The sequence below is a fragment of the Caballeronia sp. GAWG2-1 genome (assembly GCF_023631405.1).
Lineage (GTDB): Bacteria > Pseudomonadota > Gammaproteobacteria > Burkholderiales > Burkholderiaceae > Caballeronia.
This window is the reverse complement of sequence record NZ_JALQDD010000031.1, coordinates 1-115,343: the sequence shown is the minus strand read 5'-3', so window position 1 is coordinate 115,343 and position 115,343 is coordinate 1. Positions and strand designations below refer to the sequence as shown.

The window sequence follows — 115,343 nt, the reverse complement described above, 5'->3', positions numbered from 1 at the left end:
CGATTGCCTCGCCGATCATGCCGTCCCATGCGGCGCGCGTGTAGATGCCCGGTACGGTTTGCGTCGTCGTGAATAAGCCGCGTGCGTCCGCTCCGTTGATCAGCGTCACGAGCGACATATCGGCGTATTTGCCCTTCGCCTGCTCCAGCACGGATTGGTAGAGCGTGTCGTCGGAGTTCTGCAGGCCGATCTGATTGACGAGCATGTTGCGCGACGCCTGGGTCAGATCGCTGGACGCATTGATGCGCCATTCGGGATGCGCACGCAAGTGCGACGCGTAGAACGACGCGAGCCGTTGCGAGGTGTCGAGCCATTCGCCCGTGCTCATGCCGGCGATTGCGGGCCACGTGGTCGGCAACTGCTTGGCGAGGTAGGCAGCGTCTGCATGTTGAGGCTGCGCCAGCATTAGATACGTCTTGAGCGCGTCGTAGTCGCGCTGTTGCTCCTCGGTGCTGGGCAGTGCGTCGGCGCGAGACTGAGCGAGTTGCGTGAGCGTGGCTTCGAGTTGATGGGTGGACGGATCGCGCAGGTTGCGCGCCGCGATGCTTGCATAGGTCGGCCAGAGCGCAGCGAGTATTTGATCGTTGTGATTCAGGCCTGCACGCATGTACCACGGTGCGCCATGTTGCTGGCGATATTCCAGTGTGTCGATTTGTTGTTGCAGGGCGAGTTGAGCGCGTATCGCTGCCGGCGTGCCTAGCTTCGTGGCAAGGGCCGTGTCGACCGCGGCCCGTACATCGGCCATGACGGAGCGATTGCCGATGAACGAGACGGTCAGCGCCGCGCACCAGCCTATCGCTCCAACCATTACCAGGGCCGCGAGCGCGTTGGGCCAGTAGAACCCCACCCGACGTCCATAGGGTGCTGCATTATGTTCTGCAACGGTCTGCCAAATGAGGCGTCGCTCGAGCTGGCGCGGCACCACGCCGTCTTGCGTTTCGCCGCGCTGAAATGCGATTAGCTCCCGCTCCTTAAAGAGCGGAGCAAAGAGCAGCCCGTGCACCGGGTGACGCCAAAGGCGAGACTGAGCGGTTTGTAAAACGAGGTTGAGCAGCCCGACATGCAACTCGCTGATGTGTTGCGATACCTGCGCCGCATACCGATCGTGGGCATCTTGAGCGAGGCGTCTTACACCACTGTCCGCAAGACGATGAGCAAGCGCGCTGAGCAAGGGTTCGACCGCATCGGCTTTCAGACGCCTATCGGACCAAAGAATGCCAATCGCCTCCTCCGAGACAGGGAGCTTGTCCTCGAAATCCGTTGCATTCACAAGATACACAGGCGCCGCCCAGCCCAGCGTCCGAGCCTGACGCGTGAGCCGCTGTGCGAGTTCTTCCGAATCAAATGGAGCGTCCTTGTAATGCCGATTGCACATCACGGCTACGATCGCATCTACGGGCCGTCGGCGACGGAACCGACGGATCTGGTCGAGCCAGTCGGCATCGATAAAATCAATTGTCTGCGCCGCATAAATCAGAACCGCACCACTGGTGATCTCATAGCCGTTCTTGGCAAGCCCTGGCGCAAGGCGTTTGACGATCGACTCGTCGCCACTCACAAGAATCCAGCGATCGCGGTACCGCCAGCACCTGCCATGGCGGTCGCGAAGCGCTAATTTCAGTGCTTCCCGTTTGATCGGCACAGACTCTTTGCGCACCGTCTCGGCCGCACTCAGCCGGGCGAGCGGATCGCGTTCGAATTGCTCCTGCTTGCGCTGCAGGGCAAAACGCGCTGTCAAGCGCCATGTGCTTGACAGCGCGCCCCGTGCACTGAGTACGATCGCGCCCATCATGCACACAAAAATCACCCTTCGGGCAGCAGATGGATCGAGTTCCGAGCCATGGGACCAAGCGTAAAGTGAAGCGAGCGCGGTCAGCGCTCCCACAAAAATCCAATAACGAGATTTAGGCAATTTCTATTCCGTCGCGTGTCGATGTCTGGCCTCCCGGCTGCGCGACTGCAACGCGAAACCTGCCTTCTCTCCATGCCATTAGTTGTGGGCGCTTGGTATCCGCCGCGTGCTCGATACCGAGCGTGAGCGTGAGCCATCCGGTCGCGCCGTCGAGGCGATCGAATGTCTTGTCAACGTCGTGAATACCGGACAATTTCTCAGTCTTTGACACGCCGGCCACCAAGCTTGAAATGTCTCGGGAAATGGTTGATTTCTCGTCAGACTCCAGAGCAGCTTCCCACAGATCACTAATTTGATCGCCTGTCGCGTGCCCAAACCGCAAAGGGGCTGTCAGTACAGCCCTGCACTCCTCCGACTCACCTTCGATCGGCCGGTGCAGTATTGCAAGCGGACAAAGCTCATAACGATAGGCGAGCGGCGCCCATGACAGCAGCAAGGCGACCGCAGCTTCGGTGCTGTCGTCGAATGGCGCTTCACGAAGCTGTACAGCAGCAAAAAGGACGAACCGTTCCAACTTTGGCCCACCTCGGACATCGAGCCATTCATCCAGCGCCATCACGCCTTGTTCGGGTTCGATCAGAATGGCAGTGGTCGGTCGAAGTTTCGCGGCGGTCCAACAAGCTTGCCATGCCGCAAGCGAGGTGTCACGATCCGCCTCCTTGGGCAACTGCAGACGAACGGCAAATGGCGCGTCATGGGGAATCTTCCGGACTACATCGACCATCGCCTCGATCAGATCTCCGAAGCAGGCGCGATAGCGTGATGGATCATCGTCGTCACCGACCAGCGGCAGTTCCTTGTAGTTGCTAACCGAGACTGCGATTTCCCCTGCCGGCAGTTCGGCGGTGTTCGCAGGCTCCGCAATGAGCCTCGCCATGTTCGACGTGCCGGCGCCAGTTAGATAGGCATAGCCGAGCACCGCGAGCGGATCGCGGGCAAACTCCACTGCTTTTTCTCGGTCTGCGCGCAGTGTTTCGTTCACTGCGTCGATCCGATCACATTCCTGTTCGTGATAGAGCCAGCGCAATCCGTAGGCAAGCGCCCAAATCAGAAAAGGAATGCCTAACAGCTGGATCCAGAACCATGCTGTGCGCGTCGATTCGTTCTTGGGCCACGCGACGAAGGTATAGACGGCGCCTCCCGCCATGACAACAGCAAGAAGCACCAGCCAAATAATCATCCGTGGCGGCTCGGGACGGGTCTCGGATGACTCTGCCGGGGGTAAAACGACGGGCATCCGTCTACCGCAAGCTAGAAATAAGGCGACAGCCGCACATAGCACGAAAGCCGTGCCGGGCGACTGGAACCCCGCCGTCGGTCGTGCCATCGTCACCGTCGATGACGAGGTTAGGCTTGATGTCGTGCAAAGGGCAACTTACCTCGTCTCCTTTGCGCGCGACATAGCTACCGCCGAAGCGCATGGTCTTCGAGGCGGTAATGACTTTGCCACCGTGATCGGTGTCGTCGCCAAGACGGATGAGATCAATCATTTCGTGCTCCTTTTACTTGTCTTCGAACCAATTTATGCAATTGCCTCAGTGTTATCCGAACGCTCACGCGCTGAGGCAATGCTCCAGTCGTTTTCGGGCATGTAGGAAACGTCGCCGAAGTACATCATTCGCCAGTTCTGAAGCTTTGAAAAATCGTTTCCAAAGCCGGCTACAGAATCGTGTACCAAGTAGTCGAAAAAATCGAGTTCAGCTTGCGCGTCGCTTGGTTCGCCGATGATTAAAGACACGTCTTCATAAGCACGGGCCAACGTCAATTCCCTCAGGGTCAAGGTCTTCCCATTCAGTTTCTTAGTCTCTGCTTCCGCCGTCGCACTATTGATCGCAAGACCGCCTTTGGTGATAAAACGTAGTTGCTCGTCCTGCTTTGGCACCAAGTCGCCGTTATTTGTCTTTGCAAGTATTTGTTTTGCCTTAGGCAGACGTGCGCGTGCGGCGGAATCGTTGGTCAGCTTGGAGAGGTGACTACGTGCGACGTAAAGCGGGAAAAGATGATCGGAGACAGCTTTCTCAAGTGGTCCGGCGGCTCGAGCGCGCCGTTGATATCGATTGAACAGAGCCGCGGTCTTGGGAGAAAGACTAAACGACGCTTGGACCTTTGCACCAAGCGTGCTTAAAGATCGCAGCGGTACGCCTGCAGTTCGAGCCGCACGATACATGTGTAGCAACGGCACCTGACTTAGCTTTTCCGCGTCTTCCAGCGCTTTGGTCTGTTCTGCGGGCGCATAGCCCCCACCCACATCTGAGTGCACTCCGGGATAGACGATCTCAAAACAATTCGGAGGATAGTGCTTTCCGTCACGCACGGAATCCAAGGGAAAAGAATCGCGGACCTCATGCGCGGCGACGTAGTGAATGCACTGCTCTACCATTGCCGGAATCTTTAGGCTTTTCGCCCAATCGTAGTGACCATCTTTCGGTGCAATACTAAGTCCGACGCTCAGAGCCGGCGATATGGCGTAGGTGGCGAATTTCAGGATTGGACTATGATCGACGGATTTGGCACTAGCGGGTAACCCTGCGGAGGCAACCGTATCGAACAAGCCCATGAAGTACACCCGGATCGGGTAACCTTGATAGCGCCATCCGGCGGAGTCCTGTCGGCAATCCTTGGACAGGCGAACAGCAAAAGCACGCGCCAGGGCTGCGCCTCGTGAAAAGCCGAACAGCGCGACGTTGATCATTCGAATCGGTTGCTTAGGGTTCGTCGCGCGAGCTTTCGCTTTGGAGATTCTCTGATCGAACTGAGTCCTTGCCCACCGCAAACGCTTGTCTCCACCGCTAGCGAACGCAAGTCCCGGCGTGCTCGCTGTCATCTCGCCGACTTCAGGGAAAGGTGTGCCGAGCCCGTTAATATAGATTCGATATGTGCCTGTCCTTTCTTCATCTTCAGCATGTGCCGCATGAAGGCGTGCAACGTTACTATGTGCCGACTTCTCTGTGTCAATGTAAAGATTGTTTCCTGTACCGTCGAAGAAGACAGAAATCCAAAGCGATTGGGAACAGTCTGAAGTACCAGGCCGCTTTTTCTCATCGAAGCAAGCCATAGATTCCGCACGCTTTTCACGCTCACTCGAAGTCAACGGCCGCAGACCAGCCGAGGAAGGAACCTGAGTAATGTCCAACATGGCTATTTATTCTCTTATCGTACAAAGGGCATTCGTCGCTCAAGCTTCAATCGCGGCGGCGAGGGTCCATCCGAACCAGATATGGCGGCCTCAATATGACCGTCCGGGTAGAAGTGAATCTCAAGATATTTCGGATTAGGAGGAATAGAGCCTCTTACTTCGACTCGTACTTTTTTGGCTGGCTTGGGCGGATCGACGATTTTCCTTGAAGGATAGGATTCGAGAGCGTCCATTGAGTATCCAACCTCGACCCAAAAGGGCATTTTTGTCTTGCGACTCATAATGACGCAGCAGGAAACACTTCCACCGCCAGAAGTCGGCGTGCTTAGCTCAACACTGCCTCCCCCCTGACCATTCACTCCGAAGTTCCAGAAGGCGCGATCGGTGTAGTTGTATCCAATTATTCCGAGCATGTATGGATCTTGTGTGCACCCCCCGAGACTCGTAAGCGCCAGCAAGCTTGCCAATGCAATACGTTTAAATCGCCTTTTCAGCATGATTTCGGCTCCTCTTGTTCCTCTTGTTTATGTGCTGCGAGCAAAGCCGATCTCACCCGGTTAGTCAGCAACATATGACTGAGCAACTCCTCGGTTGTTGCCTGCGCGACAATCCCCTCGCAGACCCGGTAGCGAGTCTGTGCATCGAACTCAGCGAGGAGATCGTCATCGCTCAGCTGCAGCGAATGCAACACGGAATCAGGCAAACCGGCGTCCACAAAGACCTCAGTCTGTTGCTCGCTTAGCCGAAGTGGACCGCAGTATGAGTCTTCAGTCTCGTCAGCCAAGATCAATTTCTGCGTCTCACCATACCTATCGAGATACCACCATTGTTTTGCGAGTCCGAGATACGCCCGACGCTGCTCGGCAGACAAAGCGCGGTCAAGCACGGCGAGCGAGCGCGTATCGAAAAATTTCATCTGCCACTCACTGCCGTCCTCGCACAATGCATCTAGCCGCTCGCTCAGGCCGCAGATCAGATCGTCGGTTGGCAGGCGAGAGAACAGGAACGACACGCCGCGGTAATCATCTACGCAGGCGTGCGCCAGCCGCGTCAGGAGCTTCGATGGCTTCTCGGCCCCTCGCGCGATACGAACCAGGTACGGACCATACTGACTGCGTCCATCCTCCGACTGCGCATCGAAAATTAACGACAGCCGCTGATTGCTGATGTCCTGCCCCAGCCACTGACGCAGCTCGCGATAGAGCGGCGGAAAAGCCACGCCATATACCAACGCGTAGGTCTGAATATCTTGATTGGCTTGCTGAAATTCATGAATCGCCGTACTTAGCGCCTGTGCTTCGAGTTCTGGGTTGTTCGGTGTCATTTCGTACCCAACAGTGCGCCTTGCGAGAATTCCGAAAGCAGACATGGAATGCAGATGGACTTGGGCAGCAACGGGAGTTCCGGCTGCATTGACGCGGGGCCGGGTCGGTCCCAGGAGGCACCTCGCTCCAGGATGGCGCCCATGGTTCCGTTCTCGATCTGGCTAGCGTTGATCTTGATGTACGAGCCGCCCGCGCCAATCCACACTTCCTTTTTCGCGGCGAGGACCAATCGGCCCTCCGTGCTCGTGACGGTGACGTCCTTCAGGGCCGTCAACGCCATCTCGTCGCTGTGCGCCTCGATCCTGACCTTCCCTTTCGCGGCGATTAACTCGATCCCAAGCTTATGCGCGCACAGCGAAATGAGTTCGCCAGCCGCCATGCGCAGCCGCCGCATGATGCTCACGTCCATGTGCTCCCCTGCGGTGACAATCACGTTCTCGCCCGCCGAATGCTGGACCGATTTCGGCGTAACGAAGGCCATGCCGCCCGGTGTGCTCGCGAGTAACCCGGCATCATGAAGCTGGCTCAACCCGTCCACGAGCGCCGCCTGCGTGTCCTTGTCAGCCGCGTCAGCGTTGGCCTGCTTATTCGCGTCTACGAGAGCCGTCACGCGCTCGAACGCCACCTTTAATTGCTGGATCGCAGCGGGCATCTCCAGGTGCGGCGTATCAGCGCCAGCCGCCGCATCGGCCGAAAAGAACAGTCCTTTCGCTGCGCGCACGGTCCCCCAAGCCTGGGTGGTCGCTTCAAAGCCCTCGCCTCGCGCAAGCTTTTTACTGTTGAGCAGATAGCCCTGATTGAACGCCGTCTGGCTGTAGACCGTGGCGATACGCGCGCTTTCCTTGCCTCGCAGATCATTGAAGACGACCTCGGCGCCGAGCAGTGGCGCGCGCCAGATTGCGTAACTGAACATCGCATCGGCGCCGTGCACCACGTCCGGATGCGAGTAGTCATGGAGCGCTCCGACGATATGCATGCGATCTACATCGGCATGCGCCGCACCAAGCAGAACCTCCGTGGACGGCAGCAAAGGCGAATGGAAGCCACCTTGATACGACGAAGACGGACGAAGCAGCCGCAGCTTCAGCAACTGCTTGTCAGTGTTAGCCGTTCCCTGCAGGAACTTCGGCAACACAGGATATCGGCCATGCTCGTCCATGCAGCCATAAGGCGACGAGTCAAACGTCGTGACGACGCCAACGACCGGTCCCTTCAGAAATCTCCAGTCGCGTTCATAAACGAAGTCGGGACGGTAGGCCAGATGCGCGGGCATCGCCTTGAAGCGGACATGCGCCGGTTTCGATCGGCTGCCCTTCATCGTCATCGACTCGACCACGAATCCATACGGAGCGCTCGCCAGCTTCGTATTGGTCAGCTTGACCACCACGCCTGGCGCCATGCCCTTCGCGTTGCTCTTGCCCGAAAGCTTTACCTGCTTTGCAATCTGCTCATCGCGCCGCGTCTGTGCTCGCGACTCACCCTGCTGAGGCGTCAGATGAAATTCCGCGCTACCGCTGATTCGCCCGAAGACCGATTGGTCATTGGCCTCATTGGAAACGCTCGCGCTTGCCCGCAGCGGATCTTCCGGCGTGCGGTAATTGCGCTCCCACAACTCGATGGCGGCCGGCACCAGCGTACGCGTCTCGCTGACGGAGAGTGCAGCCTCATGCCAGTTGCTGTTCATGCCCGAGTCAGAGAGCAGGGGTACGTCGATCGAGCGCACGTACCCGCGCGGATTGTCCGTGAACACGAGCGTGTCCAGTTGACCATCCTTGCCTCGACCCTGCTTGTAAAACCAGCATATGCCTCGACGTTTTGCATGACGTGTCACGAAGGCCCACACGGACTCCTCGTACATCACAACCTGCTCCATCTTCTCTTGCGCGCCTTCCAGATGGAACTCGATATCGAAGGCATCGATGTTCTTCCGGTCGACGAGCAGTCGCGTCACCATCTCCTGAAAGGTGATGTCTTTGAATACATCCGAGCCATGCACGCGCTTGCAGAGCGCGGCGAACCGAGGTTCGATCCGGAGTTTGTAGGTCGCCTCGTCGCGGCTCGCTTTGATGCGTTCGAAGCGCGTGACGATGCCATTGAAAGTGGCCGCCTCGTGATCGACAGGCTGGACATAATTCACCGACGGGACGGCTACTCGCTCGTCGATCTGCAAGCCCGCACGCCGACCCACGCAGAGCTTGCCATTGATATCGAGACGCGGCGAGGTAACGGTGACCTCCGCCTTGTAGTCATCGCATAATCCTGCTTTGACCTTGAACTTGAGCACGTCGAGATTGAGCTCGAGCGTACCGACCCATATGCTCAAACGCTGGGTGAGTCGCGCGCTTGGATGCTGCAGCGCGTCCGTCAGTTTTTTCGTTACAGCATTCATTCGCATCCCGTTCAGTTGGACGCAACGAATGGAACCGTCGCGCCTGGAGCTTTTTAGCGCAGGAATTTAGGGTTGCAACAAAAGAACGTCAATCGATCGGCTGACAAATAGGAATAGTCTCAAGTAGCTAAGGTCACGCTCATCGTCTGAACGCGAACTTGCCCCCCCCACAAGCCGGTATGATTACCCCCATCGAATCATCACCGCGCAACGCCCCGGCATGACATCAGTCAACGATCCCACATCACCCACCGCCGCCCCCGTGCGCATGGCCGATGTCGCGCGTATCGCCGGGGTGTCGAAGATGTCGGTGTCGCGCGTTTTGACAGGCCAGCACGTCAGCGAAGAGACGCGCGCGCGAGTCATGGATGCCGTGCTGAAAACCGGCTATGTCGCCGATGCCATCGCGGGTGCGTTCTCTTCCGGCCGAACGAATGTCGTCGCGGTCATCGTGCCGTCGTTATCGAGTTCGAATTTTGCGGAGACCGTGCGCGGCATCAACGATGTCGTCGAGGCGCGCAGTCTGCGCCTCTTGCTCGCCAACACGGACTATCTGCTCGAAAGGGAAGAAGCGCTCATCCGCGCGCTCCTGAGTCATCAGCCGCGTGCCGTCGTCATCACGGGAGGTCAGCACACGTCCAAGGCGCGCGCCATGCTCAAACAGGCGCGCATTCCAGTGGTCGAAATCTGGGAGATTCCCGCGAAACCCGTGGATCGCGTCGTCGGCTTCTCCAACGCGGACGCGGCCGCCGCGATGATGCGCTATCTCTATGCGCGCGGCTATCGGCGCATTGGCTTCGTGAGCAGCGCATCGCACCTGGATTTGCGCGGCGTCGCGCGGCGCAATGGCTATCTCGGCGCCGTGAAGGAAGCGGGTCTGCACGACATCCGCGAAATCGCGCACACGGACTGGACCACGGACATGGCGCACGGCGCGGCCATGGGTCACGGCGGCGCGGCGCTCGAACAGATCCTCGACCGATGGCCCGATACCGACGCCATCATGTGCACGAGCGACATCCACGCGTTCGGCGTCATCATGGCGTGTCATCGGCGCGGTATGTCGGTGCCGCGCGATATTGCGGTGGCGGGCTTCGGCGACTTCGAAGTGTCGCGCCATTGCTATCCGACCATCACCACCGTATCCGTCGATGCCTACGGGATCGGTCACGCCACCGGCGAATCGCTGCTCGCCGCGCTCGACGAGTCCGAGACACCCAACGCGTCGCGGCGCGAAATCGCGCAGGCGCGTCCCGACCGGCAGGACGTGCCCACGTTCATGCGTGTGCCTTACGAAGTCATCCCGCGAGAAAGCGCGTAAGGACCTCGCTACGGCTCAGTGGTTGTGCCGCGACTCGCCGCGCGTCTCGATGATGTCCTGATAGCCGAGCGCCGGCTCAAGACATGCGCCGCTGCCCTGCTGCCCGACCATGCTGCGATAAATCTCTTCCCACGGCGTCTTGTTCTGCAACTCGATAGGCACGTACGCTTCGCGGCGCTGCGCCATTTCATCATCGCCGATCAGCACGTTGACCTTGTAGTTCTGCAAGTCGATTCTCAAGCGGTCGCCCGTCTTCAGCAGCGCGAGGTTGCCGCCCACCGCCGCTTCCGGCGATACGTTGAGAATCGAAGGCGTCGCGCAGGTTCCGCTTTGGCGGCCATCGCCCAGTGTCGGCAACTGCGTGATGCCTTGCTTGATGAGCGCGGCGGGCGGCTGCATGTTCACCACTTCCGCGCCGCCTGGATAACCCACCGGCCCGCAATTGCGAATCACCAGCACGGAACGTTCGTCGATCTCGAGCGCGGGGTCGTCGATACGCGCGTGATAATCCTCCGGTCCCTCGAAGACGATCGCCTTGCCTTCGAACACGTTCGGATGCTCGGGATCGGAGAGAAAGCGCTTGCGGAAGGCGTCGTCGATCACGCTGATCTTCATCACCGCGCTGTCGAACAGATTGCCGGAGAGCACGACGTAGCCCGCCGCCGGCTTAAGCGGATCGTCATACGCGCGAATCACTTCGCGATCCACGTCTGCGACGGCGGCCAGGTCTTCGCCGAGCGTCTTGCCCGTGACCGTACGCACGCTCGTGTCGAGCTTGCCTGCCGCCTGCAGTTCGCGCATGACGGCCGGCACGCCGCCCGCGCGATGGAACGCCTCACCGAGAAAGCGGCCAGCGGGCTGACAGTCCACCAGCAAGGGAATCTCGGGACCGAGGCGCTGCCAGTCATCCAGCGTGTGATCCACGCCCATATGCCGCGCAATCGCGATCATGTGAATCGGACAATTCGACGATGCCCCGAGCGCCGCCGCCGCGACCACGGCGTTTTCGAAAGCGCCCTTGGTCATGATGTCCGAAGGCCGCAGATTCTCGTGCACCATGCCGACAATGCGCTGCCCCGTGCGATACGCCACCCAGCCGCGTTCGCGATGCGGCCCGGGAATCGCGGCGCAACCGGGCAAGGACATGCCGAGCGCTTCGGCGAGCGAATTCATCGACAACGCCGTGCCCATGGTGTTGCAATGCCCGACAGAAGGCGCGGACGACGACACTTCGTCCATGAACGTCTCATAGTCGATCTCGCCGATGGCGTGACGCTTGCGCGCGTCCCAGATGATGGTGCCCGAGCCCGCGAGCTTGCCCTTCCACCAGCCGTCGAGCATGGGACCGCCCGACAGCACGATAGCCGGAATGTTGACGGTCGCCGCGGCCATCAGACACGCGGGCGTGGTCTTGTCGCAACCGGTGGTGAGCACCACGCCATCGAGCGGATAGCCGTGCAGGATTTCGACGAGCCCGAGATACGCGAGATTGCGGTCGAGCGCGGCGGTCGGGCGCTTGCCGGTTTCCTGGATCGGATGCACGGGGAATTCGAGTGGAATGCCGCCTGCATCGCGGATGCCGTCGCGCACGCGCGTCGCCAGTTCCAGATGATGCCGGTTGCAGGGCGCGAGATCGGAGCCCGTCTGTGCAATGCCGATGATCGGCTTGCCCGACTGCAATTCCTCGCGCGTGATGCCGTAGTTCATATAGCGCTCGAGATAGAGCGCGGTCATGCCGGGGTTCGAGGGATCGTCGAACCAGCGGCGGCTGCGCAGGCGCTTCTTGTTCTGAGCGTCTTCGGATTGGGGAGCTGAGTTATTCGTTGGTGTCATGACAGTACTCGCGATACGTTGACGACGGGGTTACAGCCTACGCGCATTCGGGCAAATGCCCATTAACGCTTTCTTGTAGATCGGCATCCCTCCATGTTAGATTTTGTTGACGGTTACCGATAACCGGGTTTATCCGAAGATGCCGGTTTTCGTCCGGCTTTCAGATCGAGTGTCGTCAGAGAGACACCGCGCAGGAATCAGGAGACACGAGAAGATGACGTCCCACCACGATGCGTTGGCGCATGCCGGCGCGCTTCCGCTCGATCGTCCTTCCGACGGCGCTTCCGCGCCCGTTTCCGCGAGGCAGCTTCGGCGCGCGATTCTCACGAGCGCCGTCGGCAGCGCGCTCGAATACTACGACTTCGCTATCTTCGGGCTGGCCACGGCATTGATCTTCAGCCGCGTGTTCTTTTCCACGCTCGACGCGAGCGCAGGTCTGCTCGCGAGCTTCGCGACCTACGGCGTGGGCTTTCTCGCGCGTCCGCTCGGCGGCTTGTTCTTCGGCTCGCTCGGGGATAGGAAAGGCCGAAAGTTCGTCCTGTTGCTGACCATCGCGATCATGGGCGTATCCACGACGCTCGTCGGCTTGCTGCCCGCCGGTCCGCTCGGCGCGGTCGGGCTCGTCTTGCTGCGCCTCACGCAAGGATTCGGCGCGGGCGCGGAACAGGCGGGCGCATCCACCTTGATGGCCGAAGTCGCGCCCGTGAAGACGCGTGGCTTCTTCGCGGCGCTTCCGTTCGTCGGCATCTTCGCGGGCTTCGGCATTGCGACGGCGACGTTCAGCATCATGCAGCACTCGATGGATCAGGCCACGCTCCTCGCCTGGGGCTGGCGCATTCCGTTCCTCGCGAGCGTCGTGCTGATCGGCGTCGCCATCTGGATACGCTTGCGTCTGCGCGAAAGCCCGACCTTCGCCGCGCTCGAAGGCGGACACAAGGTCGCGCGTTCGCCGATGCGGCTCGTCATCAAGGACGCGCGCCGCACCGTCGTCGCGGCCGTGCTGATGCGGCTTGCGGAACAAGGCGGCTCGACCATCTATACGACCATCGTGATCGCGTTCCTCAGCGGCACCGTGGCGGCGCGGCACGGCGTGCCGCCAGCGGAACTGGCGCGCGTGGGCACGAGCGGCGCGCTCATCGCTACTTTGTCGAGCGTGATTACCACACCGCTTTTCGGGGCTTTGTCGGATCGGCTCGGGCGCAAGACGGTGTATCGCGGCGGCGCGATCTTCATGCTGCTCTGGGCGTTCCCCGCGTGGTGGATGGTGAGCACCGGCAGCTTCTGGTGGGTCGCGCTCGCGATGTTCGGCGGGCTCGCCATCGGCGCAAACAGCATGCTCGGGGCGCAGTGCGCGCATTTCGCGGAACTCTTCGGCAATCGCTATCGGTACTCGGGCGTGGCCTTGTCGCGCGAGATCGGCGCGGTGTTGTCGGGCGGACTCGCGCCAATTCTCGGCATCTATCTGATTGGCCGCGCGGGCGGCGGCTTCTGGGTCATGGGCGCATACACCGCCGTGTTGTCGGCGCTCACGCTCGTCGGCGTCGCCATGTCCACCGAGACCCGTGGCCGCGATCTCACCGACTTGCGCGACGCCGTTCGTTGAGCGTTGGCATCGGGAGTATGATCGGCGTCTTCCTTCGAGCGGACGCCAGTCAATGGAAATTTTCGTCGATGCCGACGCCTGCCCTGCCATCGTCAAGGACATTCTGTTCCGCGCCGGGCCGCGCGTGGAAGTACGCGTGACGCTCGTCGCCAATCAATTTCTGCGCACGCCCGCGTCGCCGTGGCTGCGCGCCATTCAAGTCCCTGCGGGCTTCGACGTCGCGGATAAGCGCATCGTCGAAATGGCGCAAGCCGGCGATCTCGTCATCACCGCGGACATTCCGCTTGCGGCCGCCGCGCTCGCGAAAGGCGCGCATGTGCTCGACCCGCGCGGAGAATGGATGAACGCGGAAAATATCGAGGAGCGACTCTCCATTCGCGCGATGATGGATCAGTTGCGCAGTTCCGGCGTGCAGACCGGCGGCCCGCCGCCCTACGCTCCGCGCGATGGCAAGAAGTTCGCGGGCGAACTGGACAGATTTCTCGCGAAGCAGTCCGCCACAAAGTAATCTTGTTGCGCAAAACGCATCACATAACGTAATCGTAAAGTTCGGTTGATACGATGGCGCCTCCTCTCAATCCCCTGATAATCGACGTCATGAAGAAAGCTGTTTTCGCCGCACTGCTGGCCGCCACCACGTTCCTTTCCGTTACCACCGCTTTCGCGGCCCCCCACCATCATGCCGAGTGCCACAAGGTGCGCGTGCATCATCATTGGGAACGCCACTGCAAGTAACGGCTGCCTCGTGCGGTCTTTGAAAAGCCTCGCTTAATGCGAGGCTTTTTGTTTTTTGGGGCCGAGGCTCGCGCCCTTTTCTTCATCGAACCGGCGTCAGCGGATAATCCAGCAAATCCGCCTTGCCGCCCGCCAGCCGGCTGCGCGTTCTCTCCGCGTTCACCACGTCATGCGGAAAACCGAGCGGCGTGGCGCTTGCCGCATCCAGACGCGCGAGCTGCTCCGCACTAAGCGTGACCGCGAGCGCACCGAGGTTGTCGTCCAGCTGCTTCAAGGTACGCGGTCCGATGATCGGCAACACGCCCTTCGCGAGCACCCACGCAATCGCCACCTGCGCCGCCGATACACCCAGCTCATTGGCGATGGCGAGAACCGCGTCGACCGTGGCGGTCTTGCGCGCGTCGCTTTCGTCGTGGATCACGACACCGAGTCCTTGCTTGCGCCCCGTCTCGCCTTGCCGATACTTACCGCTCAGAAGCCCGCCTCCGAGCGGCGACCAGGCCACCGTGCCAAGACCGAAAGCCGCGGCCATTGGCAGCAACTCGCGTTCGACGGTGCGCTCGACCAGGCTGTACTCGATCTGCAACGCGCTGATCGGCGCCCAACCGCGCATCTCGGCGATCGTCGCCGCCGTCGCGACGCGCCAGGCGGGAAAGTCCGATAGCCCCGCATAGAGGATCTTGCCGGCGCGCACGAGGTCGTCGAGCCCGCGCGCGATCTCCTCGCTTGGCGTCACGCCGTCGGGCATGTGCACCCAGAGAAGATCGATGCGATCGGTATCGAGCCGTTTCAGGCTTGCATCGACCGCCTGCACCATCGCCTTGCGGCTGTTGCCGGTGCGCTGCAGACCCGCGTCCGGCGACGCCCCGAGCGAGAATTTGCTCGCGAGCACGATGTCCTCGCGCTCCGCCTTGATGAACTCGGCGAGGATGGTTTCGCTATCGCCGAACTGATAGCTGTCGGCGGTATCGATAAAATTGCCGCCTGCCGCACGATACGTATCGAAGACCGTCTTCGCTTCGTCGCGCTCCGAGCCGTATCCCCAACCCGTGCCGAAGTTGCCCGTGCCCAAAGCCAGCGACGATACCTTCAGCCCCGTACTTCCGAAAATGCGATAACGCATGTCGATCTGCTCCTCTCCGTTTCCGGCGATCAGGCGCGATAGCGCGGCGCGGCGGTGCCGTTCTGCGATGCGCGGAATAGCGTTTGACGCGCTTCTTCGAAGCTGTGCAACAACTGCGCGTCGTGTACCGACGGCATGGTGATGGCTTCACCCTGATCGAAACCTTCGAGCGCGGCATCGACCATGTCTTCGGTGCGCATGACCGTGCCCGCCGCCAGCGAGTCGAGCGGCACGCCCGATTCGTCCCAGATTTCCGTGGCCGTCGCTGCGGGCAGCACCGCTTGCACCTTCACGCCGGTGTTCGCGAGTTCCAGTTGCAAGCCGCGCGTGTAGTTCAGAACGAAGCCCTTCGTGCCGCTATAAACAGCGCTGACCGGCAAGGTGTCGAGCGCCAGCACCGAAGCAATGTTGATGATCGCGCCTTCGTTGCGCGCGACGAAACCGGGCACCACGGCTTGCGTCAGACGAACGAGCGCGGTGATATTGAGCGCGATCTGCGTGGCCGTATCCGCCACCGATGACTGCGCCACCGGCCGCAACCGCGCGAGTCCCGCGTTATTGACGAGCACGTGGATGTTCGCTTCGGCCGCGATGCGCTGCTCGACGCGTTGCAGATCCGCCTCGCTGGTCAGGTCTGCGACGACCGTCTCGACGTTCACGCCATGCGCGCCGCCAATCTCGCTCGCCAGTTCGCGCAGACGGTCGGCGCGACGCGCGACCAGCCACAGGTCGTAGCCGCGCGCGGCCAGACGTTGCGCATACACCGCGCCGATACCCGACGACGCGCCCGTGACAACCGCAATCTTGCGGGATGCTTGATTCACCATGACTTCTCCCTGACGAAGGAATAAACTGGAGTTAGTTGAGGGCTCAAGTATATGTGTATTTGCCCGAAGCTTGTCAAGCGCGAGGCAATCAACCATCCTATGCGTATGGAAAAGAAAGCTACATCTAAGGCACGAACGAAGCGTGCCGAGTCCGTTCCGACTATCGAGTCCGATGCCGCGGACGTGTTTGCACCGCTCGCCTGCACGAACACGGCGCTGCGCCGGGCATCGCGTCGACTGAGTCAGCTTTATGACGAGGCGCTCGCGCCGCTCGACATGAAGGCGACGCAAATGGCGCTGCTCTCGCAGATCGATCGATACTGCAAGGAGCACGCGAGCGAAGGACCGTCCCTGCAGGAACTGGCGTCGCGGCTCGGCATTCAGGTGTCGGCGGTGACGCATGCCATGCGTCCGCTCGTGCGTGACGAACTGGTGGAATTACGCGCGGATGCCGAGGACAAGCGCTCGAAGCGCTGCGTGCTTACGGCGTTGGGCAGAAAGCAATTGAAGGCCGCGCTCGCGTATTGGGTGGCTGCGAACCGGCGCGTGGATCGCGTGCTCGGAGCGGGCGCTGCGGCGACGTTGCGGACGCTTGCGGACAAGGTCGCATCGGATGATTTCTTCGAGGCTTATCAGGCCGACAGCGCGCGGTAGCTTCACCGCGCGCCTGGGGCTTGGCGTCAGCTCACCTTGCGGCCCACGATAGGCGCGGTGGGCGACAACGACCCGGACATCGCTGGATAGATCAGGCCCGCGAATACCGCGCCTATTATTGGCGCCACCCAGAACATCCAAAGTTGCTGGATTGCCCACATGCCCGCGAAAAGCGCGGGACCGGTCGAGCGCGCCGGGTTGACCGAGGTGTTGGTCACCGGAATGCTTACCAGATGAATGAGCGTCAGGCAGAGTCCGATGGCGATCGGCGCGAAGCCGACCGGCGCGCGCTCATGCGTGGCCGCGAGAATGACGAACACGAACATGAACGTCATCACGACTTCGGACACGAGTCCTGCGCCTAGCGTGTACTTGCCGGGTGAATGATCGCCGTATCCGTTGGCGGCGAATCCCGCGAAGCGGTCGAAGTCTGGCGCACCCGCAGCGACATATGCGAGCACGGCCGCGCCCGCTATGGCGCCAAGCACCTGAGCGACGATATAAGGACCGACATCGCGCGCGGGAAAACGGCCCGCAACCGTCAGGCCGATTGTGACAGCGGGATTAACATGGCATCCGGAGATGGGACCGACGGCATAGGCCATCGTGAGAAGGCTCAGTCCGAACGCGAGCGACACACCAAGGAGCCCGATTCCGACAGTCGAGAATTTTGCCGCGATGATCGCGCTGCCGCATCCGCCCACCACCAGCCAGAACGTTCCGACGAACTCCGCTAACATTCGATTCTGTAGAGGCATGGCCTTTCTCCGCAGGTTAGTCGCAGTTTAGTAAGTAATACCAATCTATCTGAAGTATGTGGAGCCGCTGTTGAATAAGCAGCCGCCGAGATCGCACCTTCTGTGCTCCTTAAGAGTATGCGAAAGTACGCCGATTGCTAGCCGGATGTTTCAGAATCGGTAACGCTCGCCATTGGGTCCCTTCACCTCTGAAGAATGCGCAAGCCGCGTGGTAATTCATCGTTCGATGAATAACCAGCGTTCGATTGTTCGTTAAATCCCGCAAATCAATTCGTCATATCGGGCTTTTTCAAGATGCCGCTCACGGATACATTGCTTCTCAACGCAAGCCGGCCTGAACCTGATTCAACGCCGGCTTAACTTTCAGCGAATCATCGATAAAGGAAGACAGACATGGGCAAGCTCACCGGCAAGGTTGCAGTCGTAACGGGTGCATCGAAGGGAATCGGCGCGGCAATCGCCAAGGCGCTCGCGGCAGAAGGCGCTTCCGTCGTCGTGAATTACGCAAGCAGCAAGGCGGGCGCGGATGAAGTGGTCGCGGCCATCACCGCGGCAAACGGCAAGGCGACCGCAGTGGGCGGCGATGTGTCGAAGTCGGCGGATGCGCAAGGAATCGTCAATGCCGCCGTCGAAACCTACGGACGGCTGGATATTCTCGTGAACAACTCGGGCGTGTACGAGTTCGCACCAGTCGAGGAAATCACCGAGGAGCATTACCATAAGCAGTTCAACGTGAACGTGCTCGGTGTGCTGCTGACGACCAAGTTCGCTGCGGCGCACCTCGGCGAAGGTGGAAGCATCATCAACGTGAGTTCGGTCGTGTCGCGTATCACGCCGCCGCAAAGCGCGGTTTATAGCGGCACGAAAGGCGCGGTCGATGCCATCACCGGTTCCCTCGCCCGTGAACTCGGCCCGAAGAAGATCCGCGTGAACTCCATCAACCCCGGCATGATCGTGACAGAAGGCACGCAGAGCAACGGCATCATCGGCTCCGACTTCGAGACTCAGATCGTCGCTCAAACGCCGCTTGGCCGCGTTGGCCGCCCGGACGATATCGCGACGATCGCGGTATTCCTGGCCTCGGATGATTCGAAGTGGATCACCGGCGAGCAACTGATCGCCAGCGGCGGTATGCGTTAAGTTGAGCGTTAACGGGTCCTCGCGAGAGGACCTTCGATCACGCCGCCGTCAGCGGGTTGTCTGCTGCGGCGGCGTGGCGCTTTTCCGATCGTCCAGCCAATATTCTGTCTTCACGCCGATGTTCGCCGAGACGAACCTTCCGCCGCTTCCCTTCCGATAATCCGCCAGCGCGCGATACACGAGCCGTTGCCCGGCCAGCACGATCGGAACGTTGAGCAGCACCATGACGATATTCATCAGGTCCGACAACGCCCACAGGTTCGGCAATTCGAGGCCTGCGAGCACCGTCAACGCGCCGAACGGCACGAACACGAGCGAGCCCACGACTCTTATCCCCACGATGAAGGCGCGCCCACGCGAGATGAAATTCGCGGAAATCTCCGCGAACGAGATCATGCCTAGCAACGTTGTGAACGCAAAAAGGCCGTAGCACAGACACATCACGATGCGGATCACGTGGCCCACCGACTCAGGCACCAGCGCCTGCACGGAAGCCAGATAAACCGTGATCTTCGATGCCCTCACCGATTCCCACGCCTGACCATCGACCGTGCCGGTCCACACGTGCGCCATCACGACGATGAAGCCCGTCATCGTGCAGATGACCATGGTGTCGAAGAACACGCCCAGGCTTTGCACGAAACCCTGTTCGCACGGGTGATCGTTATCGGCAATGGCGGCCGCCATCGTAATGGTGCCCTGTCCTGCTTCGTTCGACATCAGCCCGCGCTTCACGCCCTGCGCGAGCGCCGTGCCAATAGCGCCGCCGAACAATGCATGCGGCGCGAACGCCCCGACCACCACTTCGCGAAAGAAGTACGGAATGAGCGGCAGATTAATGAGGATGATAACGAGCGACATCAGGCAGAAGAGCGCGGCCTTGATCGGCACGAGTACATCCGTATAAGCCGTGACTCGCCGAATGCCGCCCATGATGATGAACGAACACGCGACGATCAACCCGCCCGCAATGAAGTAATACACCGCCGATTGCCGCGCGAGATGCGTGCCGGCGACGGTATCGGCAATGGTGCCTATCGCGGTGAACACGTTGAACGTTTGCGGCGGCACGTTGAAAAGCGCATAGACGATAAACACGAGCGACAGAAACGTGCCGACAATTCGCCGGTCGCCGAGAATGCGGCGTCCATAAAACGGCAAGCCGCCGACGAACTCGTTCTGCTTTCTCTCCTTGAAGAGTTGCGCCAGTGTGGATTCCATGAAAGCGGTCGTCATGCCGAAGAACGCCGCGACCCACATCCAGAATAATGCGCCTGGTCCGCCGACGGAAATCGCGCCCGTGATGCCGACAATATTTCCCGGTCCCGCACGCATCGCAAGTCCCAGCATGAACGATGCAAGCGCGCTTACGCCCGTGCTCGATGTCTGCCGGCGCAACATGATACGCACGATCTTGCGCATATTCATGGTCTGGACAAAGCGCGTGCGAATGGAGAAGTAAATGCCGACGCCAACCAGCAGCAGTATTGCGAAGGGGAACTGTCCGAGAACCGGAATCTGTGAATAAGCTTTGAAGTTGGTGGGAAAGTCCCAGAGAAAATCGGAGATGGGCGCGATGAATGCGAAGAACGCATTCACGGATTGGAAAAGATTTTCCACGCAGGCTTATCCTTTGTTGCTGCGACCTGTCCTGAAGGACGGTCGAATTGCAAAAATCTGGCTGATTGCGAGAGCATTGATGCGACCGGCTACGGGCGCGGGCGCTAATTATACTGTCACGCCGCGTCTCAAATAGTCCTGCATTCACGCGCGATTATTTACAAAGCTCTCCCAATCGCATAACTAATCAAGCCGCGCGCTCAATAGCGAATCACCTTTCGATGTTTGTTCGCGCACCTGCACGCCAGCAGAATACCCTTCTCCATCGAATGCAAGGAAAGGTGACTGCAATGGCCGAAGCGGACAGCGCGACGCTCGTGGATATCGCGGAAATCGCGGAAATCGAACGATTCGAACAGACAGGACGCATCGATCTTGCGGCCGCGCATCGCGCAGCGGTCATGCACGATCTGCACGAAGGCATCGCCAATCATTTCTCGCTGTCGCTGCCCGATCCGCGCGGGCGCTTTCTCGTCGCGCCATTCGGTTTGCATTGGTCAGAAGTCAAGGCCAGCGATTTCCTCACGCTCGATTACGACGCCAACCGCATTGCCGGAGAAGGCGTGGTGGAGCAATCGGCGCTATGCATTCACCTGCCGATCCATCAGGCAGATCCAGTTCGTCATGCCGCCGTGCTGCATACGCATATGCCCTACACGACCGCGCTCACGCGTCTTGCGGATCAGCGGCTGTTGCCTATCGGCCAGGCGGAATTGCTGCTGCTCAAGCACATTGCCTACGACGACGAATACACCGGGCTAGCCTACGACATCGAGGAAGGGCGGCGTCTTGCCGACCGTCTCGGCGACAAGAGCATCTTGTTCCTGGCGAATCATGGCGTGATCGTCACGGGGCGCAGCGTGTCGCAGGCGTATGACCGTCTTTATCTGCTCGAACGCGCGGCGCGCTTTCAGGTGCTCGCGTATTCAACCGGCAAACCGCTGCGGCTTTTATCGCAAGAGCAGCAGGACAAGGTGCATCGCCAATACACGGAAGCGGCAAGGGAAGGCGCGGCTTGGTCCGGCAAGCCCTACCACGTGCTGCATTTCGAAGCGCTCAAGCGTCTGCTCGATCAGCGCAATCCCGGTTACGCCCTCTGACCTCCCGCCACTCTTCTGCCGACATACCCACGTGACCGACCAATCGACCAACACCGTTCTATCCGACGACACTCCCGGCTCTTCGACTCGCCGCAAGCTGATTCTCGGCGGCCTCGCCACGGCGGCGGGCTTCATGATAGGCACGTCCGCGCGCGCGGCTCCGGTGCTGCGCGTGGGCGACATGAATTCCATCGGCTGGAAAGCCTTCCTCGAAGCCTCCGGCGAAGCGAAGAATCTGCCGTACGAAATCGAGTGGAGCAAGTTTCCCGCAGGCCAGCCGGAATTGCAGGCCTTCAACGCCGACGCACTCGATGTCGGTCAGACCGGCGACAGCGTGTTCCTCTTTGCATATGCGGCGGGTTGCCCGGCGCGCGCGGTCAGCGCGATTACCTTCGCGCCGAGCTTCATTCCGCTGCTCGCGCAACGCGACTCGGGCATCCGCAAGGTCGCGGACCTGAAGGGCAAGAAACTCGCGGTCAATGCAGGCGGCGGGCCGCAACTGATGGCTTACGGTCTCATCGAAAAGGCGGGGTTGAAGCGCGAAGACGTGAACCTCGTGTTCCTCGATCCCGGTGCCGCAAAGCCCGCATTTGCCGCCGGCGCCGTCGATGCGTGGCTCACCTGGGCGCCATATTCGACGCTTGCGATCCAGCAGAACGGCGCGTATCCCATCGCCGATCTGCGCGACGTCGACTATCTCTATAGCGGCAACAACTTTCTGCTCGTGCATGAGAAAGCGGCGCGCGACAAGCGCGATGCGATCCGCGATTTCCTCGCTCGCAGCGAGCGCGCGCAACGTTGGGCGCTCGCCAATGTCGATGCGGCCGCCGCCGCGCTCGTGAAGGACACGCACCTCGATCCCGCCACCGCGAAGTCCTTGCTCGCCGAGTACAAGCCGACGCCCGCGCCGCTCGATTCCAACGTGCGCAACGCGCTTCAGCACGCCGCTGACGGTTTCTATCGCTACGGCATGATCAAGCAGTCGATCGGCAACGTGAGCACGGCCTTCGACGGCCAGCTCGCGACGCGGGCATGAACACTTTCCGAAGGAGTCGTCTCATGTCGCATCCAACACTTGCCGTCGAAGGCCAAGCCGCGCCCGCGCCGCGACGCGCCGCCGGATTGCGCTGGCGGCGGCTCGTCGTGCCGGTGGCGTTGTTGTCGGCATGGCAACTGGCGTCGTCAACCGGGTTCGTCAACGAACGGCGCTTCTCGTCGCCCGCGCAGATTGCCACGACGCTCTGGGAACTCGCGGCCAGCGGCGAACTCGGCACGCATCTGCTCGCGTCGCTGGCGCGCGCGGGAAGCGGGCTTGCCATCGGCCTCACGCTCGGTGTCGCGCTTGCGCTCGTTAGCGGTCTCTCGCGCCGTGGCGAGGATTCCGTCGATGCCCTTTTGCAAATGACGCGCACCTTGCCGCATCTGGCGCTCGTGCCGCTGTTCATCCTGTGGTTCGGTATCGGCGAGACACCGAAGATCGCGCTCGTCGCGCTGGGCTGTCTGATACCGGTCTACCTCAATCTGTTCGCGGGTATCCGCAGCGTCGATGCCAAGATCGTCGAGATGGCGAGCACGCTCGGCCTCACACGTGCCGAGCAGATTCGCCATATCGTGCTGCCGGGCGCATTGCCTTCGTTTCTCGTCGGCTTGCGCTATTCGCTGAGCATTGCGTGGCTCTCGCTCGTGGTGGGCGAGCAGATCAACGCGTCGAGCGGGATCGGCTATCTCGCGATCACGGCGCAGAACTACATGCGTACCGACATCATTATGGCGTGTCTCCTGATCTATGCACTGCTCGGACTCGTCACCGATGCCCTCGTGCGCGGCGCCGAAAAACGTCTGCTTGCATGGCGGCCATCCACGATCAAGGACTGAGCGATGACCACACGCGATCCCATCATCCGTATCCGGGAACTGACGCGGCGCTTCGGCGCGCACACCGTACTCGACCGGCTCGATCTCGACATCGAACGCGGCTCTTTCGTGGCGTTGCTCGGCCGTTCGGGTTCGGGGAAGTCCACCTTGTTGCGCACGCTGTCGGGCCTCGATGAAGCACCCGCCGGCACGGTCGACGTGCCGGACAAGCGCGCGGTCGTGTTTCAGGAGCCGCGTCTCGTACCGTGGAAAACCGTCGAGGAAAATCTTTCGCTCGGTTTGCGCAAGCCCGACGCGCGCGCCGTGATCGCCGCGGCACTCAACGAAGTGGGCGTCGGGCATCGGCTGCATGCATGGCCGCTGACGCTGTCGGGCGGCGAAGCGCAACGCGTGGCGCTCGCGCGTGCGTTGGTCCGCGATCCGAAAGTCTGGCTACTCGACGAACCGTTCGCCGCGCTCGATGCCCTCACGCGCATCCAGATGCAGCGGCTCATTGCGCACGTGTGGAAAGCGCATGAGGCGACGGTGCTGCTCGTCACGCATGACGTCGATGAAGCGCTGCTGCTCGCCGACCGCGTGCTCGTTCTGGAGCATGGCCGCATTGGCAGCGATATCGACATCGCGTTGCCGCGCCCGCGCGTGTCCACCGATCCCGCGTTTGCGGCGCTACGCGACCGCTTGCTCGCGACGCTCGGCGTGCCCGCCGAAGCGCACGCGTAATCCGACATCTTTCCCTCTCATCGTTCAAGGAAGATCAACGTGACCAACACCGCACCATCTGCACTCGATGTCCGCGACTTGCGCGCGCTTTTGCCCTGGGTCGCCGATCAGGAAGCGCAACCCGGCCGCGACACGGCCGCCTTCAAGGCCACGATGCAGCGCCTGAAAGACGCGCGCATCGGCGCATTGCGTTTGCCGCGCGAACGTGGCGGCGCCGCGTTGACGCTCACGCAGTTATTCGACTTCGTGATCGATCTTGCAGCAGCCGATCCGAATGTCGCGCACGCGTTCCGCAACCATCTGAATCTGGTGGAGAGCCTGCTGATCGACCATAAACGCCTCCCCGCATTCGATACCTATCTCGACCGCGTCGCGCGTGGCGAGACTTATGGCGCATCGGCGACGGAACTCGGCAAGCGCAACGTAGGCAACTTCGATTACGACACAGCGGTCACTTCCGGCCCTGACGGCCTGCGTCTGAACGGCAAGAAGTTCTACAGCACGGGCAACCTGTATGCGGACCACATCTACGTCTTTGCAGTCGATGAGGCCGGCAAGCAGATCAAGGTCGTCGTGCCCGCCACGCGCGAAGGCGTGGATATAGCGGACGATTGGGACGGCTTCGGTCAGCAGTTCACGGCAAGCGGCTCGACCAACTACACGAACGTGAAGGTGTTGCCCGACGAGATCGTCGATAACAGCCGCGTCACCGCGCTGCCGTATGTCGCGACCTTCGCGCAGTTGTATCTCTCGGCGGTGGTGGCGGGCATTTTGCAGCGCGTTGTTTCCGATGCCGCGCACTTGCTGAAGTCGCGCGAACGCAATTTCTATCACGGTGTCGATGAAGTACCCGCCAACGACCCGCTTCTGCAAGCAGTGCTCGGCCGCATCGAAAGCGTGGCGCATCTGGCGCATGTGAGTGTGCTTGAAGCGGCGCAATGGCTCGAACGCGGCTTCGACAGCGCCGCATCGGGCGATGTCTCCTCGCATGCGTTCGAGCGCGCCGCCAACAGCACGGCGAAGTCGAAAGTGGTGATCGACGAACTCGCCTTGCGCGCAGCGGGAGAACTGTTCGAACTCGGTGGCGCTTCGAGCACGCGCGTGAGCCAGCGGCTCGACCGGCATTGGCGCGCGTTGCGTACGGTGACGGCCCACAATCCGCTCATCTTCAAGGCGCTTGCAATCGGCAGGCAGGCGGCGCATGGCACGCCGCTGCCCAATCTCTCCTACTTCTGAATCATGCTCGCGTGCCGTGCAAGTCAACCCGCCTTCACGCGTTCGCGCAACGTCGCATGTTCATACGACGCGGGCCGCAAGCCGCGTCGCCGCAATTCGGGGACCACGAGATCGACGAACTCGTCCATGCAGGCAGGCAACGCGTGCGTGATGCAGATAAAGCCATCGCCGCCGCCTTCATCGAGCAAGGTCTGCAACTGATCCGCGACTTCCGACGCCGTACCCACGACATGCGGTCCCTGTCCCGCAGCGAAATGACGCGCGATCTCGCCGAGCGGCGTATGCGGCGCGAAGTCTTCGGTGATGGTGGAAAGATGCCCGCGAATGCCGCTCGTTTCGCCGATATCGGGAAACGGCGCGTTGGCGTCGAAGCGCGAGAGGTCGGTGTTGAGAAACGCGGACAACATGGTGAGGCCCGCTTCGACCGTCACGTTGTCGCGAATGGCCTTCTGCTTCTGCAAGGCTTCTTCGCGAGTCTGCCCGACGATAGGCACGATACCCCACAGAATGCGCACATCGCCCGCGCTACGTCCGGCTTTCGAGGCTTCGCCCTGCACCTTGTCGACGAACTCGCGCATGCCGCGCGCCGAATGCCGCAAGCCGAACACGAGTTCCGCATGCCGTCCCGCGAATGCCGCGCCCGCGCTCGATGAACCCGCCTGCGCAATCAACGGCCTGCCCTGCGGCGAGCGCGGCACCGTGAAGCGCCCCTGGCTCGCGAAGAAGTCGCCGTGAAAGTCGATCTTCGCGACTTTCGATGGATCGGCGAACACGCCCGACGCGCGGTCCGCGACGATCGCGTCCGGCTCCCAGCTATCCCATAGCGTCTGGCACAGCTTGAGATACTCCTCCGCGCGCCGATACCGCGTGTCGTGTTCATCGAGCTTCTGCCCGAACTGACGTGCTTCGGGTTCGCCCGCCGTGGTCACGAGATTCCAGCCCACGCGCCCTTCGGTCAGATGATCGAGCGTCGCGAACTGCCGCGCGACCCAGTACGGCGGCAGAAACGCGGTACTCAGCGTCGTGATGATGCCAACCGACTGCGTCACACGCGCCATGATCGGAATGAGCGGCAGCGGGTCATGTCGCGGACATTGCACGGCCCAGCGCAAGGTGTCGTCACTGTCGCCGCGATACGTCTCGTAGATCGAATACGAATCCGACAAGAAGATGGTGTCGATGCCGCCGCGCTCCGCCGTGCGCGCAACGTGCTCCCAATACGCCGGACGGTCGTAGCGCAAGCCCTGGAACGAGCGCGGCAGACGCCATTGCCCGACCGTGTGCGGCGAAGCCGAATGCGACAGAAAGAATGCAAGCAGCACTATACGTGTCCTTGTTTAGCGCGTGGAAACGTTCGGACGCTCGACGCCGAGCACGTGTCGCGCAACCACGCCTTTTTGCTTGTCGATCGAATCGTGCAGCGTCAGCGTGCGCGCGTTGCGCCAATGCCTGTCCGCCGCGGCGCGCCTCGTAGCCGAACGCGCGCCGCCGATCTGAAAGAGCCGCGAACCCGCTTCAATGGAACTGCCGCTCGCATGCACCTTCGCCTGATAAACGGCGACCAGCACCTCGGCAATATCCGCTTCGCCGCGCGTGAAGGCGTCCATCGAACGGGCTGCTTCGTTGATCAGCGCGCGGCTCGCACTCAGCGCGATGCGGATATCGGCGACATGCGCCTGAATCGCGGGCTCCTCGGCGGCGCGTGCGTAACCGTTGGTCGGCTTCTGCAAGTGATTCACGAAGTGCAAGGTATCGTCGAGCGCCGCTTCGCCGATGCCCGCGAGAATCGCCGCAAAGCCGAGTTGATAGAGCGGCGCGAAGATAGCCGCAGCAGGCACGCTGGCCGGATTGCCCGCAACCCAGCGGCCATCGATCACGCTTTCGTTCACGACGAGCCGACCGCTCGATGTCGCCCGCTGACCGATGCCGTCCCACGTATCGAGCACGTTCACCGCTTCGTGACTGCGCGGCAGCAGCACGAGAACGGACTCGGGCGGACGGCCTTCGTCATCGGTCACGGTCGCGCACTGGAAGAGCGCGTAAGTGCAGCCGACCGAGCCTGTCGCGAAGGCTTTTTCCGCCTTGACGCGCCAGCGGCCGTCGTCGAGACGCTCGGCATACGACTTGAGGTTCGTGCGCTTGTTGTCGTACGTGAAGCGCTCGTCGGGTTCGGCGGCGGTGAAGCAGAAGGTCGCGCCATCGTCGCGCACGGCGGCGGCGAGTTCATCCACAAGTGCGGAATCGGCCAGCAATTCCAGCGTGAAAAGCGCGCCTGTCTGCACCGTATAGAGCTGCGCGGTGTTGCTGCAGGCGCGTGCGATCGATGTCACCGCATCGAAGAAATGCGTGAAGCTCGTGCCGCGTCCGAAACCCGCTCCGCCGCGTTCCAGCGACAGACCGGCTGCGAGCAGACCCGCATCGTGCAAGGTGCGGATGTTGTCGTAGGGAAACGTCGCGGCTTCGTCGGTTTGCGCACTGCGTTGCTTGAGCACCGGCGTGGCTTCGGCAAGTCCACGATGCAGGCGTGCGATGGCATCGGAGAAAATGGTTCGATCGATCTGGTTCATGTCGGCTGGCTCAAAGGTCGCGATATTGCGCGCCCGGATGCGTCGCTCGCAGATGAGGTCCGCGCCCGGCAAAGAGCTTCTCGCGCAGCGTGCCCTCGGCATACTCGGTGAGATAACGCCCGCGATTCTGCAGTTCCGGCACGACGAGATCCACGAACGCATGCAGGCTTTCGGGCATCACGAGACGCCGCAGATTGAAGCCATCGACGCCGGTTTCATCTATCCATGCAATCAATTGATCCGCCACCTCGCGCGGATCGCCGACGATGAACGGCCCGCGTCCGCCGATCTGATCGAAGCGGCTCATGTCGCGCGGCGTGATGGGCCGGCCTGCACGCTTCGTGAGATTCTCGACGGTCGACTGCAGCGCGTTGCTCTTCACATAGCGAATCGGTTCGTCCAGATCCAGTTCCCCGAAGTCGATGCCGGTCCAGCCCGACACCAGCGCGAGTTGTCCCAACGTATCGACGTATTCGGCATACTCGGCCTGCAATTCGCGCGCTTCCTTCGACGTGCGCGCAACCACGACGGTCGCGCCAAGATAAAGCAGCACATCGTCGGCAGCGCGGCCTGCATCGACTGCATGCTGGCGGATGTCGCGCGCCGCCGCCGCGACGATGGCAGGCGTCTGTCCTTCGAGAAACACGCATTCCGCATGCTTGCCCGCGAACGCCTTGCCGCGTCCCGACGCACCGGCCTGATACAACACCGGCGTGCGCTGCGGCGAAGGCTCGGTGAGATTGAAGCCATCGACACGGTAATACGGGCCTTCATGCTTCACGCGCCGCACGCGCGACGGGTCGGTATAAGGATGTCCCGCACGCTTGTCGCGCACCGCCGCACCTTCGGCCCAGCTTCCTTCCCACAGCTTGTAGACGGCTTCGAGGAAGTCCTCGCCGGCCGCGTATCGCTCGTCGTGCTCGCGCGCTTTCGCGAGACCCATGCCACGCGCCGCGCTTTCCAGATAACCCGTCACGACGTTCCAGCCCGCACGGCCGCTCGTCAGATGATCGAGCGTGGAAAAGCGCCGCGCGAACTGATACGGATGCTCGTAGGTAAGGTTCGCCGTCACGCCGAAGCCGATGTGCTTCGTCGCATAAGCCATGGCGGGTACGGTCAGCAACGGATCGTGCGAAGGCGCTTGCGCAGCCGCGAAGAGCGTGGCGTCGGTGCCGCCGCCGTAGACATCGTAGATGCCGAAGACATCGGCGAGAAACACGCCGTCGAAGAGACCGCGCTCGGCCGTCTGCGCGAGTTCGACCCAGTAGCCGAGCGTGTTGTGTTCGAGCGAGCGGTCGCGAGGATGCCGCCAGAAGCCCGCCCACGAGTGCGCGGGTGCGTTCATGTGGAACGCGTTGAAGTGGATGTGCTGGGTCATTTTCTGGAGACGATGGTCCGGTTCCACGAGTCCTGCGCGCGATCGAACGCGCCCCAGAACTTGTTCCAGTCCGGGTGATAGAGCGCCTGGGCTTGCTCCGGCTTGTAGATGAGCTTGGCCGCGAGTTGCGGGTCGGCTTCGATCACGGGCGCAAGCAGGCGGTTGGTCGGGCCGTAGTAGAAGTCCGTTGCGTTGCCGAGCTGATAAAGCGCGCCGTAGATCTCGTTCAGGAACTGCGCCGCGAGTTCGGGATGCGGCGTGCCCTTGACGATATCCGCCGTCGATGCGAACGCAATGGAGCCTTCCTTCGGACGCACCGCGCGCGCGGGCTTGTAGGCATCCTGAAGCGCGTAGGCACGGCCATCGGCGATGACGGTAAGCCAGATATCGCCGGACTTGATGAGTTGCTCCGCCTGTTGCGAGGTCTGCCAGAACGTGCGCGCATTGATCTTCGCAATCTCCGCAACGGCCTTGTCGAGATTGCCTTCATCGCCGCCATTCAGACGCGACGTTTCGATCAGCAGCGCGCGGCCCGCGCCATTGGCGAGATCGGGCAACGCAACGTGACCCGCGAGCTTCGGGTTCCACAAGTCCTTCCACGATGAGGGCGCGGGAATGCCTGCTTGCTGAAACTTGTCCGCGTTGTAGACGAAGATCGCCGAGACGAAATCGAAGTCAGGCGCATAGCCCTGCGCGTTCTTCGCGAGATCGAGCGCGAAATTCACGTTCGGCACTTTCGCCGGATCGAGCTTTTGCAGCACGCCTGCCTTGATGGCTTGCGCGCGCACGTCGCCGTCGAGCAGCACGACGTCATAGGGCACGTTGCGGCCGTTCGCGGCGACGAGCTTGGCGACGTGATCGATCGACGCGCCATCGATGAATTGCACCTTCACGCCCGTTTTATTGGTGAAGATGTCGCCCGCGTATTTGATCTGCGTCTGCGTGGACTTGCCGCCCCACGACGACACGCGCAGCACGATGTCTTTGGGGTCTGCGCTCTGCGCATGCGCGAGCCCGGCAACGAGGGATGCGGTCAGTGCGAAGAGCCCGAGCGCGAGCCTGGCGATAACTTTCAAGAATGGCCTCGTGAGGAAAGAAGGAGAAGGCTCAACGCCGCGAAAAGAGACGTTCGAGACGGAAGAAACGATCGAGCAGCAACGCGAGCGCGGCCCAGAACGCAACGATCAGCGTGGACAGCGCGGTGACCGCGTTATCGAACTCCACTTCCATCGCGTTGAAGAGCTTGACGGGCAAGGTCGGACGGCTCGGGTCGCCCATGAACCATGCGACCACCACGTCGTCGAACGAAAGCACGAAGGCGAACAGCATTCCCGCGATCACGCCGGGCAAAACGAGTGGCACGGTCACGCGCCAAAACACTTGCCAAGGCGTGGCGCCAAGGTTCTGCGCGGCTTCATCGAGCGCATTGTCGTAGTGCGCGAAGCTCGCGACCACCGAGCGCACGACGAGCGGCAAGGTGAACACGGCCTGCATCAGCACGATGGCCGCGCTCGTTCCGTTGAGTCCGATGTCGCGCCAGTCGGCGGCGAGCATGAAGAACTTGAAGCCCGCCACCGCAATGACGATAGTCGGCACGCCCAGCGGCGCAACGCATAGCGCATTCACGATTCCGCGCCCCGCATAACGTCCGCGCACGATCGACAACGAAAGCGGCACACCGACGAGCGTGGCGAGCGCGGTCGTCGCCGTGCCCAGCGCGACGCTGTAGCGAAGCGCGGCGTAATAGTCCGGCGAGATCGAGCGATACCAGTGGAGCGTCCAGTCGCTCGGCGGAAACGCGAGCGCGCCGCTCTTCGAAAACGAAGCACTGACGATGCCGATAAACGGCAGCAGCAAAAACACGGGCACCGCGAAGGTCGCGATACGCAGCAGCCATTTCAACGCGCTCGATGCGGCATCGCGATGCCACACGACGGCCGACGTACTCGCTTGGGTACTCATGTCCGCGCTCCGCTCATTCGCACGGCGAGCAGCATCGATGCGAGCGCGGCGATCATCGTCAGGATGGCGGCGGTCGACCCGACCGTGTAGTTCAGCACGCCGTGCATCTGCTGATCGATGTAGAGCGCCATGAACATCACCCGATGCCCGCCGAGAATGCCCGGCGTGACGAGCGCGCTGATCGCGGCCATGAAGACCATCGACGCGCCCGCCGCCAGTCCCGGCCGGCACAGCGGCAAGACCACGCGCACGAACGCCAGAAAAGGCGTCGCGCCGAGATTGATGGCGGCTTCCTCGAGCGCGGGATCGATCTTGCGGATGGCGCTCGTCAGCATCAGCACCATGAAGGGAAACTCCACGTGCACCATGCCGATGAGCGCGCCGGTGTAGTTGAAGATCCACTGCACGGGTTCCTTCACCAGACCGGAACCCAGCAAGAGCGTATTGAGCATGCCGTGTTCGGTGAGCACCGGAATCCAGCCGAGATTGCGGATTACGGCGCTGATGAGCAACGGCAACACCGTCACGAACAAAAGCGGCGTGCGCCAGCGCGAACGCGTGCGCGCAAGGTAATAGCTGAACGGAAAGCCGAACACCGCGCAGATGATCGCCGTCAATGCGCCGAAGACGAGCGTGTCGAGCAGGATCTGGAGGTAGTACGCATCGGAGAGAAAGCGCGCGTAGTTGGAAAGCGTCCATGTGTCGTCGACACGGCCCATCGAGCCGCCGCCGTGCAGCGACAAAATCAGCAGATAGCCAATAGGCGCGACGAAGAACACGCCAAGAAACGCCAGTCCCGGCAAGGCGAGCGCGCCGTAGGCGGCGCCCCTGCGCTTCGTCGCCGAAAGCGGCGAAGGCGTCGCGGCGAGATCGCCACCTGTCAGCAAGGCATCGTTACTCATGTGGCGGCCTCGTCGCGCAAGAGGACGGCATCGCCGTGGTGCCAGCCGAGCGTGACGGTATCGCCAGCGGCGGGTGCCGCGCGGCCCGACGTGCGCACGATGAGCGGCTCGCTTGCCTGCGTGCGGACTTCGAGATACCAGCCGTCGCCCGCATACGTGGCGAGTTCCACGCGGCCCTGCACGCGGTTCGGCAAACCCGCGCCGATCTGAATGCGCTCCGGCCGCAACGCGAGCAACAGCGGTTCGCCGGGCGCGGGCGTTGCGCCGCCGGCGAGATCGACATCGAATGGTTCGGCCGTCTGGCGGCTTTGCACGCGCAAGCGGCCATCGGCGCCGAGCGCGCCCGCCGTCACCGTGACGAGATTGATCTTGCCGATGAAACTCGCGACGTATCGATCCACCGGCCGGTCGTACAGTTCCTGCGGCGAGCCAATCTGACTGATACCGCCCTGCCGCATCACGACGATGCGATCCGAAAGACTCAGCGCCTCGCTCTGATCGTGCGTGACGAAGATGGTCGTGATACCCACTTCGCGCTGAATGCGCTTGATCTCCGCCTGCAATTCCTCGCGCAGTTTCTGATCGAGCGCGCCGAGCGGTTCGTCGAGCAACAGCACGCGCGGATTGATGACGAGCGCTCGTGCCAGCGCGACACGCTGCTTCTGCCCGCCCGATAGCTGGTCCGGGTAACGATCCGCATAACCCGAAAGGCGCACGCGGTCGAGCGCTTCGGTGGCGCGCCGTTTGATCTCCTTGCCCGGCAGCTTGCGCACGCGTAGACCGAAGGCGAGATTCTGCGCGACCGTCAGATGCGGAAACAGCGCGTACTGTTGAAACACCATGCCCGTATTGCGCCGATGAGCCGGAACCTGCGTCACATCCTCGCCGCCGATATGGACCGAGCCCGCATCCGGCGTGACGAAGCCCGCGACCATGCGGAGACACGTCGTCTTGCCGCATCCGCTCGGGCCGAGCAAGGTGAGGAATTCGCCGTCGCGCACGGAAAGCGAGACCGCATCGACGACCGGTGCGCCGTCGTAGCGCTTGATGACGCTATGCAATTGAACCGTTGCCATGGACGCTCTGAGATGCAGCGCGTGGCCGCGCCGGTTGAATGGAACGAGCACTGGAGAGACGCGTCGTCGCAGAGCAAAAAGAATAAGAGCCGGCATGCCGAGGCCAAACCAATTTTCCTGGCTTAGAAAAGTGACGGCGCGGTGATAAACGAATTCACCGATGGATGATTAACTAAGGAGACGATCTGATACATTGCGCATCACCCAGACGCTCGAACTCCGCTCATGCGCCTTTCAGCCCTTGTGTTTGTCGCGCTTGCCGCCGTCTCCGTCGCGCGCGCGGACGAACCCGAAAGCCTCGCCGCCGATCTGCATGAAACCGTCGTGCAGGTTCCGATGATCGAGAAAGGCTTGTTCGGCGACTCGCGCCGTGAGCTGGTCGCGACGCTCTATCAGCCGGATGGCGCGGGGCCGTTTCCGCTCATCGTGCTGAGTCACGGCAGTCCGCCCGATCCGCTCAATCGCGTGAAGACCGGGCGTTATCGGCTGATTCCGCAGATCCGTACTTTCGTGGAGATGGGTTTCGCCGTGATCGTGCCGATTCGCCGAGGCTATGGCGCGACGGGCGGCACGTATGCCGAGAGCACTGGCAAGTGCGCCACTGCCGACTACGAAGCATCCGGCAATGCAGCCGCACAGGACATTCTCGCGACCATCGCGTATGCGAAGACCCTGCCGCAAGTGGACGGCAACCGGATCGTGCTGGCGGGGCAATCTGCGGGCGGGTTTTCTTCGCTGGCGGCGGCGAGCTTCGATCCGCCCGGCGTGATAGCGGTGCTCAACTTCTCGGGCGGACGCGGCGGCGATCCGGCGAGGCATCCAACCGTGCCGTGCGCCCCGGACAACATGCTAAGAGCGATCACGCACTTCGCGGGCACCGTGCGCGTGCCGGTGCTTTGGCACTATGTCGAGAACGATCAGTACTTCGGCCCGGACTACACGCGAAGCTGGTTCAACGCATTCCAGCAAGCAGGCGGCAAAGGGCAGTTCGTGATGGAGCCGCCCTACGGTGAAAACGGTCACGGAATGTTCGCGTCCCGCGCGGCCATTCCGATCTGGCTGCCTTACGTGCGCAATTTTCTCGCGCCTGTCATTCAGATGCGTTGACTCTCAAGCTCGCAAGCGATGCGCGTTGCTTGCCGTCGGCGTCGAAGTTGTCGTCGGCGAGCCAGCGTTCGAATGCGGCGCGCACCGTGGGCCAGTCCTTATCGATGATCGAATACCACGCGGTATCGCGGTTACGCCCCTTGTACACGATAGCTTGCCTGAAGATGCCTTCGAACTCGAAGCCGAGTCGCAGCGCCGTCTTGCGCGATGGCGCGTTCAGGCTGTCGCATTTCCATTCGTAGCGCCGGTATTGCAGGGCCTCGAACACGTAGCGCATCAGCAGATACTGCGCTTCGGTCGAGATGCGCGTTTGCTTGAGCAGCGGCGAAAACGTCACGCTGCCCACTTCGATCACGCCATGAACCGGCTCGATGCGCATCAGCGCGAACGTCCCGACTGCCTTGCCGCTGGATTTATCGATGACGGCGTAGTGCAACGGATCGGCCGATGCCGCCGCTTGTGTCAAATACGTGCGAAACGCCGCAAACTCCTTGAACGGACCGGTGAACAGATAGGTCCAGTCGCTCGGCTCGCTGTACGCGTGGAAAAGATCCTGCGCATGTGCGCCGACATCGAGCGGCACGATCTTGCAGTGCGTGCCTTCGACGACGATTCGCGCGGGCCGCTCGCGCGTTTTCCAGTCGGTCACGGCATCGCCGATAGCTTGTTGGTACTCGTTGGTTCTTGCCATACGCCGAAAGTCTCCTCTTTCAGTTGAATTTGCAGTGTAGTGTGGCACGAACGAAAAACGACCGATCGTTCGCAGGGCAGGCCCGTGTTTTGCGATAACGATATTTGTGGAGGCAAACCGTCCCACGCAACCATTCAAGGAGGTTCACCATGAACAAGGATCAAGTTAAGGGTACCGCCGAAAAGGTGAAGGGCAAGGCGAATGAGGCGGTCGGCAAGATGACTGGCGACACCGCCCAGCAAGTGAAGGGTCAGGTCCAGCAAGGCGCCGGCGAAGCTCGCAAGCAATACGGCGACGTCAAGGAAGAAGTGAAGAAGGACCAGCGCTAAGTCGCTAAATGCCTCCAGGAGTGAGCCTTGAGCCGCTCCCTGCAAGTAGAGGTTTGATGCCGGCACGAGAGCTTCGCGCTCACTTGCCGGCATCGTTTCATTTCGCAGTTTGCGTTTGATATATTGGCCGCTTCCGTCCCTCGACTTATTCAACAATGCGAGTCGGCCGCCCGGTCAAACCTCTGCCTCATCCCGATTGCGACTATTGCGGCGCGCCCGCGACGCTTGTTCGCTCGGACGATGAAATCTACCCGTATCGCGACGATCACGGCCCGCTCTGGGTCTGTGCGCCTTGTCAGGCGTGGATCGGTGTTTTCCCGCGCAGCACGCGCCAGGTTCCGCTCGGGCGTCTGGCCGATGCCGCTTTACGCGATCTGAAGACAAAACTACACGCTGCCCTCGAACCGCTCGCCCAGGCAAAAGTGCGCCGCGACGCGTGCAATATTTTCGAAGCCCGTGCAAAGGGCCTGAAGTGGCTCGCGCAGCAAATCGGCGCCGATACGGTAAAACCGTCCATCCACTCGCTGGACGCGGCGCAGTGCGAGCGCGCCATTGCGATCCTCGAAGAATTTGCACGCACACGCCAAAACAACCCTTCAGAAAACGCGTGGGACGAACGTTAACGAGAGAAGTCAACCACGACGGCGCTTCTTTCGCTTATACGCATGTCACGCACCCTTCCTTTTCAGCGTTCGCCGCAGGCTTCGCGCGCGCGGCTGTCCAAAGCGCAACTGCTGCCGATTCCTCGCTCGGTAGCCAACGAACTCGCGTTGCAAGTGCATCTGTCATTGCAAGCGCTGCGTGCCGGCGCCACCGACATCGCACCTGCCCAGCAGATCACCGAAGCGATGCTGCTCGCGCGCTTCCTGTCCGAAGCGGGTCACGGCGACTTCTCCCACGACGCGCTGATGGCCGCGGACCGCATCATGGCCGAAGTATTCGACGGCGGCCGAGAATCCGGCACGTGGACCCTTGCGCCGGAAGCATTCGAGCAGATCGCGGCAATCGTCTCCTTGTACGATCATCAGTTGCAGCGCGCCACGCTCGCCGCCCTGACGACGGCAAGCGAGCGCCTCGACCGCTTCAAGGCTGGCGAAGCGTATCAACCGATGCAGCAACGCCGCGCCTCGAGTTAGCTTCAAGGCGTTTGCAGGCCGCCGTCCATGAGGCGCGTTTGCGTCCATACGGTAACGTCGGCCTCGCAGGGATATTTCGCGGCTTCCTTCTCGTCGATATCGACGCCCAAGCCTGGCTTGTCGTTCGCATGAACGTAGCCGTCGCGAAACTCCGGCAGGCCGGGGAACACATCGAGCAAGGCGGCACGCGGCCCTTTCAAATTCTGGATCACGAAATTGGGCGGTTCCGTGCCCGACCATTCCTGCACGCCAAAATTACGCGATGCCAGATCGATATGAATATTCGCCGCATGCGCGAGCGGCGACATATCGCCTGGACCGTGCCATGCCGTGCGCACGCCGAACTGCTCCGCGAAAATCTGCAGCTTGCGTCCCGCCGTGATGCCGCCTATCTGACTCAGATGCACGCGCACGAAATCGATCAACCGTTCAGTGATCAGAAAACGCCATTCATAAGGGTTGTTGAACAACTCGCCTTGCGCGAGCGGCGTCGTGGTCTTCGCGCGTAGCTGGCGCATCCATTCGCCTTCTTCCAGCGCGATCGCATCTTCGAGAAAGAAAAGTTCATACGGTTCCAGCTCGCGTGCGAAGCGAATTGCTTCCACTGGCTTCAGGCGCTCATGCACGTCGTGGCACAACGCGACATCGAAACCGATCTTGCTGCGAATTCCATCGAAAAGCTTCAGCGTATCGCGAATATATTTGCGGCTGTCGAGATAGATGCCATCGGGCGCGCCGCGCGGTGCGCTCTGCGGTGCCTTGCCGAAACCGCCGCCGCCATAACCACCGCTTTGACAGCGAATATGCGTGATGCCTTGCTCGCGATATCGCTGAATGTTCTCGCAGAGTTCGTTAAGATCGCGACCATCCGCATGACGATAGATCGGCACGCCTTCGCGCACCTTGCCACCGAAAAGCTGATAGAGCGGCATGTTCGCGAGCTTGCCCTTGATGTCCCACAAGGCCATGTCGATGCCGGAGATCGCGTTGTTCTCTATCGGCCCGTGACGCCAGTAAGCGTTTTGATGCATGAGCTGCCATTGCTCTTCGATAGCTTGCGCATCGCGCCCGATGAGCAGCGGCCGCAAATACTCTTCGATCAGACATTTGACCGCGAGATGCCGGTAGGCGAAGGTCGCGCAGCCGAGCCCATGGAGACCGTCCTGATTCGTCTCGACCTTCACGACGAGCAGATTGATGCCTTCCGGCGCGGTCAGTATGACTTTGACATCGGTGATGAGGATGGCCATGAGGTTACTTTGCAAGAACGGAAGGCGTGGACTTGCCCGCGCCTCCCTTGGGCGTGGAACGTTCACCGGTGGTGGCGGGCACGAGCATCATCAGCACGACCGAAGCGAAGAGCGCCGCAGCCATGAACACATACGATGCGGACGGACTGCCCGTCGCGCCATTCAGATAGCCGACGACCCACGAACCGCAGAACGCGCCGAGTGCGCCGCACGCATTGATGAGTCCGATCGCCCCGCCAAGCACGTTGCTCGGAATGAGTTCCGGCACGAGCGCGAAGAACGGTCCGTAGGGCGCGTACATGGTGCCACCCGCGATCACGAGCAAGCCGAACGAGAGCCAGAAGTTGGAGCTGCCGACGAGATAGGAGCCGACGAACGCGATCGTTCCGATCAGCAGCAGCGGCCACACGAAGAGCTTGCGATTACGCGTCTTGTCGGAGAGCCACGATGCCAGCAGCATCAGGATGATGGCCGCGAGATAAGGCACCGCCGCGAGCCAGCCGACCGACACGATGTCGATGGTCGAGGCCGCCTTCAGGATGGACGGCAGCCACATGATGAAGCCGTACACGCCGATACTCCACAGCGCGTGGATAGCGCAGCACTTGAGCACGATGGACGACCGAAACGCCGACTTGTAATCGCGCACGGGTGCGATGTGCGCCTGTTCCGAGACGAGACGCGCTTGCAGTTCGGCTTTCTCGGCGTCGCTCATCCAGGTGACTTCGGAGGGACGGTCCTTCACCGTGAACCACCACACCACGGCCCATGCAATAGCCGGCACGCCTTCGATGATGAACATCTCGCGCCAGCCGAAGCTCTTCACGAGATAGCCCGAAACCACCGACATCCACAGCACCGTCACGGGGTTGCCGAGAATGAGGAACGTGTTCGCGCGCGAGCGTTCGGTGCGCGTGAACCAGCGGCTGATGTACATGAGCATGGAAGGCATCACCGCCGCCTCGACGATGCCGAGCACGAAGCGCAGCACCATCAGCATCGGGATATTGCTCACCATGCCCGTCAACGCGGCGCACACGCCCCAGAGCACGAGGCTGATGAAGATGAGTTTCTTGACGCTGTTCTTTTGCGCGTAGATCGCGCCGGGCACTTGAAACAAGCAGTATCCAAGAAAGAACAGCGAGCCGATGAGCGACGACGTCGCATGCGTGATGCCGAGATCGCGGTCGATGCCCGCCGCAGCCGCGAAGCCGTAATTCGCGCGATCCAAATACGCAAGACTGTATGTGATGAAGATGATGGGCATGAGATACCACCATCTTTGCGGTGCCACCGTTTTGACGCTATCCATGTTGTCTCCAAGATTCATGGTGATACTTCAAAGCACGGCGAGCCAACCGCCATCGACATAAATGATCTGGCCGTTCACATAGCTCGATGCAGGCGACGCGAGATACACCGCCGTGCCGACGAGTTCCTCGGGCTTGCCCCAGCGTTGCGACGGATTGCTCGCCTTGACCCATGCGTCGAACTGCACGTTATCGACGAGCGCCTGATTCATGTCGGTGAGGATGTAGCCAGGGCCGATGGCGTTCGCCTGAATATCGAACGCGGCCCATTCGGCGCTCATGGCGCGCGTGAGCATCTTCACCCCGCCCTTGGCCGCCGTATAAGGCGCGACGGTGGCGCGCGCGCCTTCGCTCGTCAGCGACCCGATGTTGATGACCTTGCCACCCTTGCCGCGCGCGATCATGCGCCGCGCCGCTTCCTTCGCGACGATGAACGCGCTCGTGAGATTGGTGTCGATCACGCGTTGCCAGTCCGCGAGCGCGAGTTCGACGAGCGGCTTGCGAAACTGGATGCCCGCGTTATTCACGAGGATATCGACCTCGACGCCTTCGGCGTCCCACGCCTCGAAGGCGGCGGCGACCGCGGTTTCGTCGGTGACATCGAATGCACGGCCTTGCGCCGTGGCGCCCCGTTCGCGCAGACGGCGCACGGCTTCATCGACGGTATCGGCCTGCGTGCCGTTCACGATGATGCCCGCGCCCGCTTGCGCCAGGCCTTCCGCCAGCGCAAAGCCGATGCCGCGCGCCGATCCCGTTACGAGCGCGGTGCGGCCGCTCAAGTCGAACAACTGTGTCATGCGTAAGTCCTCGGTTGAATCGTTTCGCGTTGCAGGTTCAAAGCGGTTTGTCGTTGAGCGTGCGCGTCATCGCGGCGCGATCGTCGAAGTCCTTCTCCGCCCGCTCGATGAGCGTAAGCACCGCGCGCTCGGCGGCGGCGGTATCGCCCTGTTCGATTGCGACGCAGAGCGCTTCGTGCATCGGCAACGAACGCGCGGGACCGCCCGCGATCTCCGAGCTCAATTCGAAGCTCGTGCGCAGGATGGCCGACAGCGCGTTCTGCATCTGCTGGATGAACTGGTTATGGCAAGCGGTGAGAATCGCGCCGTGAAAAGCAAGGTCGGCGGGAACGTATTCGCCCTGGCCCGCGACAGCCCGCTCCATTGCCTTGAATGCGCGTCGAATGTCCTTGCGGTCCTGCGCGGTCGCCCGTTTCGCGGCGAGCTTCGCGGCATTCGGTTCAATGATGAGCCGCAACTCCATCAGGTCCTGAATGAGCGCGTCGTCGATTGCGCCTGCGCGTGCGCGCCACGTGATGACGTCGGGATCGAAAAGCTGCCACTGCGCGCGCGGCAGCACGATGGTGCCGTGGCGGCGGCGCACCTGAAGCATGCCCTTCGCCGACAACGACTTCATCGTCTCGCGGATAGTGATGCGGCTCACCTGCATCTGCTCCGCGAGTTCTGTCTCGGCGGGCAGGATGTCGCCGGGCGCGAATTTGCCGGAGCAAATCTGTTCGCCCATCTCGTTGAGCACTTGACTATGCAAAGTCGGCATTTTTCTATGTCTCTAGATCATACGTATGATTTGGAAGGTATCAATCAAACGGCCGTCAGAACAATGCGGGTTGTCCCTAGGATGGCGTCAGCGAAGGCCGGGGCACCAGGATTCGGCGGTTAGTTGCGCGGCGTCGATCAGACGGCCGTATCTCGCTGGACTTGAGTGCCGCATATGCGCTGAACAGAAAGTCGAAAAGGCATCACCTTCACCGATTGAAAGGCGAGCACAAGCATTAAACTTTGTTCCGTGGTGCTGATCAACGCACCGCACGAAAGCGGACCCGGCGAGTGCTGAACACACGGCCTCACCTACCTACCTTGACCGAAGCGCAGCCAAGCCAAGGTTCGCTTGAAGCAGTTGCAAACAGAAGTTGTCTGAAACCAACGCGTTATCTTTATCGCAACAAAGCGCAGCACGTTTTCCCGCTGTAGCCGTAATGCAGGCCTGAGCGCAATGGTCAGGAAGTGAGCAATGAGCAAGTGCAACGACGAAACCCCGTTCGGCCGATGGCCCAGCGGGGTTTGGTTTTTTTGGACTTTGAAACCGGCGTGATGAACTTCGTTGTCATCGTTCCCTGAATGCCTAAAGTTCGCCACTGCCGCGCCGATAACGTACTTGTTGCAGCGATGCTTATAGGACGATCGGTCGTTCTTGCAACATCGGTTCAAGAGACTTTTCAAGCTTTTCTCAAATGCGAGCTTCGAGGCAAACGATTGTCCGACGCTCGCCGCCCAGGGCCGCGCGTCGTGGAAGACGCAGGCTGACGTGATACCGCTTTAGTGGTCCAGCACCGATCTTCGTGTCGGACGGTTTCGTTCGTCCTCGGATTTGCGTTTATACGGACGACTAACTTCCGTTGCGTCTGGTCCGTGCGGATGATCACGCCTTCTTTAAGGGATTCTGTATCGTTATGAAGACCGCGCCTCTTTTCTCTGCAACCCGTTTTACCGCGCCAAGCGCGATCAAGCTTGCAGCAGCGCTCGCCGCGAGCCTCGTTCTCGCGGCGTGTGGCGGCGGCGGTGGCGGAGGCGATGCAAAGGAAGCGTCGAGCACCTCGGCGGCAGGCACTAACTCGTCCGGCTCCGCAGCGACGACTACAACCACGACCACGACCCAAAGCGGCGCTGCATCGGCTTCGGCCGCGACCACCACGACGACGACGGCATCCACGAGCGACACGACGTCGTCCGCGCATACGGTCAGCGGCAGCAACTCGACCAGCAGCAACGACACGACCGTCATCGCGCCCACGGCGCCCGCAGCGCCCGTAACGCCCGTAACGCCCATTGTCCCGCCCGTTGCAAACAACCCTCCGGCGTCATCAGGCTCCCCCGCTTCCGGCACGATCGTCACGCCCGTCACACCCGTGACCGTGCAATCGATCTTCTATGGCGCGAACGGCCACAACAACGAAGGCGGCGCCTACGACATATCGAGCCCCGCGCTGCAACTCTCGCAGTTGCAGGATCTAGGCGTGAAGATGTATCGCAACGAAGTGTTCAGCGCGTATGGTGCGACCAAGCTCGCCGGCATCGCAACGACGATGGCCGCAGGCGGCGTGACCGTTTACCCCGTCATGCTGATGGACCTGAACTACAGCAGCGAAGCCGATGCCTATAACGCGGCCTTCACGCTCGGTCAGCAGACGGCGGCCGCATATCGCTATCCGTACTATGAAGTCAGCAACGAGCTCGAAGCGCTATGCCTCACCGGGAACGTGGACGGCATCTATCCGCAGCACTACGACAACGCGAAGTTTCAGATTGCACGCGGCGTGATCCGCGGCATGATCGCGGGCGTGAAGTCCGTCGATACGGCGGGCAAGATCGTCATGGGCGGCGGCGCGTGGATGCACTACGGCTTCGATCAGATGCTCGCCAACGGCACGCAACCCGACGGCACCACGAATCACCCCATCGTGAGCTGGGACATCACCGCATGGCACTGGTATTCGGATCAGGGCGACATCGTGAACGCTTGCGGCGGCACCGGATGCCACAACGTGCTCGCGGCGCTCGCCCAGTTCAATAAGCCCATCTGGATCAACGAATTCGGTGTGCGTCCGAGCTATGGCACGGACACGCAAACCGCGAACTATCTGGTCGGCAACCTTATGATGGCGGAGTTCGTGCTGCTCGCGAGGCAATACAACATCCAGTCCATCCAGACTTACGAGCTCTATGACGACCCGGTGGGCGGCGAAGGTCCCTACGGCCTGATGCAGAACGACGGCAGGACCATCAAGCCGAAGTACACGGCGTTCAAGAACTTCGTCGCCGCGAACCCAATGTAAGGGCCGCTGTGCCGCTCAAAGCTGCACGCCGCGAGTGAGCGCGCCATCGACGACGAAGTTGGCGCCGCTCACGAAACTTGCCGCCGGACTCGCGATGAACGCAACGGCATTCGCGATCTCCTGCGGCTTTGCCATGCGTCCGGTCGGGTTCAACGCGAGCGCCTTGGCGAAGAGCTCGGGATCGTTATGCTCGATCCAGTCCCACACGCCGCCTTCGAAGTACACATTGCCGGGCGACACCGTGTTCGCGCGAATGCCCTTCCCGGCAAGCTGATTCGCAAGCCCCTGCATGTAGTGAACGAGCGCCGCCTTGAAAACGCCATACGGTCCCGCCGCGAAATCGATCTCGCGTCCCGACACGCTGGAAATGGCCACGATAGATGCAGCCGCGCTCTTTTCGAGGTAGGGCATGGAGGAATGGACGAGATGAACTGTGCCGAGCAAGTCGGTCTCGAACTCCTTGCGCCACGATTCGATGTCGTTGCCGATAGCGAGCGCGCTCACATTGGCGACGATGATATCGATACCGCCCCAGTCCTCTCCAACGCTTTGCACCCAGGTCTCGAGCGCCGCGCCGTCGGCGACATCGACGGCTGCGCCCAGCGAACGCGCACCGCTCAGTTCCGCGAGCGCATCCGCCGTGCTTGCCACGCTTGCCGCATCGCGCGCACAGATGGCGACATCCGCGCCCTCCTTCGCCAGCGTCTGTGCAATGGCCAGGCCAATGCCCTTGGTCCCGCCCGTGACGATCGCTTTCAATCCCTTGAGTTGCAAGTCCATGTCCGTGGCTCCTGTGCCTAACTTTCCTCTCCGGGCGCGGCGCAGCGTTTGAGCTGCAGCACTTCGCCCGCTTGAATGACCGAGTGACAGATATCGTCGATAGTCACGCGCTTTTCCATCGCCTGCGCCCTGAGCATGTCGTAAGCCTGACTCTCGCTGATCTGATGCATGAGCATGAGGATGCTCTTCGCCTCGCTCAAATGCCGACTGTCGAGCAGCTTCTGTTCGAGCTTCGCAATACGCTGCGTATGTTGACGCGCGCGTCGTGCGTGATAGAGCGCCATGACGATGGCCGACAACAAGCCTGACGCGCGTATGGGCGTGGTGATGATGCCGTCCGATCCCATCTTGATGGCCTGATCGATAAACGTCGGGTTCTCGTAGCCGATGACGCAGATGAGCGGCGGCGCGTCGGGACCGAGCCATTCGTCCTGCGGCGCGCGTTCGTCGGGCCGCAACGCCCGAAACACGAGATCCACGTGATCGGGCAGCACATCCGTGGGCGGCCATACGCGTTCGACCTCGAAGCCAATGCGTCGCAAATGGCTCGTCAACGTGAGGCCGTCGTCATCGTCCGGATGCACGACGATCACGCGCGGACTGCGCTCCAGAATGGAGCCGGTCAGACTGCGCTGTCCTCTGTCGCCTCGCGTGCTCACGTCAGTAGTCCCGCAAGCTCAGCTTGGTCACCCAATCGCCGAGCGTCTGGTGCGTCATATAAGGATCGGGCGCGACCGCGATCTTCGACTCGCGCAACACGCTGAAGTGACCGTCTTCATTCGCGCGGCCAATACGCGGATACAACGCCATATGATGATTCACCGGGTCGATACGCACGCGTCCCTGCGGTGCCGCATACTCCGCGCCGAGCAGATGCGGCATGATCGTGCCGATCTCGTCCGAGCCCGCGCGCGCGCAGGCTTCGGCGAACATGTGCATCTGATAGTACGCAGCCTCCCAGTTCATATCGGTGGGTGTATCGGCGCCAAAGCGCGTCTGATGATGACGCACGGCGGCGTGATTCTCCGGCGTATCGATGCTTTGAAAATAAGGCGCGGCCGTGTAGTGTCCTTGTGCGATTCCTCGTTCCATTGCATGAATCTCGGTCTCGGACGTGTTGAGGCTGGCAATGGGCATCACCGCGGGATCGAGGCCGGCGCGCGCATAGGCTTCGTAGAGATACGGCACCGTGGCGCCGATCAGCGTGCAAAAAATCCAGTCGGGCGATTTGCGTTTGATGTCCGCGATGACTTCGGCGAACGGCTCGCGCGATACATCGAGCGGAAGATAACGTTCACCGAGAATCGCGCCTTCCGGATGCTGCAACAGCAACTCCTGCATCGTGCGGTTGCACTCATACGGATAGACATAGCGCGAGCCGACCATATACACACGCGCACCGAACGTCTCCGTCATGAAGTCGGCCAACTGCACGCCATTCTGATTCGGCGATGCCCCGCTATAAATGATGTTGTCCGAATACTCGAAGCCTTCATACTGCTGCGAATAAATGAGCAGACGATTGTGCTTCTCGACCACCGGCAACATGGCCTTGCGGCTCGTGGACGTATAACCGCCGAAGATCACGTTCACGCCGTCTTTCATGATGAGCCGTTCCGCCCGCTCTCTGAATGCCGCCGGGTCGGACGCGGGATCGTAATGAACCGCCACGAGTTCGCGCCCGCCAATGCCACCGCACGCGTTGATCTCGGCCATTGCAAGCGCCGCCCCGCGCCATTGCGAACGTTCGAGCAGTGCAGTCGCGCCGCTCGTGGAAGAAAGCAGGCCCACTTTGATGGGATCGGACAAAGCCATAGCGTGACACGCTCACCGGAAATGTACGGACGCGCAACGCGTGAACTCGAGCGTCGCACGCCTTTATTTGAGTGTTATTTCAGGTAGCGCTTCGCGACCATGGCGCCCACCGTGTATTTCGGATCGACGAAGTTGCCGAGCCGAACCTTGCCTACCTGACTCAGCATCATATATGCATCCCACTTGTCGAAGCCATATTCGGCGGCCATCCACAACACGAGCTCACGGTACGCAATGCGTGTGGCGTCTTCCAACGGACGCGCACTACCGATACTCATCAGCGCGTCTTCGTTTTCGAGTCGCGGCCAATCGATCTTCCAGCCCTTGATGAGATCGACGCGCACCGTCGTCGTGCTTCGATACTCCACCGCCGTGCCGCACACTTCGCCATCGCCCTGGCAGGCGTGTGCATCGCCGATAAAAAGCCGTCCGCCTGGCGAGCGCACCGGCAAGTAGGTGATGCTGCCTGGCCCCATGTCGGGCACATCCATGTTGCCGCCGTGCGAATCCGGCGTGAGCGAGTTGATGGAGTCGATCTCCGGCGAAAGACTCAAGGTGCCGATATGCGGCTTGTACGGCAACGTATTGCGCTTGCTCCAATAGACGTTCTCTTCGTCGATCTTGATCTTGCGCACGATCTCGGGCAGCGGCTCGTTGAGAAGCGCCGTGTAGTCCGTGCCCGTGAGGCCGCCGAAGTTGGGGATCATGCAGCAGAAGCCGTGCGGGTCGTCACCGCGCGGCGACATCTTTTCGATGTACACGGCCACCACGTCGCCCTTCTCCGCGCCTTCTATCATGACGGGTCCGTTCTGCGGATTGAGAAACGGCACAGTCAGCAGTTCGGATGGCTTGTCGGTCTCTTCCTTGATCTTGCCTTCGAAGGCATCGCGCGTTTCAACTACGATACGGTCGCCCGGTTTCACATGCAGCACCGGTTGCGAATAAGGACCGATGGTGTAGTGGAATGTCTGCTGCAACTCTTCCGTGAGATGGTGCTCAACCGGCTCGCGGCTCGCGCCGACGCCACGTTTCATCATGATCGAATCTTCAAGCCATTTCATGTCCGATGCTCCTTCACAGTGCCAGATACTGGCGAATCAGTTGTTCGTCTCCGAGTTGCGCCGGGCTCGGGGTATCGACTATGCGGCCCTTGTCCATCACGCAGCAGCGCGACGCAATGCGCTCCACCATGCCCATGTCCTGCTCGACCAGCAATACGCCGATACGCGCCTCCCGCGCAATCCGTTGAATGGTGTCGCCGATGAGCGTGACGATCGACGGTTGAATGCCCTCGGACGGCTCATCGAGCAACAACACCTTGGGCGCGCTGATCAACGCGCGCGCAATCGCCAGTTGCTGTTGTTCGCCGCCGCTCATGGTGCCCGCCTTTTGCCGGTAACGCGCCTTGAGAATCGGAAAGTACTCGACGACTTTCGCCTTCATCTCGGCAGCCTGCGCGCGATTGGCCTGTGCACCGACCTGCAGATTCTCGGCCACGGTCAACATGCCGAATATCTCGCGCCCTTGCGGCACATAACCGATGCCTTGCTGCGCTCGCACGTAAGGCTTCGCATGCCCGAGCTCGACGCCATCGAGCGCAATGCTTCCCGCGCTCAACGGCACGAGTCCGATCAACGCGCGCATCAACGTGGTCTTGCCCACGCCGTTGCGGCCGATCATTGCGAGCACTTCGCCGCGTTCTATGCCGAAGGACACGCTATTCAACACGCGTCCGCCGCCATAGCCGCCTTCCACGCCCGATACCTCGAAGAAGGCGCTCATTGCTTCTTCCCCAGATAAACCTCGGCAACATCGTCGCGCGCGAGGATTTCATCGAGCGGACCATCGGCGAGAAGGCGTCCGCCGTGCAGCACGCTCACGCGCGTTGCGATCTGCTTCACGAAGGTCATGTCGTGTTCGACGACCATCATCGTGAGACCATCGTCGCGTAGTTGCTTGATGAGTTCGCCGGTCGCGTGCGTCTCTTCCACCGACATGCCGGCCACGGGTTCATCGAGAAAGAGTAGCTTCGGGCGCAGCGATACGGCCATCGCTATTTCAAGCCATTGCTTCTTGCCGTGCGAAAGATTGCGCGCCGGTACATGCTCTTCCTGCGCCAGCAAGAAGCGTTGCAAGAGTTCGTCGATGCTCTCGGGCCTGTCATCTTTCGCGCGATGCAGCGACAGTTGCAGATGCTGGCGCACGGTGAGGTCCGGGAACACGCCGGGTATCTGAAACTTGATGCTCATGCCCATGCGTATGCGCTCATGCGGCAACACATGGTTCATGTCACGGCCGAGAAAATACACGCTGCCGTCCGATGGTTTATGTTCACCGGTAATGAGCTTGAAGAACGTGCTCTTGCCCGCGCCATTGGGACCGATCACGCAACGTATCTCGCCCGCATCGATCTGAAAGTCGATACCGTTGATCACGTGCGCGCCGCCGAAGTGCTTCTTGAGCGCGCGCGTTTCGAGTAAGGCCGTCAAGATTTGCTCTCCTTGTGCGCATTGATCGCGCCATGCGAATGCGTCCGGTCGCGTTCGAAGAGTCGTCGCAGCAACTTCGCCGACGATGGCAGCAAGCCCTCGGGCGCCGCGAGCACGACGATCAGCAGGATCGCACCCATCAGAATGAGCGCGTACTGGCTGCCGTACACCGCGAGGTTCTGCGAGAGCCACACGAGGAATGCAGTGCCGATGATCGCGCCGCCGATGCTCTGCCTGCCCGCGGTAGCCACCCAGATGACGGGCATTGCGGCTGCGGTGAGTCCCATCGTCGATGGCGTGATATAGGACCCCCAGATCGTATAGAGCGCACCGGACAGGCCGCCGAGCGTGGAGCCGAATACGAAGATCATCCACTGATGCCGGCGGATATCCACGCCCAGCATTTCCGCGCGCTGCGGGTTCTCGCGGATCGCGACGAGCGTGAGTCCGAAGGTTCCGTCGAGCAGGCGTTTAGTGATCGCATACACGATCAGCAGCAATACCAGCACGAGGTAATAGAAGCTCGCGTTCTCCAGCGTGAGCGTGCCGCCGGGCCACGGAATGGTGAGCTGCGGCATGCCGCCCATGCCGTTGTAGCCGTTGAGCGGCGCCTGTCCTATGGTCCATTGCGGCCCCGCCGTCTGCGCCATGAACGTTTCGAGCACGAGCGTGACCGACAAGGTCACGATGCCGATGAACACACCCTTGATGCGCCCGTAGAAGATCATGTAGCCGATCAACGCGGCCACCACGACGCTCACCAGCAAGCCGACGATCACGCCGAGCCACGACTGATACCAGTAGTCGCCGAAGTTGAGCGTAAAGACGCCATACGTATAGCCTGAAAGCCCGAAGAACGCGGTCTGTCCGAACGAGAGAATGCCGCCGTGGCCCCACATCGCCGCAAGTCCGACCGCGCTGAAAGCCCACACGAGACAGTAGGCGAGATTGCCGCTTGCGGTGGCGTCGATCACCATCGGCAAGCAAAATGCGACGAGCCACGGCAGACACTTCAATGCGATTGATTTGTTCACACGAGGCTCCTAACGCAAGCGGGTGAACAGATTGCCGAGGCCTTGCGGCATCAGCCGGATGACGACGATCACCGTCACCAGCAAGCCGATCTGCCCGAACAACTGACCATACGATGCAGTGAGCGCCGTCTGTATCACCGCGAGCACGGCAGCGGCAGGCGTGGTGCCCGCAATGACGTTGGCGCCGCCGACCACCACCGAGACGAACGCTTGCACGATGAAGTTGCTGCCCATCGTGGGCACGGCGGTCATGGTCGGTGCATAGAGCGCGCCAGTCAGCCCCGCGAGCCCCGCGCCGAGCGCGAAGGTCAGCGTGTAGAGCCGGTCCGTGCGCAAGCCGAGACATTGCGCGATGTTCGCGTTCTGTATGGTGGCCCGTGCGCAGACGCCATAGTTGGTCTTGAAGAACAGGAGGTACAACGCGAACAGAATCACGAGCGCGATCACCGGCAGGACGGCGCGATACACCGAGAACGAGTATTCGCCGACATAGAACGATCCGAACGGCGTGCCGATGCCTTCTATCGACGGCCCGGCGACCAGCAGCATGGTCTGTTGCACGATAAGGCTGATGGCCCACGTCGCGACCACCGAATCGAAGAGACGGTCGTAGAGATGACGTATCACCAGACGTTCGATGACGACGCCCGCTATCGCAGCGGCGATCGCGCCGAGCAGCATCGCGAGCGGTAAGGGCACGCCGCGCTTCGCCGCGATGATCGTCACATACGCGCCGCACATGATGAACTCGCCATGCGCAAGATTGATCACCCCCATCATGCCGAAGATCACGGCAAGACCGAGCGCTGCGAGCACGAGATAAGCGAAGCTGTCGCCGAATTGATAAACGAGCGAATAAAGTACGGACACCGTGGCCATGAATGCGTCACCCAGGTTGCCGGCGCGTTTCGCTCGTGACGAGCGGCGCGCCGTTTCCTCAACTTACGACTTCTTCGGCAGATTCGTCGGCGTGTACTGACGATGATCCGGCTTGTTCGGCAGATCGCAGCCGACCTTGCCGAGCCAGTAAGGCTGCACGTCGTCCCATACTTTCGGAATGTCGACCGAGTGATCGTCCTTCACATGCACGAGGTAGATCGTGTGGCTCACGTGGTGGCTCTTCGGATCGATACACACCTTGCCCTGCGCGCCTTCCGTGCAAATGCCGCTTTCCAGCGCCTTTTGCACCGCCGCCTGATCAGTGGTCTTGGCCTTTTCAGCCGCCGCCTTGTACAGATAGATGGCGTCGTAAGCGTTGGCCGCTTCCTGGTTGATATACGGCTCGTTCGGGAACTTGGCGTGGAAGCGCTTCTTGAAGTCGTTGCTCGCGGGGGTATCGACTTCCTCGACATAATTCGCCGTCACGTACATGTCCTTGAGCGCAGGCGGTTTGAAGCGCTTGTGCTCGTAGGCCTGGCCCACGTTGACCGAACTCGCCATCGGCAAGTTCAGATGCGCGGACGCTTGCTGCTCGTAATAAGAAGCCTGATTGGCGCCCACCAGCAAGGTCACGACGAAGTCGGGCTTGGCCTTCTGAATGTTCTGAATGGTCTGGCCGAACTGCGAAACAGAAAGCGGAATGAATTCCTCGCCGACCATCGTGCCGCCATTTTCCTTGACGATATTGCGCACCCATTCCGCCGAGATCTGGCCGAAGTTATAGTCGGCCGCGATGGTGTACACCTTCTTGCCGAACTTCTGCATCATCCACGGCAGCAAGGTCGAGAACTGCTGTTCGGGAACGGCGCCCGTGACGAATGTGGTGCTGTCGCAGACGCCGCCTTCGTACTGGTTATCGTAGAAATAAAGTTGCTTGGCGCGATCCATGATCGGACGAATGGCCTCGCGCGACGCGCTGGAAAACGCGCCGAAAATCACGTCGGGTTTGTCGGTCTGAACGAGCCGCCGTGCAAGCTCCTGGAACTTCGTATTGTCGGACTGCGTGTCATACGCGATCAACGTGATGGGGCGCCCGAGAACGCCGCCCTTTGCGTTGATTTCATCGACGGCGAGTTGCGTCGCGTGGATCTTCGGGATGGTCGCAAGCGCAAAGTTGCCCGAAGCATCTTCGAGCAAGCCGATTTTCACGGGGTCTGCCGCGCTGGCAGCAAGCGACGAGAGACCAAGTCCTGCAAGCAGGGCCAGACGCATCCAGCCAGACGGCTTTGGCAACATTGAGGTTCTCCAGGAAAACAGACAAAAAAAAGCCCCCTGACGAACGCACGGTTCGTCAGGGGGCTTCTACGCCGGGTCCTCAGGCGGACATCGTTGTCGGGCCGTAAGGAATGGAGTCGATACTAGTGCGCCGAAATTCGCGTTGTCAACGAGAAATCAAAATAGTTCGGTGCGCTTCGTGTCTAGTGCGAGTGACGCGGCACCTCCGCGCCCCGGCAGCCCACGAGAAAGTCGAAGTCACAGCCTTCGTCGGCTTGCAGCACATGATCGACATAGAGCTTGCGATAACCGCTCTGGTCCGCGGGCGTCTCGGTCTTCGCCGCCTTCCATGCTGCGAGCCGAGTGTTGATCTCCGCTTCGTCGATATCGATACGCAGCACGCCTTGCATGGCATCGAGCTCGATCCAGTCGCCGTTGCGCACGATAGCCAGCGGACCGCCCGCGCGCGCTTCCGGTGCAACGTGCAGCACGACGGTGCCATAAGCGGTGCCGCTCATGCGAGCATCGGATACGCGCACCATGTCGGTCACGCCTTGCGCGAGAATCTTGGGCGGCAAACCCATGTTGCCGACTTCAGCCATGCCCGGATAACCCTTCGGTCCACAGTTCTTCATCACGAGCACGGAGTCTTTCGTGACCTCGAGTTCGGGATCGGCAATTCTCTGCTTGTAGTCGTCGAAGTTTTCGAACACGACCGCGCGCCCGCGATGCTTGAGTAACGACGCCGTCGCCGCCGACGGCTTCAGCACCGCGCCATTCGGCGCGAGATTGCCGCGCAGCACGCACAGGCCGCCGTCTACCACGAGCGGTTTGTCGAGCGGCCGGATGACTTCGTCGTTATAGAGCGGCGCTTCCTTGCAGTTCTCCCAGATCGTGTGGCCATTCGCGGTGAGCGCGTTTGGATGCGGCAGCAAATTCGCTTCGCCAAGGCGCCGCAGCACCGCAGGCAAGCCGCCCGCGTAATAAAACTCCTCCATCAGAAAGCGGCCCGATGGCTGAAGGTCGACGAGCGTGGGCGTGCCGCGTCCGACGCGCGTCCAGTCGTCGAGTTGTAGATCGACGCCAATGCGCCCCGCAATCGCCTTCAAGTGAATGGCCGCATTGGTCGAACCGCCAATGGCCGCGTTCGCGCGGATGGCGTTCTCGAATGCTCCACGCGTGAGGAGCTTCGACAGTCGCAAGTCTTCGAGCGCCATGGTGACGATACGCATGCCGGACAAATGCGCGAGCACATAGCGGCGTGCATCGACGGCAGGAATCGCGGCGTTGTGCGGCAAGGTCACGCCGAGCGCTTCGGCCATGCACGCCATGGTCGATGCGGTGCCCATGGTGTTGCAGGTGCCCGCCGAACGCGACATGCCCGCTTCCGCCGACATGAATTCGTGAATCGATATCTTGCCCGCCTTCACTTGCTCGCTCAGCTGCCACACGACCGTGCCCGAGCCGATGTCGCGTCCGTGATGCTTGCCGTTCAACATCGGCCCGCCTGACACGACGATGGCCGGCACGTCGCAACTCGCCGCGCCCATCAGAAGCGCGGGCGTGGTCTTGTCGCAACCGACGAGCAGCACGACCGCATCGACCGGATTGCCGCGAATGGCTTCCTCGACATCCATGCTCGCGAGATTGCGTGTGAACATGGCCGTGGGACGCAGGTTCGATTCGCCATTCGAAAACACCGGAAACTCGACGGGAAAACCGCCCGCCTCGAATACGCCGCGCTTCACGTGCTCGGCGAGCTTGCGGAAGTGCGCATTGCACGGCGTTAGTTCGGACCACGTATTACATATGCCGATGATTGGCTTGCCTTCGAACTCGTGATCGGGAATGCCCTGGTTCTTCATCCAGCTTCGATACATGAAGCCGTTCTTGTCCGCGGTGCCGAACCAGGCGGCCGATCGAAGCTTACGTTTTGGCTCATCCATGTCTTTTACCCACTCTTTGAGAGATGCTGGAAATAGCATGACTATTGCGCCTCATCTTACCGGGAAAACGCTAATCGAAACGTGCGTGAACGCTGCATATAGTTTGGCTAATTCGGCGAGAGGCAATGCTGCAGCGAAGCAAACCGAGTGCTTCGAGCTTCACCACGCCGAACCTGAGAGCGCGATGAATCGAAGAAATAGAACAACGTCGGAGCTGCACGAGCATCCCATCATTTGACGCAAACCCGCACCACTCACTATCTGAACATGATCGACGATCAGTCGACCCATCGACCAACGAGAAAGGGCTAGGAGGAAGACATGGCGCATGATTCAAAAGACGCGGAAGACAACAAGAGCACGATCAACAACGGCCGTCGCGGCCTCATGCAGGGTGCGGGTCTGGGAGCAGCGCTGTCGCTTCTCGGCGCGGCCGGCGGCGCGGGCGGATTGATCTCGTCGGCGCAGGCCGCGGAAACCGCATTTCCGCAGCACAAGAAATGGAAGATCGTGTTCGTCAATCACGTGACCACGAATCCTTTCTTCGTGCCAACGCAATACGGCATTCAGGACGCCTGTTCGCTGCTCGGCATGGATTATCAGTGGACGGGCTCCGCCACTTCGGATGCAGGCGAAATGGTGCGCGCGGTGAATTCCGCCATCGCGGCCAAGGCGGATGCCATCGCCGTTCCTATCGTCGATCCGACCGCCTTCGACAAGCCCATCCAGGCCGCGCTCGATGCGGGCATCGCCGTGTTCGCCTATAACGCCGATGCGCCGCGCGGCAAGACGAGCCCGCGCCTCGCGTACATCGGGCAGGACTTGTATCTCTCTGGCTATCAGATGGGCGAGCGTATTGCGAGTCTCGTCGACAGCGGCCTGGTGGCGCTTTTCATCGCGACGCCGGGACAGTTGAACATCCAGCCGCGCCTCGATGGCGCGAGCGACGCGATCAAGAAGTCCGGCAAGAAGATCGACGTTCAGACGGTCGCCACCGGCGCCACGGTTAACGAAGAGCTTTCGAAGATCAAGGCGTTTTATCTCGGCCATCAAGATCTGAAAGGCATGTTCGCGGTCGATGCAGGCAGCACGCAAGGCGTGGCGCAAGTGATGAAGGAGTCCAACCTGCCGTCGAAGGGCGTGCACGGCGGCGGCTTCGATCTGTTGCCCCAGACCGTCCAGTTGATTCACGAAGGCTTCCTCGATTTCACCATCGACCAGCAGCCTTATGTGCAGGGCTTTTATACGGTCGTGGAAGCGTTCACGTTCCTGGCTTCCGGTGGACTCGTCGGGCCGGCCAACATCAACACGGGCCTGAAGTTCGTCACCAAGGGCACGGTCGAGCCGTATCTCAACACGTCGACGCGCTATGAAGGCAAGTCGACCAAGCCGCAGATCGTGCCGATGAACGGCGCGATCAAATCATGATGAACGCGGTCAACGAACCGCAGAAGACACAAGCTCCCGCGCGCGTTCCACGGCCGCGCGGGGCCTTGTTGTCTAACTGGGCGGCGGAGTTGCGCATCCTGCTCGTGGCCGTGCTGTTGTGCGCGTACTTTCAGGTCATCAATCACGACTTCCTTTTGAGCAACGCGAGTCTCGTCAACCTCTCGCAGTTCATCGCGCCGGTGGCGATCATCGCGTTCGGCGAAGTGATGCTGATGATCGGCGGCGACATCGATCTGTCGGCGGGCATGGTGTTCGCCTTCGCGCCGTTCATGATGGTGTTCGCCAACGACGCGGGCGCGCCCATGTGGCTCGCGGTGATCGCGGGACTCGTCGCGGCGGCGATCATCGGCTTCGTGAATGGCGCGGTGACGGTATGGCTGCGCCTGCCTTCATTCGTCACCACGCTCGGCACGCTGTTTCTCATCAACGGCATCACGTTGACGCTTTCACGTGGCACGCCGGTGGCCACGCCGGGCGAACCGGGCTTCGCTGCCGTGATGGGCGGATGGGGCTATAGCGAGATCATCTGGACGGTGGCGATAGGCTTCGTCATGCACGTGCTGTTACGTCATACGCGATGGGGACTGCATACGCAGGCGGCCGGCGCGAACGCCATTGGCGCGAGCGAGGCCGGAATTCAGGTGAACCGCCTGCGGCTCGGAAACTTCGTTCTCGCCGCAGTGCTCGCGGGCTTCACGGGTATTCTCGAGGGCTACCGCATTACGTCCATCGACCCGCAAGCAGGCGGCAACCAGATCATGTTTCTGGCCGTCGCGGCGGCCGTGATCGGCGGCACCCCACTGACCGGCGGCTCGGGCACCATCGTGGGCGGGCTCATCGGCGCGGCCGTGCTGGGCATTCTGAACGATGGCTTTACGCTCATCGGCATCAACGCGTTCACGTTCAACATCATTCTGGGCGCCGCCATTCTCGCCGCGATGATCTTCAACATCCATATCGGCCGCGTTCGCCGCAAGGGAGGCCGGGTATGAGCGATGTTTTGCAAACCGCCCCGGCGAGCTATGCGCTGCGTGGCGACAACCTCGTCAAGCGCTTCGGCGCGGTGACGGCGCTCGATGGCGTGTCGTTCTCGCTCGGCTCCGGCGAAATTCTTGGCGTGCTGGGCGACAACGGCGCGGGCAAGTCCACGCTCGTCAAGATACTCACGGGCTACCATCAGCAGACCGATGGCAAGCTCGAGATACACGGTGAAGAAACCTTGCTGCGCTCGGTCGATCATGCGCGTTCGCTCGGTATCGAATGTGTGTATCAGGATCTCGCGCTCGCGAATTCGCTGAGCATCTATCACAACATGTTCCTGAATCGCGAGATCGTGAAGCCGGGCCCGTTTCGTCTGCTCGATCACAAGCAGATGCGCGAGCGCGCCGCGCAATGTCTCGACGATATCGGCGTGCATGTGCCTTCCGTCGATCTGCCCGTGGAGCGTCTTTCGGGCGGCCAACGTCAAGCTATCGCGGTGGCGCGCGCCGTCAATTCCAACGCGAAGATTCTGTTGCTCGACGAACCGCTCGCCGCCATGGGCGCACGCGAGGCTGCGCTCATCATTGATCTCGTCTTGCGTCTGAAGGAGAAAGGCGGCCTGCCGATCATCATGATCATGCACAACTACGCGCAGACGCTCGATATCGCCGATCGCATCATCCTGATGCAACGCGGACGCGTGACGTATGAGCAGCGCAGCGCGAATACGTCGGTGGCGGAGCTGATGGAAATCGTGCGGCGGGAATATCGCGCGATGCGGGCGACCACCGCGTAGCGGACGCAACGGACGCAACGGGCGCGACTTCAGGACATCGGCCGGATCGATATGGACTACCGGAACCCGGCGAAACGCAAGAGCATGCACGGACGGATCGTGCAGGAACTCGGCATGCAGATCGTGAGCGGCGTGTTCGCGCCGGGACAACGTCTGCCTGCCGAGCCCGCGCTCTGCGAAACCTATGGCGTGAGCCGTCCCGTGCTGCGTGAGGCAACTCGCGTGCTGGTGGCGAAGGGACTCGTCGTCTCCAAGCCGCGCGTGGGCAGCGTGGTGCGTGCGCGCGACGAATGGCACATGCTCGATCCCGATGTGCTCGTCTGGACCGTCGGCAATCTCCGTGAAGGCGAGTTCTTTCGTTCGCTGATGACGGTGCGGCAGATCATCGAGCCTGCCGCTGCCGCGCTCGCCGCCATCTCTGCAACGAACGAGGATATCGAGCGTATCGGCGCGGCATATAAGAGCATGGAAGCTGCGCAGACCGCCGAAGAACTGCTCGAACCGGATCTGTATTTTCATCGCGCGATCATGTCCGCGACGCACAACGACATGCTCGCGTATATCGGCAATATGCTGTCGCTCGCGCTGTCGGAATCGATCAAGCTGACGAGCCGGCATCCGAACACGCATGCGCTGTCGCTGCCGCGGCACAAAGCCATTCTCACGGCAATAGCGCATCGCGATGCGCTCGCCGCGCGTCAGGCGAGCCTCGTGCAACTCAACCACGCGCGCGCCGATGCAACGTCCATTCTGGGCGGCGCAGCCCTGGAACCCGAGCGGCCGCTGTCGGGTTAAGTCAGGATGTCGGTCGCTTTGTGATCCCTATCCACGCCATCGATGAAGAACACCGCGCTGCTCGCGTGCTTCGTGCGTAGCGGCAGGATGCGTTGATAAGCGTCGGATTCGTACCAGGCGCGCACTTGCGCGAGATCGGGAAAGGCGATCACGATGAGATCGCCTTTCCACTCTCCCTCGCGCATTTCCGGGCGTTCACCGTGAATGATGAAGTGACCGTCGAAGGGCGCGAGCGTCGCATCGATCGCTTCCAGGTATTGAACGATATCCGCGCACATCTCGACTTCGTGCAGTTGGCCCACGGCGTATGCGGTCATTCGAATGTCTCCCGTTTGATGAGGTGAAGACATCTTCGCGTGCGCCGTGCCGTGCGTCGATTACCTGAGAGGTAAGGCGTGACCCGCGCTTTAAGCCGATGCAGCGACCACCGCCACCGACGCCTCGCTCGTCAGCATCAGGAAGGTCAGCGTTTCGCGCAGATAGAGTTGCACGGTCGTGTCCGTATGGCTCGTATAGCCTATGGAGAGGTCCTGCCCGAGATGCAGTTCGTAGTCGCCACCGCGCGTGGAAAGCACGCAGCCGCCTTTGATGGCAGGCGCCCAGATGAGATCGCCATCCACTATGCGCTTGATATGCTGGATCACCGGATAGCCTTGATCGCTGGCTTCGGCGAGCGCCGTGTAGGCATCCGCGCCTAGCAGCACCGTGTACGGACCGTCCACGCCCGCAAGCCGCAATTTCTCCAGCGACTCACTAATGGCACGCGGATAGTCGCTTACGTCGGCAGGGAGTGTCGTCGCGTCGTTGGACGATCCTTCGCGGATGCCCGTGATGTCCGCCGCGCCGAAACCATCGAAAATGGCGCTGTCTTCGGCGATAGCCAGTTCGCTCGCCGCCGTCTTCGCGGGCTGCCAGTCGCCGTCGTTCGAACCGCGCTCCACGCTGTCGATCGATTCGCGCTGCAACGTGAAAGGCACCGTCAGTTCGATGAGCGTCCTCACGTCGTAACGCTTCGCGCTCACGCCCTTGGCAGGCGATGCAATCGCCGTCTGATGTCCCGTTCCCACGCCCGAAAGATCGACACCGCCGGGACCTTTCACATCCACCACGCGCCGGCCGGCAAGCGAGCGCTTGAAGGTGCGCGCCACTTCCGCTTCGATTTGCGACCATGCCGCGCTCGAAATGGGCGCGAGCTCGCGATGCAGGTTATTCATGTCAGGACTGTCCTTTGAGTGAACCGATGTTCAGTGAGCCGTCCGCACGGCTCGGCGTTGCATCGGAAGAAGACGACGATGACGATGCGGGCGCGGGTTGCGCGGCGGGATCGCGGTCGGCGAGTGCTTCGAGCAAGTCGGCCGACGGTACGAAGAACAAGCCGCCCGTGACGGCGTGACTGAAGTCGAGCAGCCGGTCGTAGTTGCCGGGCGGCCTGCCGACGAACATGTTCTCCATCATCTGCTCGGTGGGCGCGGGCGAACGCGCATAGCCGATGAAATACGTGCCGAATTCGCCCGCGCCGGGCCGTCCGAAGGCCATGTTGTGACGCAGGATTTTCACTTCCTGGCCGTTTTCATCGAGCGTGGTGAGCGAACTGTGCGAGCACGAGGGTTTCACGGCTGCGTCGAGTTCGATATCGGACAGCTTCTTGCGGCCGATGATCTTCTCCTGCTGCTCTACCGTCAGCGCGTTCCAAGCGGCCATTTTGTGCAGATACTTTTGCACGATCACATAGCTGCCGCCCGCAAATTCCGCATCTTCCTCACCTATGATCGCGAAGTGCTGCGCCGCGCGGCCCGATGGATTTTCGGTGCCATCCACGAAGCCGACCATATCGCGCAGATCGAAGTAACGAAAGCCGTGCACTTCATCGACGACGGTAACGGCATCGCCGAGTGCCTCGAGCATTTGCGCGGCAAGCTCGAAGCACAGGTCCATGTGGTCCGCGCGGATATGCAGCAGAATGTCGCCGGGCGTGGACATGGCGCGCCGCTCACCCGAACCGAACTCGCGGAACGGATGCAGCGCGGCCGGGCGTGGCGAGCCGAACAGCGAGTCCCAAATGTCGGAGCCGAAGCCGCACACGCAAGAGAGATTCGCGGTTGGAGCCCGCGTGCCAACTGCGCGGACCAGCGCGGCGATATCGCCGCACCAGGAGCGCACGGTGTCGCCGTGCTCGCGTCCGTGCGCCACCGTGGCGACGATAAAGATCGCGCTGCGCGAAATGGGGTTACAGACAGCTTGCGATTCCGGAATCTCGTTGGGCATCTGTTCTATTCGATTGCAAGGAATGATGTTGTCGTAGGCGAAGCGGCTTCAACCGACGCGCACCACGACCGCTCCGGGCCGATGCTCGAGTTCGTCGTTGAACCAGGTTTGCGCGCGCTCGCGCTCGGCTACGTCGGAGTGGGAAGGATCGTTGAGAAAGCGATGCCGGATGGTGCGACGCGCCCACTCTATGCCGTCGCGTAGCGCTTCGTCGACGGTGCGCCATTCCGGCTGCGTGGTCTGCGGCCATTCGTCGATGACGGACGCGCCATCGCGACGAACGTCGATATCCGCGACCCACGCTTCGCGCTCGTTGCGCTTGGCGCGCACGGAAATCTCGAACCCTGCATAAACGTCAACGGCTGACTCCATGGCTTCCTCCACTCGGCATACATGGACATGGTTGAAGTGCGTCGTGCCGCCGTCTTTTTCCTGCTGATGACAGAGCGGTGAACGAAATTCTAGATTACAACAAGTTCGTGAAAATGACGTTGAAACGTGCACTCGGTTTGTTGCCGCAGCCCTATCGAAAATCATTGTACGGATGGACGCATGATTTATTTCTTCGTCATCCGAATCAGTTTCGGCGGGAAGGAAGCCGCCTTCGATTCACGCTTTCATTGCGCGACCGGAATCCATCGCGTGTCACTTCGCGCTTGAAAGAGCCCTTCGTGTATCTCGACGATGAATGCGAACGTCAGTCTAGCCGTCGTGTTCGTTGGCGGTGCGCGTCTCGTTGCGCAAGTGCCGCCAAAGAAATCAGGGCGACAAGACGATGAAGCGTTTTGTCATTCCCTCATCGTGCTCGCGGTGTTGATTGCGTTGCTTTCGATGAACTCGCGGCGCTTGCCGTCAGCGCTCATCGACTGGGCTTCGAGAGCGATTGAAGTGGTCATCGACGAAGTCGTGTGCTGAAACGACTCCGTCTCGACTGAGGTTGCTTACTGCTCGTCGGTTGGCGTGGTGGCTTTGCGCGACCGGCTCGTGCGTGACGTCGTTTTGCGCGCTTTTTTTACGGGCTTCGGAATGTCGGTTGCATCGCCAGGCTGCACGAAAACGCCTGTATCCGAGGACGCGATAGCGCTTTCGGCAGCGGCCTTCTTTGCAGCGGTCTTTCGCCCGCCGCGTCGGCTCGCTGAGGGCTTCTTCTCGGTGTGAGATGCAACGGTGGGTTCCTGGTTGATCGGGGCAGCGGGTTCGTCGGTGACTTCAGACGCGTCGTTATCACTCGATGCGCGACGCTGCGCGTCTCTTCGGCCATTTCGCTTGCCCCGCCCGCGTGGATAGCCCGTGGGTTCGTCGGCCAGTGTGGACGCGTCGTTGTCAGGCGACGCTTGCACGCGCTCCGACGCGTCTTCGCGACTATCGTGATCGCCGGGTACGACTGCGTGGCCCACGACTTCTAACGTGTCGTCGTCAGCCGAAGCGCGTGCGAATTCGGGCGCAGGACGCTGCGAGCCTCGGCGATCATTCCGCCTGCCACGTCCACGCGAATGGCGGCCCGAGGGTTCGTCGGCAATTGCGAGCGCGTCGTTGTCGGCCGACTCTTGCGCGGGATATTGCGCGTCTTCGCGGGTATGCTCCGTGAATTCATCCACGATTTCGAATGTGTCGTCATCGGCCGAAGTTTGCACGGCCTCCGCAACGGCATGCTGCTTGTCCTTACGGCCGCCACGCTTATCGCGTCGGCGCTGATTGCCCTGAGGCTCCGCCACCGATGCCACCACCGCTTCTCCCTGCCCCGCATCCGCGCTCATCGTCTGGGCCGCACGAAAGACAAAAGAGCCGGACTTGTCATCGCGACCGACTTCCAGCAGACCGCGCGAACGCGCCTCGTCGAGCAGATTCCCAAACGCGCGAAAGCCATAGTGCGATTCGCTGAACCCCGGCTTGCGACGCTTGATCGCACTCTTGAGCACCGACGCCCAAATCTTTTCGCCCTCGCCTCGCTCGGACACCAGCGCCTCGAAAGTCTCCACGGCGATCGCGACCGCCTGCGACTTGCGCGCGTCGGGCTCCTGCTTGGGCTGCCGGTCGGCATCGGCGGGACGCTTGGTTGCCACGTTCGCCTCGCGTTTGGCGAGCGCGCGCTGCTGCTCGCGCACGAGGTCGTCGTAGAAAATGAATTCGTCGCAATTGGCGACGAGCAAGTCGGAGGTCGAGTTTTTCACCCCCACGCCGATCACCTTCTTCGCGTTCTCGCGCAACTTCGAGACGAGGGGCGAGAAGTCCGAGTCGCCGCTGATGATGACGAACGTATCGACGTGCGACTTTGTGTAGCAAAGGTCGAGCGCATCGACGACGAGCCGGATATCGGCTGAATTCTTGCCCGACTGCCGCACGTGCGGAATCTCGATCAGCTCGAAACTTGCCTCGTGCATCGCGGACTTGAAGCCCTTGTAGCGATCCCAGTCGCAGTAAGCCTTCTTCACGACGATGCTGCCTTTGAGGAGCAATCGTTCGAGCACGGGCTTGATGTCGAACTTTTCGTACTTCGCGTCGCGCACGCCGAGCGCGACGTTTTCGAAGTCGCAAAAGAGCGCCATGCTGACGCTATCCTGATTCGCGGGCATACAGCTTCCTGGTGAGACGCGGGAGCGCTGTCCCGCTGGCATCGGTCACGCTGGCTTCAAGCCCGCTCTGACCTTCTTCATCTTGTTGAAAACGTGCGAGCAAAATGCATCCGCGACCACGCGATTGACGGTGAGGATATTGTCGGCGCTCAGGGTTTCACGCGAGACGCCCTGCTTCTCGATGAGACGCTGCGGAATCAGTTGACTCACGAACGACTGACACAGTTCGCGCCGCAGCGGCGCATCGGCGGCTTCGAAAAACTCGCGGCCCGCCTTCGTCTCTTCGCCCATCTTTGCGCGGGCCGTGTCGTTCTGAGCCTGGATGCTGGCTTCGAGTTGCGCTTGCGCGTCGGTGTGATCGCGGCGCGTCTTCTTGTCGTCTTCGAGTTGCTTCGCCTTGATCGACGCCATCTTGCGATCCGCCTCGCCGATCCGGTAATTGCCCTCGAGCGCCTTGAACAGATAGCCGCGCGGACTGACCGTGACCTTGCCTTCGTTCAGCTTGAAACGCGTGTATTCGATAGCCTGCTGAAGACGCTCGTCTGTCCAGAGGTCGCGGCGGCTCGCGAGGCGCTCGAAGTCGGGGGTGTCGAAGGCGAATTCGTTGTGGAGCACGAGATACATCGAGTCCTGAATGCCGGCTCGGGCTGCATCGGCGCCCTGCTTCTTCGTGAAGCGAAAGCGAATCTTCAGCTTGTCGCCCGATACGCGTTCCGCATTGGGTTCCCAGCTGACATCGAAATCAGATACTTCATTGAGCTGATCGATGGCGGGTTCGAGAAAGCGCTTCTTGAACTCCTTCACCTCTTTTCGCGATTCGCCGACCTTGCCGGGCCACTCGATCACTTCCGAGAACGGAAACCATTCGGTCACGCCGTGCCCTTCGCAGGGAATCAGACGGTCGTAGATGGCGCGCGCAAGCGACAATGAAAATGCCGTCGATGCGCGCAAGCTCAGCCAATGCGCCTTGTACGGGCTGATCAGATACTTGATGACGCGCCCCGCCAGCAGAATGCAAACGACGTTGCGCTCGATATAGCAATCGCCGAGCAGACTGATGGTGCCCCACGAATCTTTCTCGGTGAGTTCTTCGATAGACGGCGCCGTCATGATTTCGACCCGCGCCCGTGCCGCCGAGCGCATTTGCGCGATCAGGTGGCTATGGTTGCGGCTGTCATAGCGCATCAGCCACTTGAAGTAGTTGATGTCGGCTGTGAAGGTGTAGACCTTGTCGTCGATCAGTTCATCGGGCGCCTTGGTGGCCACGATGAAGTAGGCGGCGTCCAGCACGCGGCGTGCGGCGATGCCGAGGCCACCGACCCGCGTGAAAATGTTGTTGCGCAGAAAGCCGATGTCCCTCGTGGACTCGCAAATAGCCGAGCCTTGCGAGGACATGTCTTCGTAGATGTCCAAGGCGAGTTGCTGCGGCGTAGCGGTGAGGTCCTGAGCTTGCATGCGTTTGGTTCGGTTCGATTCCCCGGCACTCTATCAGGCAACAAAGGCGTGTCAACACAAAAACCACCCCGGTTGCGAGCGAAGCGACCCGCACAAAAAGCACCCCGGCAGTCGGACGGCTTGCCCAATTTCCGACCCCCAGGCCACAATTTCCGCCCTGTCGTTCACATTTTCCGGCCTATCGCGCACAAAAACCGCCCTGTACAGCACAAAAAGCGTCCCTATCCACAGGGGTGATCTTTGATTCGAAACGGTTTTTCGGTCTCTGTTTGTAGGTTTGCGGGTTAAAGTTTACAAAAGAACATAACAAACCGGACTTCGAGGAAAATAGGAATCTTCGAATTTTGGTATATAAGTCCTTGAAATTATTGATTAAGTCGTGTCGCACAAAAAGCGACCCCGGGGTGGTTTTTGTGCAGCCGTTCTAAAGTGGACGATGTGTGCAGGCTTCATTGGTCAAGATTAGGCATTGGCGACAAAGTTTGACGCGTCTTCGGCGACGATAAGTCGCTAATAAACAAGGAGTTAGGCCGTGCGTGTGTCTGTGTGCGACAGGCTCCGATTTTCGCTACAACCTTGTTTACGCGTTATCGTGTATTCTGCGCTTCGACATCAAAACTAGGAGGAAGCGCAGAATGGCCAACGTAGGCACCCTACCGATGGAAGACCGCAGGGTCACGCTTCGCGAAGTCGCGGAGTTCGCCGATAACCTCGAACCCTTCTCGGACAATCTTCGCGAACAGATCCTAGCGCCTCGTCCGCGTAAACTTGCGCCGTATTACACGATCGGCGAGCTTGCGGAGATGTGCAATCTAACGCGGCAGCAGATTCAATATCTTGTAACCAAGGGCGAAGGCGGCTTGCCGCAAGGCACGCTCAACGGCAACGGCCGCAGCCGTACGTTCACGCTGCCCGAGGTTCGTCTGTGGGTGAAGATGGCGTCCGACATCTATCAGACTCGTCTCGCGGATGGTGAAAGCGATTTCCGAGGGAAAGTGCTGACGACCGCTCAGCTCAAAGGCGGCTCTGCTAAGACGACGACGACTGTATGTCTCGCGCAGGCATTGACGCTGTTGGGACGTAAGGTACTGCTCGTTGACTTGGATCCGCAAGCATCGGCTTCCGAGCTTTGCGGACTCTACGCCGAGAAAGAAATCTCCGGAGACGACACCGTGCTCCCCTACATATATGACCAGAATGTCGAAGGCGGTCTGGGCGCGAGCGTTCAGTCGACCTATTGGGATGGACTCGACATCATTCCAGGACACACGTTCCTCTATGGCGCGGAGTTCTTGCTGCCCGCGCGTCAGAAGACGATTCAGGGATATCGCTTTTGGGCGGTCCTCCGTGAAGGTCTTGAGCCTTTGAAGGCGCAGTATGACTACATACTGATCGATACGTCGCCGTCGCTCTCGTATATGAATCTGAACGCGTTGCTCGCAGCGGATGCGCTTGTCATGCCGATGATTCCCGAGAACCTCGACTTCATCAGTTCGCTCGCATTTTGGCGTCTGTTCTCCGATGTCGCGGAAGACTTTTTGCCCTATGAGGAAGACAAGGTCTACGACTTCATTTCGATCTTGTTGTCCAAGGTCGATTACGGGAAGACGTCTTCAGCTCCGGTCGTTCGTCAGTGGGCACAGAGTGCGTATGGACGGTGGCTCGATCCGTTCGAGATCCCGGCAAGTTCTGTCATGAGTGGAGGAGCTTTGTCCTTTTCGACTGCGCTCGATGTAGTGAGCACGCACTCGATCGCCAAGTCGCTTCAGCGTGTTCGTCAGCCGATGATGCAGTATGCCAAGTGGCTAGATGACATGTTCGTCAAATCCTGGAAGGAGTCGGCATGAGCAATAACATCAGAGAACAACTCATGGCCAAGACGGCCAACTTGCCGAAGCCGGCAGACTTCAAAGGCGAGACGAAGAAGGACAAGTCGGCGCGCGGTCCGCAAACCATGCCGGGAATTACGAGTGCCTTGGCGGCGGCCCAACTTCGGATTCAGGAGTTGGAGGGGAAGGGCGTCGAGACTGAGATTCCGGTGAGTGAGATCGTACCGAATCCCTGGCAGCCTCGTCGGCAGTTCAACGAAGCCAAGCTCTCGGAGCTAGCACGTTCGATTGATGAGGTCGGCTTGCTGCAAGCCGTTACCGTCCGCCGTTTGGGTGATGGGTTTCAGTTGGTTGCGGGCGAGCGGCGGCTTCGCGCTCACAAGCTGATCAATCGCGAGAACATCAGGGCGGTCGTGATCGAGTGTTCGGATCAAGACATGGCGGCGCTTGCGCTGATGGAAAATGTCACGCGAGATGATCTTTCCGATTATGAGATCGCAATCTCGATTCGACGGGCTGAAGCAGAGTTTCCTAATCGAACCCGACTCGCGCAAGCGATGGGTATCTCGCGTAGCGACCTATATCGTTTTTTGGCCTATGACGATCTGCCGGATTTTGTGAAGCGTGACCTTGATTTGAATCCGGCGGTGTTGGGTGCTTCATCGGCACAAGATACGGTTAATGCGCTCAAGAAGACCGGTGAATCTGGAGTGCGGGCCCTTGAAGAGTTATGGCCGCAGGTTGTGTCGGGTGATCTAGTTCAAACAAAGCTCGCGGCTAGTTTGAGCGCGCAGGCGGGACAGCGTGGTTCTTCTACGGATGCCGGCGGAAGAAGCATTTTAAAGATTTTTGCGGGGAAGGTTCAGGCTGGAAGCATTACCAAAGACGTGAAGGGACTTACGTTTAAGTTCAAGTCTGGTGTGATGACCGAGGAACAGGAAAGTCAGCTTAGGGAACATATTGGGAAAATGTTTTCGATTCGGTCGGAGTGATAATTGAGTCTCTTTAGCCCGCCGCTGGCGGGTTTTTTTTCGCACGAAGCTTTTACTTTAGCGGGAGCCATTCCAAAGTCGCATCGAAGTGTCCGAATTCGGACAGTGTTCGGAATACGCGTGCGCACTTCAGCGTACGAAGACATTTTTTGGAAGCGGGTCACCCTCGATCGGGTGCGGCGATTTTGGCTTCGCAGTCTCGTGTGCTTCTTGCGCATTGTCGACGCTTTAGAGCACGGAGGTTCTAACAATTTCTCGCGATGAGTGCGGAAAGGTTACTCGCCGTTGTGAGATGAATGTACACGCGAAATAGATCGTCTGTTTCCGCGAGGCAAAATGTTTCGACAGACGCTGCCGGCTCAGCGAGCATTAGCGTGGCGCCTGCCGGTGGTCCCCCTCCGCTACTCTGCCGGCGTCGATGTGGACGCTCGCAAACACTCTGCTGTCCAACAATACTTTAAGCAAATTCGAGTTGAAGAGACCTCCGCACCACCGGTACGAGGCGCCGTTTCGCTGGTACGAAGCAACAACTAATGAGCAATTCTAGCGAGCGCTTTAGTTAACGTGCAGCGCACTCCGCTCACCTTGCCCGCGCTTCTCATGACTGTCCGAATTCGGACAGTTTCGTCCGCGAACGAAGTTTGCAGATCGAGACACACGTGCCAGTCCACGATCGCGCGCCATCGCGAAGACACAATTTACGGTGCAGGACGGATGACGCCACGCTCGCAAAATCTCGAAGCATTGACATTGCGTGTATGCATAACTTTAGGCGATCGCGCTCCGACCGTTATGGGGCGCAGCTGCACGCCGATGATTCCGCACCACGGGCGAGGATCGAATGAGCGCTCTTGAGGCGCCCGACCTTGGGTGTCCGAATTCGGACAGGCAGCGAGAGAAGCTGATAAGCCTGATCTTGAGGCTTCTGCAACGCATTAGCGGACGCAGCAAAATGGCGCGATACGCGGATCAATTCGGGGTGAATTAGTGTCCGAATTCGGACACGCGCACATGGGCTTGTAGGGTTCTTTCGTCCAAGAGGCATGCATGGTCATCTTCTTGCGCGACTTTGACGGTGGCTTTCCTGATGCTCGCAGATTCTTCCCGAGTTTCGACGGCTATTAATCACCGGATCGCGTACGCGAAACAACAGGTGACTCACGCAATCCAGTGCATGTCACGGCATGTGAAATCACGGCGCTGCTCAGGGTTCATTCAGTGAGGCTGATGGGCATGCGTCGGCCTGGCTTTCATCTCGCGCAAGCGTCCCGGCATCGCCGGGCGATAAACAGATATGGCAGCGAAACCTTCTGTGGTCGGATTTTGTTCATTCGCGCGGCGGTAATTTCCCATCCGCGTTTAAAATCGCATTCCTTAAGCGCCGCTGCTTTTTTTGAGTACATGAGGCAGTGAGGTCGGATACCTGTCGCTGACGAATGCTGCCTAAGTGCCTTGGACTCCCAGTTGCCGTCTGATTGCGTCCACCTCCCTAACTGTCGGTCGTCCTGCCCGCAGAGACTTAACAATCGATCACAACGATGCCGACACTGCCGTGTACTCGGTGAATTTGCCAAAACTGGACGCGGTCCTCCCACGGGACAACAACGACTCCGGAACTCGAGAGCAGGCTTTCGAGATGACGTTTGCATGGTCGTGTAGCCGAGACGTTAATGCAGAGAGCGCATTTAAAAGTCGATGATGATATGTGTCGAATGACGTTGGGGATGAATGCTCATCCAAAGGGAGTACGGAAATTCAGGCGAGTGGACTGCTCGGACTTACTTCGGCGCTGTGTAAGTGACTGGACAATTAAACTCAAGCGCTGCGTTGGAGACCAATTTCCTCGGCGCTGATTGAGTCGAAGCGTGTTCGAACGCAAGCCCCAGGCGCATTCAACCTGCGCTCTGTCCGCTCCAACTGGCCAAAAGTGAAGGAAGTCCAAGCGTGCAATCGCAAATATGTGCATAACAGCAATATCGACGCTATCTCCGTAAAACTAAGTTAATGACGCAATACGCCGCGCAACTTGAGTTGCGCTCGAGAAGAGGGGAGGGGCGGCAAAGAGCAGCCGCATTTGGTTGGCTGGGTTCAAGTGTCTTTAACCTCCACGCCCCTCGCCGAATAAGGCAGCTAAGAAACACTATGAATCGACTCGCCTGTATGCGCACCGAATTTGACACGCACGGCTACTTCCATGGCGCGAGCTTAGCCGGCACCTCAGGTATGCCGCAGCATCACGGCGGGGGCCATGAATGCTTCACCGCATCAGAGAGACGAAATACCGCTGCACCTTCGTGGAACAGCAAGGCGGAAAGCGACTGGCGGATTTAGCATTCGATGACAGATGGCAGTCGGCGGCTACCTTTGCACAGCTTCGCATATCGTTGTAACGCTGCTGGGGGAAGCGCGAGACGCATGCCAAATTTGCTGAGTCTGTAATGGCCAGTCGATGGTTAAAAGAAACGAAGCTAGGCAGCGGCTAGTCGGCGACTAAGGCATGATCCTGCAGAGGAAGAAAGGCCTCTTAACAAAGGCCTGGCTAGCCGTCGATCGACGAACAACACCAGACCGGGACTCGCATCGCGGAATGCATTTGCACGCGTAGTCGGGTTAAACAATGATCACGATCAGGCGTCATGAACTCCACGCAGCAGAGAGTGCCGCGAAAGCCTCCAAACCGGCTTTACTCTCGACCATTAAACAGGTTTGCAGTCCACAATCGCGTGAAGAAATGCTGAGATGCATCTGCAAGCGCGACACAGTCGCGACCGTGAAACAATGTCGTCTCCCTGGTGGTTCAATTTATCTATTTTAAATCAGATAGTTAGGCGTATAAATGCAAGTTGTTTCACGCAACCAAGCAGCCTTTGGCCGGTCAGAACTAGCCGACTTGGCAAAACCTGAACGGAAAACAACATGCAAGCGCTTGATTTCAGTTCGACGTATCAAACAATACGCTTTTCGTATTTAAGTTTGAGAATGCGCAAGACGCCTCATATAAGCTCCGACGCAAATTAGCAACCGCTGATCGGCGAACCAACACATCTGCGGTTCAGCAAAAACAATCAAAACTCTCGCCGACTCGCGCCTCGGTGCTTCGGAAAGTTGGACACCAACAGCGACACACGCATCGGGTTTATTCAAAAAGTTCGTCGCAATACAAAGCCCTCGCGCGACGCTGATAAACCGCCGCTCACACCCAAGCACCCACCGAACCCAATCTGACCCACGAAGAATCAAAAGTCCCTAACCAAAGCGACCACCATAACCACGAACAGCAACAACGCACTCACCCCGTCGCCAAATCGCCACCCGCGCATACGTCATCAACCAACACGACATCAAATACGACAAACAACAACCCATCAAAACCGATACCCCACCGAAAGAAACGTCACGATCGGATCGAGCTTGATCTTCGATTCACTCCGCACCGTCCCCACCGCTGAATTCGTCGTCAACGTCGCTCGTGCCGACAGCCACATATAAGACACCGAAAACGCCGCCGACCAATGCTGCGTGAAGTTATAGGCAAAGCCCGCATTCACCACTGGCGCAAACGAACTGCTGATGTGCGCCGTCGTCGGTCCAGTCAGCGCGGTTCCAAATTGCGGCGAGTAAAGAAACACGCCATTTGACATCGCCGAACTGAGCTTTACATCCGAGAACCACACATAAGACGCGCCCGCGCCGACATAAGGCCGGAATTTGCTCTGCGCGCTCATGAAGTAGTACTTCAGCAAGAGGGTAGGACTCCACTCGCGCGCCGTGCCGAGCTCGCCCAGGCGTCCGAGGGTGCCGTTGCCATCGAGATGAAATTTCGGCGCCACGCCGGCGACTCCCTCGACCGCAATGTGATCGGTGAAGAAGTAAGCCGCCGTGAGTCCGAGCGTGTCCGAGTTACTGACGGAAGCGCCCGCGCCCGGCGATGTCATCGATTGTCCGAGCGCCGAGATGTTGAACGGATCGCTCGAATCCTGCGGCGCAAAGTGCATCCAGCCGGCGTTGAGCTGAATATCCCCGGCGGCCTGTGCGTGTGCACCCGTCGCGCAAAGCGCCGCCATTGCCGCACATGCCATCAATTTGATCTTCATTCTGCTGTTCCAGATTCGGTTCGGATTACGGCCGAGCGCATCCGAACCGCTCAGGCAGCGCCTGCGGAACCGGAGCACCACAAAGGAAAGCAAGCCTCAAAAACAGCAGTCGAGGCTCACCTTGAAATACTCGTAACTCATCTCGATGCTGCGCTTGACCGCATGCACTTCATCGACGCCCGGCGCATTGCCGAGCAACGTCGCCACGATCTCCAGCGCTTCCCACGGATGCGCATCGTCGTAATGGGCGTGCAGGCTGAGCCAGCGCATCGCCTTGCGACGCATCGACGGCGCAAAGCTCATCGCGTAGGTATCGGTGCTGCAGACCAGCGTGGACCATTCGCCCGTGACGCCTTCGATAGCGAAATTCGTCGCGGCGATGCTCGCAGCCAGCGCATCCGTGCTACTGCTTTTCCAGCACCAGTGGCTGAGCGCATAAGCGAGCGACGGGCCATTGCCCTTCATCAACGCGCGCTTGCTGACATCGTGAGCCGCGGCCCAATCGACCCAATAATCCGCATGGTTTTGCTCGACGCGAATGTTGCGCGTCAGATAGCGACGCGCCAGATCTTCGCCGCGCGAATGTCCATAGCGCAACTTCTGCAGATTCATCGCCATGTATTGCGGAAACTGCTCGACGACCGGCCAGCCGTTCACGAGGAACGCTTCGGCCTGACGCGGTTCAAGACGCGCTTCACGCATCGCCGCGAAAATGGGATGGTCGACGACCCGTTGCTTGGCCGCATGTGTTTCAGCCAGGACATCCGCGAGCCATGCCGGATAGCTGGCAATGTCCTTGAGGTCACCAACCCGCTGAAAAGTGGGATCCAAAACTCCTCCTAGTTGATCGCAAGGAACTCGACGTTCTGCGCCCAGAGAGCCGGGCGGCCGACGTGAAAGCCCTGAACGAAATCGACGCCCATCGCGGCGAGTGCGCGCAAGATCGCTTCGCTCTCGACGTATTCCGCAATGGTCAAGCGTCCCATCGAATGGCCGATATCGTTGATTGCCGCCACCATGTCTCGGTTAACGGCATCCTTCAACATGTCCTTAATGAATCCTCCGTCGATCTTGATGTAGTCGACCGGAAGATGCTTCAAATAACCGAACGAGGACATGCCCGCGCCGAAGTCGTCGAGCGAGAACTTGCAGCCGCGGCTCTTGAGTTCGCGGATAAAACGCGCGGCCGTCGCGAGGTTGGCCACGGCCGTCGTTTCCGTCACTTCGAAGCAGATCGACGAAGGCGCGATATGGCTGACCGCGAACTGATCGTTCAAGAACTGCAGGAAGCGCTCGTCGCCAATGGAGGCGCCCGAAAGATTGATCGCGTACTGCACGCCCTCGTGATTTCCGGTCTTCGCGAGCACCGCGAACACGGCGCGCACGACCCATCGATCGATGGCGGACATGAGGCCATAACGCTCGGCGGCCGGCATGAAGAAGTTCGGCGGAATGATCTTGCCGCCTTCGCCCACCATGCGCAGCAGCACTTCCACATGCCGTGGATGCGACTCGCAGTGCTCGGGCGCAATCGCCCGAATCTCTTGCGCGTAGAGGCAAAAGCGATTGTTGGCGAGCGCGTCCTTGATGCGCCCGCACCACGACATCGCGCTTGCATGGCGCGTGAGTTCCGCGTCGCCGCGCAGCGCGAGATGAACGCGATCGCGTCCGCGTTCCTTCGCGAGATAGCAGGCAATATCGCCGAATCGCATGGCGGTTTCGACATCGAGTCCCTTGAGATCGACGAGGCCGATGCTCACGCTCGTCGATAACGTGTGCGTCTCGCACGACCACTCGAAAGCGGCTATTTCGCTGCGCAGACGTTCGGCGATCTGCAAGGCGTGGTTTTCGTGGCAGTCGAACATGAGCGCGGCGAATTCGTCGCCGCCCAGACGCGCGAGCGAATCTTCGTCGCGCAGACATTTTTTGATGAGCGCGGCCACTTCGCGCAGCATGGTGTCGCCGGCTGCGTGACCGTAGGTGTCGTTGACGACTTTGAACTGATCGAGATCGAGCATCATCAGCATGCAGGCGCGTTCGGTTGCGCTGTCCGCTTGCGGATCGAGCGATGCCGCAAGACGCCGTTCGAATTCCGTGCGGTTGAGCAGCCCCGTCAAGCCATCGTGCGATGCCTGCCACGAAAGGCTCGACACGTACTCGCGCTCGCGCGTCATGTTGCGCAAGAGCAGCACGACGCCGGTGATCGTTTCGGACGTATCGTGCACGAGCGACGTAATGGCCTGCACGACGGTTTCGACGCCATGCACGTTAGTCAAAATGAGATCGCCGCCCGGTTCTTCGCGATCCGCGCCGCGCAGCGCCTTCTCGATGAGATCGACAGGCCGTCTGTCCCATTCCCTGACGATGGTTACGAGATCCGTGAGCGGGCGCTTCACGCAAGCGGCGGCCTCGCGGCAAAGCAGGCGTTCGGCGGCGGGATTGATGAACTCGACCAGTCCCATCGGGCCGACTGAAATGACCGCTTCGCCAATCGACCCGAGTGTCGCTTTTGCGCGCGCCTCGCTTCGACGCAAGGCGTTTTCGGTGGCGATGCGTCCGGTGATGAAGCGCCGCGCGTACCACACCGACAGCGACACCAGAATGACGGCGACGAGCAGATTCAAGACGAACAAAAGCAGCGCGGTTTGCCGGAACGCGGCGCCGAGAACATCGGCGAAAGCGCGCGAGATTGGCGCGATGGACGCGTTGATGTTCCACACTTCGCCCGTCAAATAGTCCACTTCATTGCGCGCCGAAACGCCCGCCGCCTTTGCCGTGCGCAACTCGCGCGCGGCGACGGTCAACCGTTCGACGTAAAGATCGCCGCTCGTCCAGTAGCCGACGGCCTGCTCGAAGTAACTCGCGCGGCGAAACGTGCGAAAGACCCAGATCACCGAACCGACATCCGCAGGATAGACGCCGCTTTCGAGCAGCGCGGCGCGCGCCGTTTCGACATCGGGATGAGCACGGTCGAGCGCGAGCCGCGCGCGCTTCAAATTGAGCGGGATTGCAATCGAGCTTTCATATTGCCGATATGCCTCTTCGTCGCCCGTTTGCGCGTAGCGGATGAGATAGAACACGGCGTCTTTCTGGCCTTTCGACCAAGTGCTTTCGCCACCGATATACGCGCGCACCGACGACATGATCGAAAGGCTCGTCGCCACGAGCGTGAGCAACGAGACCACCACGGCCACGAAGGGCCATGTCGTTCTGAACAGCTGTCGATTGGTTCGGGAGGCCGCAGGCATATCGAGCCTTTCTTTTCCGTTTTATTCCGGGGTGGGGCGATGCAGGTTTTGCCGCATGGCAGCCTTCTTGACCTCCGGCTAAGACTTTCTGCGCAGGAAAAGTCCTGTCGCTTCGAGTACTAACGGCACTTTCGGCGCAGAGTTGAGGCTCTATTTCGCAAGAAGCATGAATGGGAATAATAGCCGCGAAGCTAGCGGTTTTTTTATTCGTAAGAAGAAATAGTGGCAACCGTTTTATCAGGCGGTAAGCCTTGCGAGGCGCGTCGTCCACGAGTGCGCGCTAAAAATGCTTCGTCCTCTTTAGCGAAAACACGCTTTGGTTCGCGCAACATTCACGTAAGCGAATCTTTATATGCGTGACGGGCAAGCTTAAAGTCCGGCGCCGCGTCTTGGACTTTATGAAGCGAGCTTTTATGCGTCCCGATTTGATGGCATAGTTCAGCACAAACATTCCAAAGGAACTGCGCCATGACGACCATCAAGCAGATTCAATCGAGAATACAAAAGCTGCAAAAGCAGGCCGATGCCATCATCGCAAAGCAGGCGCAGAAGGTGGTCGACCAGATTCGCAATCTCATGCTCGAGCATGGGCTCACTACATCCGACATTGAAAACGCCGCGCGCAAACGCAGACAGGGCACGGCGCTCGCATCGAAGGACACGAGCGATCAATCCGGGTCGGCTGTCAATAGCAAAGTCGCGGTCAAATATCGCAATCCGAAAACCGGCGAAACATGGAGCGGCCGCGCAAGACCGCCGAAATGGATTGCGAGCGTGAAGAATCGCAGCAAATTTCTGATCGATAAAAGCGAGGCTTTAGCGAGCAGTGTCGTCAAGACGGGCGCCAAAAAGCGCGCTTCCAGCAAAAACGCAGGCGTCGCGCAATATAGAGATCCCGAGAGCGGCGCGACTTGGACCGGACATGGCCGCGCACCTGGCTGGATCGCAAGCGCAAGCGATCGTTCTGTTTATCTAATCGGCAAAGCGGCTAAGACTGCTAAAAAAGCCGTGGAAAAGAAAGCGGCCGTCAAGAAAACCGCAGCAAAGAAAGCGGCTGTTAAAAAAACCGCCGTAAAGAAAACAGCGGCAAAGAAAACAGCGGCAAAGAAAACCAAAGCCAACGCGGCAAGCAAGACGGCACGCAAGGCGCCGACCGCGACAAAGCGCGTCGCGGTACCGCGAAAGAAATCGGCCGCGAGCAAACCGACTGGCGCGCTCGATCCGCAAAACGGCGCCGCATCGTCCACGCCCGAGAGCAACCAGGCGTCCGCGGCCTGAAGTCAACGAGCATCGCTGTCGCGCAATAGCGGCGCGTTGTCACTAAAGAACTGAAATTGTTTGCCGATAAGCAGTGCTGGTGCTGCATCGGCAAATTGCGTCGCAACACCGCAGCCGATCCGGTCCAACAACAACACAAACACAACGAGCGAAGCGCAAGTGCGACGAATCGGGCTTGCTTCCCTGCTGGCGGGTTTCTTGAGCCTGATACTGCTGTCCTTCGCGGGCTGCCGTCAGGACGACCGCGCCACGTCCGCTGATTCCGCGAATAACGCGGCGGCCGCGCACGAGGTCACGACGATCTCCGCGCTCGTCTGGGCTCCCGACTGGACGGAAGAAATGCTCCAGATCGCGGCGCAATTCAGCAAGTTGAATCCGGATATCCGCGTGAACGTGCAGTTCATGATCGGCAATTCCGTTGAAGAAAATATCAAGCCGCGCGTGGCATCGGGCAATCTGCCGGATTTCGTGAGCGTCAATCCAAACGCTTACGCCGCCGAACTGGCCGATCAAGGCATTCTCGCGGATGTTGGAAATACGGCGGCTTGGAAAGCCATGCTCACGCCGCTCAAGAGCGATTGGACAAGCCGTCAAGGCCGGCACTTCGGCATATCCGGCGGCGTGGCGACGACGCTCATCTATTACAACGAGGCGATGTTTGCACTCGCCGGCATAAAACAGCCGCCGACAAATTTCCGCGAGTTTCTCGCCGCCTGCGCGCAACTCAAACGCGCGGGATTCACACCGATCATGTGGAACGGCGGTTTTCCGAACATGCTCGGTAATGGTCCTTTCGGCTCCGGCTTCGCGGATAACGTCGTAGCCCGCGATCCGGCATGGAAAGCGAGAATCGCGGACGGTACGCTCGATCTGAATACGCCCGAAGTCGCCGATATCTTCTCGAAGATTCTTTTATTGCCCGCGCGTCACTACGTGCAGGACGGTTATATGGCAACCGATTACGACGAAGGCATCCGTCTATTCAAGGACGGCGAAGTCGCGATGGCGTTTCATGGAAGCTGGGCCGCCGGTCTTTTGCTGCACGGCAATCCTTTTGAAGTCGGCGTTTTCGTGCCGCCGTGGAATGCGCCGGGCAAGGAAGCGGTGCCGGTCGTCGGCAGCGAGACGGGCTTCGCGGTTTGCGAAACGGCGAATAAAGCGGCTGCCACGCGTTTCCTGGATTTCATCGCGGGCAGGGGCTTTTCGGTGATGCAGAGAAAACGCCGCAATATCGCGCCATTCACGCAGGCGTCGGACGCCAGTCTGAGCGATCCGAAAATTGCCGAATACACCGTCATGGTCAGTCATTACCCCGTGACATCCAGCCCGTATTATTCGGTGCTGCCGTCCAATTCGATCGAGCGGCTGCATCGTCTGATGCAGGATGTGCTGCTCGGAAAGATCACGCCCCGGCAGGCCGCGCGCCTCCTGGATGAGTCAGTCAAGAACGAAGCAAAGATGCATTACAAATGAGCTCAATCCTCGGTTCGCTACGACGCGCGTTCGAATTGCTGTCTCTAGATCTTCTGAGACGCGTCGAGATTCGCTATCGCCTGATCGCGGCATTCATTCTGGTTGCGCTGCTGCCCATTCTGATTTCGGGCTATATCTCCTACGTGGAATCGACGGCCGCGATCAAACAGAATGCGGAGATGTTTTCGAAGGAAGTGGTGAAGCAGGTATCGCGCAATATCGCGCTGCGCATGGAGCAACTGGAAACGGAAAGTGCATTGCTCGTGTTGTCGGATCGCGTGCAGGGTGCATTGACCAAGGCTGCGAATGGCAGCGCAAAGGAACGCAGCGAAGCGCGGCAGGACATGACGCGCCTCTTGCTGGATCACTATGGTTCGCTCGGTTATATCAACCAGAAGTATTTGCTGGATCAGCATAACCGCATCATGGATACACAGGCGTTCGCGCAATTGTCGCGCGGCGTCACGCGTCTAGTCGCTCAGGTGCCCGATCGTAACGGACGCCCTTATTGGGGCAGTTATGACGACGGCGTCGGCCAGCAAAATCTCGGCATGGTGCGCGCGATCTTTGGCAAGAACAACAATCGGCAAATCGGGAATCTCGTGCTGGTGATTCGCCCCGAGCATTTCTCGACGATCTTCTCCGACGTCGCGCTCGGCAACAAGACCGAAATCTATGTACTCGATGCCGGCAACAACAAGGTGATCGTCCGCGCGGAAGGCGGCGCGAGCACCGATGCATCCGCCGCGAAAGACCTCGTCGAGAAGATCGCGCACACGCGGGATGGCGCGCAGCCGAACGGCTTCGTGCCCTTCGAAGGCTCGCGGCAGGACCGCTATTTCGCGGCTTACACGCGCATTCCCGGCACCAACTGGTTCGTGGTCAGCACCATTCCCGAGGAGAAACTGACCGCGCAAGTGCAGTCCGTGCGCAACCAGATCATGCTGGTCGGTATCTCGGGCTTTCTGCTTTCGATCATCCTCGCGTACTTCATCTCTTACAGCATCTCGGCGCCGCTCAAGGACCTCGTGCGCAAGATGAACGATGCCGGCACCGACGCAGGCGCGCCTTCGCAAGACCATACGGACGACGCGAAAGACGAACTCGGCCGGCTCGCGCAACGCTTCGAGAAAATGCGCGAAGCGATCAAGCAGAAGATCCAGAAGATCAACGAGATCAACACGACGCTCGAACAGGCTGTCATCGAACGCACGGCGGAACTGGTGACGCGCGAACAGGAATCGCGCACGCTCATCACGAACTCGCCGGACACGATCACGCGATACGACCGCAATCTGAGGCGTATCTATGCCAATCCGGCGTTCTGTGCGTGGACCGGGCGCAATCCTGGCGAACTGCTCGGCAGGCGGCCTTCCGAAATTCCGGGCGGTCCGAACGCGCAACTCTACGAGGAACGCGTACGCGAAGTGATTGCGAGCGCACGAAGCGCGCAATTCGAACTGCGCGCGGTGACGAGCGACGGCGAGGAGCAGTGCACGCACTTTCGCCTGACGCCGGAAATCGACTGGTCGGGCAAGGTAATCTCCGTGCTCGTGGTGGGCCGCGATATCTCCGAGCGCGTGGCTTTCGAAGCGACCATCTGGAAGCAGGCCAACTTCGATGCGCTCACGCATCTTCCAAACCGGCAGATGTTCCTGAGCCGGCTGGAATACGAAGCGCGCATGTCGCGTCTGTCGGGGCGGCGCATGGCGCTGATGTTGATCGACCTCGACCGCTTCAAGGAAGTGAACGACTCGCTTGGTCACGACACGGGCGATGTCCTGCTGATCGAAGCCGCGCGCCGCATCACGTCCTGCGTGCGCGGCACCGATACGGTCGCCCGTCTAGGCGGCGACGAATTCACGGTGATCGTGCCGAACGTGGATGAGGACAGCGAAAGCATCGAAGAGATGGCGCGCACGATCATCGACACCTTGGCGGAGCCGTTCACGCTCGGTCCCGACGAGGCGTTCATTTCCGCAAGCGTGGGTGTGACGTTTTATCCGGACGATGCGGGCGAACTCGACGTGCTCTTCAAAAATGCCGATCAGGCGATGTACGCGGCCAAGAACGCCGGGCGCAATCGCTTCAGCTACTTCACGCCCGACCTGCAAGTGGCGGCGGAAAAGCGCCTGCGGCTTACGAGCGATCTGCGCACCGCCTTGGCCGAAGAGCAATTCCGCGTCTACTATCAACCGATCGTCGATCTCGCGACCGGGGAAATTCATAAGGCCGAGGCGCTGATTCGCTGGCTGCATCCGGAACGCGGCACCATCAGCCCGCTGGAGTTCATTCCGCTTGCCGAGGATACGGGGCTGATCGTGCCCATCGGCGACTGGGTGTTCAGGCAGGCGGCGCATCAGGCGCGCGACTGGCGCGAGCGCTTTCATCAAGACTTCCAGATCAGTATCAACATGTCGCCGGTGCAGATTCGGCACGACAGCCAGATTTGCACGGAGTGGTCCGACTATCTCGCCCGCCACGGCATGTCCGCGCAAAGCGTCGCGGTGGAGATCACCGAAGGTCTGTTGCTGCATGCCGAAGCAAACATCGACGAAAAGCTGCTGGCTTTCCGCGATGCGGGCATCCGCATTTCCATCGACGACTTCGGCACCGGCTATTCATCGCTGGCTTATCTGACGCGCTTCGATATCGATTATCTGAAGATCGACCGCTCGTTCGTGCACAACCTCGATTCCGACCGCGACAACCAGGCGCTTTGCGAAGCGATGGTCGGACTCGCGCACAAGCTCGGCCTGAAGGTGATTGCCGAAGGCGTGGAGACGATCGAGCAACGCGATTTCCTCGCGGCCGTGGGCTGCGATTTCGCGCAAGGTTTCCTGTATTCGGAGCCCGTGCCGCCCGCGCAATTCGAGCTGCTGATGTGGCCCGACGCGGTGATCGTCGACGTTTGAACTCCACGAAGCGCCGGATAAACGGCGTGAAAAAGCCCCTAATCGGCGAATTGGTTTTCATTCGAGAACGTTAGAGTGCGATGCAAGAAACCCCCGTTGCGTCGCCAGACAGCGCAACGGTTCATCGCAACCGTAACGAGCATTCGACCGATCGTGAATACATGGCATGTAGCGCCGCTGCCCGCGAACGAAAAAAAGAGGCTGCGATTATTGCGGAGTATCGACGTGCTCGATACGCCGCCAGAAGAAGTATTCGACCGCATTACGCGCGTCGTCGCGGAGTTGTTGCAGGTGCCTATCGTGCTGGTGTCGCTCGTCGATGAACACCGGCAGTGGTTCAAGTCGCGAGTAGGGCTCGACGTGTGCGAAACCGCGCGCGACGTATCGTTCTGCTCGCATGCGGTGCATTCCGAGGCGCTTCTCGTCGTCGATGATGCCCTCGCGGATGAACGCTTCGCGAGCAATCCGCTCGTCACGGGCGAGCCCTTCGTGCGCTTTTATGCGGGCGTGCCGCTGCGTTCGGCCGAAGGTCTCGTGCTCGGCACACTCTGCGCTATCGATACGAAGCCGCGCACGTTGTCGGCCAATCTGCGTGCCGCGCTGTGCGATCTGGCGGCGACAGTCGAGCGCGAACTCGTGCAACGCGAAGCGGCCCGCGATACGCGCGAAGTCCAGGAGAACGACCGCCGCCGTTTGAGGCTTTCGGAAACGCGCTTCCATACGATCTTCCAGCAGACGCCGACGGGCAAGGCTATCGTCGATCTCGACGGGCGCTTCATCGAAGTGAATCCGAAGCTGTGCGAGATCACCGGCTACAGCGCGAGCGAACTCGTGCACATGACCTTCCAGGAGATCACGGAAGAAGCGGATCTTGCCGCCGACTTGCAACTCGTCGCGGAACTGCTGAGTGGTGCGCGTCAAACGTATTCGCTTGAAAAACGCTATCGCAAACGAGATGGCGGCACCGTGTGGATTCACCTGAGCGTCGCGCTATTGCGCGATCACGACGGCACGCCGAGCCACTTCGTGAGTGTCATGCAGGACATCACGAGCCGCAAACATAGCGAGCAGCTTTTGCGCGACTATCAGCAGGAACTCGAACGCCGCGTACTCGAACGCACCTGCGAACTGACGAGCAGCCGCATGGCGTTGCAGACGATCACGGACAACCTGCCGATTCTGATCGCTCACGTCGATGCGAATCTCTGCTACCGCTTCAACAACGAGGTGTATCGCGATGTATTCGGCTTCGATCCCATGGCGCTGCGCGGCAAGTCTGTTCGCGAGACCGTGGGCGATGAAGTTTTCGAGCGCAGTTATCCGCTGTTCCAGCGCGTGCTGGCAGGCGAGCGCGTGACGCATGAGGATATCGTCTACAACGTGGAATCCGGACGTGTGTGGAGCGCGACTTATATTCCCGACATGGAGCGCGGCAAGGTGGTCGGCTTCTATGTGATGTCGCAGGACATCACGGAGCGCAAGCAGCGCGAGAATCAAATGCATTCGGAAATCATGCTCGATGCATTGACCGGCCTGCCGAACCGCCGCGCGTTACAAGAGCAGCTGTCGCTGGCGGTGCACTCCGCGCGCGATGAAGAAATTCCGTTTGCGCTCTTCTTCATGGACCTCGACGGTTTCAAAGCCATCAACGACCAGTACGGTCACGACGCGGGCGATGCCTTGCTGAGACAAGTCGCGCACCGCCTGAAGAAAGCGACGCGCGCGACCGATCTGGTCTGCCGCCTCGCGGGCGACGAGTTTGTCTTGCTGGCGCGCGACATTGCATCGGCGAGTGCTTGCAGCCGTATCGCGCAGGATATCTGCCGCGCTATCGGCAAGACGTTCGATCTGGGTCAGCGCGAGGCGCAGCTCGGCACGAGCGTGGGTATCGCGATGTGCGCGGCGGGTTATGCGACATCCACGGAAACGATGCTCGCGGAAGCCGACCGCGCCATGTACGAAGCCAAGCGCAAGGGCCGCAACGGCTTTCGCTTCGCGCCCATATCGGCCGAAGCCGAACTCGCGGCGCGGCGCGTGGCGGCCGTCAGCGCCGCGGCGTAGTTCCTCACAGCGCTGCGCTGGCCATGCTTGCCGGGCGATGCGAGCGCGCCGCATCCGCGACGCGTTTTGCATCGTCGGCAATAGCCTGCTGCGCGTTCGGCGAAAACTTCTGCTGCGTCATCAGGCTCTGCGCATTCGCGGCCTGACCGCTCGCGAGCAGATACAACGCCACATTGCTCATGGTCTTCGTGCTGTTCGGCGCGAGTTCGGACGCCTTCATCAGCGGCACGCGCGCGCCCTCCACATCGCCTGCACGCAGCAGTGCATAACCGAGATCGGAAAGAATCGGCGCATCGGTCGGGGCGAGATCGGAGGCGTGCGCGAATTGCGCGGCGGCCGCGTCGAAATCGCCTGACTGACCCGACAGCAAGCCCAGTCCACGATAGCCACGCGCGGCGAGCGGCGTCGACAAAAGCGCTTCGTACGCGGTGCGGCTCGCGGCCGCTTGTCCCGTCTGCCGCAATGCATCGGCGCGGCGCAAGGTGGAATCGGCGGAGCGGTTGAAGCGCTTCTCGTAAGCGTCGATATGCGCGAGCGATGCATAGAACATCCCTTCGCTCTGCATCTTGTCGATCAACGCCAGATACATACCAGGCGTGTCGGGCAACGCGCTCTCACGGTTCGTGCGTTCGAGCGTTGCTTCGTGCTCGGCCTGCGCGCCGAGACCATAGCCGCGATCCTGCTTCGAGGCGCATGCGCCAAGCAAGGCACAGAGAAGAATGGCGCCGATGCGCGCGTGGGTCGTGAAGTTCATGTCTGATCTCGTTGAAAAGGTTGGCCGCGTTACCTGTGTAAGCCGGCCAGCGAATGGAATACGGCGATGAAGCCCGGCCCCGCCGTCATGATGAGAAGCGCGGGCAAGAGCGTCAGCACCATCACGCCCGTCATCTTCACGGTCAATTTGCCGATGCGTTCGCGCAGGCCCGTGCGGCGCATTTCGCGCAGCCGGTCGCCGAATTGCCGCAGCGGTTCCTGCACCGCGCCGCCATGCTGTTCGATTTGAATCATGAGGCGCAGCACGGCGGCGAGATCGTCGCTTTCGTAGCTCGTGGCAAGGCGTTTCATGGCCTGCTCACGCGTGCGGCCCGTCGCGTATTGCCGTTGCGCGAGCGCGAGTTCCTGCGTGAGAATCGGCATCACCTTGGCAAAGTCGCTGACGATGACCGAGATGCTCTGATCGAGCGAAAGTCCCACGCCCTGAAGGATGCGCAACAGGTCGACGAACATTGGCAATTCACCGATGATCGACCGTTGCCGCTTCGTTGCCTTGCGCTTCACATACCACTTCGGCGCCATGAAGCCTACGAGGAGCGCGGCGAAGCACGTCAGCATGAAGCGCGAGCCGTGCACATTGCCGTGCGATGCGAACACGACGAAGGCCGGTAGCACGATCGATGCAACGAGCCGCGCGGCGAGAAAACGGGCGCGGGAGCTTGCATCGGTATGGCCGCAGCGGTCGAGCAGGCGGCGGTCTTCGTCGGCGACGATCATCCGTCCGAGCCGCGATTCAAGCCACTTCGAGCCGACGACATGAGCCATTCCCGTGAGCGAGAAAAAGCGCGGAAATGGTCGCCGATTTGCGTCGTCTTTTTGCACGGGCGCACTCTGACGGTCGAGCGCGCGTTCGAGCACGCCGGACGCGCGGCGCGAGCGTAAGGTCCGCGAGAACGCGTTCACGCCGATAAGCACGCAACCGAGTGCGGCGGCGACGGCGGCAAGCGCGATAACGAATTGAGCGGGCACGATGCTGTTGTCCATGTGTTGTTTCAATCGCGCAGACGCGCGAGGCGATACAGCAGGAACGCGCCGAGCGTCTGCAGAGCGAACGCGCCGTAGACGAGCTTCTTGCCGAGCACGTCCGTCCACATTGCATCGAAATAGGCGGGGTTCAGCAGGATGATCGCGGCGCCGAGTCCGACCGGCAGCGAGCCGAGTACCCACGACGAAAGCCGCGTCTCGGTGGATAGCGCGACGAGTTCACGATCCGCCTGTTCGAGATCGCGCATGAACGCGGCCATGCGTTCGAGCATTACGTCCGAGCGGCCACCGAATTTGACCGAGATGCGCAACACCGAGCCGATCAGTTCGAACTGCTCCACGCGATACATGCGCGCGACGGCCGTCAACGCCTGATCGATATCCGCGCCGCCCTTCAGACGCGGCATGACCTGTTCGAGGCACTCGCGCAATGGATCGTCGGCGGATGCGGCCGCGCCCTGAAAGGCCGCCGGAACGCTATTGCCGATGGTCACGAGCCGCACGATGCCTTCGAGAAACGAAGGCAACTGGCGCACGATGCGCTGATTGCGTTTCTGCGCGCGCCACGTGAGGATCGCGTAGAAGCCGACCGCCGACATCGCGATGGCAACGAGCGCCATCACCATGCCGATACGCGTCCAGCATACGAGCGCCGCCACGCCAGTGAACGCCGCCCACATGGTGAGCGCCGCGCGCGGCTTGCGCACGCTTGCGCGGTGAAAGAGCGCGCCGAGTTCGCCCATGACGCGCTCTATCGCGCGATGAACGTCGCTGCGCGGCGCGACGGCTTCACCCGCTTGCCGATGCTGCGCTTGCGCCACGCGCGCGGAAAGCGGCGGCAACGGTGTCTGCGTACCTGCCGTTTGCATCTGACGCGTGAAGAAATGCTGCGCGAGGCGTGCGTCGCGTTTTTGCAAGCCGCGCATCCACAGCAGCATGCCGCTTGCGGCGCACAGCACGGCGATCATGCAGACGAGTGCGACTCCGCTAGACACCGAAGCCTCCGCTGAAATTGAAGCGGCCTTCTTGCGGCGGGAAGTCTTCGGCGCGCGTCAAGGCGGCAAGCGACTGACGGAACTTCGCGAGCTTCGGTGAATGCGGTTGCAGTCCGAGCGAGGCCCAGTTGTCCGTATCGACGCCATCCGCCGACGTGACCGCTTCATAGTGATAAAGCTCTTGCGTCGCGATGATGTCGTCGGACAGGCCGGTCACTTCCGTCACCGAGAGAATGCGCCGCTTGCCGTTCGAGAGCCGCCCGATTTGCACGATGAAGTCGATGGCATTGGCGATCTGCCGGCGCAAGCTGGCTTCGGTGCCCTGAAAGCCGGCAAAACCCGCAAGCATCTCCAGTCGATAAAGACACTCGCGCGGCGAACTCGCGTGCACGGTTCCCATCGAGCCATCGTGGCCGGTGTTCATCGCCTGAAGCATTTCGAGCACTTCGCCGCCGCGCACTTCGCCCACGATGATGCGGTCCGGCCGCATCCGCAACGTATTGCGCAAGAGATCGCGGATAGCGACGACGCCCGCGCCATCGAAGCCGCCCGGACGGCTTTCGAGCCGCACCACATGCGGATGATTGAGCGACAACTCGGCCGTGTCCTCGATAGTCACGACGCGTTCGTGCTTCGGAATGAAGAACGCGAGCGCGTTGAGCAGCGATGTCTTGCCCGAACTCGTGCCGCCCGAGACCAAAATATTGCAGCGCGCTTCGACGGCAGCCTTCAGCACCGCCGAGATGTTTTCATCGAACGTGCCGTTGGCTAGCAGATCGTCGGGACGCAAAGGGTCGCGGCGAAACTTGCGGATGGAGATTACTGGTCCGTCTATCGACAACGGTTCGATGATCACGTTCAGGCGGCCGCCATCGGGCAGACGCGCGTCGACCATCGGGTTCGACTCGTCGAGCCGTCTGCCGATAGGCGCGAGAATGCGCCGCACGATACGCAGCAAATGCGCATTGTCCGCGAAACGCACGGGCACTTTTTCGAGCATGCCGTGACGCGAAACGTACACGTCGCTATAGCCGTTGATGAGGATGTCTTCCACGGCGGCATCGGCGAGCAAGTCTTCTATCGGGCCGAAACCTGCGAGCTCTTTAGTCAACGCGGCGGCGACCAGGCGCACTTCGCTTTCGTTGAGCGGTATGCGCCGTTGCCGCACGAAGCTGTCCATTTCCGTATCGACGAACTGTTGAATCGCCTGACGCGACCAGCGGCCGAACTCGGCGCCCAATTCCTCGATGCGCGTAAGCAGATGCTCGTGCGCGGCGCTCGCCACATCCTGGAACTGTTGCGAGTGAGCGAAGGCCACGGTTTCGGGGCCTGCTTCGCTCGCGAAGGCAACATCCTGATCGAAGGAAGAGATCATCGCTTAGGCTCGCTTGAAAAGTCTGGCCGACAAACGCGCGAGGCTTGCGGGCGCGACATCGTTCGACGCGCGCACGGGCTCTCCCGCGAGTTGCGCGGCGAGGGCATCGACGGCGCGGACGTAGGGATCGGCGGGCGCGGTATCGCCGAGCAATTGACCTTGATTCACCGCGCGCACGAGTGCTTGCGCACGCGCGGGCAACGTCGCCACGAGCGGCAGCCCAAGACGCGCGGCGAGCGCCTCGGGTCCGAGATTGCAGGCCGGATCGTGCTTGTTGACGATGAGTTCCGGCTTGCGATGACTCGTGCTTTCGGCATCGCGCGCGCTTTCGAGCGCCGTGCAAAGACTCGCCGCCGATACCGCCGACGCGATGTTGGCATCGCAGACGAGCCAGAGCGTGTCGGCCGCTTCGATCAGATGGCTCACGAATTCGAGATTCGAAAAGCCACCGAGATCGACGACCTGATGATCGAAGAACGCGCGCAAGCGTTCGAGCGTTTTGACCGCGGCCGCATAAGAGACGGTGCGCATCTCGGCGAGATCGGCGGGCAGCGTCATCAACGCAAGGCCGCTCGCGTGACGCGCGAATGCGGTATGCACGAAGGTTTCATCGAAGCGGCGCAGGTTGTGCACCGCGTCGTGAAAATGCAGTTCGCTGCGCGTGTCGAGCAGCAGCGTGCTGTCGGCGGCGGGCAGGCCGAGGTCGAGCAGCGCCGCGCCCTGGTTGCGTTTGCCAAGGCGTTTTTGCAGCAGCACCGAAAGGTTTGCCGCGAGCGTGCTGACGCCCGCGCCCGTGCGTGCGCCGAGCAGTACCGTGAGCTTGCCGCGCCTTGCAGGCGCGCTCATTGCCGATGCTTGCGCCATGATGCGGCTCACCATGTCGAGCGCGCGCAAGGCGGCGATCTGCATGGCTTCGGGCGTCGCGTGGCGCGGTTCGATGTCGAGCAGATCGCGTGCGCCCGCGCGCATTGCGGCAAGCGCGATTTCACCGACGGCTTCCGAACCGAGCGCGATCACGGGCAGCAATGGAAACGCGCGATGAACCTCGGCGACGAGCATCGTGGCTTCCGCGGGCGTATCGAAGTCGATGAACACGAGCGCGGGCGCGGCCGATGCAATCTCTTGCACGAGTTGCGCGGCATCGGTCGAGGCGAGCATGACTTCGCCCACCGTGGCGAGCGCGGCGGCGAGACGCGCGATGCGTCCGGGTTGCGCGCTTGCACACAGAAGTCGAGGGCGTGCGCGCTCATCCGCCGATACGGCTTCAGGCGCGAAGCTTTGCGTGGCTGCGGTCATTTGGAGAATCCCGGTGCTTCGTCATCGGATGCCGCGCCTGCCGCGAAGCTGCGCCACACGTTGCCGTCGCGTTGCTCGGACGCGCCCGGCAACGGCGGCACGGCTGCGCCCTTCGCGATAGGCGTGACGAGATGCGGCGTGACGAGAATCACGAGTTCGCGATCCGTCTGCGAGTACTGCAAAGTCTTGAAAAACGTGCCGATGATCGGCAGATCGCCGAGCAGCGGCACCTTGCTCACGTTCGATGCGGTCTCGCGATCCACGAGTCCGCCGATCACGAAGCTCTCGCCATCGCCGAGTTCGACGGTGGTTTCGGCGCGGCGCGTGGTGAGCGCCGGCACCGAGACGCCATCCAGCGTGATGGCGTGTGCGAAGTCGAGCTGGCTTGCTTCGGGCGCGACCTTGAGCGCAATGCGATGCGGTCCGAGCACGGTCGGTGTCAACGTGAGACCCACGCCATACGGCTTGTACGTGATGGTCGTGGTGCCGAGCGACTGCGGCACCGGCACGGGAATTTCACCGCCTGCGAGGAAGTTGGCGCTTTGTCCGGAGAGCGCGACGAGCGTCGGTTGCGCGAGCACGCGCGCGAGATTATTGCTTTCCAGAAGGCTCAGATTGGCGAACAGACCACGCGAACTCGAATTGAGCAGCAGGTTGAACGCGGCGCCGATGGGCGAGGCGGACGTGACATCGAGCGTGCCGCCCGCATTGCGCGACGCGCTGCCGAGTGAACTCGGCGCGAACGTACCGAACGCGAAGCCAGCGTTGTTCTGCGAGAACAGGTTGAAGCCCGCTTCCTTCAACACCGACTTGCTGAACTCGACCACTTTGACATCGACCTGAACGACGCTCTTGGTGGCAACGATGGAGGTATCGACGACCGCGCCGTCCTTGCCCACCGATGCCTTCGCCGCCGCGACCGCGCGTTCATGCGTTTCCATCGTCGCGGCCGAGCCTTGCACGAGCGCCGTGTTGCCGAGCACGTTGACGGTGGGCGTCGCGCCATCGACGAGTGCCGCGCTTGCTTGAGACTCGACTTGCACATGCCAGGTGAGCGGCGTCTTGCGGCCTTGTTCCCACAGCATGACGTCGGTGTTGCCGGGCGCTTTGCCGACCAGCATCACGCCGTCGTTGCCCTTCAGCACGAGCACGTCCGCGACGGCTGGATCGCCCACGGCGACGCGTTGCAACGCGCGTCCCAGCATGAGCGGCTTCTGTGCGCCGCTGGTCAGTTTGATGGCTTCGGCTTGCGCGGGCGACTGGTTTGGCGTCGTCTGCGGCTTCTGTGCGTTCGGCTTCTTCGAGGACGCGTGCGAATGACGCGCTTCTGCGGGCGTTGCCGCAAGCATCGAGAGTGCGCAGGCGAATGCGATACGACGCGCGGCGCGGGAAAGAGGAAGTTGATACATGATCTCGATGGCCAATCAGGGGTTCGACACGGTTTCGCTATGCGAGCCGCGAATGACTTCGATGCCGCTCGCCGACGCGACCTTGCGCGACGCAACTGCACCGCCGGTTGCGAGCGCGGCGGGAAGCGGCGGGAGCATCGGCGCGCCGGCGAGCATTGCGGAAGCTGGTGGCGCAGGGCGCGATGTGCCGCCCGAAAGTGTCGCGAGCGAGACGCCCGCCGCAGCGCGCGCTATCGGCGACTGAGCGGATGCATTGCGTGCCTGCGAGTCCGTGCTGGCCGTATCGGCGGGGTTACGCAGCGCGAGCAAGAGACGGCCGCTGTTTTCTGCAAGCGTGAGCGTGTCGATGTCGTCGACGCGCACGCCGAGCACGGCGGTACGCGCGGCCGTTGCATGGTTCGTTGCGTTGGTGGCGTTAGCGGCATTAGTGGCCGCATCGCCCGCGATGACGCTGTCGCCAAAGCCGAGCACGCGCACTTTCGAAAGCAGCAAGCGTGCGTGGCTCGCGGGGATTTCTCCGTCCGTCAAGGAATCGCGCTTGAGCACGACGAAGACATCGACGGCATCGCCCGGCTTCACGAGATTGTTCACCGCGTTCGATTCGTCGACGCGAATTGCGATTGCGCGCTCGCCCGGTTCGATAGCCGCCGTGAGTCCGCCCGCGAGCACACCGTCGGTCAACGCGCTGCCAGCCGGAACGCGTACAACCGGCACACGGCCGAGCAATATGGATGCCGAACTAAATGCACCCGTGGGCAGAACGGCTTGCGTCTGCATGGTGAGATCGTCGGCGGTGAGCGCCTTGCCGGGCAAGAGATCGTGCGCCGCGACGATCACCGTCACCGCGGGCGAACCAGCCGGCATGACGAGTGGCGCGCGTGGCGCGGGCGCGGCGCGCGTCAACGTGACGGCATAGAGGCCGAGCAGTGCAGCCAGCGCGAACAGCGCGATTGCAATGATGCGGGAAACGTTGGCCATGACATCGGTTCTTCAAAAAAAGTCAGCGTTCAAAGCACGCTGTCGGGATTGAGTTGCACGCTCGCGTTCGCCGTGAGTTTCGCCGGCAACGCTAGCGATAAAAGCGGCAGCGTCGGTACGAGCGGATTCGATGCGTAGTCGTAAGACAGCGCGACGGCGACGCATTGCATCGTCGTGTCGTAGGTACACGGCGCGCGGCTTGCCGTACACGTCGATGCAGAGCCGAGCCAGTTCTTCAGGCCGTTAGCCGTGGTGCAGGTTGCAGCTGTGCGTAGATCGAGCGCTTGCGCCGCGGTGGTCGCGCCACGCTGATAACGCAACGCGGCGCGCGCACCTTCTTCCGCCGAGAGCGTGAGCGACTGCTGCGCGACGAAGATGAGGCTATAGGTGACGATCGCGTAGAAGATGAGAAAGAAGAGCGGAAACACGATCGCGAATTCGAGGGCCGTGGCGCCTTCTTCATCACGCGCGAAACGCGGCACGAAGCGACTTGCGGTCGATTCGTCGTGCGTGTTTCGGATCGTGGTGTCGTTCATGGTTCTCTGCTCGCCAATGCTCTGTTATGTTCGACTGCTCATAAGTACTTAACGGTACTGAGTACCTGTCCTTGAGCGCGATAAACGCCTTAGAAACAGGCCTTATCGCTCAATTCAACTGGTACGAGAATGTCGCGTTGACACGCGGACTACGCGATGAACTTTCGATGGGCGCATCGCCTATGGCACGCGCCACCGAGAGGTCGATGTTGTAGTGCTTCGCATCCGAAATGCGGAAGCCGATGCCCACCGAAGACAAGCGACGCGGCGTCGGCGTACCTCCATGCAGGAAGATGCGCGCCATGTCGACGGATGCATACGGCGTGAGCGATTTCAAATACGCCCATTCGAGTGGCAGCGGCCGGTTCACTTCGAAGGACGCGCCCCAGCCCGAATCGCCCGACACTTCGCCCGGTTGATAACCCAGCGCGAAGCGCTGTGCACCGAACGAAATCTGTTCGGAGGTCGGCAAGGTATCTGGCGAGAACTGCCCCGTCATGGCGACCACCGTGCCGATCTTGAACGGCCAGTCGTTGGTCTGCGTGTAGGTGGCGCCCGTGCGCAGGAAGGTCAGCGAAACCGGGTTCTGCAGTTGCAGGCCGACGATGTTGCTTTCCGCCGTCTTCGATGCGCCGAGCACATCGAATGCCTTCGCTATCTGAACATTCACACGACGCGTGACGCCTGTCTGAATGCCGGTGTAGTCGAGCGACAACTGCGCGACGCGAATTTGCGAACGTTGCGTAAGTTGCGGATTGCCCGCGACAATCATGTTCTTCAAGCGGTCTTCGTCATGCGTGGCGTACACGGTCGCCGTGCCGAGCAGACTCTTCGAGTTGCTCAAAATGAACGGATAGATCGCCGACAGCGCGAGCTTGTCGTTCACCACCGTGCGTTCGATATACGAAGGCAGGCCGGGGTTATCGACTGGATGGCCGTAGTAGTGCGAGGCATCGACTTTCATTGCGAAGCCGTCGGAACCGACGGGCGCCATCGCATTGATGCCGTAGTAAGTCGAATCGTTGCGGCCCTTCGGTGCGAGCGCGGATGCCGTGATCGATTCGCCGAGTCCCAGCAGCCCGTTCTCCGTCGCACTGAAAATGCCCTGCAGCCCCGGATGATTCACGTCGATACCCGTGCTCACGTTGAAGCGCTTGCGCGTGACGTTGAGCTCCATCGTCGTGGCGCCGTTGGTGTTCTGCGGCGGCGCGACGGTGGCATCGATCTTCGCGCCGGGAATCATGCCGAGCACGTTGATATAGCGCTCGAAAGTGGCTTGACGCAAGGGACGGTCGGCGGCAATGCGCTCTGCGATCGCACGAATGCGCTTCTCGAGATTGCCGGGCTCGCCCTTGATCTTGATGTCCGATACGTAGCCCTCGACGATCGTCACGCGCACAACGCCTTTCTCGAAGGTCTGCGCCGGCACGAACGCGAACGAGAGTGCGTAGCCGCATTCCTTGTAGAGCGCGGTCACGCCGTTCGCGGTTTCCACCAGTTGCCCGATGGTGATGTCGGTGCCCACGAACGACGTGAAACGTTTGGCGACTTCATCGAAGGGAATCGACTTCACACCTTCGATCTGAATCGACGATGGCGTGATGTGCCGCGCGAGCAGCTCCTGAAGCTGTTGTTGCGGCGCCTTGACTTCGACTTCGACCGAGGGCGGTCGCGCCGGAGCGTTCACTTGCGGTAAAGCGTCGAGCGGGTTGCTGCCGACGCTCGAGCGCGGCGCGGCGGCCGGTGTCTGGGCGTGCGCAATCTGCGTCATTGCGAGTGCGGCCACGAGTGCGGTCGTTTTCCAGGTACCCATTTCAGTTCCGATTCTCTTCGTATGTCGTCTGACTGTTGATCGCGCGACGCACGCCTCGCAAAGTTGCGGTGATTTGCAGGATCGCGAGGCTGCGTGTCTTGCTTCGTGCTTCGTTGCTTCGACTTAGCGACGCAGGCCGCCGAGCGCGCCGCCGAGCGTCGTGGTGACGCCCGTCAGCAGGCCGCCCACGACGCCGCCGTTGGTCGAACCCGTGCTCGCCGTTGCGCCCACGCCAGCAGTGACAGTTGCCGTCGTGGTCGTGGCGGCGGCTGCGGGCGCGGTCGTCGTCGCGGGCGCGGTTCTTACGCCGCTTGTGACCGGCGCGAGCACCGTGCTGACCACGGTCGTGACCGGAGCCAGCAGCGAGGTCGTCGCAGGCGATGACGTCACGGTGTTGACGGTGCCCGCCACGGTGGATACGACACCGCTCACGACGCCCGCGACCGGTGTGGTGCCGGTTGCAGTCGTCACGCCGGTGACGGTGTTGCCAAGCGAAGTGCCGAGCGTCGTTGCCGGTTTGCCGCCGACGAGCGTGCCCGTGGTCGCGACCGTCGTACCGACAGCCGAAACCAGCGTGCCCGTGCTGGACGTGACCGGATTCGAGCTCGCGGTCAGCTTCTGGCCGCCCGCGGCGAGGTTCGAACCGAGCGCAGTCAAAAGACCAGCGGCAGGTGCGCCGACACCGGTTGCCGTGCCGACGGTCTGCGTCGCGGTGCCGATCATCGAGGTGATCGGAGCGATGGCGGTCGTCGCTTGCGTCGTCAGTTGCTGGACAGGTGCGCTGGACAACGCGGCCGTCAGATTGCCGCCGGTTTGCGAGACCACGCCGCCGACACCGCTCGTGAGCGCGCCAACGGGCGTCGTGATGGCGGCGAGCGGAGCAAGCGGGCCGCTGCCGAGGCCCGTGACGGCGCTTCCGCCGCTCGTGACGGCATCGCCGAGTTTTTGCACCACGCCGCCGACGCTCGTCACGGTCGTGCCGACTGCGTTCGGGTTGGAGCCAAGCGAGCCGATGCCATTGCCCACGCCGTCGCCGAGCGTCGAGACCGCCGCGCCCACGTTTTGCACGACGCCGCCAAGGTTCTTGGTGGTGCCGTCAGAAAGGCCGGGCACTTTTGCACCGCCAACAGCCGTGCCGAGACCGGTGACGGTTTCGCCTGCGGCGGTCACGATGTTGCTAGCCTTGTCGACCACTTGCGCGACCGGCTGCGGCGTGACGGTGGGCGTGCCGCCGTTGCCACCATTGCCGCCGCCACCGCCTCCGCCGCCGTTACCACCACCGCCGTTACCGTTACCGCCACCGCCGTTACCCCCGCCCGTACCGGTCTTGACCGTCGCGCCGACAGTACCGCCTGCGCTGGCTTCGATTGTCGTGGCGTTTGCGTCGGTGTTCGACGCGGTGCTGGTATCGCGTGCGCCGGTGGTGGGATGCTCCTGCTGCGTGCCGTCGGTCGAAGCGGTGGCAGCCGGATGGCTGGCTGCTCCGCCCGTCGATTTGTTGACCGAGCCCGAGCCCCCGCAGGCGCTCAACGCCAGAAGCAGGGCCACGGCCGCGGCTGCCCCGGTCATGCGAATGGTTTCGCCTTTGAGACTGGATGTCTTCATTTTTCTCTCAGATATATATTTTTGATTCGACGGCTATCCGTGGTAATTGCATCGAGCAAATACCGGTTTGAATGCCGCTTTTTAAAAGCACGTCATTTGCGCGCGGATGAAATCGGAGATTCGATTGCGCGTAAATAAACGCGCGCCGGCCTGCGGAATGGCTACAGGCGTGCACGGACCACCGCGACTTGTGATCGCGGTTCATCGACGGCAAGGCGCTTCCCGACGGAAATGGCGGGAGTACGACGTCCGGACTTAATGGACGGTCGCTAGCTTGGCCGTGATGCTGTTGAAAGTGGTCTCGAGTTGACCGGCAAGGCCGCCGACAGCGGTCATGATGCCAAGCGCAAGTACGCCGGCGATCAAGCCGTATTCAATGGCGGTAATGCCGCGCGTATCCTTGAGATAGCGCTTGAAGAAGTGCGTCATGATGATCCTCGGGTTCTACGTTTTGCTGTCTTCTGCCCGGTGCACGGGAGTCTTCGTCTGCATCGGTAGCCGCCTCTCTCAGTTGACGGATCCGAAGTTTGTGTGTGCGCAGACGCTTCGTCTAATGCCCAGGCCTCTCTAAGGCTCTGGTATTACTCTCGCCCGTATGTCGGGTGAGTAGAAGTAAGGGTTATCGAGTTCGGCATGCTGCTGGCGGAATCGCAACCTGACTTCATATTTTTGATTACGGCCGTCAACTTGAGGACATTAGGTTTTTTGTGGAAATTTTTGGACCGCATGGTTTACGCTTACTTCGTTTTTACCGATTAGCCGTTTTTAAAGACTTGTCTCGTTGTAAATCCTGTCTTTTGGCTTGAATCAGCCGATAAAACATATGTCGGCGCGCGTTGATTTGGCACGTGCGTCCGGATTTATGTTTAACGCGGATATTCAAAAATGAAACGGCTTATATTCAGCTTGATGTGCGCTGCGCTGGTAACGAACGCGGGCGCTGTCTTTTCGGAAGAGCAAGAACCGAGAATCGGAGATGCCGCCAGCGCGTGGTTTGCCATGCAGGCGCAGGGAAGCGCGTCGGCACCATATGAACCGATGCTCGGTGTCGAGGCGAGCGCCGCCCGTGCGCGCTACCTCAAAACCTTCGAAAAAGAGATTCCAGATCGGTTCGGATCGACGGTGAAAGACAGCGGCGCGTCGAACGGCGGAGGTTGAGCCTTATGGTTCGCGGCGGGGCGAACCGGGCGGCGTCTCGTTGAGCACGGCCCAGAACATCCCCAGATCGCTGATCGCGCGGAAGAACTCGGCAAGCTCGACCGGCTTCACGACGTAGGCGTTCACGCCGAGTTCATAGCTGCGGATAAGATCGTGTTCTTCGCGCGACGAAGTCAGCATGACGACGGGGATGGTTTTCAGCGACGCGTTCGCGCGGATCAGCTGCAGCAATTCGAGTCCGTCGATTTTCGGCAGCTTCAGATCGAGCAGGATGACGGCGGGATTGCCCGGCACGCGTTCGCGCCACTCGCCATCGCCAAGAAGATAGTCGAGGCCTTCCTGGCCGTCACGCGCCACCACGATGTCGTTGGCGAGATGGGTCTTTGCAAGCGCAAGCAGCGTGAGTTCGAGATCATTCGGGTTGTCCTCGACGAGCAGGATCGGCTTGAACATCATGGTCTCTGCGGTGGCGGCTCGTGAGGGTGCGCGCATTATGGCGCAAGTGGCGTGTGCTTCAAACCGTTGTGCAACGTTCCGTCCGCCGTGTTTGCATAACAAGCCGCAAGACCCGGCAAATACGCCTCATATCAAGTTACTTTCGGTCAATATGACGGCCATAGCGGCGTCACGGATTGCATCGCATGCACGTTCTGCGTTAAAAGAAACGATGCCCGCTGAATCTGGAATCATTCTCAGACGAGCGCGGCCAAAGCAAGCATGCAAATCACGACTGGGAGACGGGGACAATGAGGGTTCGCGCAACTGTGCTGGTGGTTCGCCATGACGCGGTGTTGCTCGTCAGGCAACGCGGTGGCCCGTGGTATCTGCCGGGCGGTGAAGTAAGGCATAACGAGTTGGTGATGGCCGCGGCGATCCGCGAACTGCACGAGGGAACCGGCGCCGAGGCGAGCGCGGCGGCCTTTATGTGGCAGCACGTATCCGCGCAGCATCTGCACCACGTTTTTCGCGTCGCCATTCCAGCGGATGCTCGGCTGTTCACGAATCCGGGGCAGGGCGTCGACGAGGTGCGCTGGGTCAACATCCCCCTGCTGCACACCATGCCGGTTACGCCCGGCACCAAGGCGATCCTTGCACGCGCCGCCGGTATCAACGGCAGCGTGGGCCGTGCACCGCCGTGGGCGAACAAGGGTTTCGGCGCGGGCAGACCGGCCGACTTCTGAAGCCGGCGCGGTCCGCCCGCTCTCTGCATCACCTCGGGTTGCTCTGCACGAAGCTCCGGTAGGCCCAGTACGCGTCCTTCTGCGTCTTGCCGTCCGCTTGCAGCATGCCGTAGTTGCCTTCGCTGTCGTCGTATAGCTCGTACGCCTGGATCGACTGGATGTTGTATTTCGACGCTACGCTCACGAACTGCGCCATCATGTCATTGCCCGTCAGATACGACGCGATCTGCTGATCCGAGCCATAGTTCGGACGCACGCCAAACTCGTTGATCCAGATCGGTTTGCCCATGTTATGAAGCACGGCGAGCACATCGTGACAGCCCGTGCCGCCGCATGCGTTCGTGATGTCGCCTTCATTCGAATACCAGTGCCATGCGGTGATGTCCCAGCTGACTGTCGGATGGCCCCATGTGCCGTCAGGCTGCGAGCCGTCCGCGAGCATCTGGTAGAACGAGTAGTGCAGCCACGTTCCGCCAAGCACGATCTGTCCGCCGCTATCCACCGAGCGCACGCCCGCAATTAGGCCGCGAATGACACCGCGTGCAACCTGATACTGGTGGTTGTTGTACTGCTGCCAGAAAACGCCGTCGACGTTGCCATTCAGCGTATTGGCTTCGAGTTCGTTGGAGATCTCGTAGTACGGGTAGTGATACGCGTTGGCCGTTTGCTGGCCGAGCGTGAACGCGGCGTTGTAGGCGTCGTCTTCGCTGTTGAAGTCGATACCCATCATCATCACGGGATACACCGTCACGCCGCCGTCGGCCATCGTCTTTGCAATGCCGGCGAGCTTCGTCGCGGATGCCTGGTTGTACACCTCGTTGCGATAAATCTTCGCGCCCAAATCCTGCAATTGCGACAACTGTTGCTGCGGGCTGGATGCGTCGTAGGCGCCGCCGCCGTTGTTGTGGCCGTTCATGCCGTAGAAAATCGAACCATTGTTCGCGGCTTTCGACGTGGCTTTGAGCTCGGACGCGCTCTTGCCCGTGGCGGCATCCACCGCGCTGTCGCTGCTGCCGCCGCATGCCGCGAGCAACAGGCTCGTCGCGACGGCTGCAGCGATAACCGTGGCCTTAGGCGTGGCGAAGTAAGGAAAAACCGGAAGCGATGTAAGTTTCTTCATAAGATTTCGGCGTACTAATGAAAATATGGGCGTCCATGCGCGAAAAGGCGCTTGCCGATGCTGCATGCGGCAGGATGGATGCCTCGACGACCGCCAACTACATATCCCATTACTACGGGATGCGAACGGTCGTTAGCAGAACGAACCATTCGTTTCTGCAGTTGAAAAGGGGCTGACCTGCGCCAGACGGATAAACGTTGGCGGGCAACCGCGGCGGCAATACGTATGTGCTGATGCGGCTCATGCCTGCCGCTGCCCGACGGATGACAGCCTGTGAAGCGCATGTCTTCAAAGGCTCGTCGAAGGTCGTGCAAGACGGTCGAGGAGATACGCGCGGAGTCCGCCAGTCATGGCAGCCCGCCCGTGTACCGCACTGCAAAACAGCAATGTTGCTGTTGAAGATTTACCGATCTTTCCGCTGCTTCGGCAAGGCTTGCCGAAACTCCTGCAGCGGTCGAAAGAGTACTGCCTCCAGAACTCGATGTAAACCGATGTCACATTTTTTACGCATTATTCCGTCACCGACCAGCCATTTTTGCTTGGTCATATCATCAGTTGGAATCTGTTAAATCCGGTAATTAATAAATCGGAAAACTAATCAATTTACCAAATGGCCGAGATGTATCGACATCGTTACATTTGAGAATTGAATGATGCGGGAAGGAATCGTCATATTGCTTACATAAGCGACCGATAAGCTTCCCGGCGCTGTGAGACCTTCACGCGCTTTGCGGGAGCCAGATCATGTCGACTTCATCACGTCGCTACTTCAGCGTGGCGCGCTTCGCTATTTGCGCCTGCGCAATCGTTGGCCTGAGTGCCTGCGGCGATTCGAACTCGACCGACATCAAGCCGCCGGCATCCGTCTCAGCAGCCAGCAGCGAAGCGCCCACGACAAACGCAACGAGCGATCTCGAGGACTGGGCGAAACAAGCCACGTCCGGTGCTCCGGTGCAAGCCGAGCAAAGAGGTATTGCGCGGGCTTCATCGGAAGTGCTCGCAACCCCGGTGATCCATACGGTCGACTAGCATCCCTTCTACTTCCCCACTACTCAAATGACGAAGAACCGACGTGAATTTCTGCGCACGGCGATGGAGGCCGCAGGCGCAGCGGCAGCGCTCAACGTAATGCCGCTCGGCATTCGCCAGGCGCTTGCCATTCCAGCGAATCAGCGACATGGCTCGATCGAGGATATCGAGCATATCGTCGTGTTGATGCAGGAGAACCGCTCGTTCGATCATTACTTCGGAACCTTGCGCGGCGTGCGCGGATTCGGCGATAAAGCCGCCGTCACGCTGCCGAACGGCAAGCCGGTTTATCACCAGCCTATCGCGGCGGGTGCGGGCGAAGTACTGCCGTTTCATCCGGGCGCATCGAATCTCGGCTTGCAGTTTCTGCAGGACTTGCCGCATGACTGGGTAAGCGGACAGGGCGCGTTCCATAACGGTCTTTACGATCAGTGGGTGCCATACAAAGGCACGACGACGATGGCGCATCTGCGTCGCGACGACATCCCGTTCCACTATCAACTCGCCGACGCCTTCACGATCTGCGACGCGTATCACTGCTCGACGAATACATCCACCGATCCGAATCGCTATTACATGTGGACCGGTTATGTGGGCAACGACGGCACGGGCGGCGGGCCGGTGGTCGATAACGCAGAAGCGGGCTACGGCTGGTCCACGTTTCCCGAAGTGTTGGAACGTGCGGGCATCTCGTGGAAGGTCTATCAGGATCAGGGCACGGGACTGGATTCGAAAGGTTCGTGGGGCTGGACCGACGACGCCTATATCGGCAACTACGGCGACAACTCGCTTCTCTACTTCACGCAATATCAGAACGCGCAGCCCGGCAATCCGCTCTATGAAAAGGCGCGGCGCGGCACGAATGCCGCCGCGGGCGACGACTATTTCGCCATTCTGAAAAACGACGTGCAGAGCGGCTCGCTGCCGCAAGTCTCGTGGATCGTCGCGCCCGAAGCCTTCTCCGAGCATCCGAACTGGCCCGCAAACTATGGTGCGTGGTACATCGATCAAGTGCTGCAAGTGCTGACGGCGAATCCGGAGGTGTGGAGCAAGACGGCGCTGCTCATCAACTACGATGAGAACGATGGTTTCTTCGACCATATCGTCCCGCCGTTCCCGCCTTCATCGAATGCGAACGGTCTTTCCACTGTCGATACGAGTCTCGAGATTTTCCCCGGCAGCGCGAAGTATGCGAGCGGCCCGTATGGCCTCGGCGCACGCGTGCCGATGCTCGTCGTCTCGCCGTGGTCCAGAGGCGGTTGGGTGTGTTCGGAGACGTTCGACCACACGTCGGTGATCCGCTTCATTCAGAAGCGCTTCGGCCGCGCGCATGGACTGGCCGAGCCGAATATCTCGCCGTGGCGTCGCGCGATTTGCGGCGATCTGACCTCCGCGTTCGACTTCCGCAATCCCAACAGCAAGCTGCCGACGCTGCCTGCCACGACCTCTTACGTTCCGCCCGACAAGGCGCGTCATCCGGATTACGTGCCGCTGCCGCCCGTCGATCAGAAATTGCCCGTGCAAGAGCCCGGCGTGCGTCCGTCGCGTGCATTGCCTTACGAATTGTTCGTGCGCTCGAAGCCGGATGCATCGAAGGGCGCGGTGTCGTTCGACTTCATCAACACGGGCGATGCAGGCGCGGTCTTTTTGCTGTACCGCAATGCCAGTACTGCTGTTCCGCACACTTACACGGTCGAAGCGCACAAGCGCCTGTCGGATCGTATCGATGCAAACGCGGATGGCAGCTTCGACTTCGTCGTGCATGGGCCGAACGGTTTCTTGCGCCGTGTCGCGGGCAAGGCGAAGGCGCAACATGGCGGCTGGTGGTCGCACGATGACGCCGCGCCGGAAGTCGCGGAAGGCTACGACGTCGCTAACGGCAACCTGCAATTGAGGCTGGAAAACAAGGGCTCGGGCGCGTGCACCTTCAGTATCGTGAATGCCTACGATGCCGCGAAGACCATCACCAAGCGTGTGCGAGGCGGCGACACCGCGCAGCTGTATCTCGATTTGCGCAGCGCGCACGGCTGGTACGACATCGAAGTCAAGGTGGACACGGACAGCGCCTTTCTGCGCCGTTTTGCGGGCCACGTCGAAACGGGCAAGGACAGCCTGAGCGATCCGGCACTGGGCGGCTAGTCGCGCCGACGCGCCGCGCGAACAGTCTCGCGCGGCGTTTTTCACATTCGGGCATATCATTGCGTATCGTCTCCGCGATACCGCAATCATGAACCGACGCACCGCTCCACAGAATTCCGACTGGGTCCGCCATGCCGAATCATCGGCGGGCATCGAACGGATCGAAGCCTTTTTCGGCGGCAAGGCATACGGCTGGCATCGGCACGACACCTATGCCATCGGCCGCACCATGACGGGCGTGCAGAGCTTCAATTACCGGCGCGAATTGCGTCACAGCTTGCCCGGCCAGACGATGGTGCTTCATCCCGACGAAGCACATGACGGCCACGCCGGCACCGGCGATGGCTTTCGGTATCGCATGCTCTATGTCGAACCCGCGATGATCCAGGCCGCGCTCGGCGGTCGCGCGTTGCCGTTCATCGCCGGTGGAACGACAATGGATGCGCGCGTCAGCGCCGCCACCGAAGCGCTGCTCGCACAGACGCTGCGCGAACCGCTCGCACAAAACGATGCGCTCGCCGAACTCGCATTCGCGCTGGCGCAAGCAGCGGGCGTGACCACCTCGCGCGACACGGGCGACTACGCAAGCGCCGTGCTGGCGAAGGACTTTCTGCACGCCAATTGCGATCGTATCGTCACGATGGAGGAACTCGAACGCGCGACGGGACGCGACCGCTACAGCTTGTCGCGCGACTTCAGGCTCTTTTTCGGCACGAGCCCTTACCGCTATCTGACAATGCGCCGTCTCGATGTCGCGCGCCGTCTCGTGCTCACGGGCGCATCGTTGGCGGATGTCGCCGCGAGCGCCGGTTTCGCCGATCAGAGCCATATGACGCGGCAATTCACACGCACCTTCGGCATGCCGCCCGCGCGTTGGCGGGCCTGCGTTAGTACGCGTTAGAGCTTGCACGATCGTTCAAGACCCTTTACGTGTGACAGCGGTAGCCTTGAACGAATTCATCGTCAGGGAGCCGCATCATGCAAACACACGCAGCGACAGCCGAAGCTACACGTGGCCAGCGCGCCGCCATCGATCCATTAAAAAAAGCGCGTTTGATCGACGGCTTCTGGCAGCAACGCGTGATCGCTGAGATGAACGACTATCAGTTCAAGGTCGCGCGTCTGGAAGGCGAGTTTCTGTGGCACGCGCACGCCGATACCGACGAGACGTTCATCGTGCTGGAAGGCGAATTGCGCATCGACTTTCGCGATGGCGAGATGGTGCTGAGAGCAGGGGAGATGGGAATCGTGCCGAAAGGCGTCGAGCATAAACCCCATGCCGCGCGCGAAGTGAAGATCATGCTGATCGAGCCGCGCGGCGTCGTCAACACCGGCGACTCGCGAAACGAGCGCACGGTGCCGAACGACTTGTGGATCTGAAGCGAAAGCCGCTTAGAAGCGATACGTCACGCCGACCTTGACGATCGGATAAAAGCGCAACTTGTCGGCCTTGTCCTGCAAGTCCTGCTTTTCCTGATCGACGAAAGCCTGACCGGTGATCGCGACGACTTCGGCGGGCACGTCGTAATCGACATGCGGACGGCCAAAAGCCACGCCTGCATCGAAGAACGCGGAGAAGCCTTTCTGCGCCACCGGCGTGTGACCGAAGCCGATGCCGACATACGGGCGCACGGTCGGGAATCGCGCCTTCGCGTGAATCTGCTCGCCGGCCACGTTGTAGGTCGTGCCGTGATACGTGTAGGTGTCGGTCGGGCTCGTCGCGACGGCGTCCACGTTGTCGCCGCCGATCAGCGCGCCAGCGGTCAGGCGGAAGGCCACCGTGTTCGGTGCGGGAAAGAAGTCGAGATAAAGACCGCCGTGATAGATGTGCGCGGTGCCGTCGTAATGCAGCCCGCCCGCATTGAAGTTGTGCGAGAAGGCGATGCCGTTGAATTCGGCGCGCACGTTATCGCGCGTGCCAAGCGGTTCCGAATAGCCGATACCCACGCCTTCGGTGCCGACTTGTCCATAGATTTCGCGTGCGTGCGCGAGAGGGGCGGAAAGCGCGGCGATACCCGCCGCAAGCGCGACCAACGTTTTCATCATTGCAAGAATTCCTTGAGGATAAGACCCGAGCGCGTCTGTGCGATATGGCAAGAATTGCGCCGGAGAGGCGGACGCCATGATTCACGCGGTCATGTCAGGAGACATCCGAGTTAACGGAGCGGTACAAGGAAACTTTAGAAAACGTTTGCTAACCTTATTCCTGACGTGTCGGCGAGGCCGGTTCCGCAGGCGCGGGAAGTATCGGCGGCAATGTGTCGAAGACGGGCGGCTGCGCTTTTTCTTCCGTGACTTCAGCAGCGGGCGCGGTACGCGTGACGGGTGAACGACGCGCGCGCGGTGCGTGCTGAGGCGTCTGCGCGGGTTTCGGCGCTTTCGAAAACGTCTCGGCAAACCACGTCTTCACACGCGTCGCCATGATGTCCCACATGCCCGGCACTTCCTGCGTATCGAAGCGTGCACGGGCATCGATCAGATGCGAACGCATCGCCCGTTGCGTGAAGTCGCCGATCATCGGCAATGCGCTGTGTGCGCCTTGTCCCCAGTAATCGCTACGTAAGGTCACGCGGCTGTCGTTGAAGCCGACCCAAGCGCCCGCCACGAGTTGCGGTTGCATCAGGATGAACCAGCCGTCCGCGTTGTCTTGCGTCGTGCCGGTCTTTCCCGCGACGTCGCCGCGAATGCCGAAGCGCGTGCGGATCAGCGTGCCCGTGCCGCGATTGATGACATCGCGCATGACGTCGACGAGCTTGCGCGTGGCATCGACCGACAGCGCGCGTTCCGGCTTGCTTTCGAATTGCGCGAGCACCTCGCCATCCTTGTTCTCGATGCGCGTCACCAGCAGCGGCTCCATGTAGTTGCCGTCGTTGGCAATGGTGCCGTAAGCCGCCACCATCTCCTTGAGCGTTACCGGGCTCGTGCCGAGCGCAAGCGAAGGCACCACGTCGAGATGACTTTCGCGCACGCCCATGTCGCGCGCGAGTCGCGCCACGCGCGCCGGACCCACTTGCTGCATCAGTTGCGCGGTGATGCGGTTCTTCGAATACGCGATGCCGTCGCGCAGACTCACCGGCCGGCCGCTTGGCGGCGAATCGTCGGTGGGACGCCAGGTTTCCTCGCCCTTGATGGGAATCTCCACCGCCTGATCGATGATCGTATCCGTGGGCTTCGAGCCGCGCGCGAAGGCCGCGCCGTACACGAACGGCTTGAATGTCGAGCCCGGCTGACGGCGCGCCTGTTGCACATGATCGAACGGGTCTTGCGTGAAGTCGCGGCTGCCGACCCACGCCTTGATCTGCCCGTTGCGCGGATCTAGCGCTAAAAAGCCGGCCTGCACGCGCGTCTTGTTCTCGCATAACGCCTGCATGAACGTGCGATTCGCGCTAAGGCTCTTGATGACGTCGGCGTCGTTCGCGCCGCCATCGCGCGCCACGCGATACTCGCTCGTCTCGCGGATGAACGCATGTGCAAGGTCCGCGTTCGCATTCGCGCAGCCACCGCGCCCGCCCCAAGCCGCATTGGCGATGGACTGCAACTGATTGCCTTGCCACGTAAGCGATTGCGTGGCCATCGTCTGCAAACGCGAGTCGAGCGTCGTGCGCACGACGAGACCATCGGAATAGATGTTGAAGTCGTTGTCGTCGGCCCACGCGATCAGCCACTTGCGTAACTGTTGCGCGAAATGCGGCGCGCGTCCCGGCTCCTCGGTCTGACGTTCGAAGTCGATGCGCAACGGCTTCTTCTGCAACGCTTCGAGCTTCGCAGGCGCGAGATGGCCGAAGCGCACCATCTGCCCGAGCACGATATTGCGTCTGTCGAGCGCGCGTTCGGGGTTGATCACCGGGTTGTAGTAGCTGTTGCCCTTCAGCATGCCAATGAGCGTCGCGCTTTCGAGCACGTCGAGTTCGCTCGCGGATTTATCGAAGTAAGTGCGTGCGGCCATCTCGATGCCATACGCGTTATACAAGAACGGCACCGTGTTCAGATACGTTTCGAGAATCTCTTCCTTCGAATAGACCGCTTCGATCTTGAACGCGGTGATGGCCTCCTTCACTTTGCGCGTGAGCGTCTGCGAGCGGCCGATGTCATCGGGATAAAGATTGCGCGCGAGCTGCTGCGTAAGCGTGGAACCGCCTTGCTTCTGGCCTTTGAACGTATGCAGCGCGGCCGATGCCGTGCGTCGCCAGTCAATACCATGATGCTCATGAAATCGCCTGTCTTCAGTTGCGATGAGCGCGTCGATCACTTGCGGCGAGACGTCTTTGAGGCTCACCCATTCGCGATGCGTTGGCTTGAATTCGGCGAGCAGCTTGCCATCGGCGGAATAGATTTGCGCGGGTTGATCCACCTTCGCGCGGCGCAGGTCGCGAATGCCGGGCGTGAAGGGAATCAGCACCAGCACATAGAGCACGAAAAGCGCGGGCAATAGCAGCAGCGTGCGCACACGCGCATGCGGGCGAAGCTTGACGGCAAGGCGAACGAGGAATGCGCGCGCCAGGGCTTTGAATTCAGAAGCGGTCACGAAGATACGGCGGGCTTGCGAAGAAAACGTGCATCGTAGCGTATTCTTTCTACACCCTTGCACAAGCGCTTTTTCCGCGACTTTCCAGAACGAGCCGCATCATGCCGAAAATCGATCTTGCCAATGTGCCCGAGCACCAAGGCTCCGGCTATCCACCGCCTTACGATCAACCATGCGCCGCGCGCATCCGTCGGCGTCTTGGCGATGCTGGCGGCTTGACGGACTTCGGCGTGAATCTGATGCACTTGCCGCCGGGAAGCTGGTCGAGTCAGCGTCACTGGCATTCGCACGAGGACGAGTTCGTATATGTGCTGCAGGGCGAACTCGTGCTGATCGAAGACGAAGGCGAAACCATGTTGCGTGCGGGCGATTGCGCCGCGTTCGCTAAAGGCACGGGCAACGGGCATCACATGATCAACCGGTCGCGGGAAATGGCGGTGTATCTCGAAGTCGGCTCGCGCGCGTGGCCCGATCTCACCACGTGTTCCGACATCGACATGATGAGTGCCAACGCCGATGGCCGGTTCGTGCGCAAGGACGGCTCGCCGATCGAAGCATAGTCGTATCTGCTTAAACGGTCGTAGAATGAATCACCGTCCGCGATGACGTGATCACTCGAATATAACGATCCGGAGACAGCATCATGCGACGTTGCACTGCAGCAGGCTTGACCCTTTCCCTTTGCGTCGTCGCGGTGCTTGCCGCTTGCGGCGGCTCATCTGATGACCACAACGCATACACGAACGCGCCGAAGATCGTGATCGACTCCGACTTCAACACCATGGGCGACGACGGCCAGCTCTTCGCCATGACCACGCAGTTGATGGGACAGGGCAAGGTAAACCTGCTCGGCCTGTGCGTGGTGACGGGCAACGACTGGTTGCTGCAAGAAGAAGCCGATGCGTTGAAGGCCGTCGAACGCATGGGCGTGCAGAACAAGGTCGGCGTGTACGGCGGCGCGGATTATCCGCTGCAATACGATGTGACGAGCATCCGCGAGCAGCAGGCCGCGAATCCGAACGGATACTTCGGCGCGTGGTCGCGTCCCGAGCCGACTTCGCAAGCGCAGCTCACCGCGCCGCCGGACGGCTTCGCAACCTCGACCAAGCTACAGACGCAAGCAGCCGCCGACTTTCTCATCGACACGATCAAACGTTATCCGCATGAAGTGACGATTCTCGAAGTCGGGCCGCCCACCAATCTCGCGACGGCGGTGCAGAAGGCGCCGGAGATCGTGCCGCTCATCAAGCAGATCGTCTACATGGGCGGCGCGATGAACGTGCCGGGCAACGCCAATGCAGTCGGCGAGCTCAACTGGTGGTTCGATCCGCTCGCGGTGCGCACGCTCTTGCAGACGTCGATTCCGCAAACCGTCATTCCGCTCGATGTGACCAACACCGTGCCGTTGACCGAGAGCATCTACAACCAGATCGTCAACCCGCCGACCGGGCAGACGGCCGTGACGAAGGCGTATGCAACCGTGAATGCGGGTGCGTTCGCATCGAGCACGGATCTCTACGACACGCTGACCATCGCTTACTTCAGCGATCCAACTTACGCGACGCAGACTCAGAGCGCGTACCTGGATATCGACACGACGCCCGGCGAGGATCAGGGTCATGTGCGGGTGTATCCGGACACGCCTGCTGCGGGGGCATCGCCGCAAAAGATCACGTATGTCACGAAGTTCGATAATGATCGATTCTTCAAGCTGTACGTGGACTTGCTGACGAGGCCGGTGCCAGTGGTGTTTCAGTGAGCGGTCTGGCTTCGAAGCTCGCCTGAACACGGCGACAAGCAAGCGCAAATTTTTGTAAGGCTCGCGCGTCCTGACTTTTCAAGTGCGGGTCGCGCGTGTATTGTCTGCTGCCCGAATTAAACGCGTTCTAAACGTCGTTCGCGTTCGGTAATTCAAATCCGCTTCCATGCGGACAGATGCAACAGCAACTAAAGCAAGACATGGAATTCGATAACAACGAAGGCATCAAGGGAACGGTTACGACTGCGGCAGCGGCTGGCTTGGATAAGGATATGGCCGCTTTTGTCGGAAAGAACGTGGAGTATTACGCGGGCAAGTGGTCAGCCAAGGACAAAAATGGAAACATTAAGCCGACGTGGAATGTCGCGGCGTTCTTTGGCGGTCCCGTATGGTTTGCGTATCGCAAGATGTACTGGCAGGCGGTCGCGGTCTTCGTTGGCGGCACGTTTCTGAACCTGCTGCTCGGCTTGATCAGCGATTCACTTGGCGAGGTGTCGAGTTACGCATTGATGTTCGCGTGGGCTTTTTCAGGCAACTTGATTTATCGCGCGCATGTCGAGAAAGCAGTCGAACGGATCAGGGCTGAGGTGTTGCTGCCGGGCGAGCGCGCAGAGCAACTGAAGCTGCGCGGCGGAACGAGCGCGATGGCCGGCTGGATAGCGTCGGCAGTCTCTCTCGCGATTCTCATCTTCAGCGTCTGGTCGATGATCGGTGCTGTCTGACCGTAGGCGCCGAGAAAAACGGCCAATCATGCCGGATCAGCCGCTTCGCCCCTAGCCTCTAAACCAGGTCAAAGATAACTGCAAACATAATCCAGCGTCTCGACCACTTCTATATCGAAGCGGCTCTTCCCCGGCACCGAGAAAGACTCGCCGGCGCCGTAGGTCTTCCATTCGTCGCTACCTTGCAGACGGATACGGCATTGGCCCGCCTGCACTTCCATCAGTTCCGGCGCATCGGTGCCGAAGTCGAGCGTGCCGGGCAGAATCACGCCAAGCGTCTTCTTCGAGCCGTCGGCGAAAAGCACCGTATGCGAGACGCACTTGCCATCGAAATAAACGTTCGCGCGCTTGATGACGGAAACCTGATCGAATTGCGATGCTGCGCTCATGGCGATGAATCCTCGAATGATGGTGGCCCGCCATCATACAGAAGCGCCGCCTGTGTACGCGTCAGCGATCGCTCCACGGCGCCATTGCCTGAAACACGCCGTCGCGCCGGACGAGCGCATGAAACAGCGCCGCCGCGAGATGCACGACGATCAGCGCGAAGAAGCAAAGCGCCAGGTACTTGTGCGCGTCCCAAAGCAGCGAATGCAGCGAGTTGCTATGCGGAAGAATGGAGGGCAATCGCACGCCGAACACCACGACCGGATAATCCGCCGCCGACAACATGCCATAGCCGATGAGCGGCAAGCCGATCATCAGCGCATAAAACGCGAGATGCGAGAGGTGGGCGGCGAGCTTCATCGGCTCCGGCATATTGGCGGGCAACGGTGGCGCGCCGCGCACGAGCCGCACGACCAGCCGGATCAGTGCGAGCACGAGAATCGTCACGCCGAGCGGCTTGTGGATCGACACCAGCGTGAGATAGTCGGGCCGCACGGTGGACACCATGCCGACGCCGATGAACAGCATTGCCAGAATGCAAATCGCCATGAGCCAGTGCAGCGCGCGTTGCAGGGGCGAGAAGCGTGTGTGGATCGTGCTCATTGATTCGCTCCTTGCGCCGGTTGATGCGGATAGTCCTTGTCCTCGGCGGTCCTCCGGTTGAACGACACCGAATAGGCAGCCGAACGCGCGGCAGGGAACGGATCGTCGGAAACGTGCATGCCGGGCGGAAGCACCACCGGATCGAAATTCAGATCGCGGCATGGGCCATCCGGTTCGGCCTCGATCGCGGTGACGACCAGCGTGCCCGCTTCGACCTTCTGGCGATCGTCCGGCCATGCCTTGCTCGGGTCCGCCGTGGGGTCGCCGGGATTGGCCACCGTCACGACCATGGTCCAGCGTTGCGGCCCGCTCTGCACGCGCTGCGTGATGTCGGCATCGAGAAAGTTCGCGCCTTTCTGCTTCAACTGATCGCCCGTCAAGGTCTCGGGCTTGGCCACCGGCACGAACGACCAGCGCACGACGCGGTCTTGCCCGGAGGCGTCCGTGAAGACGAAGCTATTGAGGCTGTTGTACTGATCGTCCGCGAAGGAGCCGGTGAACGGCGCGCTCGACGCCCATTTGCCGAATGCGCCGATCTCCGGATGCGCGGCGGCGAACTGCTTCATCGCGTCGGGATCGTCCTTGCGGGCGGATGCGCGCTGCAGTTCATAGAACGCTTCCGGCGTGGCGACGGGGAAGAAGGGCGCGTCGATCATCGCGGAGCGCCACTCGCTGTGGTCCGGCATGACGATTCGCAAGCTCAGTCCGCGCACGCGCGCCGATGAATCGGCGGTCTTCGGGTCGGGCGTCGCAAGGTTGAATCGGCCGGTCACGGGGTAATTGCCAGGCGCGAAAAGCTGCGCCTTGGATAGCGAAGCCGCGCCGCCATTCGACTCGAAGTTGCCAGTGAAGCAGACGCCCTTCGCATGGTTGCGTCTGAAGCCGAGCGCGGGTCCGCCCGGTGGCGCGAGGCTATTGACGATCTTCGCAGGCGTGAGTCGCGTAGGCGACAGCCAGCCGGCGGTGTACGCGAACGCGGCGACCACGACGGCCACGACGATAGCGATAAGAATGAGCGGGCGTATTGGGGATGCGGGTTGTTCAGCCATCGGATTCTCTCGATCGGTGGTTTGGCTGGCCCCTAATTTAACAGCAGAAGAAAAACCGCGCCTGAATCCTGCGCAGTCGCGGCTCGTACGCCATGCAAAAGACATCGGCACCTTTGAAGTGTCGATGTCTCGTCTATCCAAGGTCGCGTTATTGCAGGTTATTGCGCGTGCTTCGCGGCGTCCTCGATCACTGCGGCCACCTTAACCGGCTGCGATTCGTACACCGAGTGGCTCGCGCCCGGAATCACGGTCATGTGGCTATGCGCGCGCTCGTAGTACCAGCGCTCCAGATCCGGATTGATGATCTTGTCCGCGCCCGCGACGATGCCCCAGCTCGGCTTCGTGGTCCACGCAGCGGACGTGAGCGGCTCCGAGAAGACTTTCGCTGCGGTCAGCATTTGCGAATGCGCTTCGAAGGTCGCTTCCTTTGAAGAAAGATCGGCGGCAAAGTCCTTGGGAAACGCGGAAGGATTCAGGAACGTATAACCGTCGCTTGTCTTCTCGATCGCGCCGGCCTGCTTCGAGGTGAAGCTCGGCTTGCCCTTGCCGAGCGTGCTTTCGTCCTCGCCGACATTGGGCGCATGCGCGGCCACGTACACGAGTCCGACCACATCCGGATGCTCGCCTGCCTCGGTGATCACCGAACCGCCATAACTGTGTCCGACGAGGATTGTCGGTCCGTGCTGCAAGTCGAGCACGCGCTTGGTGGCGGCGACGTCGTCATCGAGCGAAGTCAGCGGCTCCTGCACGATACTGACGTGGTAGCCGTCCTTCTTCAGAATGTCGTAGACCGGCTGCCAGCCGGAACCGTCGACCCAGGCGCCGTGCACGAGCACGATGTTCTTCACGGGCTTTTCGCCTTGCGCCATGACGGGCGCCGAGGTGAGAAAAGCGGCGGATACCGCGAACATCGCGGCAGAGAGCAACAGGTTTTTCATGTGGAACTCCGAGTGGCATTCAGTACGCGTGTGCGGTCCGGCATGCCGCAGTGACCGGCGCCAGACCGCTTGGCTTTAGCTGCCGAAATACGGCACGCAGTAGTCCGCGGGGCCGACGCAGTTTCTGGAAGCGGCGGACACCTTCGAGCCGCTGGCGGACGCACCGGTCAATGCCACGCCGCCTACATCGCTCGTGCCGTGCGTGGCCGCGTAGCTCGCCGCGACCTTGGCTTCGGCTGCCTGAATGTCTGCGGGGTAGGTTGCGTCGTCGTTCACTGCGGGCTTGTACCCGGCCTTCTCCAGGCGCACGAGATCGGCGCGCACTTCGGCGCGCGTCACCGGCTGATTCGACTGCGCATACGACATGGCGGGAGCGGCAACGGCGCTGACTGCGAAAGCGAGACTGACGAGAAACTTGTTCATGGTGATACTCCTTTAAAGGCTCGGCGTTTCCGTGTGGAGCCGAATGACGTAATGGATAGATGGCATTACTTAGGAAGCCGATTCACTGGCTTCGCATACGATGAGGTCGTCTGCTTGAGCGGTGAGGCTTTCGTTGCTGCGACCTTGGAGTAACTTTATGTCCGGATGCGCGGTGAGCCTATCCCTACGTGCGTTCGCTCATGCGGCCATTAGAGATGACGCGCCTAAACCTTTGCATGAGTAGTCGGCACGGCGTCGTTGCCTGCGCCGAATGGTTAGGCCGTGCGTATGAAGCGGTATGAGACGCAAGGTTAAACGGCTCATACGAAGGTATTAGACCGGCTTCGTCTCATACATAAATATGATTTTCACGTCCGATGCTTTTACTTAACATGGCATCACGGTCGACGGCCCGCCGCCTGGTTTATCGCCGCCACCGCACACTAGGCCCGAGGACTTTGTTGCGTGTTCAATAACCCAGTCGTTTCGATCATCGACGATGACGAATCCGTCCGCATCGCGACCTCAAGCCTGGTTCGCTCGCTTGGCTGGGAGGTTCGGCTCTACGACTCCGGCGAAGCGTTCCTGAATTCGGGTTCGATCGCGGATGTCGCGTGTATCATTTCGGATGTCCAGATGCCAGGCATCTCGGGCGTGGAGATGTACCGCAGACTCGTCGATCGCGGCGTCGCGCCACCTATCATCTTCATCTCCGCGTTCGCTTCGGACGCCATGCGCAAACAGGCGCTGGACGTCGGCGCGCTGTGCGTGCTCGGCAAGCCTGTCGACGGCGCACAGGTAATGCACTGTCTCGACGACATCCGGGCCAGCGGCGCTGGCGCTCATCCTTGAAGTGGCCCGCTTTCCGGGCTCAGGCTCTCTCGTCCTATGAAAGATCCGCGCAATGTGAATCTGGGCAGTCCGTTACTCGGGCCATCGGGCGTGAATGAGCGGCCGCTTTCCGCAATGAGGCCGCGATGAAGCTCGATCAGGCAGCCGAGCAGTCTTTCCTCGGCAATCCCACCACCCTCAAGGCGATGGCCACGGTAGTCGGCCTCGCGGTGTTTCTCATCGACGCATTCACGCCGCTCGATATCGCCATTGCCGTGCTGTATGTCGTAGTGGTGCTGCTCGTGGCTTCGGTCGCATCGCGGCCTGTCACGATTGCAGTCGCGTGGGCCTGCGTCGCGGCGACGGTGCTCGGCTTCATGCTCTCGCACAACGCGCAGGACCCTGGCAGTTCCATCGCGCGTTGCGGTGTGAGTCTCATCGCCATTCTGACCGTGTCGTTTCTCGCGCTGCGCAATCAGACGAGCACCGCCACCTTGCGCAAGCAGGTCGAACTGCTCAATCTCACGCACGACGCGGTGGTCGTGTACGACATGGACGACCGCATCACGTTCTGGAATCAGGGCGCGGAACGGCTGTACGGATGGACTTCCGAGCAGGCTATCGGCCAGCCCATTCACGGACTCACGCAGACGGATGCGGCCATGCCCGTCGACGACATTCGCCGCGAAACGCTTACGCGTGGGAACTGGCAAGGCGAACTCAAGCGCGTGAAGAAGAGCGGCGAGACGGTGGTCGTGTCGAGCCGCTGGACGCTTTCGCGCGACAAATGGGGCAAGCCGCTCGCCATTCTCGCGACGAACAACGACATCACCGACGCCAAGCGCATGGAAGGCGAGCTATTGCGCCAGAAGAACGAACTGCGCGCGACCATCGACGCCATTCCCGGCATGGTGTGGAGTTCATCGAACGATGGCCGCCTCATTTATCTCAACCGCCGCTGGAACGAGTACGGCGTGAAGCTCGCGGACGACGGCCACGACATCTGGCAGGAGATCGTGCATGCGGAAGACTTCGCCGCGTTGCAAGCCGCGTGGCGCGAGGCGCTCGCCACCAGCAGCGGCTTCGAAGTGACGGCGCGCATCCGGCGCGGCGACGGCGTGTTTCGCTGGATGCACATCGGTGCCGCGCCGCTGCGCGATTCCGAAGGCAATCTCGTGCGCTGGTATGGCGTGAACACCGACATCGAGGAACGCAAGCGCGCGGAACAGGCGCTCGACCGCTCGCGCTCGGAACTCGCGCATGTCACGCGCGTGACGACGCTCGGTGAGATGGCCGCGTCGATTGCGCACGAAGTCACGCAGCCGCTCGCCGCCATCGTAACCGCGGGCGACGCCGCGTTGCGCTGGCTCAACCGTCAGCCGCCGAATGTGCACGAGGCGGTCGAGTCGATCAGTCAGATGACGAGCGACGCCAAGCGCGCGACGGACATCATTCGCCAGATTCGTTCCATGGCGCAAAAGCGCGATCCGCAACCCGCGCTGGTCGATCTGAATATGATCGTGAGAGAATCGGTCGAACTCGTGCGGCGCGAATTGCAAAGCCAGCGCGTCGAGCTTTCCGCTGCGTTCGCCGAGCCCGCGCCAGTGGTTTGCGGCGACCGCGTGCAGCTTCAGCAAGTCGTCATCAATCTGCTGATGAACGGCGTACAGGCCATGTCCGGCGTGAGCGGACGCAAGCGCGTCATGCGCGTCGCCACCCGGCTCGCGGACGAGCGTCACGCGCAGCTTTCGGTCGAAGATTCGGGCATTGGCATCAGCGAGAAAGATGCGGGCTCGCTCTTCAACCCGTTCTTCACCACCAAGAAAGATGGCATGGGCATGGGGCTGTCGATCTGCCGATCCATCGTCGAGGCACACGGCGGCCGCATCTGGGCCGAATCGCAGGAAGGTCAGGGCGCGTCGATGCAGTTCGTCTTGCCGCTCGAAGAGGAGACATGCAGTGAGCCACGAAACTGAGGAAGGCGCGAGCCAGTCGATCGCCTACGTGGTCGACGACGACGACTCCATGCGCACCGCGCTCACCATGCTGCTGCGCTCGGTCGGCCTGCGGGTGCAGGCGTTCGCGTCCGCGCAGGAATTCATGGCCTTCGACATGCCGGACGTTCCGAGCTGCCTCATTCTCGACGTGCGCCTCAAAGGGCAGAGCGGGCTTGCCGTGCAGGAGCAGATTGCGGCGGGCGACCTGTCCGTGCCGATCATCTTCATCACGGCGCACGGCGATATCGCCATGTCGGTGAAGGCGATGAAAGGCGGCGCCATCGACTTTCTCGCCAAGCCGTTCCGCGATCAGGACATGCTCGACGCCGTGGCGAACGCGCTCGCGAAAGACGAAGTGCGGCGCAACGAAGACCGCTCCGTGGCGGACTTGCGCCGATGCTACGCTCGCCTTACGCCGCGTGAGCGCGAGGTGATGGCATTCGTCGCGAGTGGTCTGATGAACAAGCAGATCGCCGCCGAGATGAACCTGAGCGAGATCACGGTGAAGATTCATCGCGGTGCGGCGATGAAGAAGATGGAGTCGCGCTCGCTCGCCGACTTCGTGCTCAAGGCCGAAGCGCTCGGCGTGAAGCCATCCGCGTCCGCGACCACGCCGTCGCGCGTGCAGCGCACCTGAGCATCAACCACACTAAACCTTGATATAGGTTGTCCAAACCTTTCAGCGACGCCGGCAACCCAAGGTACGGCTAGTCGCAGCGGGTCCGTTTGATTAACTTTGATGCATGGGTTCCGGTCTTCCGACCGAGCCGGCAAGCCTCAAGGAAACGAACGGATTCGCCATGATTCTCTTCCAGGAAACTTCAGGCAGCGGCGATGCGCGTCACCGCATCGCGAAGCGCGCACGTCATTCGGTGCGGTGCATCGAACAGGCGCGAGAACTGCTCTTGTTATCGCAGCACATTATCGATATCGCGCTTTCGTGCGGTATTCGTTTTCAGCCTCGTCACACCTCGGCATTCAAGCGAACGGTCAGCGCCACGTCATCAGCGGGCGCGTGAAGACGCGCGCTCTGGGCTGACGTTTCATACGCCATTTGCAAATTCTCAATCGAGCAGGTTCATCCATTTTTGAGGAGTCAGACCATGCAGGCAAGCGCGAAGATCATGGACCCGTGGGCACGGACCATTTTCATGCTGGGCGTGAAGACAGAAGACGCGAGTTTGAGCGGCATTTTGAAGAAGCCGCCCGAGCGTCTGACCAAAAGCGATCTGCTGGAGAAGCGCGGGTTGTCGATCAGCCTGATCGAACGTCCTTCGTCGACGACGGCGATCATCGCGTGGCGCGATTCCACGCACTGCTGTTATGGCGATCAGATGTGGCGCGTCTCGCATGCACGCACCACCGGCGTCTGCGCAATGAGCGGCCAGCCGGTATTGATCGGCGACGCGGTGTATCGGCCGAGTCGGCGCACCGCGCCACGCAACGCCCACGCGATGATTCTGGCATCGGTTCTCGAAGGCGAACTGGTGGAGTAAGCAACATGGACGCGCGATGCCGATTGGACCTTCGCGCTTCGACAAAAACTTGCTCTCTCCAAAAGTGGTTCAGTCTTGAACACTTTTTGCCGATATCCCCGAAGAGCCGCAGCGCTCTTGTGCGCGATGCAACACTTTCAGCAATTTCGCTTGCGGGCCGCCTGGCATCGTTCACAACCCGCCAGGCAAACGGTCGAAGTCGCGCCGAGCGCGCCTCACCGGGCTACTGGCCACATTCTTGCTCGTGCTCCGCGACTCGCGCCTTCGCGGAATGAACAGGTTTGCAACATTTTTGGCCGTTCCCGCTGACGCCTGCTTCCAGGCACGTTTGCATAGCGCGCAATCTACGTTTGATAAGGTGAAACGCGCCGGAAACCTAAGCCCGGCAAGGCATCCCACAGACGAAAGCCGCTTCGGCCGGTGGTGCCCCGCCATTTGCGCCCCTTCAGCAAATGTTCAGAATTGAATCAAAAATGCATCGCGCGCTTGGCCGCCGGCCGCGCATCTTCCGTGCATCGCCGTCTATGCCTTATCGGACATAGATCGGACACTTCCTGGCACGTCTCTCGCTTATGTACGACAAAGCACGAACATCACTGTAGCCGGTGACGGCACGAAGCGGCGATGCAAGGCTCACGGGGCTGGCCCCACATGTTTCGATGTACGCCACCAGATGCGCTCACGAAACCTGCGAGCGGACCAGATAAAAGTACGGCGCGAAAGCGCTCTTATAAAGCGAATAAAAAATGTTGACCCTTCAATCCGATCTGCATGGCAACCATCTGCTGGCCGCACTTCCGACTCAGGAATGGCAGGCTCTCGCTCCCCATCTGGAACTCGTCCAGTTGCGCACGGAGCAGTTGCTTTGCGATTCCGGACAACGCATTCACCACGTGTACTTCCCGACCACGGCTATCGTCTCGCTTCTGCATAC

At 60.8% G+C, this 115,343-nt stretch carries 102 protein-coding genes and 3 pseudogenes (1 of these 105 running past the window's edge); 42 read left to right on the top strand and 63 right to left on the bottom strand.

The features are described from left to right. On the bottom strand, positions 1-847 hold the 5' portion of the coding sequence (locus tag NCR98_RS20865; protein ID WP_250527149.1) for an ImcF-related family protein. Its footprint begins 1,556 nt before the window's first position; 847 of the gene's 2,403 nt are visible here — the first part of the coding sequence; the start codon lies at positions 845-847; the stop codon falls past the left edge of the window. 213 nt (positions 848-1,060) lie between these two features. On the opposite strand from NCR98_RS20865, the gene NCR98_RS20860 reads away from it, so the two are divergent. Further along, positions 1,061-1,615, top strand: a complete 555-nt coding sequence (locus NCR98_RS20860; RefSeq protein ID WP_250527148.1) for a hypothetical protein — start codon at positions 1,061-1,063, stop codon at positions 1,613-1,615. Between the two features lie 289 nt (positions 1,616-1,904). On the opposite strand, the gene NCR98_RS20855 is transcribed toward NCR98_RS20860, so the two are convergent. From NCR98_RS20855 to NCR98_RS20830, 6 genes are read right to left on the bottom strand one after another with little or no spacing between them, the layout of a single operon-like run. Next, a complete protein-coding gene (locus NCR98_RS20855) occupies positions 1,905-3,149 on the bottom strand; it encodes a KPHS_23130 family T6SS system protein (RefSeq protein ID WP_502799780.1) in 1,245 nt (414 codons plus the stop codon). Between the two features lie 4 nt (positions 3,150-3,153). Beyond that, a complete protein-coding gene (locus NCR98_RS20850) occupies positions 3,154-3,402 on the bottom strand; it encodes a PAAR domain-containing protein (protein ID WP_250527146.1) in 249 nt (82 codons plus the stop codon). A gap of 32 nt (positions 3,403-3,434) precedes the next feature. Beyond that, positions 3,435-5,048 (bottom strand): T6SS phospholipase effector Tle1-like catalytic domain-containing protein, encoded by a 1,614-nt coding sequence (locus NCR98_RS20845; RefSeq protein ID WP_250527145.1) that lies wholly within the window; start codon positions 5,046-5,048, stop codon positions 3,435-3,437. A 14-nt stretch (positions 5,049-5,062) separates the two neighbouring features. Continuing rightward, complete coding sequence (locus tag NCR98_RS20840; RefSeq protein WP_250527144.1) at positions 5,063-5,545, bottom strand: DUF3304 domain-containing protein; 483 nt, start codon at positions 5,543-5,545, stop codon at positions 5,063-5,065. Continuing rightward, positions 5,539-6,372, bottom strand: a complete 834-nt coding sequence (locus tag NCR98_RS20835; RefSeq protein WP_250527143.1) for a DUF4123 domain-containing protein — start codon at positions 6,370-6,372, stop codon at positions 5,539-5,541. Before NCR98_RS20835 ends, NCR98_RS20840 begins: the two co-directional genes overlap by 7 nt. Then, on the bottom strand, positions 6,369-8,762 hold the full coding sequence (locus NCR98_RS20830; protein ID WP_250527142.1) for a DUF2345 domain-containing protein: 2,394 nt from the start codon (positions 8,760-8,762) through the stop codon (positions 6,369-6,371). Before NCR98_RS20830 ends, NCR98_RS20835 begins: the two co-directional genes overlap by 4 nt. A 220-nt stretch (positions 8,763-8,982) precedes the next feature. On the opposite strand from NCR98_RS20830, the gene NCR98_RS20825 reads away from it, so the two are divergent. Then, the gene (locus NCR98_RS20825) at positions 8,983-10,083 is read left to right on the top strand and encodes a LacI family DNA-binding transcriptional regulator (protein WP_404989374.1); all 1,101 of its coding nucleotides are present in this window, start codon (positions 8,983-8,985) and stop codon (positions 10,081-10,083) included. Positions 10,084-10,098: 15 nt separating this feature from the next. Here NCR98_RS20825 and NCR98_RS20820 read toward each other — a convergent pair whose 3' ends face one another. Then, on the bottom strand, positions 10,099-11,916 hold the full coding sequence (locus tag NCR98_RS20820; RefSeq protein WP_244831110.1) for an IlvD/Edd family dehydratase: 1,818 nt from the start codon (positions 11,914-11,916) through the stop codon (positions 10,099-10,101). Between the two features lie 214 nt (positions 11,917-12,130). On the opposite strand from NCR98_RS20820, the gene NCR98_RS20815 reads away from it, so the two are divergent. The 3 genes from NCR98_RS20815 to NCR98_RS20805 are packed head-to-tail and all read left to right on the top strand — an operon-like array spanning position 12,131 to position 14,254. Continuing rightward, positions 12,131-13,519, top strand: a complete 1,389-nt coding sequence (locus NCR98_RS20815) for an MFS transporter (protein ID WP_250467818.1) — start codon at positions 12,131-12,133, stop codon at positions 13,517-13,519. A gap of 52 nt (positions 13,520-13,571) precedes the next feature. After that, positions 13,572-14,027: a YaiI/YqxD family protein gene (locus NCR98_RS20810; protein ID WP_250527141.1), complete on the top strand. Its 456-nt coding sequence runs from the start codon at positions 13,572-13,574 to the stop codon at positions 14,025-14,027. A 53-nt stretch (positions 14,028-14,080) separates the two neighbouring features. Continuing rightward, positions 14,081-14,254: a hypothetical protein gene (locus NCR98_RS20805; protein WP_250467816.1), complete on the top strand. Its 174-nt coding sequence runs from the start codon at positions 14,081-14,083 to the stop codon at positions 14,252-14,254. 82 nt (positions 14,255-14,336) lie between these two features. On the opposite strand, the gene NCR98_RS20800 is transcribed toward NCR98_RS20805, so the two are convergent. Together NCR98_RS20800 and NCR98_RS20795 are read right to left on the bottom strand one after the other, a co-directional pair. Then, positions 14,337-15,377 carry an aldo/keto reductase gene (locus NCR98_RS20800; protein WP_250527140.1) on the bottom strand — a complete coding sequence of 347 codons (1,041 nt, stop codon included), beginning with the start codon at positions 15,375-15,377 and terminating at the stop codon, positions 14,337-14,339. A 29-nt stretch (positions 15,378-15,406) separates the two neighbouring features. Continuing rightward, entirely contained in the window at positions 15,407-16,204 is a 798-nt protein-coding gene (locus NCR98_RS20795) for an SDR family NAD(P)-dependent oxidoreductase (protein ID WP_244831106.1), read from the bottom strand. Positions 16,205-16,309: 105 nt separating this feature from the next. On the opposite strand from NCR98_RS20795, the gene NCR98_RS20790 reads away from it, so the two are divergent. Further along, positions 16,310-16,858 (top strand): MarR family winged helix-turn-helix transcriptional regulator, encoded by a 549-nt coding sequence (locus NCR98_RS20790; protein WP_250527139.1) that lies wholly within the window; start codon positions 16,310-16,312, stop codon positions 16,856-16,858. Positions 16,859-16,884: 26 nt separating this feature from the next. Here NCR98_RS20790 and aqpZ read toward each other — a convergent pair whose 3' ends face one another. After that, on the bottom strand, positions 16,885-17,616 hold the full coding sequence (gene aqpZ / locus NCR98_RS20785) for an aquaporin Z (RefSeq protein ID WP_250493856.1): 732 nt from the start codon (positions 17,614-17,616) through the stop codon (positions 16,885-16,887). 393 nt (positions 17,617-18,009) lie between these two features. Here aqpZ and NCR98_RS20780 point away from each other — a divergent pair, with 393 nt between their 5' ends. Then, positions 18,010-18,756, top strand: a complete 747-nt coding sequence (locus tag NCR98_RS20780) for a glucose 1-dehydrogenase (protein ID WP_244831103.1) — start codon at positions 18,010-18,012, stop codon at positions 18,754-18,756. A 48-nt stretch (positions 18,757-18,804) separates the two neighbouring features. On the opposite strand, the gene NCR98_RS20775 is transcribed toward NCR98_RS20780, so the two are convergent. Then, positions 18,805-20,376 carry an alanine/glycine:cation symporter family protein gene (locus tag NCR98_RS20775; RefSeq protein WP_250527138.1) on the bottom strand — a complete coding sequence of 524 codons (1,572 nt, stop codon included), beginning with the start codon at positions 20,374-20,376 and terminating at the stop codon, positions 18,805-18,807. Positions 20,377-20,666: 290 nt separating this feature from the next. Here NCR98_RS20775 and NCR98_RS20770 point away from each other — a divergent pair, with 290 nt between their 5' ends. From NCR98_RS20770 to NCR98_RS20750, 5 genes are read left to right on the top strand one after another with little or no spacing between them, the layout of a single operon-like run. Continuing rightward, positions 20,667-21,476, top strand: a complete 810-nt coding sequence (locus tag NCR98_RS20770; protein WP_250527137.1) for a class II aldolase/adducin family protein — start codon at positions 20,667-20,669, stop codon at positions 21,474-21,476. A 31-nt stretch (positions 21,477-21,507) separates the two neighbouring features. Then, positions 21,508-22,512: an aliphatic sulfonate ABC transporter substrate-binding protein gene (locus NCR98_RS20765; protein ID WP_244831100.1), complete on the top strand. Its 1,005-nt coding sequence runs from the start codon at positions 21,508-21,510 to the stop codon at positions 22,510-22,512. A 23-nt stretch (positions 22,513-22,535) separates the two neighbouring features. Continuing rightward, entirely contained in the window at positions 22,536-23,351 is an 816-nt protein-coding gene (locus tag NCR98_RS20760) for an ABC transporter permease (protein WP_250467809.1), read from the top strand. A gap of 3 nt (positions 23,352-23,354) precedes the next feature. Next, positions 23,355-24,071 (top strand): ABC transporter ATP-binding protein, encoded by a 717-nt coding sequence (locus tag NCR98_RS20755; RefSeq protein WP_250527136.1) that lies wholly within the window; start codon positions 23,355-23,357, stop codon positions 24,069-24,071. A gap of 39 nt (positions 24,072-24,110) precedes the next feature. Next, positions 24,111-25,307: an acyl-CoA dehydrogenase family protein gene (locus tag NCR98_RS20750; RefSeq protein ID WP_250527135.1), complete on the top strand. Its 1,197-nt coding sequence runs from the start codon at positions 24,111-24,113 to the stop codon at positions 25,305-25,307. A 23-nt stretch (positions 25,308-25,330) separates the two neighbouring features. Here the strand turns inward: NCR98_RS20750 and NCR98_RS20745 are convergent, their stop codons facing one another. The 7 genes from NCR98_RS20745 to NCR98_RS20715 are packed head-to-tail and all read right to left on the bottom strand — an operon-like array spanning position 25,331 to position 33,192. Beyond that, positions 25,331-26,629 carry an NtaA/DmoA family FMN-dependent monooxygenase gene (locus NCR98_RS20745; RefSeq protein WP_250527134.1) on the bottom strand — a complete coding sequence of 433 codons (1,299 nt, stop codon included), beginning with the start codon at positions 26,627-26,629 and terminating at the stop codon, positions 25,331-25,333. A gap of 15 nt (positions 26,630-26,644) precedes the next feature. Continuing rightward, on the bottom strand, positions 26,645-27,874 hold the full coding sequence (locus NCR98_RS20740) for an acyl-CoA dehydrogenase family protein (protein WP_250527133.1): 1,230 nt from the start codon (positions 27,872-27,874) through the stop codon (positions 26,645-26,647). A 10-nt stretch (positions 27,875-27,884) separates the two neighbouring features. Next, positions 27,885-29,252 carry an LLM class flavin-dependent oxidoreductase gene (locus NCR98_RS20735; protein ID WP_250527132.1) on the bottom strand — a complete coding sequence of 456 codons (1,368 nt, stop codon included), beginning with the start codon at positions 29,250-29,252 and terminating at the stop codon, positions 27,885-27,887. Then, on the bottom strand, positions 29,249-30,328 hold the full coding sequence (locus tag NCR98_RS20730; protein WP_250527131.1) for an ABC transporter substrate-binding protein: 1,080 nt from the start codon (positions 30,326-30,328) through the stop codon (positions 29,249-29,251). Before NCR98_RS20730 ends, NCR98_RS20735 begins: the two co-directional genes overlap by 4 nt. 31 nt (positions 30,329-30,359) lie before the next feature. After that, complete coding sequence (locus NCR98_RS20725; RefSeq protein ID WP_250527130.1) at positions 30,360-31,214, bottom strand: ABC transporter permease; 855 nt, start codon at positions 31,212-31,214, stop codon at positions 30,360-30,362. Then, complete coding sequence (locus tag NCR98_RS20720) at positions 31,211-32,116, bottom strand: ABC transporter permease (protein WP_250527129.1); 906 nt, start codon at positions 32,114-32,116, stop codon at positions 31,211-31,213. Before NCR98_RS20720 ends, NCR98_RS20725 begins: the two co-directional genes overlap by 4 nt. Then, positions 32,113-33,192, bottom strand: a complete 1,080-nt coding sequence (locus tag NCR98_RS20715) for an ABC transporter ATP-binding protein (protein WP_250527128.1) — start codon at positions 33,190-33,192, stop codon at positions 32,113-32,115. The genes NCR98_RS20720 and NCR98_RS20715 overlap by 4 nt, the downstream gene beginning before the upstream one ends. Before the next feature lie 225 nt (positions 33,193-33,417). Between NCR98_RS20715 and NCR98_RS20710 the strand changes: the two genes are divergently transcribed. Beyond that, positions 33,418-34,299, top strand: a complete 882-nt coding sequence (locus NCR98_RS20710) for an alpha/beta hydrolase family protein (protein WP_250527127.1) — start codon at positions 33,418-33,420, stop codon at positions 34,297-34,299. A gap of 1 nt (position 34,300) precedes the next feature. Here the strand turns inward: NCR98_RS20710 and NCR98_RS20705 are convergent. Beyond that, positions 34,301-34,990 (bottom strand): annotated as a pseudogene (locus NCR98_RS20705) (GNAT family N-acetyltransferase); the annotation flags it as partial. A 149-nt stretch (positions 34,991-35,139) separates the two neighbouring features. Here NCR98_RS20705 and NCR98_RS20700 point away from each other — a divergent pair. The 3 genes from NCR98_RS20700 to NCR98_RS20690 all read left to right on the top strand — a co-directional run bounded on the left by NCR98_RS20700 (position 35,140) and on the right by NCR98_RS20690 (position 36,455). Continuing rightward, complete coding sequence (locus NCR98_RS20700) at positions 35,140-35,319, top strand: CsbD family protein (protein ID WP_244831087.1); 180 nt, start codon at positions 35,140-35,142, stop codon at positions 35,317-35,319. 155 nt (positions 35,320-35,474) lie between these two features. Next, positions 35,475-35,942 (top strand): zinc-finger-containing protein, encoded by a 468-nt coding sequence (locus tag NCR98_RS20695; protein ID WP_250527125.1) that lies wholly within the window; start codon positions 35,475-35,477, stop codon positions 35,940-35,942. Positions 35,943-35,984: 42 nt separating this feature from the next. Further along, positions 35,985-36,455, top strand: coding sequence for a hypothetical protein (locus NCR98_RS20690; protein WP_250527124.1), 471 nt, complete (start codon positions 35,985-35,987; stop codon positions 36,453-36,455). Positions 36,456-36,457: 2 nt separating this feature from the next. Here the strand turns inward: NCR98_RS20690 and NCR98_RS20685 are convergent, their stop codons facing one another. Genes NCR98_RS20685 through NCR98_RS20670 form a run of 4 tightly spaced genes read right to left on the bottom strand, consistent with a single transcriptional unit; the run spans position 36,458 to position 40,569 of the window. After that, complete coding sequence (locus NCR98_RS20685) at positions 36,458-37,705, bottom strand: enolase C-terminal domain-like protein (RefSeq protein ID WP_250527123.1); 1,248 nt, start codon at positions 37,703-37,705, stop codon at positions 36,458-36,460. Between the two features lie 4 nt (positions 37,706-37,709). Beyond that, a complete protein-coding gene (locus NCR98_RS20680) occupies positions 37,710-39,017 on the bottom strand; it encodes an MFS transporter (RefSeq protein ID WP_244831083.1) in 1,308 nt (435 codons plus the stop codon). Positions 39,018-39,044: 27 nt separating this feature from the next. After that, positions 39,045-39,812, bottom strand: a complete 768-nt coding sequence (locus tag NCR98_RS20675) for an SDR family oxidoreductase (protein ID WP_250527122.1) — start codon at positions 39,810-39,812, stop codon at positions 39,045-39,047. Positions 39,813-39,849: 37 nt separating this feature from the next. Next, positions 39,850-40,569, bottom strand: coding sequence for a FadR/GntR family transcriptional regulator (locus NCR98_RS20670; protein ID WP_244831081.1), 720 nt, complete (start codon positions 40,567-40,569; stop codon positions 39,850-39,852). 913 nt (positions 40,570-41,482) lie between these two features. Between NCR98_RS20670 and NCR98_RS20665 the strand changes: the two genes are divergently transcribed. Next, complete coding sequence (locus NCR98_RS20665) at positions 41,483-42,865, top strand: hypothetical protein (protein WP_250527121.1); 1,383 nt, start codon at positions 41,483-41,485, stop codon at positions 42,863-42,865. A 15-nt stretch (positions 42,866-42,880) separates the two neighbouring features. Here the strand turns inward: NCR98_RS20665 and NCR98_RS20660 are convergent, their stop codons facing one another. The 10 genes from NCR98_RS20660 to NCR98_RS20615 form a co-directional block, all read right to left on the bottom strand. After that, a complete protein-coding gene (locus NCR98_RS20660) occupies positions 42,881-43,645 on the bottom strand; it encodes an SDR family NAD(P)-dependent oxidoreductase (RefSeq protein WP_250527120.1) in 765 nt (254 codons plus the stop codon). Positions 43,646-43,662: 17 nt separating this feature from the next. Next, complete coding sequence (locus NCR98_RS20655; RefSeq protein ID WP_244831078.1) at positions 43,663-44,304, bottom strand: ANTAR domain-containing response regulator; 642 nt, start codon at positions 44,302-44,304, stop codon at positions 43,663-43,665. Position 44,305: 1 nt separating this feature from the next. Next, positions 44,306-45,460, bottom strand: a complete 1,155-nt coding sequence (locus tag NCR98_RS20650) for a transporter substrate-binding domain-containing protein (RefSeq protein WP_250527119.1) — start codon at positions 45,458-45,460, stop codon at positions 44,306-44,308. Between the two features lie 74 nt (positions 45,461-45,534). Beyond that, a complete protein-coding gene (locus NCR98_RS20645) occupies positions 45,535-46,521 on the bottom strand; it encodes an acetamidase/formamidase family protein (protein ID WP_250467791.1) in 987 nt (328 codons plus the stop codon). Between the two features lie 13 nt (positions 46,522-46,534). Further along, a complete protein-coding gene (locus NCR98_RS20640; protein ID WP_250527118.1) occupies positions 46,535-47,242 on the bottom strand; it encodes an ABC transporter ATP-binding protein in 708 nt (235 codons plus the stop codon). Beyond that, positions 47,239-47,949, bottom strand: a complete 711-nt coding sequence (locus NCR98_RS20635; protein WP_250493837.1) for an ABC transporter ATP-binding protein — start codon at positions 47,947-47,949, stop codon at positions 47,239-47,241. Before NCR98_RS20635 ends, NCR98_RS20640 begins: the two co-directional genes overlap by 4 nt. Then, entirely contained in the window at positions 47,946-48,926 is a 981-nt protein-coding gene (locus NCR98_RS20630; protein WP_250511420.1) for a branched-chain amino acid ABC transporter permease, read from the bottom strand. Before NCR98_RS20630 ends, NCR98_RS20635 begins: the two co-directional genes overlap by 4 nt. A gap of 66 nt (positions 48,927-48,992) precedes the next feature. Continuing rightward, positions 48,993-49,862, bottom strand: a complete 870-nt coding sequence (locus NCR98_RS20625) for an ABC transporter permease subunit (protein WP_244831073.1) — start codon at positions 49,860-49,862, stop codon at positions 48,993-48,995. Positions 49,863-49,925: 63 nt separating this feature from the next. Next, a complete protein-coding gene (locus NCR98_RS20620) occupies positions 49,926-51,158 on the bottom strand; it encodes an urea ABC transporter substrate-binding protein (protein WP_250527117.1) in 1,233 nt (410 codons plus the stop codon). A gap of 182 nt (positions 51,159-51,340) precedes the next feature. After that, on the bottom strand, positions 51,341-53,083 hold the full coding sequence (locus tag NCR98_RS20615; protein WP_250527116.1) for an IlvD/Edd family dehydratase: 1,743 nt from the start codon (positions 53,081-53,083) through the stop codon (positions 51,341-51,343). Positions 53,084-53,404: 321 nt separating this feature from the next. Between NCR98_RS20615 and NCR98_RS20610 the strand changes: the two genes are divergently transcribed. Genes NCR98_RS20610 through NCR98_RS20595 form a run of 4 tightly spaced genes read left to right on the top strand, consistent with a single transcriptional unit; the run spans position 53,405 to position 57,104 of the window. Next, the gene (locus NCR98_RS20610; protein WP_244831070.1) at positions 53,405-54,511 is read left to right on the top strand and encodes a sugar ABC transporter substrate-binding protein; all 1,107 of its coding nucleotides are present in this window, start codon (positions 53,405-53,407) and stop codon (positions 54,509-54,511) included. Further along, positions 54,511-55,524 carry an ABC transporter permease gene (locus tag NCR98_RS20605; RefSeq protein WP_244831930.1) on the top strand — a complete coding sequence of 338 codons (1,014 nt, stop codon included), beginning with the start codon at positions 54,511-54,513 and terminating at the stop codon, positions 55,522-55,524. The genes NCR98_RS20610 and NCR98_RS20605 overlap by 1 nt, the downstream gene beginning before the upstream one ends. Then, positions 55,521-56,309 carry an ATP-binding cassette domain-containing protein gene (locus NCR98_RS20600; RefSeq protein ID WP_250527115.1) on the top strand — a complete coding sequence of 263 codons (789 nt, stop codon included), beginning with the start codon at positions 55,521-55,523 and terminating at the stop codon, positions 56,307-56,309. The genes NCR98_RS20605 and NCR98_RS20600 overlap by 4 nt, the downstream gene beginning before the upstream one ends. A gap of 51 nt (positions 56,310-56,360) precedes the next feature. Next, the gene (locus NCR98_RS20595; protein ID WP_244831068.1) at positions 56,361-57,104 is read left to right on the top strand and encodes a FadR/GntR family transcriptional regulator; all 744 of its coding nucleotides are present in this window, start codon (positions 56,361-56,363) and stop codon (positions 57,102-57,104) included. On the opposite strand, the gene NCR98_RS20590 is transcribed toward NCR98_RS20595, so the two are convergent. The 4 genes from NCR98_RS20590 to NCR98_RS20575 all read right to left on the bottom strand — a co-directional run bounded on the left by NCR98_RS20590 (position 57,101) and on the right by NCR98_RS20575 (position 59,741). Continuing rightward, the gene (locus tag NCR98_RS20590) at positions 57,101-57,421 is read right to left on the bottom strand and encodes a DUF1330 domain-containing protein (protein ID WP_244831067.1); all 321 of its coding nucleotides are present in this window, start codon (positions 57,419-57,421) and stop codon (positions 57,101-57,103) included. The two genes, NCR98_RS20595 and NCR98_RS20590, sit on opposite strands and share 4 nt — an antisense overlap. Positions 57,422-57,511: 90 nt before the next feature. After that, positions 57,512-58,318 carry a family 1 encapsulin nanocompartment shell protein gene (locus NCR98_RS20585; RefSeq protein WP_250527114.1) on the bottom strand — a complete coding sequence of 269 codons (807 nt, stop codon included), beginning with the start codon at positions 58,316-58,318 and terminating at the stop codon, positions 57,512-57,514. A 1-nt stretch (position 58,319) separates the two neighbouring features. Continuing rightward, positions 58,320-59,369, bottom strand: a complete 1,050-nt coding sequence (locus NCR98_RS20580; protein WP_250527113.1) for a Dyp-type peroxidase — start codon at positions 59,367-59,369, stop codon at positions 58,320-58,322. A gap of 48 nt (positions 59,370-59,417) precedes the next feature. Then, on the bottom strand, positions 59,418-59,741 hold the full coding sequence (locus NCR98_RS20575) for a DUF6566 family protein (protein ID WP_250527112.1): 324 nt from the start codon (positions 59,739-59,741) through the stop codon (positions 59,418-59,420). Positions 59,742-60,053: 312 nt separating this feature from the next. Here NCR98_RS20575 and NCR98_RS20570 point away from each other — a divergent pair, with 312 nt between their 5' ends. Next, entirely contained in the window at positions 60,054-60,284 is a 231-nt protein-coding gene (locus NCR98_RS20570) for a hypothetical protein (RefSeq protein ID WP_250527111.1), read from the top strand. 841 nt (positions 60,285-61,125) lie between these two features. On the opposite strand, the pseudogene NCR98_RS33685 reads toward NCR98_RS20570, so the two are convergent. Both NCR98_RS33685 and NCR98_RS20560 read right to left on the bottom strand, forming a co-directional pair. Then, positions 61,126-61,942 (bottom strand): annotated as a pseudogene (locus tag NCR98_RS33685) (NYN domain-containing protein); the annotation flags it as partial. A gap of 45 nt (positions 61,943-61,987) precedes the next feature. Continuing rightward, entirely contained in the window at positions 61,988-63,397 is a 1,410-nt protein-coding gene (locus NCR98_RS20560; protein WP_250467778.1) for a replication initiation protein, read from the bottom strand. Positions 63,398-64,032: 635 nt separating this feature from the next. Here NCR98_RS20560 and NCR98_RS20555 point away from each other — a divergent pair. Further along, positions 64,033-65,244 carry a ParA family protein gene (locus NCR98_RS20555; protein WP_244831060.1) on the top strand — a complete coding sequence of 404 codons (1,212 nt, stop codon included), beginning with the start codon at positions 64,033-64,035 and terminating at the stop codon, positions 65,242-65,244. Further along, positions 65,241-66,218, top strand: a complete 978-nt coding sequence (locus NCR98_RS20550; protein ID WP_244831059.1) for a ParB/RepB/Spo0J family partition protein — start codon at positions 65,241-65,243, stop codon at positions 66,216-66,218. The genes NCR98_RS20555 and NCR98_RS20550 overlap by 4 nt, the downstream gene beginning before the upstream one ends. A 3,365-nt stretch (positions 66,219-69,583) precedes the next feature. Here the strand turns inward: NCR98_RS20550 and NCR98_RS20545 are convergent. The 3 genes from NCR98_RS20545 to NCR98_RS33510 form a co-directional block, all read right to left on the bottom strand. Then, a complete protein-coding gene (locus NCR98_RS20545; RefSeq protein ID WP_502799788.1) occupies positions 69,584-70,306 on the bottom strand; it encodes an OmpW/AlkL family protein in 723 nt (240 codons plus the stop codon). Between the two features lie 102 nt (positions 70,307-70,408). Further along, positions 70,409-71,143: an iron-containing redox enzyme family protein gene (locus tag NCR98_RS20540; protein WP_250527108.1), complete on the bottom strand. Its 735-nt coding sequence runs from the start codon at positions 71,141-71,143 to the stop codon at positions 70,409-70,411. 8 nt (positions 71,144-71,151) lie between these two features. Next, complete coding sequence (locus tag NCR98_RS33510; RefSeq protein WP_244831055.1) at positions 71,152-73,506, bottom strand: EAL domain-containing protein; 2,355 nt, start codon at positions 73,504-73,506, stop codon at positions 71,152-71,154. A gap of 522 nt (positions 73,507-74,028) precedes the next feature. Here NCR98_RS33510 and NCR98_RS20530 point away from each other — a divergent pair. The 4 genes from NCR98_RS20530 to NCR98_RS20515 all read left to right on the top strand — a co-directional run bounded on the left by NCR98_RS20530 (position 74,029) and on the right by NCR98_RS20515 (position 81,287). Beyond that, positions 74,029-74,838, top strand: a complete 810-nt coding sequence (locus tag NCR98_RS20530) for an H-NS family nucleoid-associated regulatory protein (RefSeq protein ID WP_250527107.1) — start codon at positions 74,029-74,031, stop codon at positions 74,836-74,838. Between the two features lie 198 nt (positions 74,839-75,036). Further along, positions 75,037-76,311, top strand: coding sequence for an extracellular solute-binding protein (locus NCR98_RS20525; protein ID WP_284503893.1), 1,275 nt, complete (start codon positions 75,037-75,039; stop codon positions 76,309-76,311). Next, complete coding sequence (locus NCR98_RS20520; protein ID WP_250527105.1) at positions 76,308-79,226, top strand: bifunctional diguanylate cyclase/phosphodiesterase; 2,919 nt, start codon at positions 76,308-76,310, stop codon at positions 79,224-79,226. The genes NCR98_RS20525 and NCR98_RS20520 overlap by 4 nt, the downstream gene beginning before the upstream one ends. Before the next feature lie 225 nt (positions 79,227-79,451). After that, positions 79,452-81,287, top strand: a complete 1,836-nt coding sequence (locus NCR98_RS20515; RefSeq protein WP_250467771.1) for a diguanylate cyclase domain-containing protein — start codon at positions 79,452-79,454, stop codon at positions 81,285-81,287. 4 nt (positions 81,288-81,291) lie between these two features. Here the strand turns inward: NCR98_RS20515 and NCR98_RS20510 are convergent, their stop codons facing one another. From NCR98_RS20510 to NCR98_RS20460, 11 genes are all read right to left on the bottom strand, one after another. After that, the gene (locus tag NCR98_RS20510; RefSeq protein ID WP_244831924.1) at positions 81,292-82,041 is read right to left on the bottom strand and encodes a tetratricopeptide repeat protein; all 750 of its coding nucleotides are present in this window, start codon (positions 82,039-82,041) and stop codon (positions 81,292-81,294) included. Between the two features lie 29 nt (positions 82,042-82,070). Beyond that, positions 82,071-83,045 (bottom strand): type II secretion system F family protein, encoded by a 975-nt coding sequence (locus NCR98_RS20505; protein ID WP_244831923.1) that lies wholly within the window; start codon positions 83,043-83,045, stop codon positions 82,071-82,073. A gap of 8 nt (positions 83,046-83,053) precedes the next feature. Then, positions 83,054-84,040 carry a type II secretion system F family protein gene (locus tag NCR98_RS20500; protein ID WP_250527104.1) on the bottom strand — a complete coding sequence of 329 codons (987 nt, stop codon included), beginning with the start codon at positions 84,038-84,040 and terminating at the stop codon, positions 83,054-83,056. Continuing rightward, positions 84,033-85,415, bottom strand: a complete 1,383-nt coding sequence (locus tag NCR98_RS20495) for a TadA family conjugal transfer-associated ATPase (RefSeq protein WP_250467769.1) — start codon at positions 85,413-85,415, stop codon at positions 84,033-84,035. Before NCR98_RS20495 ends, NCR98_RS20500 begins: the two co-directional genes overlap by 8 nt. Positions 85,416-85,418: 3 nt before the next feature. After that, positions 85,419-86,711, bottom strand: coding sequence for a CpaE/TadZ family protein (locus tag NCR98_RS20490; protein WP_250527103.1), 1,293 nt, complete (start codon positions 86,709-86,711; stop codon positions 85,419-85,421). Next, positions 86,708-88,120 carry a type II and III secretion system protein family protein gene (locus tag NCR98_RS20485; protein ID WP_250511403.1) on the bottom strand — a complete coding sequence of 471 codons (1,413 nt, stop codon included), beginning with the start codon at positions 88,118-88,120 and terminating at the stop codon, positions 86,708-86,710. Before NCR98_RS20485 ends, NCR98_RS20490 begins: the two co-directional genes overlap by 4 nt. Positions 88,121-88,135: 15 nt before the next feature. Then, a complete protein-coding gene (cpaB, locus tag NCR98_RS20480) occupies positions 88,136-89,098 on the bottom strand; it encodes a Flp pilus assembly protein CpaB (protein WP_250527102.1) in 963 nt (320 codons plus the stop codon). Between the two features lie 29 nt (positions 89,099-89,127). Next, positions 89,128-89,634 carry a TadE/TadG family type IV pilus assembly protein gene (locus tag NCR98_RS20475; RefSeq protein ID WP_244831917.1) on the bottom strand — a complete coding sequence of 169 codons (507 nt, stop codon included), beginning with the start codon at positions 89,632-89,634 and terminating at the stop codon, positions 89,128-89,130. Between the two features lie 109 nt (positions 89,635-89,743). Continuing rightward, complete coding sequence (locus NCR98_RS20470) at positions 89,744-91,459, bottom strand: ShlB/FhaC/HecB family hemolysin secretion/activation protein (protein WP_502799787.1); 1,716 nt, start codon at positions 91,457-91,459, stop codon at positions 89,744-89,746. A 111-nt stretch (positions 91,460-91,570) separates the two neighbouring features. Continuing rightward, positions 91,571-93,052: a collagen-like triple helix repeat-containing protein gene (locus tag NCR98_RS20465; RefSeq protein WP_250527100.1), complete on the bottom strand. Its 1,482-nt coding sequence runs from the start codon at positions 93,050-93,052 to the stop codon at positions 91,571-91,573. 255 nt (positions 93,053-93,307) lie between these two features. After that, the gene (locus NCR98_RS20460) at positions 93,308-93,481 is read right to left on the bottom strand and encodes a Flp family type IVb pilin (RefSeq protein ID WP_244831914.1); all 174 of its coding nucleotides are present in this window, start codon (positions 93,479-93,481) and stop codon (positions 93,308-93,310) included. Positions 93,482-93,961: 480 nt separating this feature from the next. On the opposite strand from NCR98_RS20460, the gene NCR98_RS20455 reads away from it, so the two are divergent. After that, positions 93,962-94,210, top strand: coding sequence for a DUF3613 domain-containing protein (locus NCR98_RS20455; RefSeq protein WP_250527099.1), 249 nt, complete (start codon positions 93,962-93,964; stop codon positions 94,208-94,210). Positions 94,211-94,213: 3 nt separating this feature from the next. On the opposite strand, the gene NCR98_RS20450 is transcribed toward NCR98_RS20455, so the two are convergent. Beyond that, positions 94,214-94,663 carry a response regulator gene (locus NCR98_RS20450; RefSeq protein WP_250527299.1) on the bottom strand — a complete coding sequence of 150 codons (450 nt, stop codon included), beginning with the start codon at positions 94,661-94,663 and terminating at the stop codon, positions 94,214-94,216. A gap of 293 nt (positions 94,664-94,956) precedes the next feature. Here NCR98_RS20450 and NCR98_RS20445 point away from each other — a divergent pair, with 293 nt between their 5' ends. Next, positions 94,957-95,391: an NUDIX domain-containing protein gene (locus NCR98_RS20445; protein ID WP_250493819.1), complete on the top strand. Its 435-nt coding sequence runs from the start codon at positions 94,957-94,959 to the stop codon at positions 95,389-95,391. Positions 95,392-95,419: 28 nt separating this feature from the next. Here the strand turns inward: NCR98_RS20445 and NCR98_RS20440 are convergent, their stop codons facing one another. Then, on the bottom strand, positions 95,420-96,511 hold the full coding sequence (locus NCR98_RS20440) for a lipopolysaccharide biosynthesis protein (RefSeq protein ID WP_244831910.1): 1,092 nt from the start codon (positions 96,509-96,511) through the stop codon (positions 95,420-95,422). A 744-nt stretch (positions 96,512-97,255) separates the two neighbouring features. Here NCR98_RS20440 and NCR98_RS20435 point away from each other — a divergent pair. The 4 genes from NCR98_RS20435 to NCR98_RS20420 all read left to right on the top strand — a co-directional run bounded on the left by NCR98_RS20435 (position 97,256) and on the right by NCR98_RS20420 (position 101,059). Next, positions 97,256-97,540, top strand: coding sequence for a hypothetical protein (locus tag NCR98_RS20435; protein ID WP_250467763.1), 285 nt, complete (start codon positions 97,256-97,258; stop codon positions 97,538-97,540). 27 nt (positions 97,541-97,567) lie between these two features. Continuing rightward, positions 97,568-99,679, top strand: coding sequence for a phosphocholine-specific phospholipase C (locus NCR98_RS20430; protein ID WP_250527098.1), 2,112 nt, complete (start codon positions 97,568-97,570; stop codon positions 99,677-99,679). Positions 99,680-99,767: 88 nt separating this feature from the next. After that, positions 99,768-100,580, top strand: a complete 813-nt coding sequence (locus NCR98_RS20425) for an AraC family transcriptional regulator (RefSeq protein WP_244831907.1) — start codon at positions 99,768-99,770, stop codon at positions 100,578-100,580. Positions 100,581-100,657: 77 nt separating this feature from the next. Further along, positions 100,658-101,059 (top strand): cupin domain-containing protein, encoded by a 402-nt coding sequence (locus tag NCR98_RS20420; protein WP_244831906.1) that lies wholly within the window; start codon positions 100,658-100,660, stop codon positions 101,057-101,059. 12 nt (positions 101,060-101,071) lie between these two features. On the opposite strand, the gene NCR98_RS20415 is transcribed toward NCR98_RS20420, so the two are convergent. Together NCR98_RS20415 and NCR98_RS20410 are read right to left on the bottom strand one after the other, a co-directional pair. Beyond that, a complete protein-coding gene (locus NCR98_RS20415) occupies positions 101,072-101,725 on the bottom strand; it encodes a hypothetical protein (protein ID WP_244831905.1) in 654 nt (217 codons plus the stop codon). A gap of 154 nt (positions 101,726-101,879) precedes the next feature. Then, positions 101,880-104,204 carry a penicillin-binding protein 1A gene (locus NCR98_RS20410; RefSeq protein ID WP_250527097.1) on the bottom strand — a complete coding sequence of 775 codons (2,325 nt, stop codon included), beginning with the start codon at positions 104,202-104,204 and terminating at the stop codon, positions 101,880-101,882. 101 nt (positions 104,205-104,305) lie between these two features. Here NCR98_RS20410 and NCR98_RS20405 point away from each other — a divergent pair, with 101 nt between their 5' ends. The 3 genes from NCR98_RS20405 to NCR98_RS20395 all read left to right on the top strand — a co-directional run bounded on the left by NCR98_RS20405 (position 104,306) and on the right by NCR98_RS20395 (position 106,685). Continuing rightward, on the top strand, positions 104,306-104,764 hold the full coding sequence (locus NCR98_RS20405) for a cupin domain-containing protein (RefSeq protein WP_244831903.1): 459 nt from the start codon (positions 104,306-104,308) through the stop codon (positions 104,762-104,764). Positions 104,765-104,847: 83 nt separating this feature from the next. Continuing rightward, positions 104,848-105,963 carry a nucleoside hydrolase gene (locus tag NCR98_RS20400; RefSeq protein ID WP_250527096.1) on the top strand — a complete coding sequence of 372 codons (1,116 nt, stop codon included), beginning with the start codon at positions 104,848-104,850 and terminating at the stop codon, positions 105,961-105,963. A 176-nt stretch (positions 105,964-106,139) separates the two neighbouring features. Then, entirely contained in the window at positions 106,140-106,685 is a 546-nt protein-coding gene (locus NCR98_RS20395) for a DUF2628 domain-containing protein (RefSeq protein WP_250527095.1), read from the top strand. 68 nt (positions 106,686-106,753) lie between these two features. Here NCR98_RS20395 and ppnP read toward each other — a convergent pair whose 3' ends face one another. The 5 genes from ppnP to NCR98_RS20370 all read right to left on the bottom strand — a co-directional run bounded on the left by ppnP (position 106,754) and on the right by NCR98_RS20370 (position 110,085). After that, positions 106,754-107,074, bottom strand: coding sequence for a pyrimidine/purine nucleoside phosphorylase (gene ppnP, locus NCR98_RS20390; RefSeq protein WP_250467757.1), 321 nt, complete (start codon positions 107,072-107,074; stop codon positions 106,754-106,756). 61 nt (positions 107,075-107,135) lie between these two features. Beyond that, positions 107,136-107,675: a cytochrome b gene (locus tag NCR98_RS20385; RefSeq protein WP_244831899.1), complete on the bottom strand. Its 540-nt coding sequence runs from the start codon at positions 107,673-107,675 to the stop codon at positions 107,136-107,138. Beyond that, a complete protein-coding gene (locus NCR98_RS20380) occupies positions 107,672-108,724 on the bottom strand; it encodes a catalase family peroxidase (protein ID WP_250467756.1) in 1,053 nt (350 codons plus the stop codon). The genes NCR98_RS20385 and NCR98_RS20380 overlap by 4 nt, the downstream gene beginning before the upstream one ends. A gap of 158 nt (positions 108,725-108,882) precedes the next feature. Further along, positions 108,883-109,662, bottom strand: coding sequence for an alpha/beta hydrolase (locus tag NCR98_RS20375; protein ID WP_244831898.1), 780 nt, complete (start codon positions 109,660-109,662; stop codon positions 108,883-108,885). Positions 109,663-109,737: 75 nt separating this feature from the next. Further along, complete coding sequence (locus NCR98_RS20370) at positions 109,738-110,085, bottom strand: DUF4148 domain-containing protein (protein ID WP_244831897.1); 348 nt, start codon at positions 110,083-110,085, stop codon at positions 109,738-109,740. A gap of 465 nt (positions 110,086-110,550) precedes the next feature. On the opposite strand from NCR98_RS20370, the gene NCR98_RS20365 reads away from it, so the two are divergent. The 5 genes and pseudogenes from NCR98_RS20365 to NCR98_RS20345 form a co-directional block, all read left to right on the top strand. Beyond that, positions 110,551-110,937, top strand: coding sequence for a response regulator transcription factor (locus NCR98_RS20365; protein WP_244831896.1), 387 nt, complete (start codon positions 110,551-110,553; stop codon positions 110,935-110,937). A gap of 125 nt (positions 110,938-111,062) precedes the next feature. Further along, a complete protein-coding gene (locus NCR98_RS20360; protein ID WP_250527094.1) occupies positions 111,063-112,892 on the top strand; it encodes a PAS domain-containing sensor histidine kinase in 1,830 nt (609 codons plus the stop codon). Beyond that, positions 112,876-113,550, top strand: coding sequence for a response regulator transcription factor (locus NCR98_RS20355; RefSeq protein WP_350029514.1), 675 nt, complete (start codon positions 112,876-112,878; stop codon positions 113,548-113,550). The genes NCR98_RS20360 and NCR98_RS20355 overlap by 17 nt, the downstream gene beginning before the upstream one ends. A gap of 466 nt (positions 113,551-114,016) precedes the next feature. Next, the gene (locus tag NCR98_RS20350) at positions 114,017-114,409 is read left to right on the top strand and encodes a DUF3331 domain-containing protein (protein WP_250493806.1); all 393 of its coding nucleotides are present in this window, start codon (positions 114,017-114,019) and stop codon (positions 114,407-114,409) included. A 746-nt stretch (positions 114,410-115,155) separates the two neighbouring features. Continuing rightward, positions 115,156-115,343 (top strand): annotated as a pseudogene (locus NCR98_RS20345) (Crp/Fnr family transcriptional regulator); the annotation flags it as partial.

Bases quoted from the DNA above. Each gene is read 5' to 3' on its own strand.
- NCR98_RS20860 (WP_250527148.1), top strand. From the start codon at position 1,061: ATGCAACTCGCTGATGTGTTGCGATACCTGCGCCGCATACCGATCGTG.
- NCR98_RS20855 (WP_502799780.1), bottom strand. From the start codon at position 3,149: ATGCCCGTCGTTTTACCCCCGGCAGAGTCATCCGAGACCCGTCCCGAG.
- NCR98_RS20850 (WP_250527146.1), bottom strand. From the start codon at position 3,402: ATGATTGATCTCATCCGTCTTGGCGACGACACCGATCACGGTGGCAAA.
- NCR98_RS20845 (WP_250527145.1), bottom strand. From the start codon at position 5,048: ATGTTGGACATTACTCAGGTTCCTTCCTCGGCTGGTCTGCGGCCGTTG.
- NCR98_RS20840 (WP_250527144.1), bottom strand. From the start codon at position 5,545: ATGCTGAAAAGGCGATTTAAACGTATTGCATTGGCAAGCTTGCTGGCG.
- NCR98_RS20835 (WP_250527143.1), bottom strand. From the start codon at position 6,372: ATGACACCGAACAACCCAGAACTCGAAGCACAGGCGCTAAGTACGGCG.
- NCR98_RS20830 (WP_250527142.1), bottom strand. From the start codon at position 8,762: ATGAATGCTGTAACGAAAAAACTGACGGACGCGCTGCAGCATCCAAGC.
- NCR98_RS20825 (WP_404989374.1), top strand. From the start codon at position 8,983: ATGACATCAGTCAACGATCCCACATCACCCACCGCCGCCCCCGTGCGC.
- NCR98_RS20820 (WP_244831110.1), bottom strand. From the start codon at position 11,916: ATGACACCAACGAATAACTCAGCTCCCCAATCCGAAGACGCTCAGAAC.
- NCR98_RS20815 (WP_250467818.1), top strand. From the start codon at position 12,131: ATGACGTCCCACCACGATGCGTTGGCGCATGCCGGCGCGCTTCCGCTC.
- NCR98_RS20810 (WP_250527141.1), top strand. From the start codon at position 13,572: ATGGAAATTTTCGTCGATGCCGACGCCTGCCCTGCCATCGTCAAGGAC.
- NCR98_RS20805 (WP_250467816.1), top strand. From the start codon at position 14,081: ATGGCGCCTCCTCTCAATCCCCTGATAATCGACGTCATGAAGAAAGCT.
- NCR98_RS20800 (WP_250527140.1), bottom strand. From the start codon at position 15,377: ATGCGTTATCGCATTTTCGGAAGTACGGGGCTGAAGGTATCGTCGCTG.
- NCR98_RS20795 (WP_244831106.1), bottom strand. From the start codon at position 16,204: ATGGTGAATCAAGCATCCCGCAAGATTGCGGTTGTCACGGGCGCGTCG.
- NCR98_RS20790 (WP_250527139.1), top strand. From the start codon at position 16,310: ATGGAAAAGAAAGCTACATCTAAGGCACGAACGAAGCGTGCCGAGTCC.
- aqpZ (WP_250493856.1), bottom strand. From the start codon at position 17,616: ATGCCTCTACAGAATCGAATGTTAGCGGAGTTCGTCGGAACGTTCTGG.
- NCR98_RS20780 (WP_244831103.1), top strand. From the start codon at position 18,010: ATGGGCAAGCTCACCGGCAAGGTTGCAGTCGTAACGGGTGCATCGAAG.
- NCR98_RS20770 (WP_250527137.1), top strand. From the start codon at position 20,667: ATGGCCGAAGCGGACAGCGCGACGCTCGTGGATATCGCGGAAATCGCG.
- NCR98_RS20760 (WP_250467809.1), top strand. From the start codon at position 22,536: ATGTCGCATCCAACACTTGCCGTCGAAGGCCAAGCCGCGCCCGCGCCG.
- NCR98_RS20755 (WP_250527136.1), top strand. From the start codon at position 23,355: ATGACCACACGCGATCCCATCATCCGTATCCGGGAACTGACGCGGCGC.
- NCR98_RS20740 (WP_250527133.1), bottom strand. From the start codon at position 27,874: ATGAACCAGATCGATCGAACCATTTTCTCCGATGCCATCGCACGCCTG.
- NCR98_RS20735 (WP_250527132.1), bottom strand. From the start codon at position 29,252: ATGACCCAGCACATCCACTTCAACGCGTTCCACATGAACGCACCCGCG.
- NCR98_RS20725 (WP_250527130.1), bottom strand. From the start codon at position 31,214: ATGAGTACCCAAGCGAGTACGTCGGCCGTCGTGTGGCATCGCGATGCC.
- NCR98_RS20720 (WP_250527129.1), bottom strand. From the start codon at position 32,116: ATGAGTAACGATGCCTTGCTGACAGGTGGCGATCTCGCCGCGACGCCT.
- NCR98_RS20715 (WP_250527128.1), bottom strand. From the start codon at position 33,192: ATGGCAACGGTTCAATTGCATAGCGTCATCAAGCGCTACGACGGCGCA.
- NCR98_RS20710 (WP_250527127.1), top strand. From the start codon at position 33,418: ATGCGCCTTTCAGCCCTTGTGTTTGTCGCGCTTGCCGCCGTCTCCGTC.
- NCR98_RS20700 (WP_244831087.1), top strand. From the start codon at position 35,140: ATGAACAAGGATCAAGTTAAGGGTACCGCCGAAAAGGTGAAGGGCAAG.
- NCR98_RS20695 (WP_250527125.1), top strand. From the start codon at position 35,475: ATGCGAGTCGGCCGCCCGGTCAAACCTCTGCCTCATCCCGATTGCGAC.
- NCR98_RS20690 (WP_250527124.1), top strand. From the start codon at position 35,985: ATGTCACGCACCCTTCCTTTTCAGCGTTCGCCGCAGGCTTCGCGCGCG.
- NCR98_RS20685 (WP_250527123.1), bottom strand. From the start codon at position 37,705: ATGGCCATCCTCATCACCGATGTCAAAGTCATACTGACCGCGCCGGAA.
- NCR98_RS20680 (WP_244831083.1), bottom strand. From the start codon at position 39,017: ATGGATAGCGTCAAAACGGTGGCACCGCAAAGATGGTGGTATCTCATG.
- NCR98_RS20675 (WP_250527122.1), bottom strand. From the start codon at position 39,812: ATGACACAGTTGTTCGACTTGAGCGGCCGCACCGCGCTCGTAACGGGA.
- NCR98_RS20670 (WP_244831081.1), bottom strand. From the start codon at position 40,569: ATGCCGACTTTGCATAGTCAAGTGCTCAACGAGATGGGCGAACAGATT.
- NCR98_RS20665 (WP_250527121.1), top strand. From the start codon at position 41,483: ATGAAGACCGCGCCTCTTTTCTCTGCAACCCGTTTTACCGCGCCAAGC.
- NCR98_RS20660 (WP_250527120.1), bottom strand. From the start codon at position 43,645: ATGGACTTGCAACTCAAGGGATTGAAAGCGATCGTCACGGGCGGGACC.
- NCR98_RS20650 (WP_250527119.1), bottom strand. From the start codon at position 45,460: ATGGCTTTGTCCGATCCCATCAAAGTGGGCCTGCTTTCTTCCACGAGC.
- NCR98_RS20645 (WP_250467791.1), bottom strand. From the start codon at position 46,521: ATGAAATGGCTTGAAGATTCGATCATGATGAAACGTGGCGTCGGCGCG.
- NCR98_RS20640 (WP_250527118.1), bottom strand. From the start codon at position 47,242: ATGAGCGCCTTCTTCGAGGTATCGGGCGTGGAAGGCGGCTATGGCGGC.
- NCR98_RS20630 (WP_250511420.1), bottom strand. From the start codon at position 48,926: ATGGTGATCGACGCCACCGCAAGCGGCAATCTCGCCTACTGTCTCGTG.
- NCR98_RS20625 (WP_244831073.1), bottom strand. From the start codon at position 49,862: ATGGCCACGGTGTCCGTACTTTATTCGCTCGTTTATCAATTCGGCGAC.
- NCR98_RS20620 (WP_250527117.1), bottom strand. From the start codon at position 51,158: ATGTTGCCAAAGCCGTCTGGCTGGATGCGTCTGGCCCTGCTTGCAGGA.
- NCR98_RS20615 (WP_250527116.1), bottom strand. From the start codon at position 53,083: ATGGATGAGCCAAAACGTAAGCTTCGATCGGCCGCCTGGTTCGGCACC.
- NCR98_RS20610 (WP_244831070.1), top strand. From the start codon at position 53,405: ATGGCGCATGATTCAAAAGACGCGGAAGACAACAAGAGCACGATCAAC.
- NCR98_RS20605 (WP_244831930.1), top strand. From the start codon at position 54,511: ATGAACGCGGTCAACGAACCGCAGAAGACACAAGCTCCCGCGCGCGTT.
- NCR98_RS20600 (WP_250527115.1), top strand. From the start codon at position 55,521: ATGAGCGATGTTTTGCAAACCGCCCCGGCGAGCTATGCGCTGCGTGGC.
- NCR98_RS20595 (WP_244831068.1), top strand. From the start codon at position 56,361: ATGGACTACCGGAACCCGGCGAAACGCAAGAGCATGCACGGACGGATC.
- NCR98_RS20590 (WP_244831067.1), bottom strand. From the start codon at position 57,421: ATGACCGCATACGCCGTGGGCCAACTGCACGAAGTCGAGATGTGCGCG.
- NCR98_RS20585 (WP_250527114.1), bottom strand. From the start codon at position 58,318: ATGAATAACCTGCATCGCGAGCTCGCGCCCATTTCGAGCGCGGCATGG.
- NCR98_RS20580 (WP_250527113.1), bottom strand. From the start codon at position 59,369: ATGCCCAACGAGATTCCGGAATCGCAAGCTGTCTGTAACCCCATTTCG.
- NCR98_RS20575 (WP_250527112.1), bottom strand. From the start codon at position 59,741: ATGGAGTCAGCCGTTGACGTTTATGCAGGGTTCGAGATTTCCGTGCGC.
- NCR98_RS20570 (WP_250527111.1), top strand. From the start codon at position 60,054: ATGAATGCGAACGTCAGTCTAGCCGTCGTGTTCGTTGGCGGTGCGCGT.
- NCR98_RS20560 (WP_250467778.1), bottom strand. From the start codon at position 63,397: ATGCAAGCTCAGGACCTCACCGCTACGCCGCAGCAACTCGCCTTGGAC.
- NCR98_RS20555 (WP_244831060.1), top strand. From the start codon at position 64,033: ATGGCCAACGTAGGCACCCTACCGATGGAAGACCGCAGGGTCACGCTT.
- NCR98_RS20550 (WP_244831059.1), top strand. From the start codon at position 65,241: ATGAGCAATAACATCAGAGAACAACTCATGGCCAAGACGGCCAACTTG.
- NCR98_RS20530 (WP_250527107.1), top strand. From the start codon at position 74,029: ATGACGACCATCAAGCAGATTCAATCGAGAATACAAAAGCTGCAAAAG.
- NCR98_RS20520 (WP_250527105.1), top strand. From the start codon at position 76,308: ATGAGCTCAATCCTCGGTTCGCTACGACGCGCGTTCGAATTGCTGTCT.
- NCR98_RS20510 (WP_244831924.1), bottom strand. From the start codon at position 82,041: ATGAACTTCACGACCCACGCGCGCATCGGCGCCATTCTTCTCTGTGCC.
- NCR98_RS20505 (WP_244831923.1), bottom strand. From the start codon at position 83,045: ATGGACAACAGCATCGTGCCCGCTCAATTCGTTATCGCGCTTGCCGCC.
- NCR98_RS20495 (WP_250467769.1), bottom strand. From the start codon at position 85,415: ATGATCTCTTCCTTCGATCAGGATGTTGCCTTCGCGAGCGAAGCAGGC.
- NCR98_RS20490 (WP_250527103.1), bottom strand. From the start codon at position 86,711: ATGACCGCAGCCACGCAAAGCTTCGCGCCTGAAGCCGTATCGGCGGAT.
- NCR98_RS20485 (WP_250511403.1), bottom strand. From the start codon at position 88,120: ATGTATCAACTTCCTCTTTCCCGCGCCGCGCGTCGTATCGCATTCGCC.
- cpaB (WP_250527102.1), bottom strand. From the start codon at position 89,098: ATGGCCAACGTTTCCCGCATCATTGCAATCGCGCTGTTCGCGCTGGCT.
- NCR98_RS20475 (WP_244831917.1), bottom strand. From the start codon at position 89,634: ATGAACGACACCACGATCCGAAACACGCACGACGAATCGACCGCAAGT.
- NCR98_RS20465 (WP_250527100.1), bottom strand. From the start codon at position 93,052: ATGAAGACATCCAGTCTCAAAGGCGAAACCATTCGCATGACCGGGGCA.
- NCR98_RS20460 (WP_244831914.1), bottom strand. From the start codon at position 93,481: ATGACGCACTTCTTCAAGCGCTATCTCAAGGATACGCGCGGCATTACC.
- NCR98_RS20455 (WP_250527099.1), top strand. From the start codon at position 93,962: ATGTGCGCTGCGCTGGTAACGAACGCGGGCGCTGTCTTTTCGGAAGAG.
- NCR98_RS20450 (WP_250527299.1), bottom strand. From the start codon at position 94,663: ATGTTCAAGCCGATCCTGCTCGTCGAGGACAACCCGAATGATCTCGAA.
- NCR98_RS20445 (WP_250493819.1), top strand. From the start codon at position 94,957: ATGAGGGTTCGCGCAACTGTGCTGGTGGTTCGCCATGACGCGGTGTTG.
- NCR98_RS20440 (WP_244831910.1), bottom strand. From the start codon at position 96,511: ATGAAGAAACTTACATCGCTTCCGGTTTTTCCTTACTTCGCCACGCCT.
- NCR98_RS20435 (WP_250467763.1), top strand. From the start codon at position 97,256: ATGTCGACTTCATCACGTCGCTACTTCAGCGTGGCGCGCTTCGCTATT.
- NCR98_RS20430 (WP_250527098.1), top strand. From the start codon at position 97,568: ATGACGAAGAACCGACGTGAATTTCTGCGCACGGCGATGGAGGCCGCA.
- NCR98_RS20425 (WP_244831907.1), top strand. From the start codon at position 99,768: ATGAACCGACGCACCGCTCCACAGAATTCCGACTGGGTCCGCCATGCC.
- NCR98_RS20420 (WP_244831906.1), top strand. From the start codon at position 100,658: ATGCAAACACACGCAGCGACAGCCGAAGCTACACGTGGCCAGCGCGCC.
- NCR98_RS20415 (WP_244831905.1), bottom strand. From the start codon at position 101,725: ATGATGAAAACGTTGGTCGCGCTTGCGGCGGGTATCGCCGCGCTTTCC.
- NCR98_RS20405 (WP_244831903.1), top strand. From the start codon at position 104,306: ATGCCGAAAATCGATCTTGCCAATGTGCCCGAGCACCAAGGCTCCGGC.
- NCR98_RS20400 (WP_250527096.1), top strand. From the start codon at position 104,848: ATGCGACGTTGCACTGCAGCAGGCTTGACCCTTTCCCTTTGCGTCGTC.
- NCR98_RS20395 (WP_250527095.1), top strand. From the start codon at position 106,140: ATGCAACAGCAACTAAAGCAAGACATGGAATTCGATAACAACGAAGGC.
- ppnP (WP_250467757.1), bottom strand. From the start codon at position 107,074: ATGAGCGCAGCATCGCAATTCGATCAGGTTTCCGTCATCAAGCGCGCG.
- NCR98_RS20385 (WP_244831899.1), bottom strand. From the start codon at position 107,675: ATGAGCACGATCCACACACGCTTCTCGCCCCTGCAACGCGCGCTGCAC.
- NCR98_RS20380 (WP_250467756.1), bottom strand. From the start codon at position 108,724: ATGGCTGAACAACCCGCATCCCCAATACGCCCGCTCATTCTTATCGCT.
- NCR98_RS20375 (WP_244831898.1), bottom strand. From the start codon at position 109,662: ATGAAAAACCTGTTGCTCTCTGCCGCGATGTTCGCGGTATCCGCCGCT.
- NCR98_RS20370 (WP_244831897.1), bottom strand. From the start codon at position 110,085: ATGAACAAGTTTCTCGTCAGTCTCGCTTTCGCAGTCAGCGCCGTTGCC.
- NCR98_RS20360 (WP_250527094.1), top strand. From the start codon at position 111,063: ATGAAGCTCGATCAGGCAGCCGAGCAGTCTTTCCTCGGCAATCCCACC.
- NCR98_RS20350 (WP_250493806.1), top strand. From the start codon at position 114,017: ATGCAGGCAAGCGCGAAGATCATGGACCCGTGGGCACGGACCATTTTC.